We start from the raw sequence: 112,349 nt of genomic DNA on the forward strand, positions 1-112,349 counted from the left end.
TCGGCGCGCAGCACGCCGGTCATGATCTTCATCAGGGTGCTCTTGCCGGCGCCGTTCTCACCCGCCAGCACATGCACCTCTCCCGAATTGAGATGCAGGTCGACGTGGTCCAGCGCCTTCACCCCGGGAAAGGTCTTGGAAATGCCGATCATTTCGAGAAACGGTTTCATCGCGGCCTCTGGCTGAAGAATGTCGGGCGGGGCCGCGTTTGGCCCCGCCCAGGTCTTGTCGGAGATTACTTGGTGTAGCTGTCGAGGTTGTCGGCAGTCACAACGGTCACACCGGTGTCGATGTTCTGCGGGTCGGTCTCTTCACCCTTGATCTGGGCCACGAGATGCTCGACCGCCAGCTTGCCCATCGTGATCGGGCGCTGCACCATGATGCCGTCGATGAAGCCTTCCTTCACGCCTTTGATCGTGTCGGGCAGATCGTCGAAGGCAAAGACCTTCAGCTGGCCTTTCTTATCCGCGAATTCCTGCTGTGCGAGAACCTTCGCCACGGCCGGGCCACCGACCTGGCTGATGCCGAAGATGCCCGAGAGGTTCGGGTTGGCGCGCAGGAGCGCCTCGGTCACCGACACGGCGCGGGCGAGGTCATCCTCGGTGCCTTCGGTCGCGACCAGCTTGATGTCGGGATAGTCCGCCAGCGCTTCCTTCACGCCGTCGATCCGCTCGTTCAGGTTCGAGGCGCCGAGCTGACCGGTGACGATCGCCACTTCACCCTTGCCGCCGAGCGCTTCGGCCATGGATTTGCCCATGGTCACGCCAGCCTGCTTGTTGATCGTGCCGATATACATGCTGCGCGAGCTGTTGGCGCTGTCACTGTCGAAGGTGACGACCTTGATGCCCGCATCGGTGGCCTGCTTGATGATGCCTTCGACCGATTTCGGCTCGTTGACCGAGATCCCGATCCCGTCGACATGGCGTGCCATCAGGTCCTCGATGATCTTGACCTGCGTCGAACCTTGCGTGTTCGCGGGCACAACCCACTGATACTTCACGCCCAGTTCATTGGCCGCTTCCGCGCCACCGGTGTTGCAGTCGTCGAAGAACGGAACGGCCACTTTCGGCACGAGCGCCACGGTGATGTCCTGAGCATAGGACGCTGCGGTCCCCATACCGGTTGCCAGGGCCAGAACCGCAGCGGCGGCTTTCATTGCAATACGCATCTTGTCTCCTCCTCCGGACCCAACCAACCGCGGCGGGCCCCTGTTGTTGATGCAGTTTCGGTTTCACGCCCCGCACCGGGGCATTCTTCGTCCGGATCTCGCGCCGCTCTCTCCTCTTCGAGACGCGGTCCGGCTTCTTGATCTTGTTCCTTCCCGGACGGCGCGGCTCAGCCGCGCCCGCCCATCCGATTGCGCAGCACGTCCAGGCTGACCGCGATCAGGATCACGCCGCCGGTAATGGCCTGCTGGGCATAGGTGTTGATGTTGAGCAGCACGACGCCGTTGGCGATCTCACCGATCAGGGCAGCCCCGATGACCGCGCCGAGCACCGAGCCGATACCGCCCGCGAGGCTCGCCCCGCCGATTGCGGCCGCGGCGATCACTTCAAGTTCCGAGCCAAAGCCGGACGCCGGTTCCGCCGAAAGATAGCGCGAGAAGGCGATGACGCCGGCCAGCGCGGAAATCGTCGAAGACAGGACGTAGACCGCGAGCTTCACCCGCTGGACCTTCACCCCGCTCAGACGCGCCGCGTTCTCGTTGCCGCCCGTGGCATAGACGTGCCGACCGAAGCGGGTCCGGGTCATGATGACCGTGAAGATGAGCGTCAGCACGAGCAGGATGACCACCGGCACCGGCACCGGGCCGACATAGCCCTGCCCCAGAAAGCTGAAGCTCTCGGGCGTCTCCGGGGTCAGCGGCACGCCGTGGGTGATCATGTACATAAGGCCGCGACCGATGCTCAGCGTGCCGAGCGTGGCGATGAACGGCGGCAGGCCGATCGCAGTGATCAGCAGCCCGTTGGTCAGCCCGAAGGCAAGCCCGACACCGAGCCCCGCAGCCACCGCCGCATATTGCGAATAGCCCGCGTCGAAACAGAGCGCCGTGATCAGACCGGCAAGCCCCATCGCGGAGCCAACCGACAGGTCGATCCCGCCCGTGATGATGACCATCACCATGCCGATGCTCATGATCGCCGTCAGCGAGAATGCCCGCGACACGCCCATCAGGTTCGACACGGTCAGGAAATACGGTGTGAACAGGCTGATCAGCAGCCCCATCAGGATCAACGCGATCAGAACGTTGAATTCACGCATGTGACGCAGTTGAAGCAATTGATGCAGGACTCGCATGGATTTCCTTTCCGATGGCGTGACCGAATTTTCCGACAGTGCCAAAACGCCCCTCCCTTCTCCGCATCCCCGACGTTCCACTCGCTCATCCCGGAACCGATCGCGTCGGTTAGGGGCTGGCGGGTCGGACGGGGATACGCCCGAAAATGCTAGCGCTGCCATTCCTCCTGTGACAGCGCTGTCATATTGCGAACTGCAAAGACGACTTGTCAATCAGCAAATAACAAAAACTTGTCTCAGGACAGGTGTCGCAACGACGCGCCCTCCCCGGCGGAACATAGTTCCGACCCCCGCCGAAGCGTTTCAAACAAGGGTCTTGAGACATTCCGGCTTGTCATCGCGCCGGGTCCGTGGTGATACTCGCAAAACATGACAGCGCTGTCATAGCCAACGGGACGAAAGCACCCAGACCGCAACAAAGGAGCCCGCCCATGACCGACGAAAGCTACGAATCACCCCGCCCTCTGGCGATGATCCACACCGTCGCCGGGCTGATCCCGGAACTCGAAGGTCTGGCGCAGAAGCACCTGCCCGACTGGAAAGTGTTCAACATGCTCGACGAGAGCCTTCTGCGCCTGACGATCCGCGAGGGGTCGGTCAGCCCGATGACGGCGCGACGCCTGACGGGCATGATCTGGTCGGCGGTCGATGCGGGGGCCGAAGCCGTCCTCGTGACCTGCTCTAGCCTCGGCGGCGCGGTCGAACGTATCGCACCGCTCTGTCCCGTCCCGCTGATCCGTATCGACGAGGGAATGGCGCAGGAGGCGGTCGCAAAAGGCCGCCGCATCGGCGTGCTCGCAACCCTGCAATCGACCCTGACACCCACCGTCGAACTGGTCGAACGCGTCAGCCGCGAGGCCGGGGCGGACAGCACCATCACGAGCGAGGTCGTCGAAGGCGCCTTCGAGACGCTGCAATCGGGCGACCGGGAGGGACATGACGCGCGGGTGGCCGAAGGCATCGCCCGGCTCGCCCGCGAAAACGACGTGGTGGTTCTGGCACAGGCCTCGATGGCACGCGCACTCGAACGGCTCGAACCGAGCGCGGATGACCCGCCGGTCCTGACCAGCCCGACGCTGGGCATCGCCCATGCAGCAAGACGTCTGGCGCGCTGATCGCGCCTGAAGAAACGATACTCAAGAGGAGGAGATATCCATGAAATACAGAACCCTAGGACGATCGGGGCTCAAGGTCTCGGTGCTCACGATGGGCACGTTTACCTTCGGCGGCGCAGGCGCCTTCAAGGCCGTCGGCGCCCAAGGCGTCAGCGACGCGCGCAAGCTGGTCGACACCTGCATCGACGCCGGCATCAACCTTTACGACACCGCGAACATGTACTCGACCGGCCTGTCGGAAGAGATCCTCGGCGAAGTGCTCGACGGTCGGCGCGATGACGTGCTGATCTCCTCCAAGGCGCGGATGCGGATCGCCGATGGCCCGAACGACGAGGGTTTCTCGCGCTATCACCTGATCCGCGAATGCGAACGCTCGCTCAAGCGGCTGCGCACCGACCACATCGACATCTACCACATGCATGAATGGGACGGCGTGACCCCGATGGAGGAGATGGTCTCGGCGCTCGACACGCTCGTGCAACAGGGTAAGGTCCGCTACATCGCCTGCTCGAACTTCTCGGGCTGGCACATCATGAAGGCGCTCGGCGTCAGCGACCGGAGCCTACGCGAACGCTTCGTGGCCCAGCAAATCCACTACACGCTCGAGGCCCGCGAGGCAGAATACGAATTGCTCCCGATCTCGGTCGATCAGGGGCTGGGCGTGTTGGTCTGGAGCCCGCTCGCCGCCGGCCTCCTGTCGGGCAAGCATCGCCGCGGCAAGGACACTCCGGAAGGCTCGCGTCAGTTCGCAGGCTGGACCGAGCCGCCGATCCGCGACGAAGAGAAGCTGTGGAACATCGTCGACACGCTGGTCGAGATCGGCGACGCGCATGGGGTCTCTGCCGCGCAGGTCGCGCTGGCATGGCTGCTGACGCGTCCTGCAGTCAGCTCGCTCGTCATCGGCGGACGCAACGAACAGCAGTTCCGCGACAATTTCCGCGCCGTGGATCTGGAGCTGAGCGAGGACGAGCTGAAGCGCCTGCACGAGGTCAGCAAGCTGCCCGTGATCTACCCCTACTGGCACCAGCAGCAATTCGCCTCGGACCGGTTCAGCCCGGGCGACTGGGCGCTGCATCGCGATTACATCGAAAGCTGATCAGGGGCGCGCCTTCGTCTCAGGCGAAGGCGCGCATCCAGCCGAGGCCGCCCTCGGTCCGACCCGCCGGGCGATATTCGCAGCCCACGAACCCCTCATAGCCCAGCGCGTCCAGCTCACGCAGGATGCGCGTATCGTCGAGCTCGCCGGTTCCGGGCTCATGCCGATCCGGTACCGCAGCGATCTGCACATGCCCGATGATCGGCGCCATCTCCCGCAGCCCCATCAGCACGTCACCGTGCAGGATCTGGCGGTGATAGATGTCGAATTGCAGCTTGAGATTGGGCAGCCCCAACGCCGCGATCAGATCGGCGGCGAAGCTGAAATCATCCAGAAAATAGCCCGGCATGTCGCGTGTGTTGATCGGCTCGATCACCACGTCGCGCCCCTGCGCCCCGGCCGCCTCGCAGACCCGCCGCAGCGAGTCGCGGTAGGCGCTCAACGCCGCCGCGTCTTTGCGTGAAGCCAGCCCGCTCATCACATGGACCCGCCCTACCCCGGTCGCCTCTGCGTAGCGCAGCGCGGTATCGATCGAGGCCCGGAATTCCTCTCCGCGCTCCGGCAGAGCCGCCAGCCCGCGATCGCCTGCCTCCCAGTTGCCGGGCGGCAGATTGAAGAGCGCCTGCGTCAGCCCGTGCTCATGCAGCCGCTCCGCGATCGCCTCGGGCGGGTGGTCATAGGGGAAAAGATATTCGACCGCATCGAAGCCTGCCTTTTTCGCCGCAGCGAAGCGGTCGAGAAAATCGTGCTCGGTGAACATCATCGTCAGGTTGGCGGCAAATTTCGGCATCGCTCAGCCCTCGCTCGCGGGGGTGGCACCGGGTAGTTCGAGCCCTGCGATATCTGCCAGCATCCGCGCCACCGAGGCATCGTCATCGCGCCCCATTCCGGCGGCTGCCGTCATGACGAACATCTGCATCGCCGTGCTTGCAATCGGAGTCGGGAATTTCATGTCCCGCCCGATATCCGCCACGATCCCGAGGTCCTTGGTGAAGATATCCACCGCGCTGCGCGGGCTGTAATCGCCCTCGAGCACATGCGGCACCCGGTTCTCGAACATCCAGGAATTGCCCGCCGAGGCGGTGATCACCTCGTAGACCTTCTCCAGATCCAGATCCATCGCCTTGGCGAAGGTGATCGCCTCGCAGGCCGCCGCGATATGCACCCCGGCCAGAAGCTGATTGACCACCTTGAAGGCCGCGCCCGTGCCCGCCTCCTCGCCCAGCTCGTAGACCTTGGCCGCGACGCTATCGAGCACCGGACGGATGCGCGCAAAAGTCGCGGACGGCCCCGAGCCCATGATCGTCAATTCACCGCTGGCCGCACGCACGGCGCCCCCGCTGATCGGCGTGTCGAGATACTCCACGCCCACCTCGGCGCAGCGCTTGGCGAAGACGCGCGCCAGATCGGGCGCCATCGTGGCGCAGGACATCACGACGCCGCCTTTGGACATGGTCGCAACGGCGCCGCCCGGTCCGAAAAGCACCTGCTCTGTCTGGTCGGCATTGACGACCACGGCGATCACCAGATCCGCATCTTGCGCACCCGTCGCAGGGTCGGCCGCAACCGCACCGCCAAGGGCGGAGAAGCGCTCCATCGCATCGGCATTCACATCGACGCCCGTCACCGCGAACCCGTCTCGCAGCAAGCTCTCGGCCATGCCGAAGCCCATCGATCCCAGACCGATGACACAGACCTTCGTCTCTTGGGGTGACTTCATGCGGAATACCTCTCAATCGCCGATTTCTAATCTCACTCCGCCCCCTCCCAGCGTCCATCTTGCGCTTGCATTGCTGGAATGATAGCGTTGTCATTACATCGTTAGCCCGAGCTGCAACGGCTTGGCAAGGGCTATGTGAAATCGCCGTCCCGAGCCGTCGGGGCGATCGGCGATCTGTGGACCGAGGGAGGAATTTCCATGCTGATCGGAGCGGTCGCCGACGATATTACCGGCGCCACTGACCTGTGCCTGATGCTGTCACGCAGCGGGTTGAAGACGCGGCAGGTCATCGGCCTGCCGGGGCCGCAAATGGACCTGTCGGGAGCCGATGCGGTGGTGGTCGCGCTGAAGTCGCGCACCATTCCGGCAGCCGACGCGGTCGAGATGTCGCTGCAGGCCGCGAAAGCCCTGCGTGCAGCCGGGGCGCAGCGCCTGATGTTCAAGTATTGCTCGACCTTCGACTCCACCGACGAAGGCAATATCGGGCCCGTCACCGAGGCCCTGATGGAGTTCACCGGCGCGACCCTGACCATCGCCTGCCCCGCCTTCCCGGCGACCGGGCGCACGGTCTACAAGGGCCACCTCTTCGTGGGCGACCGCCTGCTGTCGGAAAGCCCGCTGAAAGATCACCCGCTCACCCCGATGCGCGACCCCGATCTGGTGCGGGTTCTGGGGCGGCAGACGGCGCTGAAAGTGGGCTCCATCGACATCACCACGATCCGGCAGGGAGAGGCCGCGCTGCGCAAAGCGCTCGACGCTGCACGCGCCGCTGGCACCCGCATCGTCGTCACCGACACGATCGACGAATCGGATCTGATGACGCTCGGCGCGGCCTGCGCGGAGATGCCGCTGATCACCGGCGGCTCGGGCATCGGTCTGGGTCTGGCCGCAGCCCTTCGCGACCAGAGCGACGCGCAAAGTGCACCGGATCGGATGCCGGCCCCGGAGGGCCGCTGCGCGATCCTCGCGGGCTCCTGCTCGGTCGCGACCCGCGGCCAGATCGCGGCGGCGCAAGCGGCGGGCCTGCCGAGCCTCGCGCTCGACGTAGAGGCGCTGACCGAAGGCAGACAGAGCGCGGATGAGATCGCCGACTGGGCCATCGCGCAGCCCGCCGACAGCACGCCCCTGATCTATTCCAGCGCCGATCCCGCGCAGCTCAGCAAGATCCAGTCCCGTCTGGGCCGAGACGCCTCCGGCGCGCTGGTCGAAGACACGCTGGCGGCGGTCGCCGAACGCCTGCGCGACGCCGGGTTCACCCGGATGCTGATCGCGGGCGGCGAGACGTCGGGCGCGGTGACGACGGCGCTCGGCGTGCGCCTGCTCGACATCGGTCCCGAGATCGACCCCGGCGTGCCGTGGACGATGAGCCTGTCCGGCCCGCGCCTCGCGCTCGCGCTCAAATCGGGCAATTTCGGCGCCGAGGATTTCTTCCTCAAGGCGTGGGACCTGCTGGAGTCGGAGGTCGAACATGTCTGACGAAACGCGTCTGCGCGACCAGATCTGCACCATCGGGCGCTCGCTCTTCGATCGCGGCCTGACCGCAGGGTCTTCGGGCAATATCTCGGCGCGGCTGCCCGATGGCGGTTGGTTGATGACGCCCACCAATGCCTCGCTCGGCACGCTCGACCCAGCCCGGATCTCGCTCTTCGACCGGGACGGCAACTTCGTCTCGGGCGACAAGCCGACCAAGGAATCCTTCCTGCATTTCGCGATGTATGACGAGCGTCAGGAGGCGGGCGCGGTGATCCACCTGCACTCGACCCATTCGACGGCCGTCTCGATCCTGCGCGACATCGACCCCGAGGACGTGCTGCCGCCGCTGACCGCCTATCACGTGATGCGCGTGGGCAAGCTGCCGCTGGTCCCCTATTACGCACCGGGCGATCCCGAACTGGCCGAGGCCGTGCGCTCGTTGGCCAGCGCGCATCACTCGGTTCTGCTCGCCAATCACGGCCCCGTCGTCGCAGGCACCAGCCTGTCGAACGCGCAATACGCCGCCGAAGAGCTGGAGGAGACCTCCAAGCTGTTCCTCGCGCTGCAAGGCCACGCGATCCGCCCGCTCACCCAGTCGCAGGTCGCGGACCTGCGCAAGCGCTTCAATCTCTGACCCGAATTTCACGACCTACCGACCCAAGCGGAGTACCCAATGACTAAGACCCAGGAAACCATCGGCTTCATCGGCACCGGCCTGATGGGCCACGGCATGGCCAAGAACATCGTCGAGAAAGGCTATCCGCTGACCGTGATCGCCCACCGCAACCGCAAGCCGATCGAGGACCTGGTCTCGCGCGGGGCGACCGAAGCATCGTCCTATGAAGACCTCGCCGCCCGTTCGTCGATCATCTTCCTGTGCCTCACCGGCGCGCCCGAGGCCGCCGAGGCGGTCGCGAAGCTGACGCCGGGCCTGAAAGAAGGCAGCGTGATCATTGATTGTTCGACCGGCGAACCGACCATGACGATGAAGCTCGCACAGGACATGGAGGCGATCGGCGTCGCCTATGCCGATGCACCGCTCAGCCGCACCCCGAAAGAGGCCTGGGAAGGTACGCTCGATTGCATGGTCGGCGCGGATGAAGAGCTGTTCGCACGCATCGAACCGGTCATCGACACCTGGGCGGGCAAGATCGTGCGCGTGGGCAGTCTGGGCGACGGCCACCGCATGAAGCTTCTCAACAACTTCATCTCTCTCGGCTATGCCGCGCTTTATTCCGAAGCCCTCGCGCTGTCGCGCAAGGTCGGCATTCCGATCGAGCAGTTCGACAAGGTGATCCGGGGCGGCCGGATGGATTGCGGCTTCTACCAGACCTTCATGGGCTACGCGCTCGAGGGCAACCGCGAGGCGCACAAGTTCACCCTCGCCAATGCCTACAAAGATCTGCGCTATGTCGAGACGATGGCCAATGCCGCCACCGTCGCGACCCCGCTCGCCAGCACCGCCAAGAACGCCTTCGCGATGGCGATGGCAACCGGTGGCGACGGCTCTGAAGATTACGTGCCGCATCTCGCGGATTTCGTAGCACGCGCGAACGGGCTCGACTAAGCCCACGCACCTCCCGAAAGCGACGTTTCAGCCCGGCCAGAGATGGTCGGGCTGAGCATTTATCGGCTCCGCCCGAGCGGTCCGGTTTGAATGTTCGTGCATGGCGCGCCGCGAGCCCATCGGGAGGATGGGCTCAGGGGCTGGTGAGGGCACTCCTCACTCGTCGGGGTGGAACAGATGCGTCCGGGCGGGGTCGAACGCCAGATCGATCCGTTCGCCGCGTTCGAATTGCTTGTCCTCGCTGAAGGCGGCGATCAGGCTCGTGCCGTCCGTCATCGCCAGATCGACGACCGTTTCACTGCCCAGCCGTTCGACGAGCGATACCTGACCGTGCAGGACGCCCTCATCGGGCGTGCTGGGGGTGACGTATTGCGGGCGCAGGCCCAGCAGGGCGGTGTCGCCGGGGGCGAATTTGCGACCGCGCACGGGCACGACGATCGGGTCCATGGAGTGGCGCGCGACCTTGGCGTTTTCGCTGTCGGCCTCCAGGACTTCGACCTCGAGGAAATTCATCGACGGCGCGCCGAGGAAGCCTGCGACGAAGCGGTTGGCCGGGTTGTGATAGAGCTCCATCGGCGAGCCCGACTGCATCACCAGCCCGTCGCGCAGCACCACGATCTTGTCGGCGAGCGTCATCGCCTCGACCTGATCGTGGGTGACGTAGATCATCGTCGCGCCCAGCTGCTTGTGGAGCTTGCCGATCTCCATGCGCATGTCCATCCGAAGGGCCGCATCGAGGTTCGAGAGCGGCTCGTCGAAGAGGAAGACCGAGGGGTTGCGGGTGATCGCGCGCCCGATCGCGACGCGCTGGCGCTGGCCGCCCGAGAGCTGGCTGGGGCGACGGTCGAGCAGATGCTCCATCTGCAGAATTTCGGCGGCGCGCTGCACTTTCTCCGCCTTCTCGGCTTTCGACGCGCCCGAGATGGTGAGGCCGAAGGCCATGTTGTCGCGCACGCTCATATGCGGAAAAATCGCGTAGCTCTGGAACACCATCGCCACGCCGCGTTCGCGGGGCTGCACGTCATTGACGCGCTCGCCGTCGATCTCCAGCGTGCCGCCCGAGATGTCCTCGAGCCCGGCGATCATCCGCAGCAGCGTGGATTTCCCGCAACCCGAGGGGCCGACGAAAACGCAGAACTCGCCATCGGCGATGTCGATATCGACGCCCCGGATGACCTCATGGGCGCCATAGCTCTTGCGCAGCCCGCGCAACTTGATGTCTGCCATGTCATTTCCCTCCCTGCTCGGCATCAGGGTCGATGTGCAGATAACCCTCCGCGTCCACGAGAACGGGCTCCGGGTCACGAATCTGGCCGACGAAATGGTCGTGGCCGTTGTCGTCGAACCCCATGATCACCAGACCCTCGGCAGTCTTGAGGATGCGTGCGGCATAGCGCCGGCACGGGTTCGCGCCATCGAGAAAGCCCGGGGCGATCCGCCACGGCCCGCGCGGGTTGTCTGCGATCAGGTAGTGGTTGCCGGTCACCGGGGTCATACCGGTTTCCGCGATCCGCGCGCGGCTCCAGTGCTCGGCGGCGGTGCAGAACAGGCAATACCAGCGCCCGTTCTCCTCGAAGACCTGCGGCACTTCGAGCTGACCGAACCCGCCAACGAAGACCGGCGGCTGCAGGTCCCAGTGGATCAGGTCGGGCGAGGTGGCGAAGCCGATGGCCCCGGCCGCGTTCGCCTCTTCGATGCCGGGGGCGCGGGCGGTGAAATACATCAGCCAGCCGTCGCCTGCGGGGTCGCGCATCACCCAAGGATCGCGCATCGCCCGGTCGTGCCAGTGACCGACCATATGTTTTGCCTCGTACTGCGCGGCATTGGGGCCGGTCAGGTCGAGGCAGAGCCCGTCGCCCACGCGGTCCCAATTATGCATATCATGCGAGGTTGCATGACCGATGCGCTGATAGAGCCCGTCTTCAGACTGCCGACCGCCCGTGTAGAACAGGTGCCACAGCCCGTCATCGTCGCGCAGCACCGACCCGGTCCAGGTGACCAGATCGTCCCAGGCCGGGGCCGGAGCCGGTGCGAGCGACGTTCCCAGATGCTGCCAGCTTATCAGGTCGTCCGAGACCGCGTGGCCCTGGCTCACGTTGAAGTGACGCAGGTCCGGATCGCCGAGGGACTTGTCGGCCTTCAGGAACCAGGCATGCCAGCGTTCGCCGTCATGGGCATACCAGCTGTCCCAGACCCATTGCTTATCGAGTGCGAGAACCATGTCGGATTATCCTTTCACGCCGGTAGAGGCGATGGAGGCGATGAACGCCTTTTGAAGCACGAGATAGAAGGCGAGAACCGGCACCGTGATCAGCGTCAGGTAAGCCATGATCTCCCCCCATGCGGGGTTGAGTTGGAAGAAATACTGCAGGCCGACCATTACCGGGCGATACTGCTCTTGCTGGACCACGATCAGCGGCCAGAGATACTGGTTGTACATGATCAGGAATTTCAGGATCGCGGCGGTCGCGATGACAGGCCCCGAGAGCGGGATCACCACGCGGCGATAGATCTGGAACCAGCTTGCGCCCTCGACGCGAGCCGCTTCGATCAGCTCGCCGGGCAGGCCTTTGAAATACTGCACGAAGAGGAAGATCGTCAGCCCGTCCGCGATCCACGGGATGATCTGAACGCGGTAGCTGTCGAGCCAGCCCCAGCTGAGCCCGTCCAGCCCCAGCCAGGGCAGTTTCGACACTTCCAGCAGAAGCGGGATCGCGATCGTCTCGAACGGCACGATGAAGGTCGCGAGAATGATCGAGAGCATCACGTCGCGCCCGCGCCATTGCAGGAAGACGAAGGAGAACCCGGCGAGCGAACAGATCACCAGCGACAGCAGCACCGTCGTCCCGGTCACGAAGATCGAGTTGAAGACGAAAAGCCCGACCGGGGCGCGCTCGAAGGCGCCGGTGTAATTGTCGAGGCTGAGCTGGCCCACCGGCAGGAAGGCGCGCAGGCTCGACGTGTCGCGCAGCAGCTCGTCGCTGGGCTTGAAGCTGGACATCACCATGAACAGCAGCGGCAGGACGAAGATCAGCGCGATCAGGATCAGCACGAGATAGCGCACACCCAGCCGCAGATTGCGGTTATCGGAACCAATGACACTCATTTCAGCGCTCCCTCGTCAGCCAGCGTTGGATCATCGAAATCACCAGAACGATCAGGAACAGGATCACCGAGATCGCCGAGCCACCCGCGATGTTCTGCATCCCGTAGCCGCGTTGCACGGCCTGGAAGACCAGCGTCTGGGTGGAGTCGAGCGGGCCGCCCTTCGTCATGACGTCGATCTGGGCGAAGATCGCGAAGGCCTGCATGGTGATCACGATTAGCACCAGCACGGCGGTGTGGCGCAGCCCCGGCCAGGTGACATAGCGGAAGGTCTGCCATTTCGACGAGCCTTCGATCGCTGCGGCCTCGTAGAGCGTGGGCGGGATCGTCTGAAGCCCGGAAAGCCAGATCACCATGTGGAAGCCCACCGCCTGCCAGATCGACATCGTGATGATCGCGCCAAGCGCGGTATGTGGATTGCCCAGCCAGTCGACGGGCTGGAAATGCCCGAAGCTCAGGAAGGACAGCATGTTGTTCAAGAGCCCGTTCTGCCCCGAATAGATGAAACGCCAGAGCAGTGAGACGACGACGATCGAGACCACCACGGGCATGAAATAGATGGTGCGGAAAATCGTGATCCCGCGCAGTTTCTGATTAATCAGCAGCGCGAGACCCAGTGCGATCGCGGCCTGGATCGGTGCGACCATCAGCACGAAGATGCAGGTGTTGAGCAGCGCTTTCCAGAAGACGACGTCGCTTGCGATCACCACATGCGCCGTGTCGCCCGAGACCCAGCGGAACCATTCCTGCATGCCGTGATATTGCGGCGTGTCGGGGTTGCGCGTGATGGAGCGCAGGCGGGGAAATTCGGCCTGCCCGTCGGCATCGGTGACGGTCTTGCCCGCGCTATCGGTCTTGGCCTGAAGGTCGACCACCGCGATGTTGAGCATTTCCCGGTAGTTCTCGAGGCCTACGAAACGCGTGGCATTGGGCGAGATCAGCCGCTGGTTGGTCAGCGAGAAGCCGACGCCCAGAAAGAAAGGCGTGATGATGAAGGCGAGGATCAGCACGATGCCCGGCAGGGCAAAGGCCCATCCCGCCCGATTGGCGGAAGTCAGTGACGAGCGCATGGCGCGGTCTCCCGGTCTGAAGTTGGAGGTGGGGGCGCGACAATCGCGCGCCCCCGCGGCACAGCGGCTCAGTTCTTCTTGTAGCCGTCGTTGCGCTTGATATCGGCGTTGATCTGGTCGGTGGCGGAATCGAGCGTGTCGATCACGTCAGCCCCGTCCGCGATATCCGCGGCGGCCTTCTGGAACACCTTGGAGTCGACGACGTAGCCGGGCGTCACCGGACGTTTCTCGGCTTGCGCCTCGGACAGGCCGTAGAACACTGCAAGCGGACCGCCCGTCTTGTAGTTCTTGGTCATCTGCGCGGCCGACTTGGTGGCCGGGATCAGGCCGAGCGCATCCGAGAACTCCGCCAGATACTTGTCCTGCGTCGCGAACTTGATGAACTCCGCCGCACCTTCGGGAGCCTTGGAGCTGGCCGAGATGCCGAACTGCCAGGACGCGCCGCCGATCTTGGAGCCGTTGCCGAAGTCCGGCGCGGGCAGGAACTCGACATCGTCGACCTTGTCCATCGTCTTGACCGCATTCCAGTTGCCGTTCCACGAGAAGGCGTATTTGCCGTCGATGAAGCCGGTTTCATGGGCTGCCGGGTCCTGGCTGGTGCCGGGCGCCAGCTTTTCGGTAAACAGCGACTGCCACCAGTTGCCCCATGCGATCGCGGCATCGCCGTTGAGCACGCCCTCTGCGGTGTCATAGGTCTCGCGGTTGACCAGCCCGCCGCCGAAGCTCTGCAGGAAGGGCAGGAACGCATAGGGATACCACTCGCCCTTGTCCGACATGCCCAGATCGATTGCGTAGTCGAACTTGCCGCTCTTCTTCGCGGCTTCGAGCGCGCTCATGAACTCGTCTTTGGTCCAGGGTTTGTCGAGCGTGGGCGTGCGCAGCCCCAGCTCTTTCATCGTGGACTTGCGCGCATAAAGCGCGACCGCCGCGTCCCACAGCCCGATCGAGTAGAGCTTGCCGTCATAGACGCCCTTGGTGCCGGGCAGGAAATCCTTGAAGTGATCTTCCGGGATCGGCAGCGGCTGCAGATAGCCCGACCAAGCCCAGTTCGGCATGATCGGCCCGTCCATGTCGAGAATGTCGGGCAGGTTGCCTGCGAGGGCTGCTGCCGTCACCGAGTCATTGTAGCTATTTTGCGGGAAGCTCTGCAGCGCGACCTTGTAATCCGACTGGCTCTTGTTGAAGTCGTCGATGATCTGGTGGACGATCTTGCTCTCCACCTTGTTGCCTGCACCGTGATACCACATCGTCAGATCGGTGGTCGCGAAGGCAGCGCTGCAGAACCCGGTGGCGGCAATGACCGCCCCGGCCGTCACATTCAATAGTTTCATGTCATCCTCCCTTGGATGTCTGGCTTTCGAGTTCGAGGTCGGTCACAGAGGAGCGCCAGAATACGCGTCCCGCCACCCGCACGGGGTCGTGCGGACGGGATGCCTCCTCCGAGATCAAGGAAAGCAAAAGCTCGGCCGCCTGCCTGCCCATCTCGGCATAGGGCAGTTCGACCGTGCTCAGCGGCGGGTAGAGGGTCTCTGCGATCGCGCGGTAATTATCGAAACCGGCGATGGAGATATCCTCCGGGACACGGATGCCGCGGGTGCGCAGCAATCCGTAAAGCTGCATCGCCATCTCGTCATTGCCGCAGCAGATCACGGTTGGCGGTTCCGGCAGCGCGAGGATCCGGTCGAGCGCCTCGTCGAGCCACCGGTGCAGAAATTCGGTGTTGATCGGGTAGCCTGTCGATACGAGCGCGGGGTCGTAGGCGATCCCCGCGGCTTCAAGCGCTTCGCGATACCCCTCGATGCGAAGCGGCACCGCATCCATCGCGGGATCGAATGTCAGATAGGCAATGCGCCTGTGGCCATGCGCGGTCAGACGCTCGACGAGCCGTTTCTCACAGGCCTTGTCGTCGGGCACGATCGCCGGGGTTCCGTGCGCGTCGTAGCAGTTTGCGAGCACCAGCGGGCAAGCCGGTGTCGCGGTCTCGAAGGCCACCCGCTTGTGATAGTCGGCGACATAGATCAGCCCCTCGACCCGATGCTCCTGAAACGTGCGCAGGAGTGCGGGAACCTTGTCGATCTGTCCGGCCGTATCCGCGATCATCAAGGTCAGATCGCGCTCGGCGACGACCTGCTGAATGCCCTGAAGGATGAACAGATCGGGCAGCCCCTTGGGGTCGGACAGCTCGGCCGTGCGCGAAATCGCCCCCGTCACGACGCCGATCAGCCCCGATCGGTTCGAGCGCATCATGCGTGCCGCGCTCGAGGGGACATATTTCAGCTCGCGAATGGCGGTTTCCACCTTCTCGCGGGTCTTTTTGCCGACCGGCGCATCCCCGTTCACGACGCGCGACACCGTTTTCGGCGAAACGCCAGCCAGCTTTGCTACATCGTAAATCGTCGACACGACGGCCCCCTCCAACGCAGAGAAAACTCCGCGACTCCCAAAAGACATCGATGTCATAATCAGAAATGTCATCGATGTCAAATTGAGTTGGAATGTGACCCTTAGGCCCTGCCCCGTGCGCCTTGGAAGTGCGATCTCCCGAACTGGAGCTCTCCCAGAGCCCTCAGCACCACCACGAAGTCCGGGTGATCGATAAGCGGTTCAATATCTTCGGAATGCATATTCCCGCGCAGGTGAAGCGCAGGGCCCGCACGCGCGCGATCTTTCTCGGGCCGATTGTAGCCGGGCAGCACGACAAGATTGACGCCGAGCGACGACAGGCCGCTCCCCCATGCCTTGAGGATCGCTTGCGCCGCAGGCCGGCAATCAGCGGGCTGCCCGCAAGATCTGCTCGACCCCTTCCGCGTCCAAACGGATCGGATTGCCTCCGGCACAGGGATCGCGCAACGCATCGGCGATCAGGTCGGGGATATCACCGTCATCAACCTTCACGCCCATTTCGCTCAGCGTCGAAGGCATGTCGATGCGCGCCTGCAACGCCTCGAGCCACGCAAGAACCGCCGCGCCGGGATCGTCGCCCTCGAGCCGCAATTCATGCGCGAGCGTCGCCATCTGTTCGGTCACGGCAGGCAGGTTGAAGCGGAGCACATGCGGCATCAGCACCGCATTGAGCATTCCGTGATGCGCATCGTAGCGCGCGCCCAAGGGATGCGCCAAGGCATGCACCGCGCCGAGCCCCTTTTGCAGGGCCGTGCAGGCCATCGCGGAGGCGACGATCATGTTCGAGCGCGCCTCCAGATTTTCGGGCTCCCAATAGGCCGTCGCCAAGGCCCCATCGATCATCTTCAGGGCCGTCAGGGCCAAGCCATCGGCCATCGGGTGCCAGCCCGGCGCACAGAGGGCTTCCAGCGCATGCGAAAGCGCATCCATACCGGTCGCGGCCGTCAGAGTGGGCGGTAGGCCAACGGTCAACTCGGGATCGAGGATCACCAGTTCCGGCAGCATCTCGGGGTGGAAGATGATGACCTTGCGATGGGTCTGGGTATCGGTGATCACCGACGATCTGCCGAATTCGGAACCCGTCCCTGCCGTTGTCGGGATCGCGATGACAGGCACCATTCCCTCGGTCTGAACGCGCCGGAAGTTGTCGCCGACATCCTCGAAATCCATCAGGGGGCGCGACTGCCCCGCCATCATCGCGACGGCCTTCGCGGCATCCATCGCGGAGCCTCCGCCAAGCGCGATGACGCAATCATGGTCGCCTTTGCGCAAGACCTCCCGTCCCGCCATGACATTTTCCACAGTGGGGTTCGGCTGCACATCGTGGAAAAACCCGGGCTCCATGCCTGCAGCTTTCACGATCTCCAGCGCCTGCGTTGCGATCGAAGAGGTCGCGAGACCTCTGTCGGTGATCAGCAGCGGGGCCGTCGCACCGATCTCCACCAGGCCTGCGGGAAGATCGGACAGGCGCCAAGCTCCGAACCAGACTTGCGTCGGGAAACTCCAGCGCGCGTGGAGGCTCGCAAAATCGAATTCACTCATGGGATGGTCCTGTCGAAGTGATCAGCTCTCGGCAATTGCGCTCAGGCGGCGACGGGCGGCGCGTTTGCGCAACCTGTCGACGGCGAAGATCAATACCAAGGCGGGGATGAAGGTCAGCGTGGCGAGGGCCGGGTAGATCGGGGACGAACCCACGGCGATCCCCGAGAAGACGAAGGTCGGCAGCGTGCGCGTCGAGCCCGAGAGGCTGTAGGTGATGTAGAAATTTCCCCACGACAGCAGGAAGGCGAAGATCGCGGCCGAGAAGATCCCCGGCCAGATCAGAGGAAGCGTGATCTCCCGCAGGATCTGCCAGCGGGTCGCCCCCGCATCCTCGGCGGCATAGTCGAGCGTGTTGTCATAGCCCTGCATCTGCACCGAGATGATCACGATGCAGAAGGGCGTGATGTAGATGACATGCCCGATCACCGCGGACCAAAGCCCGGGCGACATGTTCAACCAGCCGGCCAGCACCGAGAACCACAAGAGCATCACGACGCCCAGCAAAAGCTGCGGGAACAGAAGCGGCGCGAAGGTCAGGATGCGAAAGCCCCATTGGAAGCGGAACTTGTAGCGGCTCCAGGCGAAGGCGCCCCCGATGCCAAGAAGCGTCGCGAAGACCGTCGCGAGCACCGCGAGAAGCGCCGAATTGCCAAGCGCGGACCAGAAATCGCGATCCGCCAGCAACTCGCCATACCAGCGGGTCGAGAATTCGGGGATCGGCCAGGACAGGAAGCGGCTCTTGGTGAAGGAGAACAGAACCAGCGTAGCAATCGGGATGTAGAAGAAAATCAGCGCGGCGAACACGGAGCCGTAAAGCAGGACATCCGCAATTCGCTTTTCCATGCGATCAGTCATTTACCACCCTCCGCGCCTGCCAGAGCGCGACCGCTCCGGCCACCGTCAAAGCCGCCGCCCCGATCACTATCAGGACGAGCGTCAGCGCCGCCCCCAGGGGCCAGTTCACGCGGGTCTCGAAACTCTGGCGGATCAGTTCCGCCGCGAGCGGTGAGGTCCCGCCCCCCATCACCTTCGGCTCGAGAAACACGCCGAGGCTGAGCACGAACACCAGAACCGCCCCCGCCCAGATGCCGGGCTTGGCAAGCGGCAAGGTCACCTCGATGAAGGCGCGCAGCCGGGACGCACCCGCGTCACGTGCCGCGAGCACCAGATCTCCATCGATCCGCGCCATAGAGAGCGCGATAGTGAAGATCGTGTAGGGCAGCAGGTTGTAGACCATGCCGATCATCGTCGCGTTCGGCGTGAAGAGCACGTTCACGGCGGCTGGCGGAAATCCGATCGCCTCGAGCGTGCCGTTCAACACGCCGGAGCGGTCGAGAAACAGCACCCAGCCGAAGGTCTTCAGGACCGCATCGGTGAGAAAGGCGAAGACCATCAGCAGGGTGATATGGTCGGACCAGCGCGACAGTCGATGCAGCATGCCATAGGCGATCGGGATCGCGAGGATGGTGCAGAGCACCGTGCAGACCAACGCCATCATCAAGGTGCGCCACATGATCGTCCAGTAATGGACTTGGCTGAACACGTCGGTCCAGACCTTCAGATCCCATGTCCAGACGAGCCGGTAATATTGCGTGCCCTGAAAGCTCAGGAGCGCCGTCATGATCAGCGGGATCACGAAGAACAGCCCCATCAGCAGCAACAGAGGCAAGGTCGACAGGCGCAATGCCCCGTCCCGCCAGGTTTTCTGTATCTCGGCCATCGCTTACGCCTCCACGGCGAACAGGTCGCCCAGCGCAAGGCCGAGCTTCACCGGATCGCCTTGTTTCGCCGGCAAGGTGGAGGTGCCGGGGATATCCATCACGATCTCGGTTCCAGCCGCCGCGATCCGATATTGGATCGATGCGCCCCGGATGAAATACTCGTTCACCGTCCCGGTGATGGTGCAGTCGGCGCTTTCGCCCGGCGCAAGCAGGCGCAGCATTTCCGGACGGATCATCAGCGCCGCATCGGCCCCCGCCGCGACACCGGGCGCGACCTGATCGGCAGCAATGATCGGGTTTGCGCAATCGAGAACGTCGCAGGCGAACCGGAACGCATCGCCCTCTCGCGTGAGCTTGGCGGGCAGCAGGTTGGTATCCCCGATGAACCCGGCCACGAAGGCATTCGCGGGGCGATAATAAATCTCGGACGGCTCGCCCAGTTGCACGATCTTCCCGGCGCGCATGACGCAAATCCGGTCGGCGAGCATCATCGCCTCTTCGAGGTCATGCGTGACATGGACGAAGCTCGTCCCGACATGGCGATGCAGGTGCTTGAGTTCAGCCTGCAGGGATTTCTTGAGCTTCGCGTCGAGCGCGCTCATCGGTTCGTCCAGCAGCAGCACCGGCGGCTGCGACACCATCGACCGCGCGAGCGCCACGCGCTGTTGTTCCCCGCCCGACAGCTCGTGCGGGTAGCGGTTGAGGTAGCTCTCCTTGAGATGCATCAGCTCCAACATCCGGCGCACGGCGGCGTCGATCTCGGGCTTCGCACGCTTGGCCAGATGCAGCGGGAAGCCGATATTCTGCGCGACGGTCTTGTGCGGGAAAAGCGCGAGCTTCTGGAACACCATCCGCGTCGGCCGGGCCGAGGCGGGGATCTCGGTCATATCCTCCCCGTCGATCACGAGACTGCCCGCCGACAGGTCCTCGAAACCGGCAAGGATCTTGAGCAACGTGGTCTTGCCGCAGCCCGAAGGCCCGACGAGGGCCAGAAATTCTCCATTGGCGACTTCCAATGAGATATCGGTCAGCGCGCGATAGGTGCCGTAGTATTTATCGATTCCGGTGGCTTTGATGATGGGAGAAACCAAGGGGGACTTCCTGTCTCAGAAAGGGAGCAAGGGCGGCGAAACCGCCCTTGCAAATCGGGAGATCAACGCGCGGCGGCCAGTTCCTGAGACCAGATCTCAAGCATCTGGTCGATATTCGGCGCCACGTTGTGGAAGTGGGATTTGTCCCAGGCCTCCCACATGTAATCCATCTGCAGCACGTCCTTCTGCTCGTCGGTGAACAGAGCTTCGGCTTCCTGCGAGGGCACGAGGTTGCAGGTCGCTTCCGTCCAGGCGAGCTTGACGGCCACTTCCGGCGAGGTCAGGTCGCGCAGCAGAGCCTTGGCCTTGGCATCGTCGACCGGGTCTTTCACGACCCCGCCCGCTTCCATCCAGATGATGCCCTGGTTCAAACCGTCCTTGGGCTCCGGCACGATCGACATGATCTCTTTCTGACCATCCTTGCGCAGCGCCGAGGTGCAGTAGGTGCCGCCCCCGATCAGGGTTCTGAACGAGCCGTCCATCAGGCCCTTCTGCGCGACCGACAGGTCTCCGACGATCGCCCGCGTGTTCTTGAAGAGCGCGCGCAGCACGAGGCGGATCTCGTTGAGCTCGGCGTCGTCGAGCTCCTTGTAGGGATCGATCCCGGCATAGAGCGCCATCGGCATGATCGGCCAGTCGCCCCAGTCGAGCACACAGATCTTGTCCTTGTAGGCCGGATCGAAACAGGGGGCGTAGCTGCTCCAGTTCTCGAGCTTGTCATACTTGGTGTTGACGGTCGGCCCGACCCAACCCCAGCGCGTCGGCAGGCCGGTGGTCTTCCCGTCGAAATCCAGCGGCGCGAAGGGGGCGCGGAACTGCGGGTAGAAGCTCTCGTAGACATCGGCGAACTCGGCGTCGTCGAGAAATTCCCCGATATCGGCCGGTCCCATACGCTGCACCCACGGGCTGTCGGTTGCGACCACGTCAAAGTCACGCCACGCACCCGCTGCGAGCTTGGCGAAACCGCCGGGGCTGTCGGTGATGAGGTCGATCGAGATCGAAACGTCGTTCGCCTCCTCGAAGGGCTTGATGATGTCGGGGCTGTCATAGCCCTCCCAACACATGAATTTCATGGACGTGGCGGCATGTGCCTTTCGCGGCATCAGCCCTGCCCCCGCGAGCCCTGCCGCGCCCATGCCTTGCAGGAACGTGCGGCGATTGGGTGAAAACATCGGTATTCCCTTGGACTTTGTCATCTCTCTTTACTCCCGGTTGGTTGGATCAAGGCCAGATTTCTTTTCTTGTTTCAGACGACCTCTAGGTATCTTTCCCGTTCCCAAGTGCTCACATGGCGCAGGAAAGAAGCGTATTCGTGGCGCCGCGCGCGCACGAAACTGTCGATGAACACGTCGCCGAAAATCGCCCGAGCGACTTTGCTTTCGTTCAGCCGCTCGGCGGCCATGCCAAGATCGCTCGGGAAACGGGTGTCGGGCGACGGGTCCAGAAGATACTGATCGCCCGAAGCAGGCGGGCCCGGATCGAGCTCGTTCTCGATCCCCCACAACCCGGCGCCAAGGCACATCGCCAGAGCCAGATGCGGGTTCGTATCTGCTGACGGCACACGGAATTCCACGCGGGTCGCATCGGGGCTGTCATTCATCACCCGCGCCGCGACCGTGCGGTTCTGGATCGCCCACGAGGCCGCAGTGGGCGCCCACATCCCCGGAACCATCCGGCGATAGGCATTCACCGTCTGGCTGCAAAGCGCGAGCATCTCCGGCATCAGAGCGACCAGCCCGGCGATGAAATGCCGGGCGGTCTGGCTCAGCCCATCTGCATCGCTGGGATCGACGAAGGCGGGACTGTTGTCGGTCAGGTTGCGCAGCGAGACATGCAGGTGCCCGGACTGCCCCGAGAGGTTCTCATTCAGCTTCGACATGAAACAGGCGGTGAGCCCGTGGCGGCGGAAATAGGTTTTCGCGAAGTTCTTGAACAAGGCGGCATCGTCGGCGGCCTTGACCCCGGGCGCATGGGTCAGCGGCACTTCGAGACAGCCGGGGCCAAGTTCCGTATGCAGCGCGTCGAGACCGATCCCGAGGCTCTCCATCATCGCCACGAGCCCATCGAGCAGCTCGTGCTCATTCGCCAGCGTCTCGAGCGAGTAGGTCTTGTTGCCCAGCGCGTAATGCTTGGGCTCGGCAAACCCGCCCTCGCGCAGGCTCGCCGCGTTCTCGTCGAGCAGGTTGAACTCGAACTCGAAAGCCGAATGGACCGAGAAACCCATGTCCCGCGCTTTCTCGAGCTGGCGGATCAACTGGTTTCGTCCCGACCGCTCTCCAAAGGGCATCGCGTAATCGGCGATGCAGATCGCCTGATCGCCCTCGAAGGGCCACGCGCGCACCGTCTCGGGGAAAAGCTGCGCTGGCACGTCGGTATAGTCGCCGCTCCCATAGGTTTCCTCGGCGCTGTCCCAATTGTAGAGCACATCGCAGAACGGGTAGCCCCCTTGGGCCAGCTTCTCCGCCTTGGCGCGCGCGACCCGTTTGACGCGGAACATCCCGTCCTGATCGAAAATCCCGATATGCACATATTGCGCGCCGATCCGATCGAGCATTTCGTGCATATCGACATGATGGGGGGTATCAGCTTGCATTCCGCAGCATTCCATTTTTTCCTGATCGGGTTCAGCTTAGAGCCTTGGCTGAGCCTACCAATACCCCCCGAGGGGTATGCCGCGTTCCCCGCAACGGGCGCCGCGGATCGAAGCGAGACCGGGAACGATGTCAGGATGGAATGAGCGCATCGCCGATGCGATCACTGCGATGGGGACCGAAGAGTTCGCCAGAACGCTCGACCGGGCGACGGAGACGCTGTTTCCCTACAAGATTTGCATGGTCTTTGCCTATGAGGGCAACGCGACGCCGCAATCGCTCTACCACAATCTGCCGCCGGATGCGGCGCGGATCGTGATCTGGGATTATTGCACCGGCCCGTATCTGCTCGACCCGTTCTACGCCGAGACCGAACGGCGGCGCTCGGGGATGGCTGGGCTTCGGCAGATGGCGCCGGACAAGTTCTTCCAGTCGGAATATTACGCCAAGCATTACAGCCGCACCGGCATTCGCGACGAGATCGGCATCTTCGCCGCGATCGGGCCGGAGCGGGTCGCGGTGATCAGCTTCGCCCGGGAACGCGGCCAGCCGGTTTTCAGTGCGCGCGAGCGGGCGCGTCTCGCCGAGGTGGGCCCCGTCATCGAAGCCCTGATGCGCGGCCATTGGGGCGTCACGGCAGCGCGCGAGGCGCGCGACGCCCCGGCAGATAGCGCCCTGCCCCCACTGCAGGTCCTGCTCGACCGAATTGCCGGTGGCGTTCTGACCCCGCGCGAGACCGAGGTGATCGCGATGGTGCTGCGTGGCTACTCAACGACCGCAATCGGCGCAAATCTCGAGATCAGCGACGAGACGGTGAAGGTCCATCGCAAGAACGCCTACCGGAAGCTGTCGATCTCGTCCCAGGCGCAGCTCTTCTCGCTGTTCCTGAAGGCGCTGGACGAAAGTTCAGTGGCAGGTCAGTTGCAGCAGCGTCGATCTGGGTAGCCCTCCGCCCAGCGCCGACGACTCCGAGAGCGCTAGAAAACCATGCTACCGACATCTTCGCGCTCCGCTTCGCGAACCGCCTCTGGCGCGGCGCTTGCCATCGACTGGTAGGCCATCAGCTCGACCGTGTCGCGGATGGCCACGAAATGCCCCTCCCCGACTTCACGCAGCGCGATGCGCTCGGGGTCTGTGGCGCGCGGCAGCAGAAGCTTCGGCGTTTTCAGGTCGGCTGCGCGCTCGCTCTGGAGCGGTCTGCGCTGCGGGTCCGGATGCGGCACTGCCGACAGCAGCCGTCGGGTATAGGGATGCAGCGGGTTCTTCAGCACGGTGTCGGTCGGCCCGGTTTCGACGACCTGCCCCGCCCACATCACGGCGATGCGGTGGCTGACGCGTTCGACGACCGCGATATCGTGGGAGATGAAGAGGAAGGAGACGCCCTCCTCTCGCTGCAGCTTGGCGATCAGATCGGTGATCTGGCGCGCAACCGATACGTCGAGGGCCGAGACCGCCTCATCCGCGACGATGATCGCCGGTTTGACCGAGAGCGCGCGGCAGATGCAAAGCCGCTGACGCTGCCCGCCGGAGAACTGGTGCGGGTAGCGATCCATCGCGGCGGCTTCCAGCCCGACCCGCTCCAGAAGGTCACCCGCCATCGCCCGCCGCGCGGCGCGCGTCATCGGGTTGCGGATATGGGCTGGCTCGGTGATCAGATCATAGACCGGAAGCCGCGGATTGAGGCTGGCATAGGGGTCCTGGAAGACCATCTGCATCTTTCCGCGCAGCGGGCGCAGCTCTTGCGCCGTCAGGCCGGTCAGGGTCTGCCCGCTCAGCCGGACCCGCCCGCCAGACGCTGCCTCAAGACCTAGCAAGGTCCGCGCCAGAGTGGATTTGCCGCAACCGGATTCCCCCACCAGCCCGAGCGTTTCTCCGCGCCCGAGGGTCAGCGAGACCTCGTTGACCGCGTGATAATCGAGCGCAGGCCGCCCCGGAGCAGCGCGGCGCACCGGGAAACGGACAGACAGCCGGTCGACTTCGAGGAGCGGCGCATCGGCGCTGAGCGGCCGTTTCGGAGCTCCCGCGCCCAGCATCGGCGTCGCCGCCATCAGGTTGCGGGTATATTCGGCCTGCGGAGCGGCGAAGATCTGCCCGACCGGACCGGTTTCGACCTGTTCGCCGCGACACAGCACGACGACGCGGTCGGCGATCTCGGCCACCACCCCCATGTCATGGGTGATGAACAGCACGGCCATTCCGCTCTCTTCCTGCAGCTCTTTGATCAGCGACAGGATTTCCGCCTGCGTCGTCACGTCGAGCGCGGTCGTCGGTTCATCGGCGATCAGCAGATCGGGCTGGCAGGCCAGCGCCATCGCGATCATGACGCGCTGCCGCAACCCGCCCGACAGCTCGTGCGGATATTGCACCAGCCGCCGTTCGGGTTCGGGGATCTTGACCCGCGCGAATGCGGCACGGGCCGCCGCCAGCGCGGCCTTGCGGTCCAAGCCCTGATGCAGGCGCAGGACTTCTGCCACCTGTTCGCCAAGCGGCATCACCGGGTTGAGCGCGGTCATCGGCTCCTGAAAGATCATAGAGATCCGGTTGCCGCGCACCTGCTGCATCTCGCGTTCCTCGAGCGCCGTGATCTCGACCGACGTGTCGCCGTCGAGATTGATGCGCCCACCAGTCAGGCGCCCGCCCTCGCGTTCGATCAGGCGCATCAGCGCCAGCGCGGTGGCGGATTTGCCCGAGCCGGACTCCCCCACCAACGCGACGGTTTCGCCGCGTGCGATGTCGAAGCTGAGCCCCGACAGCGCGGTGTGGGAGCCGAAAGCGAGGCTCAGGTTCTGGACTGACAGAAGCGGTGCGCGGCTCATGGATCAACTCGCGGCTGCGGCAGCGCGGCGGACGCGTGCCTCGGGGTGGTCGGCGAAGGACGGCAGCGGGGGCGTCCAGCGGCGATGGCGGGGAGTGGTCTCGAAGGAGAACGGATCGTCGCCCACGACCTCCCAGCGGAAGCTGTCGCCCAGTTCGATCATCCCCATCGCGCCGGCGGGCTCGCCCTCGGTGGTGAAGCTCTCGGTCAGCGATTGCTGGGTCAGATGGGTAATCCCGTCGACCGTGGTGACGGTGTTCCAGTGCACGTGACCGGCGAGACAGACGACCGGCACCTTCGCGCGAGACAAAGCGGCACGGGCGCGCTCGGCCATCGGATAGGTCGAGCTGGCCGGGTTGTTCTCGAAATAGTAGTTGCCCAGCTGCGAATGGCCCGAGATCGGCACGTGGCTGACCACGAGCGTCGGACGGTCGCTCGCCTGCATGGTGCGCGAGAGCCAGACCACATCGGGCTCGGTCAGCACGAAGCCGGAATAGTCGGGCATCCGGCGGATACGCGTATCGGCGCGCCACAGGACGATGCGCCAGCCGCCGATATCGACGACCCCGTGATCGAGCGTCTGGCCGAGGATCCCTTCGTTATCCGAGACCTCCAGATGATCGCGGTCATGGTTGCCGTTGAGATGCAGGATCGGGGCCTCGACGGCGCGGAACGCCTCGGCCACTTCGGCTTCCAGACGCAGGTCGGTGTCGCGGTTCTCATCCGAGATCCGGTCCCCGAGATCGAGCACCAGATCGGCGCCGCCGTCGCGAACGTAACGGGCGAAGTCTTCCATCAGGGGCAGCGCCATGTCGCCGCGCTTCGCGGTCGAGGGCTTGCCATGGTGGATATCAGTGACGATGGCGATACGGGTGGACATGCTGAAACTTTCCAAAGAGTTGGGGGAAGGTGCCCGCCGCCACGCATAAGCGGCGACGGGCGGGGAGCGTTAGTTGGAGGCGAAGGAGATCGCCCCGGCGCGGAAATCGAGCACATAGGGGATGTGGCCGGGCTTCGGCGCCCAGGCGATATCCTTGCGCATCGCCCAGCTCTCATAGGGGCGATAGAGCGGCAGCACCGGCGGGTCCTGCTTGATGCGATCCATCAGCTCGGCATAGGCGGCGCGACGATCCGCGACATCCTTGGAGAAGCGGAACTTGTCCCAGGTCTTGCGATAGGCTTCGTCGGTGGTGAAACGGCCTTCCGATTCCGAGGCCGCATCCGGGGCCCACATGACGCCGAACGAGCCGAAGGGGTCCGCGAAATACATCGGGTTCGACCAGTTGCGGGTCATCATGTCCTTGCTGTTGCCGGTCCATTTCTCGGCGACATTCACCTTGCCCTTGATACCGACCTGCGCCCACATCTCGACGATGGCCTGCGCGGCCAGAAGGCCGTTGGTGTAATAGACCGGGTCGGTGTCATAGGTGATCTCGAACCCGTCATAGCCAGCTTCCTTCAGCAGTTCGCGGGCCTTCTCGGGATTGTATTCGAAGGTCTTCAGCTCCGGCATGTAGAGATCGCCGTATTCCTTCATCGTGTGGGTCGAGGGAACGACGGCCTTGCCCAGCCAGAGCGCCTCGTTCAGCGCATCGCGGTCGATCGCGAGGCTGAGCGCCTGACGGATGCGCGGATCGCGCAGCTTGGGATGGTTGGTGTTCATGATCATGACGTGGAACAGCGGCGTGACGCTGCCCGCGGCCTTGATGCTCGGGTCGGCTTCGATCAGCGACAGCTGGTCGGGCGCGACATTGGTGATCATGTCGACTTCGCCGGTCTTGAGCGCGGTGATCCGCGAAGCGGTTTCCGGGATATGGATCACGGAGACCTTTTCCAGCGGCGCCTTGTCGCCCCAGAAATTGTCGAAGCGGGTATAGACCACGCGCTCACCGGGGCTGAACTCGCTGATCGCATAGGGGCCGGTGCCGACAGGAGCCATCGAGAAGGCTTCATAATCGCTGTCCTCGGCCACGTTCGGATCGCCAGTGAGGCCCTTGGTGTAGTCTTCGGGGATGATCATGACCTGCTGCAGGTTCACGAGCGTTTCCCAAAGCGGCTCTTCGCGCTTCACTGTGATGCGGACGGTGTAATCGTCGACCTTCTCGGCTTTCTCGAAGTTGTTCAGACGGTCCTTCGAGCGCACCATGTAGGGCGGGAAGGTGGCCTGATACATGCGGTTGAGCGAGAAGACCACGTCATCGGCGGTCATCGCTTCGCCGTTCTGGAAGGTCACGCCCTGACGGAGCTTGAACTCCATGACCTTGGGCGAAACGAGGTTCCATTCGGTCGCCAGACCGGGGCGCCATTCGCCGCCGATCTTCTCGTGATCCTTGTCGATCAGCGTGTCGAAGGTGTTGTAGTAGAACTGCGAGCCGACATTCGAGTGGTCGCGGCCGGGATCGAGATATTTGGCGACGTTGGCAGCGCCGACTTTCAGTTCGCGGGCCTGAGCCCCCGTGACGCCAGCGGCAGCGATGCCGGCGGCAAGAGCGGTGGAAACGAGCAGTCTGAGCATTGGTATCTCCATTGCAGGGTTTGACGACGGGCACTTGCGGCCTTCTGTTCTTGTTGCGGGGTGTCAGCGTGCGCGCAGGCGCACGTCGACGCTGTCGCGTAACCAGTCACCGACCACCTGGACGGCGAAGGTCAGCAACACGATCAGCGCGGCGGGGACGATGACGATCCAGGGGGCGGTCGGCATGTAGTCGCGACCGATGCCGACCATCGAACCAAGCGTCGCGGTGGGCGGCTGCACGCCGAGGCCGAGGAAGGACAGCGTGCTTTCAAGGAGCACGATATTCGACAGCGACAGCGTGAACTGGACCACCAGCGGCGAGACGATATTGGGCAGCAGGTGGGTGAAGGCGATGCGCCGCGGGCTGGCGCCTGCGGCGCGGGCGGCCTCGATGAAGGGCAGATGCATCAGGCGGCGCACGTCGCCGCGCACGATCCGGGCATATTGCTCCCAACCGGCGAGGCCGAGGACAATGACCATCACCTGAAGCGAGCTGCCGAAGATCGCCAACGTGAAAAGCGCGATCAGCGTGAAGGGCACCGCGATCTGGGTGTCGACCGCCGACATGATCGCGGCATCGGTGCGTCCGCCGACCACGCCTGCCAGCAGACCGAGCAACCCACCGACGAGAAGCCCCAGCAGCGCGCCGAGGATCGCAAGCATCAGCGTCAGGCGCAGACCGTGCAGGCTGCGCGAGAGCACATCGCGGCCCAGCTCGTCCGTACCCAGCGGATAGGCGACCTTCGCACGATCAAAACCGATCGGCGGGCGCAGCCGCGAGAGCAGGCTTTGCGCATTGGGATCATGCGGCGCGATCAGTGGGCCGAGGAAAGCCATGAGCAAGAGAGCCAGCCCGACCGCGAAGGCGACTTTTTGGATCACGTTGGTGCCGGTCCAAAGGCGGTGCAGGGCCGAAGGCGCGGGAGTGTTGAGGGCCATAGTCATCGGATCACCCTTTGAGTTGATGGCGCAGGCGCGGATCGGCCCAGGCATAGGCAAGGTCGATAGCGGCGTTGATGAGAATGACGGCGATGGCGACGGTGATGACCCCGAACTGGAGCACCGGGTAGTCGCGCCGGATCGCCGAGGAGACGAGCAGGTCGCCGATGCCGGGCCAGGCGAAGATCGATTCCACCACCACCGATCCGGAGGCGGCGAGCCCCGCGATCTGAAGACCGATCACCGACAGGAGCGTGATCGAGGCGTTGCGCAATCCGTGGCGCAGGATCACCGCGCGCTCGGGCAGGCCCTTGGCGCGGGCGGTGCGCATGAAGTCCTGCCCCAGCACGTCGAGCATGGCGTTGCGGGTGAAGCGCGTGAGCGCCGCGATCAGCACACCCGACATCGCCAGCGTCGGCATGATGAAATGCAGCGGCGTTCCATTGCCCACCACCGGCAACCAGTTCAGCCAGTAGGCGAAGACCAAGACCATCACCACGGCGAGGATGAAGTTGGGCACCGCATAGCCGAGGAAGGCTACGACCATCGCCGCGCTGCCCAGCCAGTGCTTGCGCCAGATCGCGGCGATCATGCCCAGCGGGAGAGACACGACGAGCGTGAGGCCGATCGCCGACAAGAGGAGCTGCGCCGAGGGCCACAACCGCTCCGCCACGATCTGGATGACCGGTCGGCGCTCGATGAAGGACAGGCCGAAATTCCCGTCGAGGAAGGCGCGCAGGAAAGCGAAATATTGGTCCCAGAGCGACCGGTCGAGCTCATAGTAGCGGATCAGGATCTCGCGGTCCTCTTGGGTCATGCCCTCGCCCGCGAGGAAATCTATGGCGTTCCCCGACAGGCGCGTGGCGAAGAACACAAGCGTGACGATCACGAAGAAGGTCAGCGCCATCCGGACGAGGGTGCGCAGGGTGTAGCTCAGCATGTCACGATCTCCTGGGCGAGGGTCACCCCACCCGGCCGGGCGAGCAGAACGAACTCGACCCCGGCGGCGGCGGCCGCGCGGCCATCTGTTTCGGGCGTGTCGCCAAGAAAGACCGCCGCGCCCGGCGCGACCCCGGCGCGCGACAGCGCGGCGTGGACCAGATCGGGGGCGGGCTTGGCGAGGCTCGATGCGGTCGCGGCGGGCACTGCGGCGCGTGCCGCAGCCCAAAGCGCGCCGGTCTCGGGTCGGGGCGTGCCGTCGGGGCCGGGATGGAACGTGTCTGGATTGCTCAGCAGCACGGGCAGGCCCCGCGCCGCCATCGCGGTGAGTTCTGTGAGGTCGGCGAAGCTGAAACCGGTGTCGCGCGCCAGAAGCACCAGCTCGGGCTGCGCCCGGTCGGGCACCAGCCCCAGCTTGCGCGCCAGCGTGACAAGCGGCGGCGCGGCGAAAAGTGCGACCCGCGCGCCGGGGCGACGGCGCTGCAGATTGCGGAGCGTTTCCTCCCCCGCCAGCACCATGCGCTCGGCAGCTACCGCGAGTCCCATCAGGCCGAGCCGGGCCGAGAGGTGCTCAGCGGTGTCGGTGGAATTGTTCGAGACGACCCAAAGCCGCTCGCCGCAACGCTCGATCAGCTCGGGCACGCCGGGCAGAACGCGGTCCCCAGCGATCAGACAGCCATCGAGATCGGCCAGAACCGCAGCACGTTCGGGGAGCGGCCCTGACAGGAACTCGGACAATCCGACAGGCTGGGTCATGGGCAAATCCTCTCCGTTCGGGGCCTCGGCCCCGTTCGCGCGATGCGCGTCTGTTCATGCGGTGATGGGGCGTCGCCCCGGACTGCTCACGGTTTGACGAGTTTCTGTGACGTGGATGTTACATCTGCAAGCTAAGCCGTCGGATGATGAAAGCTTCGGTTGGATCTATGGCGAGCGCCCTGTCGCTTTCCCGCCTGCGCTCGGTGACTGCGGTCGCCGAGGAGGGCTCTTTTTCGGCTGCTGCGCGCCGGTTGGGGGTGTCGCATTCCGCAGTCGCGCAGCAGATTCGCGATCTCGAGAGCGCCTTCGGCGTGCGGCTGTTCGACAAGCTCAACGGAACCCTCTGTGCCACGCCGCTGTGCGAGCAGCTTTGCGACATCGGCGCCCGGATGCGTGAGGCCGAGCATGACGCGCTGCGTATTCTCGAACGCCGGGGCCCGACCGGAAGGCGCAGGCTGCGCGTCGGTCTGGGCAATTCGATGCCGGGCATCGCGATCGTCCACCAGCTTCTGCGCCAGCACCCCTCGCTCACGGTCTCGGTGGAAAGCGGCTCGCATCAGGACATCCTCGCGGCCCTGCTGCGGCGCGAGGTGGATGTCGCGGTGCTGCCTGATCTGCCGAACGATCGCCGATTCCGCACCGCGCGGGTGCTGTCGCAGGAGGTGGTGGGCATCGTCTCCGCCGACAGCCCGACCGGATTGCGTGACGAGGTCAGCCTCGAAGAACTGGCGCGGCTGCCGCTGATCTTCCGCTCGCAGGGGTCCTCGACCCAGAAGGTCGTCGACCGCGCCTTCCGTGCGACCGGCCTATCCCCCGAGCCGCAGCTGATCGCCGACACCCGCGACGCCGTCTATGAGGCGGTAGCCTTGGGGATCGGTGTCGGCTTCATGTGGCGCTTCGGCACTTACCGAACCGATACGGTGCGCAGGCTGCTGATCCGCGACATCCGGTCAACGGTGGACGAGGTCGTGTTCGCGCTGAAGGACGAAAGAAACGAGTTGATCGAGCTATTCTTCAACGCCGCCGGCCAGATCGATCCGGCCGGGGCTGCTGGCGCGGAGATCATTCGAGAATAGGTGCGCCGACGCCCAAGCGACGTGACCTAGACCGCCGCCGCGACGTTCTCTGGAAACAAATCGCCTGTCCCAAGGCTCTTCACGCTCCCGTCGTCCTCGCGCATCAGGAACAGGGCGTCGAGGCCGCGTTTCCTCGCAACCTCCAGCCCCTTGTCCGGGCCAAGCACCATAAGCGCGGTGGCCCAGCCGTCGGCCTCGGCGCAACTGCGCGCGACGACCGTCACGGAGGCAGGCGATGCGAGCAAGGGCGCGCCGCGCGCGCGATCCATCGTATGCGAGAGCCTGCGCGCACCGAGATCGATCCAGTGCCGATAATCGCCTGAGGTCGCGACGGACGCATTCTCGAGCGCGAGGATCGAATGCGGCGCGCGACGCAGCGGATCGGGGCTCTCAACCGCAATCGTCCACGGGCTGCCATCGGGCCGGAGCCCCATGGCCCGCATCTCGCCGTCGATCCCGACGAGACCGGCCTCGATCCCCTGCGCGGCCAGCGTCTCGGCGAGGCGATCCACGCCGTAGCCTTTCGCGATCCCGTTCAGGTCCAGCACCGCGGGGCCGCTCTTGCGCACCCGGTCATGGTCGAGCTCGAGCCATTGATCTGCGGGCTCCCGCGGCACGCTCATCGCGGCGCGGATCGCCTCGGGTGTCGCATCGTCGGGACCGAAGCCCCAAGCCGCAACCGCATCTCCGAGCCCGATATCGAACGCGCCGCCCGAGGCTTTGCCGATCTCGAGCCCGAGACGAAGCACTTCGGCCAAACGCCCGGGCACCTTCACCCATTCGCCTTCCGCCGCCGCGTTGAGCCGCATCAGGTCGCTGTCCGGTTTCCACGTGGACATCTGCGCATCCACCTCCGCAACCGCCGCCTGAAGCGCGGCTTGGATCGGCGCGGGATCGCGCCCGGGCGGTGCGAAGAACAGGGCGGTCCAGCGGGTGCCCATGGTCGCGCCGTGCAGCGCGTGGCGCAGCAAATCAGAAGATGTCTTCGACATAACGGCCCTCCATTTTCAGTTTGGTCGCACTAAGGCCCGAAGCCGCGAGGATGTCATGCAGGGCATCGGCGACACCCGCCGCCATGTCCCGCCCGCCGCACACCATGATCCGCGCGCCGCTCTGCACGAGCCGGACCAGTTCGGGAGCATCGGCGCGCATCGCATCCTGGACATAGCGCGGTCGCTGGCCGCGCGAGACCGAGGTCACGAGCCGCGACAGACGCCCTTCGTTCTTCCAGCCGCCCAACTCCTGCGCATAGAGGAAATCGCTTTGCGGATCGCGCATCCCGAAGAAGAGGTGGATCGGGCGCCGTTGCTCGTTTTCGCGCACGAAGCCCACCAGAGGGCCGATCCCCGTGCCCGCGCCGATCAGGATCAGCGGCGCGCGCGAACGGTCCGGCCGGAAGGCGGGGTTGCGTCGGACGAAGGCGCGGACGCTCTCGCCAGGTTCGAGCGCCGTCAGCTGGCCCGAACACAACCCGCCGGGATGCTTCTTGACCACGATCTCCAGAAACCCGTCGCGGCGTGACGACGCGAGCGAATAGAGGCGCGGAGTCGACGACCCTTCGGGCAGTATCCCGATCAGATCTCCTGCGGCAAACCGCGTAAAACCCGCCCCCGTCAGCCGCTGCCAGAACGTGGCGCGCGGCGGCGAAAAGCGCAGGATCGACGTCGGCGCCTGCACGTCCGCCCCATAATCGCGCCGCGACTGGAGCGTGAGTTCGGTCGTGGCAGGGGGCGTCGGTTGGTGGTGCAGATCGAGCGCGATCCCGAGCACCGCGCCCAGCGCCTGCCCCCAGCGCGCGAAGGCCTGCGGCGACTGCCGGTCGATCGTGTCATAGGGCAGAAGAACCGGCCACCCCTTCGCCTCCACGGTGTCGGCAATCGTCTGGGCGTAGGCGCAATAGGCAGGGAAACTCCGGTCCCCGAAGCCGAGCACGGCAATCGGGATATCCAGCGCTTCGGAACAGGCGTCGAGTTTCGTCAGAAAGCCTTTCGCGGAACTGGGCTCCGCCCCGTCGCCATAAGTGGCCGCGAGCACGATGATCCGATCGGCCCGGGCGTAGCGCTCGGGGGCGAAGGACGACATCGGGGCGATGTGAACACTCTGGCCCGCCGCACGGAGTGCTTCATGCAGGGTCGCGGCGAACCCCCAGGTGCTGCCGCTTTCGCTGCCGACAAGAAGGATCGTCTCCGCGCGCGCAGCTGGCTGGTTGGCCCGGATGCGCGGGCGACCGCGCCGTCCGGCCAGCCAGACCGTCAGGCCGGTGAACCCCATCACCGGCACGACCAGCGCCATGAGACCCAGCACCGCGCCCAGCAGTGCAGCGCCCTGCCCCGTATGCAACATGTAGATGGTCTCAGTAATGCGTTGCCATGCGGTCAGGTCCGCCCAGGCGAGCACCGCGCCGGTGCCTTGGTCGAGATAGCCGGTGCCGCGATCGGTCTTCAGCGTGAAAACATCGGTGGCATCGCCGTCATAGGGGAAGCTCAGGCTCCGCAACTCCGAGACCGGCGTGTCGCCCAGCATCGCAAGACCGGCAAGCGGCGCGTCTGTTTGACCGCTCACCTCGGCGGGGATGCCGAGCGAAGGCCCACCATCGGGGATCAGCTCGAAGGTCGAGGCCGTCATCCACAAAGACGTGACGGAGGAGAGAAGCAGGCCGATCACCGCGACGCGCGCGATCTCGACGTGGAGCCGACCGGCGAGCGGCCCACGCAAACGCGAGAACCAGTTCCGCCAGCCGCCAACACGCCGCGCGACGAGCAGGACGCCGGAGACCGAGAGCACCAGCATCGCGATGGAGCCCAGCGCGCTTGCGACGCGGCCGGGATCGCCGAGAAAGAGGGAGCGATGAAGGTTGGTCAGCCAACGCTGAAAGGCATTCGGATCAGCCGATGCGACGCCGCGGCCCGTGGTGGGATCGATCACCGCCGCGCCGGGCTGTCCGGCTTCGAACCAATAGGCCGTGATCTGCCCCGAGGGTGCGCGCCGGATCTGTTCGAGACCCGGATAGATTGTCTGGATGCGCTCGGCGAGGGTCGCGACGCTGAGCTCCGCCCCCGCCTGCGGTGCCGCGATCCGCTCCGCAACCGGAAAGACCGCGAGCACCGCGCCGCTGAGCGCCAGCACCGTGACAAGCGCCAGGGCAATCAACCCCGGCCAGCGATGAAACGCGCGGATCATGGCCTGTCACCTCACATGTCGTAGGTGAAATCGGCGACGTAGCGACGCCCCGGAACCGGCGTGCCCGCGCCCTCGGTCGTCAGCGGCACGGCGACCTCGTTGGGGCTGTCGCGCATGTCCTCGACCGCGGCGTCGATATGCAGCGTGTAGCCGGCATCGAAGAGCGCATCCGCAAGATCGAGCGTGATCTCGAGCGTCCGGCCCGCGCCGACGCTTGCGCCGGTGATACCGTTGATCTGCGCCGGGTCGCCCCCGGTCGCGCGATACCAGTCGCTGAGATGCTCGTAATATTTGGACTTGCCGCCCGCCATCCAGAGGCTGCCCGCATAGGCGCCCGACGGATCGGTGACATAAAGCGCGAGATAAGCGCCGTCGCCACCGTAGTTGTTCAGCGTGGTCTTGAGCGTGACGGGCTGCGCGGATGCGAGCGCGGGAATGGTCAGCGCCGTGCTCAGCGCCAATGTTGCAAGAAGAGACTTCATTTCGGGAATCCTTGTTTTGGGGAGGAAAGCGGCGGCGGTTCAGTTCACCTGAACCTTGGGCGGAGCGCCGTCACCGAAGAGGCCGTTTTTCGGCGGGGCTACCGTGCCGGCGGGGGCCGGGTTGCGCGCCGATGCGCCGTAGTCGTCATCATCGTCGTCCTCGTCATCGTCGTCATAGTCCGACGTGATGAGGCGCTGCGTCGCTGGATCGATCTTGGCTTCGATTTTCCGCCCGTCGCGGTCGCGGCCCTCGATCTCGTATCGGCCGTCTTCCATCTCGATTTCGTGGACAGTCCAGCCGTTCTCGCGCGCGATCTGCATCACCGCGTCGCGGGACATTCCTTCGCCGCGCGAAGGCTTTCTGTAGTCGTCGTCGGCCAGAGCCATCCCCGCAGGCAGCAGGGCGATGAGGGGAAGTGCGGTCAGGATCTTTCGCATGGCAGGGTCTCCTTTTTCATCTGCTACCGACAATCTGGGCAGCGGACCTGAGCGCTTCCTGACGGGCGGGGAGTTTCCGCTTCAGCTTCGCGTCAGGAAAAAGGCCCCGCCTTTTGAGGGCGGGGCCAGGTGAGGCCGCGGGACAAACGGCCTTGGCGATGTGATCGGGAACGGTCAGGCGATATCGCCGGGTTCAGGCCCACGCTTGTCGCCGGTCAGCATCGACCGCGCGAGGTTTTCGCGATGCCGGAATGAGGCCAGAACCACACCGGCGACATGAAGCGCCACGAGCAGCAGGACCAGATTGGCGAGAACCTCGTGCAGTTCTTCCAGCGCCTCGTTGCCTTCGCCTTCCGCGCCCTCGCCATATTCACCGTATTCGCCATCCTCGTCCGCGAAGGCCGGGGTCACGATCTGCGGCAGCGCGGGAAGCATCGCCACGCGCGTGGGTTCCGCCATGAGCCAGCCGGTAAAGGCAGTGCCCGACAGCGAGATCAGCAGCGCCACGATCATCAGCGCCCCCGCAGGGTTGTGGCCGAGATAGCGACGCTCTTTGCCGCGCAGCATGTCGCCAAGATAGGACAGCGTCTGCCCCGGCCCTCTGAGGAACTGGGTGAACCGGGCATAGCGCCCGCCCACGCCCCCCCAGACCAGCCGGAACGCGACCAGCCCGGCGACGGTGTAGCCTGCGATCTCATGCACCGGCTGCAACTCGTCGGCCGTGAACCAAGCCGTGGCAAAAGCCGCGACGAGGCCCCAGTGGAAAATCCGCACCAGCGGATCCCAGACCCGCACCCTGCCCCCGGAGCTACCGCCGGAATTCGTCGTGTCGTGAAATGCTGCGTCAGTCATGTTTGCCTCCTTCACGATCTTCGCGGGACCGACCATGTTCATCGCCCTCATATTCGACCTCGAGAATCTGGAGCGTCGACGGATGAACCGTCACTTCGAGCTGGCGGCCCTGCGCGTCGGTGCCGTCGATCTCGTAGCAGCCGTCATCGATCTTGATGCGGCGCACCGTCCAGCCGTTCTCTTCGGCGAGTTGGGCCACGGCATCGCGCGGCTGCCAATCCGCCATCGGCACGAAACAGTCGTCATCGGCCAGAGCCATTCCAGCCGGAAGCACCGCGAGAAAGGCGAGAATTGTCACTGTCTTCTTCATGGGCCAAACTCCTGTTCGCGGCCAATTCTGCACCTTTCATGGGCGATCAATCTGACGGGAACCTGAAGCCGCATCGCGCGCAACGTCAGCTTGGTGTCAGCCGGGCAGGTGAAGACTGGGCAACGGATAAGAGATGGGACCAACATGCGCATCCTGCTGATCGAGGACGACACTATTCTGGGCACTGCGGTGCGCGACCAGATCGCGAGCGATGGCCACTCGGTGGACTGGGTCACGCGTCTCGACGAGGCGGGCGCGTCGGTCCGCAGCACCGGCTATGATCTCGTCCTGCTCGATCTCATGCTCCCGGATGGCCGCGGCATCGGTTTTCTGAAGTCGCTGCGCAGCCGGGGCGATGTGACCCCCGTGATCATCATGACCGCGCTCGATCAGGTCTCGGACCGGATCGAGGGGCTGAACGCAGGCGCCGACGACTATCTCGTAAAGCCCTTCGACCTCGCGGAACTCTCCGCGCGCATCGGGTCGGTCGCGCGGCGCTACAGCGGCAATCCGAACCCCATCGTGAGCCATGCCGGGCTCGAGATCGACCTCGCCGCGCGCAGCATCCTGCGCGACGGCAAGCCCGTGCAACTGACCGCGCGAGAATGGGCCCTGTTCGAGGCGTTCCTCTCGCGCCCCGGCCAATTGCTATCCAAAGCCCAGCTCGAAGAGAAGCTCTACGCCTTCGATGCGGAGGTGGAGAGCAACACGATCGAGGTCCATGTCAGCCGCCTGCGCAAGAAGCTTGGCGCCCATGTGATCGAGACTGAACGCGGTCTCGGCTACAGGCTGGGCAAGGCATGAGATTGCCGCGAAGCCTTCAGGCCCGTCTGGGGCTTTCGCTCGGGGTCGTTCTGGCGCTGATGTGGATCGCGGCGGCGACCGTCACCGCGCTGATCGTGCGCAAGGAGATGAGCGAGGTCTTCGACTCCACGCTTCAGGAAACGGCGCAGAGGATCCTGCCCCTCGCGGTCATGGATATCGTGAACCGCGACGGCAACAACACGACGCAGCGCCTTGCAAGGCTGCGCAACCACGAGGAATTCTTCACCTATATCGTGCGGGACGCGGAGGGGCACATTCTTCTGCAGTCCCATGCGGCCGATCCGTCCGTCTTCCCCGCCTATGACGGCCGGGGGTTCAGCCAGACGGCCACCCACCGGCTCTATAGCGATGCCGCCCTTCAGGACACGATCCGGATCACCGTCGCGGAACCGCTCGCGCATCGTGCGAAGGTCGCGCGAGAGGTGGAGCTTGGCCTTGGCCTGCCGCTGCTGATCGTGATCCCGCTCGCCTTCGCGGCGGTCGTGCTGGCGGTGCGGACCAATCTCGGGCCGCTGCGGCGGTTCCGCACCAGTCTAGAGGCGCGCAACGCCCGCGACCTCACCCCCATTCCGACCGACGATCTGCAGACCGAGATTTCCCCGGTCGCCGCCACGCTCAACAATCTTCTGGGGCGGTTGCGCGAAGGGTTCGAGGCCGAGCGAAGCTTCGCCTCCAACGCCGCGCATGAATTGCGCACGCCCCTTGCGGGCGCCATCGCGCAGACACAGCGGCTGAGCGCGGAAACAACCGACCCGGTCGCGAAGACACGCGCCGCCGATATCGAGGCGACGCTGAAACGTCTCACACGGCTCTCGGAACGTCTGCTGCAACTCGCCCGCGCGGAAGGCGGGCCTTTGCGGCTTGAGCGCAACTCGGACCTGCGCGTCGCCGCCCGCTTGATCGTCGAGGACCTCGCGCGCGGCTTCGATCCCGGGCGTATCGCTCTGGAGCTGCCCGAGTCGCCTGTCATCTCGGATCTCGACCCCGATGCGTTCGGTATCCTGTGCCGGAACCTGATCGAGAACGCGCTGAAGCATGGGGCGCAGGACGAACCGGTTACGGTGCGCCTGACTGCGAAAGGCGTTTTCACCGTAACGAATACCGGGCCGGTCATTCCGCAGGAGACGCTCGCGCGGCTGACCGCGCGGTTCGAGCGCGCCGGCAGCACGAATGACGGCAGCGGATTGGGCCTCGCCATCGTCGCCGTCATCGCGGAGCGGATCGGAAGCCCGCTCTCGCTGACATCGCCGCCGAGCGGTCGCGACTCTGGCCTTGAGGTCAGCTTGCAGCTGCCGCTGAGTGCGGCGACGTCCTGAAGAGCCGCGCGCCGAAATCCGTCACGTTCCGAAACCCGTCTTGTTCAGCGTCACTTGCCGGACCTCTTTCGGCTGATAGTCTGGAAAAATGACCGACGCGGACACGATGACTGCGGTGCTTTGCGACCGCTATGGAGCGCCTGACACGCTTTGGCTGGACGAAGTGCCCATCCCGGCGCCCGCACCGGGCGAAATCCGGGTGCGCGTGCATGCCGGAACGGTGAACCGGACCGACACGGCCACGCTGCGCGGCCATCCCTTCTTCGCGCGGGCGATGACGGGGCTCTTGCGGCCGAAGATGCCCACGCTCGGGATGGATTTCGCCGGCGTGGTCGACGCCCTGGGCGATGGCGTGAGCGCGTTCCGGCCCGGGGATCGGGTCTTCGGCCTGTCGCCCGAGCGGTTCGGCGCCCATGCCCAATATCTCTGCCTGCCCGCCGATGGACCGTTGGCGCGGATCCCGGGCGATCTCGCCTTCGACGAGGCTGTGGTGGGCGAAGGCGCCTGGTATGCCGACGCGACCACCAGCCTGCTGTCCGAGGGCGCCCGCTGCCTGATCTACGGTGCCTCCGGCGCCATCGGCTCGGCGGCGGTTCAGCTTGCCAAGGTGCGCGGGGCGCATGTCACGGCGGTCATCGGAACCCGTCACCTCGAATTGGCCCAGAGCCTCGGGGCCGACAGGGTGGTGAATTACGAGACCGAGGATTTCACCGCGATCGGCGAGCGCTTCGACCTCGTCATGGACGCGGTGGGCAAGACCTCGTGGCGCGCCTGCCGCCCGCTACTGACATCCGACGGCATCTTCACGGCGACCGATCTGGGCCCCGGCTGGTCCCACCTGTTTCTCTCCGGCTGGTGCGCGCTCACCGGCAGCAAGCGCGTGCGGCTTCCCTTTCCCGAGAATGCCCCGGGCTTCGTGCGACGCCTCGCCGGGCTGATGGCCGAGGGGCGGTTCCGGGGCGTCTTCGACCGGCGCTATCGGCTGGACGAGATCGTCGAGGCCTTCCGCTATGTCGAGACCGGGCAGAAGACCGGGATCGTGAGGATCGACATCCCCTAGGATCAGGATGGGCGGATCACGATCTTGCCCCTGACCTCGCCATGACCGGTGCGCGCCAGTGCCTCCGGCAGCTCGACCAGCGGCAGCTCCGCCTCGAGATGCGGCACGATCCGTCCCGCCTGTGCCAGCGCCGCCACGCGCGCGGTCAGTTCGCGCCCCGAGGGCACCATCAGCATTCCGATCGACTTGTGCCGCCCACGGTAGATCGCCCCACCGAGCAGGAGCGACAAGAGCACGCGCACCTCGCCGCCGACCGCCCGGTAGATGCCACCCGGCGCGAGCGCCTTCGCGATGCGGCGTGGCCCGCGGGTCGCCACCATGTCGAGGATGCGATCCCAGGTAGCCCCGGTCTCGGTGAAGTCCTGTGCGCGATAGTCGATCACCTCATCGGCACCGAGCGTGCGCAGCCAGTCGACCTTGCCGCCATTGTCGACCGCGCTCACGAAGGCCCCCGCCTGCTTCGTCAGTTGCAGCGCCATGGTGCCCGAGCCACCCCCGGCCCCGTTGATCAGCAGCCTGTCCCCTGCCGTGACATTTTCGGTTCCGGCGACGGCGATGCCGCCCGCCTGCGGCAGGCAGGCGGCGACCGCGTCGGAGAGGCTGTCGGGCACCTTCACCATCAGTTCAGAGGGCACGCAGACATATTCGGCGAAGCCGCCGCGGGTCATGACGACGTCCCCCATGACCCGGTCACCGATCGCGAAGCCGGGCGTGTCGGGACCGAGCTTGTCGACGATCCCCACGATGTCCGAGCCAAGCACCGGTTGCTTCGGCCGCCAGTACCCGCCGACCATTCGCGCGTAGAACGGCGCGCCCGTGAGATATTCCCAATCCGACAGGTTCACCGCGCAGGCGCTTACCCGGAGCCGAAGCTGGCCCTTGCCCGGCTCGGGCACCGGCAGGTCCGCAAGCCGCAGCTGCTCGGCCCCGCCGTAGCGGTGATAGGTCATGGCCTTCATTTGCCGGGTCCGGGGGGATCGGTGAATACACGGACCAGCATCGTGCCGACGATCCAGACCCCCAAGGTCCAGACGATGGTGGCGCCGGGGCTCAGGTAGCCGCCGACAAATCCGGCAATCGCGATCACCACGCCGATTGCGCCGACCAGTCCGACCAGTTCTTTTCTCTTCTGTCGCAAGCCCATCGGTCTCTCCCCCTCTTCATGCAAATCCTAGTCGATTCGCGCGCGACGCCCAAAGATCACGGCACCCAAGCCGAACGGCCCGACAAGCCCGACCGACAATCAGCCGAGCCAGTCGCCGATGCGCCCGTAGAGCGCCCTGATCCCTTTCATGGGCACGTCGACCGCCATAGGGGATTGAAGTTCGCATGATCATGCTCCTCCGGTTTGTCATCGTTGATTGAGCTGTGCGCGCACGGCTTTGATGCCTTGCCGCGATACGCGATAAGGCTGGCCGTTCTGCGAGCGGATGAAGCGCCGTTTTCTCAGGCGCATAAACACGTCGAGCGTGCAGTCCGAAAGGACGTAACCGTCGCGCGTGTAACAGGTGATGGCGCGTATCTTGCCGCCCTCGCCTCTTTCATGGTGGATTGCTCCGCCAAGGGCGAGTTCATGCAAAACACGCTGTTCGTGCTTTGAGATATTCAAGGGATTGGTCTCGATTTTATGAGAGTGTAGAAACAGAGGCACTCAGCGTTGCGCGTGAGTGTTCTTTTGGTTCTGGCGTTCCCGTATCACTTGATCGGGAACGGGCTTATGCCCGGGGCTCTTGCATAAAATCTCCATCGCATGAGGCCTCTGCCTCATACCTTTTGGACAGTTAGGCACGGACGCAGAGCACAACAAGTCCCCTGCGACATCTCTGCGCGATCAAAGCAATGGCGTTGCAGAAATGCGGGCGTTCATGTCCCTCCGCGAAAGCTCTGGCGCCGAGCGTTCTGATAAAGAGCCCCAACGAGAGCGCCGGTTGCATTGTCCTCAGCGACTATCTACGCCATCAGATACACCAGCCCAGATTGGACAGCGGTAATGCCGATATTCCTGATCCTCATGGTCATCGTCGCAGGCGCCGTTGGAGCGTTCTTCTGGTTCAAGCGGCACAAGCGCGCCCAACTGCTGACGACTGCGCTGCCGGAGCGTCAGCGTACCATTGTGAAGCAGCAGGTTCCGCTGATCCGAAGACTGCCGGGCGACCTGCAAGCGCGGCTCGACGGCAAGATCAGCCTGTTTCTGGATCAGGTCGAATTCCTCGGCTGCAATGGCTTGGAAGTGACCGAGGAAATGCGGCTCTCCATCGCCGCCCAAGCCTGCCTTCTCGTCGTGAATTCAGACAGCTGGTACGATCACCTTCGCACCATCCTGATCTATCCCGGAGCCTTCAAGTCCAGACAAGCTCAGCGCAGCGGCTATGTTCTGACGGAACGCGAAACCATCCGGACCGGGGAGAGCTGGGCGCGCGGTCCGGTCGTTCTGTCTTGGAAGCACACCCGGTGGGGCGCCTCCAACGATCATGATGGCCACAACGTCGTCTTGCATGAGTTCGCCCACCAACTCGACGATCTTTCAGGTCACACGGACGGCATTCCGGTGCTGAGCAAAGAGCAGAGCTTCGCTGGCTGGGCAGTGCCATTCTCCGAGGCCTACGAGCGCCATGTTCAGCACGTCAGACACGGGCGGCGCACAGTGATAGACGCCTACGGCGCCGAGGGGCCGGAAGAGTTCTTCGCAGTCCTCGTCGAGGCCTTCTTCGAGCGACCGGCAGAGCTGAAACACGCCGAACCTGCCGTCTATGAACAGCTGTCGATACTCTTCCAGCTTGAGCCATCGACATGGGCCCGATGACCCGGTGCGCAGGCTCGTCCCCGTAACACTCCTGCCTGCACCAGAAGATCCGGCATCCACCGGCTCATCCCGCTCTCATCGAGGCTTTCAGGACAGCGCGGCATTCACTCCAGAAAAATGCCGCCGTCATCACAGCCCGGCAAAGGCGTCGGTGTGAATCCATCTGCGACGGACCCCACATTTACGCAGCATCTTCAGAAACCCGGAAACCATCGTGCTCGCACCGGACACATAAACGCGCCGTTCGTCCAGATCGGGAACGCATTCGCGCAAGTTCGTCTCGTCCATCCGGCCCTGCACCAGCGTCACATCGTCATATATGGCGGAGCCGGGTTCTCCGGACACCGCGTAGACCACCTTCATCCCCAATTCGTTGCGCGCGCGTGTCAGAAGCTCTCGATAGGCGATCTCGTCTGCTGACCTGTTCGCGTAGACCAGAACGATATCGCGTTTCTCACCGCGTTCGAGGAGGTCGGCGATCATGCTGCGAAACGGGGTAATTCCAATTCCGCCTGCGATGAACAGAAGCTTCTTCTCGCGCTGCCGCGGCAGGACGAATGTGCCCGCTATCTGGGAGCCGTAAATCGTGTCGCCTTCCTGCATCCGCAAAAGCCCCCGCTTGAACGCGCTTCCCTGAGGGTTGAACTTGACGCCAACCCGCACGGCCGAGGCCCCGGGCGCGGAGGCGATGGTGAAGGGCCTGCGGTTGCCGCGCTTGTCCGACCCCGACAGCCCCAGCGTCCAGTCGAGATACTGACCCGCCCGGAATTTCAGGGCGCGATCCGACTGAAAGACGAATTCGTAGCAATTCGCGGCGATCTCCTCGACACCGACCAGCTTCATCTTGAACCGACCTTTGGGGCTGGCGGCCCAAGCGTAGATATTCGCCACGAGGAAGGCCATTTCGGGGGAGAAGTACATCGTCCCGATATGGATGTTCGAGGAAGACAGAACCCCGACGATGGTGGCGTAGACATGCCGCGACCAGCGACCATGCGCGGCCGTCAGCGGCTCCGTCAGCATTGCGAAACCAGCAAAGAACAGCGGCGAATAGAGGAGCGTCTGTTGCAGCGCCATTCCCATCATGCCCGGGGGCGTCGTTACCAGAACGGCGGCAAGGTTGGACAGGATGTAGACCGCGATCATGCCGAGGCGCTCGATCTTGTAGGCGACGAGAAGCCCGCCGAGGATCACCAGAGGCAACAGCTGTGGCGTGCCCCCGACCCACCACAAGGCCGGGGTGTTGAGCCCAAGCCCCGCAACGACCGCACCGATCGCCACCGGGTTGAAGATGTGCTTATGCCCGAGCGTCAGGATGAATTTCGACGCAATAGCGACGACCGATGCGAGCACGATCGCGGCCAGTGTCATCGGATCGGCGAAATCCGCGGGCGGCATGATGAGCGCGAGGATCAGGGCCGTGATATAGACGGATTCCGCGTTCGTCGGCAGCTTCAGAAACAAGCTGAAAAGCCGGTTCGTCACCCAGGCGCTCGCTACAGAGAGCACGAGCGACACGACCAGCCCGACAGGGTCGAGGAAGGCCGCTCCCATCATGCCGACCGCAATCCCGCCCAGAAACAGGATCCCGAGATAATAGACCATCAATCGATACATCGTGACGCCATTCAGCGAACGCCTGATCAGTTTCATCATGAGAAGACAAACTCCTTGAAACCGGTCGTTTGCACGGCCGTTCCATCCTGGTGGATTTGGTAGGCTTCGAGGCCATCGAGGGCTTCGATGTAGTAGATGCCCTTGTCGCCCATCGCGAAGGCCGCCGTGGCGTGTAGGTCCGCGACGAGAACGTCATGCCCGATCACGGTGATGCTGACGGGGCCTTCGATGCGGCTGGTTCGGTCATGCGGGTCATAGATATGGTCGCCACGGACGTAGTTGCCCGACGTCGCCACGCCCTGCCCTCTTGGCGCGATCGCCTTGACGATCTGGCGCGGATCGAAGGGATTGCGAATACCGATCAACCACTCGCGGTCGCGCGCATCGCGCCCGCCGACTTGAATGTCTCCGCCCGCGTCGATGCAGAAATTCTCGAACCCGTCTCTCTCGAGCAGTCGGGCCGCACCGAGGATCGCCCATCCTTTCACGACACCGGAAGGATCGATGGTTCCATCCTCGCGCCGAATGTCGAAATACCCGTCCGTGATCTCTTGCATGTCATGGGCGATCTTCAGGACGTCGCGCATCTGGGAACTGAGTGCGGGCTCATCGATCTCGCCCGAATTGAAGCGCGAAACTTCGCTGTCAGGGCGGAAGGGGCTGAAGCGTTTATCCGCGTCATTGAAGACGTCGAACACCCTTTCGTGAATGTCTGCGCCCTCGGAATTCGGGATGTCGAGCGTGATCGGCATTCCCATGATGATCCGCGTCTCGACGGTCATGGCCGGACTATTTCAGCGATTTCAGCAGCGCATCATTTGCCGAATTCAGGAACGCCTGGCTGGTGAGCGTTGCGCCGGAAATGTAAGAGACGTTGGTATTCTGCGCCATGACGATCTCGCGCTCGAGCATCGGCAGCGCCTTGCTGTTGATATAGCGGCTCGTCCTGCGATCCGTCGGCGATCTCAGGATGTCGATGGAGGCGATTTTCCCATTTTTCACATGGGCTTGCACCTGCACATAGCCGTAATACTGGCGGACCGGAGACCCGGTCCAAGTGCCATCCTGGAATTGAGCGTTCGCGGGAATTTGGCGAGGTTGCGAAAAGCTCGAGAAAAAGCCTGCCGATGCCGCGGTCGAACTGAGCAGCACAGCGAGAACGGTGCCTGAAAGTGCGCTTGTAAACTTCCTGCTCGTCATTGGGGACCTCCTGATATTCCTTGCGGGCTCCCGGCCCGGTGACTTCGATTTGACGGTCGCTCGCCTGCCCCCAGACCACTTATAAAGATACGTGTTCCGCATCGACATTGAAGTCGCGCCCGTTCCCCTTTGCGTGAAGCAATTGCGAGCGAAGGGAGCGGCCCTATCGAGAACGCAGTCGCGCCCGCCCCCATATCAGCTTGGGGTGTCGCCTCTCCTTCGCGGATCTTTCACCCTGCCAGCACTTGTGCGCCGTCAGCCTCACTGCCGCCGAAACAGCAACCTGTGGGGGAACGCAGTCTCTGCGAGGATCGTCAGCCCATATGCCGGGGTGAAAGCCGACGAGAGGTTGGGCACGGAAGCTATTGGCAACGCGCGGACGGTTCGCACGCTGCCCTGCCCAGACCGAGATGAGAACGATCGACGCGCCGGCCTCGAGACGGGCGACGCGCCCCGACCGTATCGCGCCCGGCCTTCAAACGACCAGTTACGCTGGCACGATAATTTGACGCAATTTCTCAAGCTCCTCCTCGGACATGTCCAGCGCATCGCGGGTCACATCGTGAAGCTCCTGCATCAATGTTTGAGCCTGCTCGATCTCGTCCTGCGTGATCGGACGAGACGGATGGGCAAAGAAACCGAGCGAGCGGTCCAGCTCCCCAAGCGCAATGACTTTTCCGAAGCGCAATCCGAAACGCGCGGCGGCGCCGAACACGTCACTCTGGTCACCGTCGGCGAGATCTTCCCAGTCACAAATGCCCTGATTGGAGATCGCCCAGCGGACGGTCGGATCCACAAAAACGAGCTCTTTTTCAGTGTAGTAATCGACCCACTCTTTTGGGTAGGTGAGATAACTAAGGGTCGGACTAGCAAAGCGAACATGCAAGCCCAACGCGAATGTCCAATCGCAGACCCGGTTCAGACGTTGCAATAGGTCCTCTATCTTACGCAGATTATCCATGTCTCGCCTCCTGACCACATCTTGCAACTCTTCGCCGATGCTTTTGGCGTATTTAGGGCAGTTTCTTGAAAACTTCGATTTGTAAATTCGGGAAACGAGCTGGGACCGATGAAACCCGTGCTGTGCCTGAAGACTCTGGAGCATCCGCAGCGGGAGTTTTCGGGTCGGGAGTGCCTTGGGCAGAAAGCGCGACAGCGCCGTTCCGATGGGATCGGCATCCTGAAACGACACCTCGCAACCAGAGAAGCGAAAGAAAATGCGCTTTCGGAGGATCAGGCAAGAATACCCCCGGAATGATATACCTGTCTCCGGCCTTCGGGACTTATTTCGAGTGCAACGCCGCTACGCAGATTGGCGCGTCGATCTCGAAAGGACACATGATGGAACTCACGCAAGACTGGGACAAAACCTTCCCGAAAAGCGACAAGGTCGACCACAGCAAGGTCACCTTCACCAACCGCTACGGCATCACGCTGGCGGGCGATCTCTACGCTCCCAAGGGCGACGGCCCCTTCGCCGCGATCGCGATCAGCGGCCCCTTCGGCGCCGTGAAAGAGCAATCCTCCGGCTTCCACGCGCAGACGCTCGCCGAGCGCGGCTTCGTCACTCTGGCATTCGACCCGTCCTTCACAGGCGAAAGCGGGGGCAGCCCGCGCAATGTCGCCTCGCCCGACATCAACACCGAGGATTTCAGCGCCGCCGTCGACTATCTCGGCCTGCTGGAGACGGTCGATCGCGAGCGCATCGGCATCCTCGGCATTTGCGGCTTCGGCGGTATGGGCCTGAACGCAGCCGCGGTGGACAAGCGGGTCAAGGCCGTGGCGGTCACCACGATGTATGACATCAGCCGGATGATGGCCAAAGGCTACTTCGACAGCACCACGCCCGAGCAGCGCGCGGAAACTCTCGAGGCGCTCGGTCAGCAGCGCTGGGTCGATGCGGAAAACGGCGCTCCGGCCTATGGCCCGGTCTCGCTCGAACTTCAGGGCGGCGAGCCGCAATTCGTCGTGGAATACGCCGGTTACTACAAGTCCGAAGAGCGCGGCTTCCACCCCCGGTCGGTCAACTCGAACGCATCCTGGACTCTGACGACGCCCCTGTCGTTCATGAACATGCCGCTCCTGACCTATATCGACGAAATTTCGCCGCGTCCGAGCCTGTTCGTTCACGGCGACAAGGCGCATTCGCTCTATTTCAGCGAGACGGCTTACGCCGCCGCGGCCGAACCGAAGGAGCTGTTCATCGTCGAAGATGCGAACCACACCGATCTCTACGATCAGGTCGACAAGATCCCCTTCGACAAATTCACCAGCTTCTTCACCGAGAACCTGTGATAAAATGCTCGGAGCCGCCTGCGGGCGGCTCCGACCTGCAGACGGGGCATGATGCCGATGAATGAGCAGACCATCCGATATGGACACTCGCACGACGCCCTCGCCGCGATGATCGCGAAATGGGCCGAGGGTTCGGAAGATGTCTCGACCCCTCTCGCGGATCTGAGCTTCTTTCGTCGCACGCGCCCGACCGAGCCGGATGTCTGTCTGGTCGAACCCGCGCTTCTGGTCGTGGCGCAAGGGGCCAAGCAGATGTTCGTGGGCGGCGCGCCGCATCGATACGACCCGTCCGGTTTTCTGATCACCTCTCTGGAAATCCCCGGGCAGACGCAGATCATCGAGGCGAGCGAAGAACGGCCCTGCCTCGGGCTAGTCCTGAAGCTCGATCAGCGGATGCTGGCCGAGATGGTCGCGCGCAACGTGACGCCACCGCCCTCTCACGCAAAGGAGCGCAGCAGTGTCGCGGTGGGCACCATGACCTCTGACCTTCTCGCCCCGCTGGAGCGGCTCGTGGCGCTTCTCGACGAGCCCGAGGCCCTCCCTGTTCTTGCGCCACTGATCCGGCAGGAAATCCACTACCGGCTCCTGCGCAGCGATCAGGGAGACCGTTTGTGGTCCTTCGTCGCCGCCGGTAGCCCGAACCAACGCATTCTCGCCCTGCTCAACTGGATGAAGCTCAACTATGCCGAACCCCTCCGGGTGGACGACCTCGCGGCCCGCGCACAGATGAGCGCCTCGACCTTTCACCAGCATTTCCGCGAGCTCACCACGATGAGCCCGCTCAAATACCAGAAATGGCTCCGTCTGAACGAGGCGCGCCAATTGATGCTCAACGACCATCTCGATGCAGCCAGCGCGGCCTTCCAGGTTGGCTATGAAAGCCCCTCGCAGTTCAGCCGGGAATACTCCCGGCTGTTCGGAAATCCTCCCAAGAAGGACATCGACCAGCTGCGGCTCGATGTAGCGATATAAGACGCCTATATCGCTTGAGGCGGGGTTTCTTGCGCTGCATCAGCTCCAGCGACGAATATCCGGTTTGGGCCAGCATCTTCCTTCTGCACTCTCATGTTAGAAGGAAGGGCTGGCGAAAAGAGGCCACCCTGCCCGCCGCGCGCTCGGGGCCAACGTGAGCTTGGCGGCTCACCACGCGCACCGTAGACTGCGGGACATGGGGTATGTGACGTCTCTCTTCGCACGCAAGATCGTCGCCGCAGCGGGCGGTGGCGTTGACGCTGCCGCGATGCTGGCCAGCGTCGGGATTACTCCTGACGATCCCTGGAACGCCGGGCGGATGGTTTCCGCCGAGCGTTACTACGACATGCTCGAGAAAATTGCCGATCAGATCGACGTGACGGATCTTCCGCTGCGCACGGGCGCCTCGATGCGGCTCGACGAATACGGTGCGCTTGGACTGGCCTTCAAGGCCGCAACGACGCTCGGGGCGTCCTACGCGCGGGTCGAACGCTATGCGCGCCTCTGGACCAGCGTCGTCGAGTACGAGCTGCGGCCGGAGGCCGGGGGCACCCTCTTCATCCTGCACCGTGAAGGCGAGCGACGCCTCGGGATGCGGCTGTCGAACGAGGCGACCCTTGCGAGCGCCGTGTCCATCGCAAGGCAGGTCGCACCAGTGCCCCTCGCGCCCGTGGAGGTGCTTGTCCGGCATCCCGCCCCGCGCTCGATTACCGCACACGAAGACTGGTTCGGCTGTCCGGTGCGCTTCGGGGCCGATCTCGACGCGATCCTCTATGACAACGAGACGCTGGCCCGACCCAATATTCTTGGGGACGAGGGTATTTCGAAATATCTAACAAAGCATCTCGACGCGGAAATGGCCGAGATCACGCAGGAGCCCGCGCTCGTCTCGCAGGCGAAAACCGCAATTGCCCAAGCCCTCAGCGAGGGCGCACCCAAAATGTCCGAGATCGCTGGTAGTCTCGGGCTGAGTGCGCGGTCGTTTCACCGGCGCCTCTCCGAGCACGGGGTGAACTTTCAGAGGCTCACCGAAGAAACCCGCCGCGACCTCGCCGAGGGGCTCTTGCGCGACGAGAGCCATTCCCTGGCTGAAATCGCGTTCCTCACCGGGTTCTCCGAGCAGAGCGCCTTTACCCGCGCGTTCAAGCGCTGGGTCGGCACGACGCCGGCGAGCTACCGCAAGGATATGACCCACCGCTGACGGGCGCGTTGGCGACGGCGGTCAAAAGGATGGCCTCACCGGTCAAGACCGCGCTGCCTCCCTGCGCATATCCCTTGGTTATCGAAACCGAAGCCAGGGAGACAGCCCATGCAAGACCGGGAGATTCTCGTCATCGGCGCCACCGGCAAGACCGGCCGCCGTGTCGCCAACCGCCTCGAGGCGCGGGGCCTTCGCGTGCGCCGCGGCTCGCGCAGTTCTGCAACGCCCTTCGATTGGGACGCCCCCGAAACCTGGGCGCCAGCCCTGCGCGGAGCGCGCGCAGCCTACGTCACCTACTTTCCTGACCTTGCTTTCCCCGGGGCGGTGGAAAAGCTCGAGTCCCTCTGCGAGACGGCCCGCGACGTTGGCGTCGAACACCTCGTGTTGCTCTCCGGTCGCGGCGAACACCACGCCCGGCTGGGCGAAGAGGTGGTGCGCAAGTCCGGCATCGACTTCACGATCGTCCGGGCCGCCTGGTTCGCGCAGAACTTCTCCGAGGGCTACCTTCGCGACCCGGTCCTCTCCGGCGTTCTTCCGATGCCCGGCGGCAATGTCGCCGAGCCCATCATCGACATCGACGACATTGCCGAAGTCGTCGTCGCCGCGCTGACCGAAGACGGCCATAAGGGCGAACTCTACGAGGTGACGGGACCGCGGCTGATGACATTTGCCGACATGGCGACCGAGCTCTCGCGCGCCACCGGGCGCGAGATCCGGCACATCCCGATCAGCTTCGATGCGTTCCACGAGGCCGTCGCGCAGGCGGGCGGCGATTTCGTCGCCGACGTCTTCACGGCCATCGCGCGCGAAACGCTGGACGGGCGCAACGCCCACACCGCGGACGGCGTTATGCGCGCGCTCGGCCGTGCGCCCCGCGACTTTGCAGATTTCGCCCGGGCCGCTGCCCGCACCGGCGCCTGGACAAGCGCTGCCTGATACCGCCCTATGAAAGGAACATGACATGAGACCCACCCTGTTCGAGAAGATCGCGCTCGGTCTCTCCGGCCTCACCGCGTTCACCATCGGCGCGTCCATCCTGTTCGTGCCGCACGCCTTCTACGCCACCTACGGCATCAGGTTGGGCGACGACGCCAATCTACTGAGCGAACTGCGCGCGCCCGGCGCCGGGCTCGCGGGGTTCGGTCTTCTGATGCTCCTCGGCATCTGGCGGCAGGCAGCCCTGCCCGTCTCCATGGCTGCGGCCCTGACGGTCTTCATCGCCTTTCCGGTCGGACGGCTGGTCGGACTGATCGCGGACGGGATGCCCTCGGGCAACGTGATCGGTGCCCTCGTCGTGGAACTGATCCTTGCCGCGCTCTGCCTCGCCGCGTTCCGCCGCCGCCTTTGGCAGCGGGCACCCGGCCTCTCGGCGGCGCAGCCCGCGCGCTGAACCTGCCGCGGCGGTGGGGCCCTTCCGGGCGTGATCGATATGACCGGGAAAGTCTGCCGTGCAGGGCATCCAAAAGGCTGATTTTCATCGCTCGCTGCCACATTCACAGCGCCGCCGGCACCTCCAACCGAACGCTCCAAAAGGAGACACCCCGATGATACAACAACTCTTCGAAATCAGCCTCGTCGCCGCAACGCTTGCCACGGGCCTCGTCGCAGGTGTGTTTCTCTCCTTCTCCGATTTCGTGATGCGCGCGCTTGGACGGGCCGAACCCGCAGCCGGGATCGAAGCGATGCAGATGATAAACCGTGAGGTCTATCGATCGCTATTCGCCACGCTCCTGCTCGGGCTGGCCTTCGTCTCGATCCTGCTCGCGGTCGTCGGGATATGCCTTGCGGGACCTGACGTGGCGCTCTGGCTCGCCGCTGCCGCCGGGTTCTACATCGTCGGTGTCGTGGCGGTCACCGCCCGCAAGAACGTGCCGATGAATCAGCGTCTTGACCGCATGGAGCACCGAAGCCCCGACGCACATGCCTATTGGGCCAGCTACACGCGCGACTGGACCCGCTGGAACCATCTGCGCTGGGTGGCCGCACTGGCCGCCTCGATCGGCTACCTCGGCGCGACCGTCACGATCGCCGGACAGGTGTGACGGGGTTCGGGCTGGAGCCGCCGCGCTCGGATCTGCCACTCTTGAAGGAGGACAAGACCATGATCGATACACCGCTGACCATTCGCCCGGCTCGCGAGACCGATCTGTTCGAGATCGTCGAAATGCTGGCCGACGATCCGCTGGGGGCCACGCGCGAGGACTTGCGCGCGCCACTGCCAGAGGCCTACCGCGCGGCCTTTTCCGCAATCGAAAACGACCCGAACCAGCGGCTGGTCGTTGCCGAGCGCAAGGGAGCGGTCGTCGGAACATTGCAGCTCAGCTTCCTGCCCGGCCTCGCCCGACAGGGCGCCTGGCGCGGACAGATCGAGGCGGTGCGGATCGCGCGCGACCATCGGGGCGGCAAGCTTGGTGAGGCGATGTTTGCTTGGGCGATCAGCGAATGCCGGGCGCGCGGGTGTTCGCTGGTTCAGCTCACCACGGACAAGGCCCGTCCGGACGCGCATCGCTTCTATGACCGTCTCGGATTTGAACCGACCCATGTCGGATACAAGCTGAAGCTCTGAGGGAGAGGCGACTAATCCTGCAGGCGAACTCCAAAGAACCATGTCGCGCTTTCCGCGCTCCCTCCGACAGTGTAGGTCTGGCTCGTTTGAACCCTCCTTGTGGGGCTGGTCCAATCAGGGAGGTGACGATGAGCTCTGCGATTTCCAACGCGCCGAGACCTTACACGCAGGGCATCTTCCTGATGTGCGTGGGCGTGGCCTGTCTGAGCGCCAATGATGCCTTCGCGAAAGCACTGACCGCCGGCTATTCTCCCCTGCAGATCCTATTCCTACGCAACGTGATCGCCCTGCCGGCCACCATCGTGATCGCGCTGCTCTTCGGTGGCCCCAAAGCCTTGCGGTCGCACCGGCCGCTTGCGCATTTGCTGCGCGGTGCGCTCTGGGTTGGGGCCGCAATGATGTTCTTCACCAGCTTCATCCATCTCGGTCTGGCAGAGGCGACCGCGCTTATCTTCGTCGCCCCCTTCTTCATCACCGTGATTTCAGCCTCTTTCCTCGGGGAAGAGGTCGGTTGGCGGCGCTGGCTCGCCGTGCTGGTCGGGTTTCTCGGGGTTCTCGTGATCATCCGCCCGGGCGGCGCGACGTTTCAGCTGGTGTCACTGCTGCCAGTCGCGACGGCACTTGTCTATGCCCTGCTGATGCTCAGCGCCCGTTGGGTGGACAGCCGCGAGAGCGTGTGGACTTTGCTTGTCTACCTGACGGGCGCAGGCGCGCTGCTGAGTGCGCTGATCGTGCCATTCGTCTGGGTGCCGGTGCGGTCCGAGGATCTCTGGCTTTTCGCGGGGCTCGCGATATTCGGCACCGCCGGGATGACGATGATCACGCAGGCCTTCCGTTTCGCGCCTGCGGTCGTCGTGGCGCCTCTGGACTACACCGGTTTGCTCTGGGCTACCCTCTTCGGCTGGCTCATCTGGCGTGAGAGCCCCGATGCGATGACGGTCGTGGGCGCGGCGATCATCATCGCGAGCGGCGTTTTCACGATCTTCCGCGAGCATAGACAGGCCAGCGACTGAAGCGAGTTGTGTCACCGAGAAAGAGGATATCGGGCTAACCGCAGCGAAACCCTGCGATCCGACCGGAAAGACACCGCCTTGGCGAGAAATGCCCGACTCACGTATCGGTGATAATCGCGTTAGTGATTTGACAGCCACGAACTTATCCACCTGATTGAAAACAGGGATGAGACGCACGTTACGTCAACGCGCCGAAAATCAATAAATTCAGGCCTGTGGGGGCCAAACGGGGACAATTTCAAATGGAAGCTTTCAACAAGCTTGCGCGCCTGTTCGCGCGTCTTGTCGCATGTCGTGAACCTGCCGCTACGGCAATCGCCAAATCCACTCAGAGCGACAATCCAGCCAGCCGCTTGGATCAAAAAATGCGCACAGCGCTGCGTGCCCTCGGGATCGCAACGGCGTTGATCTTCTTCGGACAGGCCGCCGCCGCCGTCACCTTCGTGGGCACGCCGACCGCATCTCCCACGACCTTCTCCGGCGCAGGCCAGACCATTGATCTGAGCGTCACCTTCAACACGGACTCTTACGCCTACAATTCCGCTTCGATCACCTTTCAGGCGTTTCCCGCCGGCTCGGTTCAGACAATTTGCCCGGCAGGCACGAACCAGACGAACGCAACGGTCACCTGCACGGCGCGCTATGTAACGACGTCGAGCGACACGTCGAATTTGGAGATCATCCCGATCGTCACGGTCAATGGGCTCGATACGGCAACCTATAACGGCGGCATTATCACCGTGGCCTACACCGGCTCGGGGCCCGCAGCCCCAGTGGCCGGCGCGGTCTCGAAGACGGTTGCCTATGGCAGCAGCGCCAACAGCATCCCGCTCGACTTTTCCGGCGGCGGCACCCCGACTTCGGTTGCGGTGACCTCGCAGCCCTCCCACGGGACGACCAGCGTCAGCGGGACCTCGATCACCTACACGCCCACCGCCGGCTATGCCGGGGCGGACAGCTTTTCCTATACCGGCACCAATTCCACCGGAACTTCGAACGCGGCGACCGCCTCGATCACCGTGAGCAATCCCACCCTGAGCATCGCCGCCAGCGGGTCGTTAAGCGCAACCGTCGGACAGAGCTACAGCCAGACCTTCACCTTCTCGGGTGGCACGGCCCCCTATATCGGCTATTCGATCCTCGGCATCCCCGCTGGTCTTAGCGTCACAGCCTTCAACAGCACATCCATCACGATTTCCGGCACAGCCACGGTCAGCGGCACTTTCCAGTTAACTGTCGCAGGCACCGATTCCAGCACCGGGAACGGGCCCTTCAAGGTGACGAAGTCCTTCACCCTGACGATCGCCTCAGCGACGATAGGCATTGCCTCGCCAGCCTCTCTTACCAATGCGACGGTGGGGAGCCCCTATAGTCAGGTGGTCAAGGCCGGTGGCGGCATCGCACCCTACACGTTTACAGTTCAATCGGGATCCCTACCTGCGGGGGTGAACCTCACGACCTCCGGGACCCTCAAGGGCACACCGACTGCGGGCGGCACTTTCTCCTTCACAGCGAAGGCAACCGATAGCAGCACCGGCACAGGGTCGCCGGCGAGCGCCACGAAAACCTACACGCTGACGGTGAACCAACCGACGATCACCGTGGCGCCAACGACCTTGCCCGATGCGGCGCAGAACACGGCATACAGCCAGACGATCACCGCGAGTGGCGGCACAGCCCCCTTTAGCTATTCCGTCTCCGGCACCTTGCCCACTGGCATGACCCTGTCGTCAGGCGGCGTGCTTTCCGGCACGCCGACGGGCTACGGCAGCTTCAATTTTTCCGTCATCGCCACTGACAGCTCGACCGGCACGGGGCCCTATACCGGAACGCAAAACTACGCGTTCAACGTGACGGCCGCCTCGCCGGTGATCTCCACCACGAGCCTGCCCGGCGCAATGGTCGGCACGCCCTACAATCAGACGATCACCGCCACGAGCGGCAACGCGCCTTACACGTTCTCGATCGCCTCGGGCACCCTTCCGTCCAATATCAGCCTGAGCAGTGGCGGTGTCCTGAGCGGAACGCCGACAACGGCCGGGTCCTACGATTTCACGGTGCAGGTGAAGGATGGCGCGGGCAATACCGATCAACAAAGCTACGCGGGCTTTACCGTCTCGAAAGCCGCGACCGGAGTATCGCTGACCCTTTCGTCGAGCAGCGCGCTGCAAGGCGTTCCGGTCACAATGACGGCGAGTGTGACGAGCGGTGCCTCGCCGACCGGCAACATCATCTTCCGCGACGGTGGCACCGCGATTGCGACGGTCGCACTATCCGGATCGACGGCGAGCTACACGACACGCGCACTCTCGATCGGCTCGCATTCGATCACCGCGGATTATTCCGGGGATGCCGCCAATGCGCCCGCAAGCTCGGCGGCACAGTCCCTGGCCGTCAACGGTCGCCCTGCCCCCGAGCTCGATCCGACCGTGAGAAGCATGATCGTCTCGCAGGTTTCGACATCGCACCGCTTCGCGCAAACCCAGATCGACAACACCCATCGGCGTCTCGACTCTCTTCACGGCATGCTGCGCTCGGGCGGAAGCCGCACCGGTTGGGGAACGACATCCCAAGCCTTTGCGGGGACAGGCGGTGCGCCGGAGGCTTCGGCAGCCCAAGGGGCGACCTCGCCAACCACGAACTACCTTCTCGATCCGGCCTCCACCAATTCGGAGAGCTCCTCGGAGCCGGAGCAGGTCATCGATCTCGTTTCCCGCGCTTTGCAACCCGCACAGAACGGCTCTGATCTGCCCTACCGTATCTGGGCGACAGGCACGCTCGATTTCGGCAGGGATCAGGTCGATGGCGGCTATAACAACAAGCTCTCGACGCAGGGGATCACGCTCGGTGTCGACCGGGTCTTCGGCAGCGACATCGCCGCAGGGGCCGCGCTTGGCTTCGGATATAACCGGACGACCTTCGGGCCGGACGGCAGCAAGTCGCGCTCGCGGGCGAAAACCGTTTCGCTCTACGCCACATGGCAGATGAAGCCCGATCTCTTCCTCGATGCGACAGGCGGTTATGGGAAGCTGGACTTCCGGGAAAACCGTTACTCGACCGACGGCGGCGTGATGCTTTCGGGCGAGCGCGGCGGCCATATGCTCTTCGGCTCGCTCGGCCTATCGCAACTCGGGCAATTGGGACGATGGAGCACGTCGAGCTATGGCCGCCTCGACGTGGTGAAACTGTCGCTGGACAGCTACTCGGAAACCGGCTCGTCGGTTTGGGCGCTAGACTACGGAAAGCTCGAAAACACGACAGCTTCGAGCGTCATCGGGATCACGGCCGAATATGACATGCGTCGCGACTGGGGGACCCTGACACCCGGCGCGCAGCTGGAATACCGGCATGCTTTCAATGGTGGCTTCACGCAAACTCTCGGTTACGCCGATCTCGGAACGATGGATTACTCCTTCGCCGGGGACACGCAATCGCAGGATGCCCTGACCCTCGGGCTGTCGCTGCGCGGAACGGTCGATCAGAACATGGACTTCGAGCTGGGCTATCAGTTCACCTCCGACCTCGCTTCCGCACATAGCCAACAGGTAAGAGCCTCGATGCATATCTCCTTCTGATTTCGAAGTTCAGAACGGCACAAAATCAGAAGGTCCACTGAGCTTTCGCGACCTCGCAGAACGAGAACCATGGGCTGATTTTGATGTCGGCCCATGGGCATGGTCCAGAGCGCATAGTCAGAAGTTGACGATTGCGCGTGATCGTAGCTCTGCTCGGACGCCCATCAGGGCCGCTGCCTCCGCTCGGGTCAAGTCTCGAGATCAGCGGACGCTCACGACGGTCACGGGAGACAGATGCTGGACCTTTTGAGAAACGCTTCCAACAATCAGCGCCTTGAGGTCCGATAGCCCCCGCGCGCCCATCACGATCATATCTGCGCCGGAGTCTTCGGCAGCTTCAACGATCCGGCGGGCGGCATCGCCATCCGCGGTCAGACTTTCCACGCGCTCCACGCCATTATCTTGCAACGTGCGTTCGGCGACGTCGAGGATGCGCTTTGCCACGGCGCGCAGCAACTCGTCCTCAGTCCGGGCGTTCTTCGGTATGAGATCCGCGAGGGGGAAGCGGGCGTGGGGCAGCGCCGAAACCGCTTCGAAGAGGGTCCGACCACCCTCCGCGGGTTCGTATTCCACTTCGGCCATGTGCCGCAGCCCCTCCGAGAGGTGATCGCGCAACAGAACATGGAGGAGCACGACCGGCACCCCGAAGCGCGCGGCAATATCTGCTCCGAGCTCCACCGCCCGATTTGACGCGTCCGAACCGTCGGTTGCGATGAGAATTTTCTTGACCATGTCATACTCCCTCGGTGTTCACGCTTCAGCATCACAGCGATGACGCATCGCCACATTGATTGCGCTCAACGCCGAACGAATGCCCCTGCAATCTGGCCGTGTGGACGCTTGGGGGCATCCGAAAGGCATTGCCAACGAAGGACTGCTCGCTTCAAATTGATCGCGTAAGCAGTTTTCAAAAGGATACAGACAGGTGGCTGGAAAATTCGAACTCTATAAGGACAAGGCGGGCGAATACCGCTTTCGACTGAAAGCCGGGAACGGTGAGACCATCCTTGCCAGCGAGGGTTATAAGCAAAAGGCAAGCGCCGAACAGGGCATCGCATCCGTGCGCAAGAACGCGCCGCAGGACGAGCGCTATGAGCGCAAGGCCACGACGTCGGGCAAACCGATGTTCAACCTCAAGGCCACCAACGGGCAGGTTATCGGGACCAGCGAAGCCTATAGCAGCGAAGCCGCCCGCGAGAATGGCATCACATCGGTGAAAAATAATGCACCAGATGCCAAGCTCGACGATCTGACAGCTTGAAGAGGCGCCGTTCCGTCGGCGTGACGCGCCCCGAATGAGCGGTCCATGGAGGATGCGATGGCCCTACTGAGCTTGGAAAATCCGGTCTTTGCGACTTACGTGATTTCAGCCGCTCTGATGGTGCTCAAAGTGATGGGCCAGGGCTGGATGACGGTCTACCGGATGCAGAAAACCAACTCCGGGCTTGCGAGCCCGGAGGACGTTCAAACTGGCCTTCTCAATAAGGCGCCCGACCCGGCGCAGCTTGAGATCAACGACTATGTTGATCGGTCTCGGCGCATGCATCGAAACGACCTGGAGAACATTCCAGCCTTCTGGGTCGCGGGTTTCCTGTTCGTCATGGTCGACCCCGCACTTTGGCTCGCGCAGGCTCTGATGTATGGGTTCGTTGCCACACGGCTTGCGCATTTCTTGGCTTATGCCACGCGCCAAACCCACGAAGTCCGGGCGACCTTCTACACGATCGGGTCTTTGATCGTGATCTACATGGCCCTTCATGTTCTCTGGGTGGCGATTGCGTAGGCCCGAGCAAAAGGGAGGGGCCCGCGCCTTTCAGCACAGCTAGGCGCCGGGACGGTCGGCTCGCTGGTCTAGACGCATAGATCTCGCCGACTCAATCATCAGCGTTATCATTGAAACCGAGGTTTCACCGGCAAAGGCACCAAACCACGCGCCCTCTTCTTTCCCACGAAAAAGCTGAACTCACACTCGACGCCCCTTCGGATACAGTCGGACCCGAGGCTTCTCGCCATCTGCCGCGCCACCCAGGTTCTGCAACGGATAGCCAACCGACACGTTTACGAGCCGCGTTCTCCCGATCATGAATTCAGTCCGGTGATGCGTGTGCCCGAAATACCACTCGGCCGGCTAATATTCGTGAATGAGATCCGTCAGGTCACTCGCATAACACCAGCTGAGCTTCTGTCCTCCTGGCAGAACATCAAAGGTCGGTGCATGATGCGTGACAACCGCGGTTTCCCCATCAAAACTCTCGGCCAGCTTTAAGCGCAGCCATGAGAGATGCTCGCGGTGTTTCGCGATCGTATCAGCTGGCCGAGCTATCCGGTAGCCCGCTGAGGCCACGCGAATGTAGCGGTAATCGTTCATCTTCGCCCGGGCATCATGATCCCGACTCTCGAGAGTTCCAGGTCCCTCCTGGAAGTCCGTCCAGAGCGTGCAGCAAAGGTATCGCTTGCTCCCGCAGATGATCTCTCGCTTCTGTGCGAAGTTTACCCCAGCGTCGCGCGCGATCTGCTCGAGCCGGTCATCACCGTCCAACGCGTGATGATAATAGTCGTGGTTTCCAGGCACGACATACACGCGCTCGAGATCGACGCGCTGCCCGATCCTCTCGAACGCCTGCTTCCATCTGACCTTCGGCTTGTTCGTGAGATCCCCGGCGACAATCATCAGCCCAACGTCGCTAAAATCGAGACGCTCAAGGGCATCTCGACCCGCTTCGGACCACATATCCAAGTGAAGATCCGCCACGATCAGAGCTTTCGTCATTCTTTCCGCTCCTCGCTTTCCGATGAAATTGGCGGCAATCACATCAACATGTCGCGTCTGGTTGCGCGCAGAGTTTTCGCAAGACGCCCGATCTGCCGCAGGCTCGGAGGACGCCCGACATCGCACATCTCCTCAATGAATGCGCCCACGCGTTCCAGCTCTCCCGGCTCGGCATCGTCTCCGGCCGCAAGGTTGAAGAACGCCACGAGATGCTCAGGCTTGCTCACATCGACACGAAACACCTGACACCGGTCGAGAAGCGGCGCGGGAATCTGGTGCTCGTAATTAGCGGTCAGGATCCAGTTCACATGGCTCAGGTCGAGACGCGTCCGCAGGAACGGGCATGTAAAATGCTCGGCGCTCGTTCTCTCGAGCAACTGGAGCAGCGATGTTGTCAGAGATGTCGGGGACCTGTCATTTGAGTTCATAGCCCCACCAGCCTTGCAGACCTCGTCCACAACGATCACCGGGTTTGCAACCGCGGTTTCCGTAATCAACTCGACCGGAACACCAGATCTTGCCGAGGACCAGCCATGTTCAACGCCTGCGATCCGGAACCCAGCACCTCCGGCTCCGACATCGATGATCGCGCGCGGTGCGTCTGCGAATTCAGCAACAAGTCGAGCGAAATGCGTCTTCCCGCATCCCGGCGGGCCGACAAGGACCATAGGATCGAAACGTAACCCGACGCCTCCAGCGGCAATATGCGCGAGCCCCTGGTTCATGATCGAGGTCGACACCTCTGCAAGCCAAGGCGCCTGCGCATGCAACACCGCCGCGAGATCATAAACGGACTCCGCGGCTTCCGGCCCCGCAAGTCTAGCGCCATGCGTATAAAGGTGATGCATCCGTTTGACGGACGTGTCGCTGATATGCTTGTCGACCTCGAAGGTGCTCCTGAATTTCTGATCGACAAGTCGCTCGACAGCGCGATAAATCCGCTGATTTTCACGCTTATTTCGCTCACGCCACTCTTTCGACGGATCGTCGAAAATGTCACCGCAATCATCTCTAGACTCGTCGCTCGGGAACATGCGACCCCACCGCTTTACGAAAGCGGTATTTGTTTTGCTCGTGACCGTTGACCGGGCCAGGCTTGCTGAGAGAGGTTTTTTATAGAGAACTTGAACGCGCTTCTGCGTCATGGCGACCACCATCGCTTGAAAATGACCTGATTGAAATCTCGACACCGATAGGCACCCGGTTACGGGCGCAGCTCACGATATCGAGCAGGTAATCTCCGACGTGGTGGTTTTCGTGTTCATGGTGAGACGGTAGTCCGGGATAGGGGAATGCGTCAAGCGCGCCACATCCGGACAGGTCAAACCTGTCGGGAATGGGGCTCGGATAGCGGACGTTAAGGGGGGGGCGTGGAGGCATTTTGCGCATTTCTCAAAGCAAATCGCTCCAGCCCCCTGCCGAAACTGCGAGCGATCGACGGTCTGGATGAGACGATCCCATCCAGCAGACATGCGGGGTGAACCTCTCGAGACCCCTTGTCATGAACGAAGCACTGCCACGAACATAGAAGCCCCCTACTTGAAGAGCTTCAGCAGACCTTTCGCGGCCTCCTCCTTGAGCTTCTGCTTTGCGGCATCCTCGGTGCTCTGGCCCTCCTGCGGCGTGATCCCGAGCTTCTTGGCGATCTCGGCCTCCGCTTTCGCCTTCAGGTCTTGCTTCGCGGCATCGACCTTGTCGCCCGAGAGCGCCTTCATATCGAGGCCGAATTTCGGCTTCGCCCAGGGCCCCGTGATCGAGAGCGGCACCTTCACCCCACCCGTGCCATCGGCCTTGCTGAGCGCGGTCGGCGTGACGGTGTAATCGAGGCTCTGCGCCCCGATGTCGACCCGCCCCTTGCCCGCAGCACTCAGAAGCGGTGCTTTCAGCGCAAGGTCGTCATTCGACAGCACCCCTTTGGCGATGGTGAAGCTCGCGGTGATCTGATCGAAAATCGTCTTCGCCCCCTCCCCCACGTAGTTCAGATCGAGCGTGCGCAGCATCCCCACAAGATCGAGCCCCTCCAGCGCCCCCTTGCCGAAGGCGACATTGCCCGAGCCCGAAAGCGAGCGCGCCAGCGCGGCCTCGCTGTTGCCCGAGGCCAGGAGTTTCACCGCAAGATCCGCCTTCGCATCCAGCCGCGTGTAATCGGCGAGATCGCTCAGAAGCGGCTGCATCGAGACGCCCTTGGCCACCAGATCGGCGGAGGCCGAGAACCCGCTGCGCGCATTGGCCACCACTTGCCCGGTGACGCTGCCGCCATAGGCCGAGACCTGACGCAGATCTGCCACCGCGCGGCCGTTGTCGATCGTGATCTGCGCTTTGGTCGGGCCCAGCTTGGCAGTGCCGAAATCGATGGAACTCGCATCGAGGGCGATCTTTCCATCCAGCGCTCTCAGGCCCGAGGCGTCGATCGGCGTGGTTGACCAGCCACTGGCGCCAGAGCCAGAGCCGGAGGAGGACCCGCCTGCGCCAGCCTTGCCCGACGCCCCGGTCAGCGCCGAGAGATCAAGCGCGCCCGCGTCGATCTGGGCATCGATCCGCGGCTTGCCTTTCGCGAAGGACAGATCGCCCGCCACGCTCAGCGCATTGCCGTCGAGCGTGAGTTTGCCACCGCGCAGTTGCATCGCGCCATCCGCGCCCAGTGTCACATCGCCCTTCGCGGTAATCGTGTCACTCCCCAGCCCCTTCGGCAGATCTCGCGCGGTCTGTCCGAAGATCGCAGCCAGCGCGGTTGGATCCTTGACGCTTGCGGTGAGCGCCCCTTTTGCCGCCAAGGGTGCCGTCCCAAACGTGCCTTTGAAGCCGATCGACGACGCGTCGAGGGTCAGCGCAAGATCGGTGGGGGCCGGATCGCCCGCAAGGAAGGACGCGAAACTTCCGAGCGTGCCATTGACCTTCAGCGCCTTACCGTTGGCCTGCCCCGTCAGGTCCAGGTTCGCCGGACCGTCGAAGGACGGAAGCGCGAGGCTCGCATCGAGGCCGGTGAGCGCAAGGCGCTGGCCACTCGCATGATCGATCCACCTCACCGATCCGTCGCTGATCTCCGCCTTGTCGAGACTGAAAGCCGTCATCCCGCCGCCCTCGCCCGTGCCCGGGCGCGCGGTCTGGGTGCTGGTGGCCGCGTCCGGTGGCGTGACCTCCCAGTTCCCGGTCCCGTCCTTGCGCCGCTCGAGAAGGATGTTCGGCGAGAGCACGTCGACCTTGGAGACGCGAACCTCACCGCCGATCAGCGCGCCCGGATCAACACCGATCTGGAGCCCCTTGGCCGAGAGCATCGGCCCGTCCTTGGACCAATCCGCATTCGCGATCTCGACCGGCCCCGTGCGCACGCCAAGCTGCGGCCAGATCGTTGCATGGACCGCCCCGCTCAGCGTCATCTTGCGCCCGGTTGCGGCCTCGAACCGTGCCTCCGCGATCTGGGCGATCTTCTTCGACGGGATCAGCAGGAGCGCCCCCCCGAGGCTCAGGGCGATCAGAACGACGAGAGCGAGAGCGCGAAAGAGCCAGCGCATAGGGCCTCCGGGGGTTATGTGTTGGCTCTCAAGCTACGCGTCCATCTGAAGGCCTTTCAAGTCGGAACAGCTGCGCCGCGGACAACGTGATCGAGTTGCCTCCTACTCCGCCCCCTCGTTGTCGCGCCGGATCATTTCGCGGATGTGTTCGCCGACGTTCTCACAGGAGCTGCCAACACCGACATCGGCCGAGCCAAAATCACCGAGAGGGCCACCAAGCCGGACGGCCCGCGTTGTCGGTCGGGATATCGCACCGCAGCTCTCACTTCTCTTGCATTCAGATTTTCAAAGAAGACACCAAAACCATTACAGTCTGGCGCGACCTTGTTGGAGTTAGAGGTAAAAACGCTCCGCATCGGCGATGCCATCCTCTACGACCAATTTCTATTCCGGTCTGAAGCGCAGTCTGTGCTATCGTCCCTCCTGGGAGGCGACGCGCCATGAGAGATGCAGGGCATGTCGAGGAGATCGGACGGGTGCTGGACGGCAGCCAGACCGGGCGAGACAGTTTCGTTTCGGCCTCGTGGCGGCGTTGTGTCGAGCTTTACGGCATGGACCCCACGCGCTCCGACCCGGCCCATATCGTAACCGAGGCAGAGCTGCGCGATCACCGCAAGCAGGCGGAATGGATGATCGCCGCGGCGCGTTCCGGGTTGCAATCGCTTTTCCGGCAGGTGGCAGGACAAAATTACGTCTTGCTGCTCACCGATGCCAAAGGGGTCTGCGTCGATTTCTTCGGCGACGATCTCTTCACCGAAGACCTGCGCAGCGCGGGGCTCTATCTAGGATCGAACTGGTCCGAGGACCTGGCCGGAACCTGTGGTGTCGGGGCTTGCATCGTGACGCAAGAGCCCGTGACAGTGCATCAGGACGACCATTTCGGAAACGCGCATACTGTTTTGTCCTGCACCGCCGCGCCGATCTTCGACAGTCTGGGGCAATTGGCAGCGGTGCTCGACATTTCGCTTTTGCGCTCGCCCACGCCCAAGAGTAGCCAGAACCTCGCGATGAATCTCGTGACCTCAGCGGCACGACGGGTCGAGATGGCCAACCTGATGGCCGAGAGCCCGCGCGACTGGGTGTTGCGCCTGTCCTCCAGCCCGGAATTTCTCGATGTCGATCCCGAGGCCGCTGTGCGCCTCGATGGCTCCGGTCGCGTACTGGGCTATACCCGCGCCGCGCGGCGGTTGTTTCCCGAAGGCGCCCCGATCCTCGGGCGCGGGATCGATGAGGTGCTCAGCATCAGCGTCGACGACCTGCCCGACCTGATGCGTGACCGCCCAACCGAGGAGCGGGTGATCGAAATGCGCGATGGCGGGGCGTTGTTTGGCCATGCGATCGCACCCAAAGCGCCACGTCATCCCCACCCGGGACTGCGTCGTGGCGGGCCGCTCGCGGGCCTGACCGGGGGCGATCCGGAGATGAACCGTTTGATCGGACAGGCTGAGCGGCTGGCCCCGGGCAATGTGCCCCTGTTGATCTGTGGTGAGACCGGCACCGGAAAGACGAAACTCGCCCGTGCGATCCACATGAGCAGCAAGGCGCAAGGGTTCATCAGCCTCGAATGCGCGGGGCTCGACCCGCAGGCGCTGATGCAAAACTGCGCCGAGGCGATCGGGCCGACGACGCTTCTGCTGCGCCGGATCGAAGAGATCGCCCCGGAGACGGCGATCGCGCTCGGCGGGCTACTCGACCGGCGCCCCGAATTGCGAACGCTGGCGACGAGTTGCTTTGAGCCCAGCCAGATCGCGCTGCCGCGTCCGCTTTTCCATCGGCTCGCGGGGTGCGTGCTCGGCGTCCCGCCCCTGCGGATGCGGCGTGATCTCGATTGGCTGATGTCGCGTCATCTGCGCCGCCACGCGGGCGATGCGGTCCGGCTGTCCCCCTCGGCGCGGGCCGAATTGCTGGGACGTAGCTGGCCCGGCAATATTCGCGAGCTCGAACAGGTTCTCGACGTCGCGGCGGCGCTCTGTGTCGGCTCGGTGATCGATCTGCTCGATCTGCCCAGCCCCGTCGAAATCACTCCACATATCGAAAAGGCCCTGCCTGCGCCGAGTGACCCATGGGACATGCTCGAGGAGATTCTGGACGCCTGCGAGTGGAACATGGCGCGCGCGGCCCGGCGGCTCGGGGTCAACCGCTCGACGATCCTGCGTCGGATCCGCAAGGCCGGGTTGCGTCCGCCCGAGTGATTTGTTGCGCCCTTGTTGCGCGCGCAACATGCCGCGCCGCAGCAGTCGCTTTTCCTCCCTTTGCACGCGTCGCGACCATGGATCGCTCAGCGATCACGCGCCGATACTCCTCCTAGAGACACGCGCAGAGGAGGAGACGCGATGCTTGATACCACCATCAACACACAGACCCAGGACATGCTGGACAGCCTCAACGCCGCGCTGGAGAGCGGCGATATCGACCGCGCGGCCGCGCTGTTTGCGACCGACAGCTACTGGCGCGACCTCGTTGCGGTCAGCTGGAACCTGAAAACCGTGGAGGGGCCGGACGGCGTGGCCGACATGCTGAGAAACCAGCTCGAGCACACCCGCCCCGGCAAGTTCGAGCTCCAGTCGGGCGAGGTTCCTGCCGAGGAGGGCGGCGTGATCACCGCCTGGGTCACTTTCGAGACGAAGTCGGGCCGCGGCTGGGGCCTGATGCGCATCCGAGATGGCCGCATCTGGACGCTTCTGACAGCGCTTCAGGAGCTCAAGGGGTTCGAGGAAAACCGCGGCACGCGCCGCCCGATGGGCGCCGAACATGGCGCGCGCAAGAACCGGACCTCGTGGAAGGAGCGCCGCGAGGCGGAGGAGGCGGATCTGGGCTATGGCACGCAGCCCTATGTGCTGATCGTCGGCGGCGGACAGGGCGGGATCGCGCTGGGCGCGCGGCTGCGCCAGCTTGATGTGCCTGCGATCGTGCTGGATAAGCATGACCGGCCGGGCGACCAGTGGCGGAGCCGTTACAAGTCGCTCTGCCTGCATGACCCGATCTGGTATGACCATCTGCCTTACATCAAGTTTCCCGACAACTGGCCGGTCTTCACGCCCAAGGACAAGGTCGGCGATTGGCTCGAGATGTATACCAAGGTGATGGAGATCAATTACTGGACGCGGTCCGAAGTGACCGGCGCCAGCTACGATGACGCCTCCGGAAAATGGACAGTCGAAGTCAATCGCGACGGCGAGACGGTGACGCTGGAGCCGACGCAGCTTGTGCTCGCGACGGGAATGTCTGGCAAGCCGAACATGCCGCATTTCCCCGGCATGGATAACTTCAAGGGCACGATCCAGCACTCGTCGCAGCATGAGGGCCCCGACCCTTGGGCGGGCAAAAAAGTGGTCGTGATCGGCTCGAACAACTCCGCGCACGACATTTGCGCGGCACTCTGGGAAGGCGAGGCGGATGTCACCATGGTGCAGCGATCCTCCACCCATATCGTGCGCTCGGACTCGCTGATGGAGATCGGGCTCGGCGCGCTCTACTCGGAAGAGGCGCTCGCCAACGGCGTCACAACCGAGAAGGCGGACATGATCTTCGCCTCCCTACCCTACAAGATCATGCACGAGTTCCAGATCCCGCTCTACGATCAGATGCGCGAGCGCGATGCAGAGTTCTATGCAGGACTGGAAAAGGCGGGCTTCGATCTGGACTGGGGCGATGACGGCTCGGGGCTGTTCATGAAATATCTGCGCCGCGGCTCGGGCTATTACATCGACGTGGGCGCCAGCCAGCTGATCATCGATGGCGAGGTGAAGCTGGCCAAGGGTCAGGTCGATCATTTCGAGGAGGACGCAGTGGTGCTTGCGGATGGCACGCGCTTGCCCGCCGATCTGGTGGTCTTCGCAACGGGCTACGGCTCGATGAACGGTTGGGCAGCCGATCTGATCAGCCAAGAGGTCGCCGACAAGGTTGGCAAGGTCTGGGGGCTGGGCTCGGACACCACGAAAGACCCCGGCCCGTGGGAAGGCGAGCAGCGCAATATGTGGAAGCCGACCCAGCAGGAGCATCTGTGGTTCATGGGCGGCAACCTGCACCAATCGCGGCATTACTCGCTCTATCTCGCGCTGCAGCTGAAAGCGCGACTGGAGGGGCTGGAGACCCCGGTCTACGGGCTCCAGGAAGTCCACCACCTTTCCTGACCCCATCCCTCTCCCGGCCCCTTCACGGGCCGGGATAATTTCCCCATTGAACGGAGACATTCCATGAAAGCTGCACGTTGGCATGGCGTGAAAGACATTCGCGTCGAGGAAATAGACACCCCTACCCCCGGCCCCGGAGAGGTCGCGATCAAGGTCGCATGGACCGGGATCTGCGGCTCCGATCTGCACGAATATCTGGCGGGACCGATCTTCGTCCCGGTCGAGCAGGATCATCCGCTCAGCCACGACAAGGCGCCGATCACCATGGGCCACGAATATTGTGGGACCGTGGCGGAGTTGGGAGAAGGCGTCACGGGACTGAGCATCGGCGACCGTGTCGCGATCGAGCCGATCTTCGCCTGCGGCACCTGCCCCGCCTGCCTTGAGGGCAAATACAACCTCTGTGACAGCCTCGGTTTTGTTGGGCTCTCCGGGGGACATGGCGGTTTCGCTGCAACCTCGGTTGTGCCCGCCCGAATGGTTCACAAGATGCCCGACGCGCTGTCGATGGAACAGGGCGCATTGGTCGAGCCCGCCGCCGTCGCGCTGCATGCGGTGCGCATGTCGAAGATCAAGGCCGGGGACACGGCTGCGGTCTTCGGCGCGGGGCCGATCGGGCTTTTGGTCGTCGAGGCTCTACGCGTCGCGGGCGCGGCCCAGATCCATGTCGTAGAACCCTCAGTTGAACGCCGCGAGAAAGCGCTCGAACTCGGTGCCACCAGCGCCATAGACCCGATGGCGGAAGACCCCGTCGAGAAAATTCGTGCGGCCACCGGCGGTGTTCATGTCGCTTTCGAAGTGACAGGTGTGCCGCGCGTTCTGCCGCAATGCATCGACAGCACCCGCCACGAAGGTCAGACGCTGATCGTGTCGATCTGGGAGGGAGACGCTTCCTTCCAACCCAATACGGCCGTTCTGAAAGAGCGCCAACTGCAGGGCACCATCGCATACCGCAATGTCTACCCGGCAGTGATGGAGTTGATGGTGCAGGGCTATTTCAGCGCCGACAAGCTGGTGACCAAGCGGATCAAGATCGATCAGATCGTGGAGCAAGGCTTCGAAGCGCTCGTCGCGGAGAAATCCCAGGTGAAGATCCTGGTCGAAGCGCCAGAGTGAAACCTTACCGCTCGATCTGCGCTGCGCGCGCCGCATACTAAAACTGCGCGCAACAGATCGGTGAGTCTCCCTCGCAAGTCACCGAAATCTCTTGAAAGCAGCTCTGGTCACATAGAGCGGCGGCCCGGCGCTCGACGGATAGAGCGCCGGGCCGAGGTATCAACCGATCTGCGCGGCTGCGGGACCGAAGAACTCATAGTGGATGCGTGCCTCCGGAACGTTTGCAGCCTTCAAGCCAGAAACCATCTCCTGCATGAAGCCCGTCGGGCCGCAGATGAAATAGTCTGCTCTGGCCGGATCGCTGATCTGCACGAGCCAGTTCGGATCGACACGGCCGATATGAACCCCGTTTGCGACATCACTCTCTTCCGGCACCTCGTAGAAGACGTGGCTCTCATGCGCCTTCGCGCGGGAGGTAGCGGCAAGCGCATGGGACTGGCCGTTCCGCGTCGCGTGGACATAGACCATTCGCAGATCGCCTCCACCATAGCTCTCCAGCATCGAGATCATCGGGGTGAGGCCAACGCCTCCTGACAAAAGAACCACCTCTCGCTTGTCTGCGGGATCGAGGAAGAACTCGCCAGCGGGCGCGGCCACGTCGAACTCGGCGCCGACCTCGACCGCATCATGCAGCCAGTTGGAGATCCGTCCGCCGGGCTCGCGCTTGACGGTGATGCGGTAGGACTGACCATCCGGTGCCGAGGAGATCGAGTAGTTGCGCCGATATTCCTCGCCTTCCGCAGGAGCAAAGCGGAAGCTCAGATACTGACCGGGGCGATGCTTGAGAACAGGCAACCCATCCACGGGATAGAGCGTGAAGGACGCGATCTCGGAGGTTTCGCTGTCCTTCGCACCAACCTTGAAGCGCCGCCACCCGCGCCAGCCGCCGTCCTGTTCTTCCGCACCGGCGTAGATCTCTTCCTCCCGCGCGATGAGCGTATTGGCAAGGAACCAGTAGGCCTCCCCCCAGGCATTCAGGATCTCGGGGGTCGCGGCCTCGCCCAACACCTCGGCGACAGCGCCCAGCAGCGCTTCGCCGACATGGGGGTAATGCTCGGGGAGGATCTGCAAACCGACATGTTTCTGTGCGATCCGTTCCAGCGCATCGGCCAAGACCCCGGGATTCCGGATATGGGTCGCATAGGCCACCAGCGCCCCCGCGAGCGCTTTGTGCTGCGGCGAGTTGCCATGTTGATGCGACATGTTGAACAGCGCCCGGATTTCGGGAGCGGCGAGCAGCCTGCGATACATGACCGGCACGATCTGATCGACGTGCTCGGCGACGACGGGTGCAGTGGCTTCGATGATCGCGAGTGTGTTTTCCGAGAGCGGCTTGGCCATCATTGTCTCCTGGGTTATAAAACATACCAATGAACCGCATCTATTCTCTCGGGAATTAAGATGCCAATCACAGGTATGTTTTTCTTGTGCGACATTCTGTCCGGCCTCGTGATACGAGACGCGTCGCTTGGGAGCCCGATCAGGAGAGATCTGCGAATGCGCTTGAACGACACTACGGACCTTGCCTTGCGCGTCATGATCTATGCGGCGTCGATGAAAGACCGCCGCTTCACGATCGATCATCTCGTCGCGGCCTATCACGCGCCTCGAAGCACGGTCATGAAGGTCGTCAACGCGCTGACCCGAGGCGAATTTCTGACTGCCCAACGCGGCCGGTCCGGCGGCCTGGGGCTTGCACGTGCCGCCCAAGAGATCGGCGTGGGAACAATTGTGCGCCACATGGAGACGGATTTCGATCTCGTCGAATGTATGCGCAGCGACGGAGATTGCACGATCACAGCATCCTGCCGTTTGATTTCTCCCTTGGCGGAAGCCCGGGCGGCTTTCTTGGCGACGCTCGACAACTACACGATTGCCGATATCGCGATCTCGCCGCGCGATTTCGGGCTAGCAGCATCATGAGGCGGCGATCCTGAGGACTTAAGATCAAAAATCTTGACCGAGGCCGTATCACTCTGAGCAACTAACAATAATCAATCCATAAGACCGAAGAGCTGAGCCGACGACTGGGGTGAAGAATGGAGATTGAAGCCCGATCCCCTCTCGGGTCGCGCTGCGTGCCGCTGGAACCGGCAATCTTGGCCACTCGGGGGATCGCGGCATCGCAAGTTGCAAGACGAGCCCCCTCTTTGGTAGCTACGCAGCTATGATCGCCCCCGGCTGCGCGATCACCTCGAGCGCGCAGGCATGAGCCTGAACAAGGCAGCCCTCGTCTGAAGCGCCCCGAAAATGCGCGGCGAGCCATGCACCGTTGAAACTGTCGCCGGCTGCGGTGGTATCGACCACCTTTTGCGCGGCAGGCAGGTCGAGCGGCTTGGCGGTGGGATCGAGCGATATCGCCCCTCCCGCGCCCATCTTCAACGCGCCTTTGCGCGCGCCCCAGCCGTTAAGCCGTGCGCCCACCGCTTGCGCATCGCGATCACCGAAGAGCGCCATCTCGTCATCCAGCGAAGGCAGCGCAATGTCACTGATGCGCCACGCCGCCTCGGTCACGGCGCGGGCGGTCTCGATATCTTCCCAGAGCCGCGGGCGGTAGTTGGAATCGAAAGCCACCCGGGCGGGATGTGCCTCCAGATGTGCCAAGAGCGACAGGCGCACCGAATGGGGCAGGATCGCCAGCGTGATCGCGCTGAGATAGATCAGATCGACCCCTTCAAGCTGCGCGAACCCGTCCTCAAACAGGCAGCGCGCCGCGGATTGATCGCGCCAATAGGAAAAGCTGCGCTCTCCCTTTGCGTCGAGTGCGATCGCGTAGATACCGGGCAGACGCTCGGGGTGGCGACGAATGCGCGCGCAGCCCACGCCTTGGGCAGCAATGAAAGCGCCCATGCGATCGGAGACCGCATCACGCCCCAGCACGGTCACGAATTCGACCTGCGCTGCCGCCCCAGTCGCGCGCGCAAGATAGACCGCGGTGTTGAGCGTATCGCCGGCAAAGCCGATCTGCTGCTCGGGGCGATCGAAAGACAGCTCGACCATCGCTTCCCCGACGCATGCGATCACGGGTTTCTTCGTCACATCACCGCTCCGATTTGCCACGGCTGGAATTCGTTATCGCCCAGCCCGAGGTCTTCAGATTTGGTTTTCTCTCCCGATGCGACACGCAGGATCGCCTCGAAGATTTCCGCGCCCTTGTCAGCGATCGACACGCCTTGGCTGAGGATGTCGCCGCAGCCGATATCCATATCGTCGGGCATCGCCTCCATGAGCCGATCCGAAGTCGCCAGCTTGATCGTCGGCGCGGGTTTCGAGCCGAAGGCAGAGCCGCGCCCGGTGGTGAACACCACGATCTGCGCACCTGCCGCGATCTGGCCCGTCGCCGAAACAGGATCGTAACCCGGGCTATCCATGAAGCTCAGCCCCGGCGTGCGGACCTGCTCGGCATAGTCATAGAAGGCCCGCAGCGGCGTCGCCCCGGCCTTCGCGACCGCGCCGAGGGATTTCTCGAGGATCGTGGTGATCCCGCCCTGCTTGTTGCCGGGGCTGGGGTTGTTGTCCATCGATCCGCCGCCCTGTGCGGCATAGCCCTCCCACCAGTCGAGACAACCAAGGAGCTTTTCGGCCACCTCGGGCATAGTGCGGCGCAGCAGCAGATCTTCGGCGCCATGGATCTCGGGGGTCTCGGAGAGGATCACGCCCCCGCCCTGCCCCACGATCAGGTCCGAGGCCACACCCAGCGCCGGGTTTGCGGTGATCGCGGAGAACCCGTCCGAGCCGCCGCATTGCAATCCGATCCGCAGCGCGGAAACCGGGCAGGCGCTGCGGCTGGCCTTGTTTACCTGCGGCAGGATCTCGCGCAGCTTCGCCTTGATCGCCTCGATCGTGGCGCGGGTGCCGCCGGTCTCCTGAATGGTCAGCGCATGGAACCGTTCGGTCCCCGCAGACCCGAAATGCGCCTCCATGCGCGCGATCTGCATCACTTCGCAGCCCAAGCCCACGAAGATCGCCGCACCGACATTCGGGTGGGTCGCATGCCCCCAGAGGACACGCTCGAGGCTGTCCGCCCCGCGCCCGCTCGCCGCCATACCGCAGCCGGTGCCATGGGCGAAGGCGACGACACCGTCGACATTGTCATAGGGGTCGAGCGCACCCTCGGCCGTGATCTCGGAGGCTGCGCATTTGATCACCGTGGCCGAGCAGTTCACCGTGGCGCAGAGCGCGATATAATTGCGCGTGCCAACCCGACCATCGTCCCGCGCGTATCCCATGAAACTGCGCGGCGCGAGATCGGGGATCGCTGCCTCGGCGCGAGCGAGATCGGCGCCGATCTGATGGGTCTCGTCATGTTCGGAATAGCTGACATTATGGCTATGGACATGTTCGCCCACCGCGATCGGGGCGCTGGCCCGGCCGATAATCTGGCCAAACTTGATCACCGGATCACCCTCGGCCATCGCGACGCGCGCCAGCTTGTGCCCGGCGGAAACCGGATGTGCGAGCGGCTCGCCGGTGCCGAGCGGCGTGCTGCCGGCATCCGCCCGCGCGGGCAGAACGGCGACCGTGTCGCACGGATGCAGTGTAATCGCTTCAGCCATCGCGACGCCCCCTCAATCCGGCGATCACGCCGCGCATCTCGGCCAGCCCGCGCATCCGCCCGATCAGCGGATAGCCAGGGAAAGAGCCGCGCGTGGCGTCGTCGAGCAGGACATGACCGTGATCGGGCCGGAACGGGATCTGTGGGTCCGCACGCCCCTCGGACGCCCGGCGTGTTTCCTCGGCGAGCAGTGCGGCAGCCACCGCGACCATGTCGGTGTCGCCGCCCAGATGCGCGGCCTCCTCGAAACTGCCATCGGGATCTTTGCGCACGTTACGCAGATGCGCGAAATGGATACGCGGCGCAAAGCGCTCGGCGATCGCGGGCAGATCGTTGGCCGGGTTCGCCCCGAGCGAGCCGGTGCAAAGCGTCAGCCCGTTCGCGGGACTATCATGCGCCCGCAGGATCCAGTCGATATCCTCGGCGTTGGAGACGACACGGGGCAGACCCAGAATGTCGCGCGGCGGATCGTCGGGATGGACGCAGAACCGCAGCCCCAGTTCCTCCGCCGTGGGGATCACCTCATCGAGGAAGCGTTTGAAATTGCGCCGGATCTCGTCGCGATCGATACCGTCATAAAGCGCGAGCTGGTCCCGCAGCCCGGCGATGTCGTAGCGGTCATAGGCGCCCGGCAGCCCCGACATGATCGCGTGCAACAGTGCATCGCGCTCCGACTGCGTCGAGCCCTCGAACCAGGTCTTGGCGCGGGCGCAAACGTCGGGCGTGTAATCGTCCTCGGCCCCTTCGCGCTTCAGCATGTGAATCTCAAAAGCCGCCATGCGATAGGCCTCGAAGCGCAGGCAGCTACCGCCTGTCGCAAGTGGCGCGGTCAGATCGGTGCGGGTCCAGTCCAGAACAGGCATGAAATTGTAGCAGATCGTGGTGATGCCCTCGGCGGCGAGATTGGCCATCGATTGACGGTAATTGGCGAAGAGCGCGCTCAGATCGCCTTCGCCGCGCTTGATCCGCTCATGGATCGGCAGGCTTTCGACCACGTGCCAATGCAGCCCCGCCGTCTCGATCCGGGCGCGCCGCTCCGTGATCGCCTCGCGCGACCAGACCTCGCCATAGGCGACCTCGTGCAAGGCGGTTACGATGCCGGATGCGCCCGTCTGCACGATCTGCGGCAGGGAAATCGTGTCCAGCTCGGGGCCATACCAACGCCAGCTCTCGATCATTGGAGAACCTCCCGCACCGCGGCGCGCGCGCCTTTTTCGACGAGCGCGCGATAGGCCTCCGTGACCGGGGCCTGCAGGGATTGTGCGAGCTCGGGCGGAAACACAGAACGCAACGACAGAAGCGCCGCAACCTTGCCCTCGGCATCCGCGGCACTGTCGGAGAGCGCACGCAACTCAGCGGCCAGCGGGTCTTTCACCTCGATCGGCTGCCCGCTCTCGTCGACGCCGCCGACGTAGCGCATCCAGGCCGCGATCGCGAGCATCAGGCCCGGGCAGCTCCGCCCGGCCTTCAACGCATCGGCGACGGTGGCCAGAATGCGCTGCGGCAGTTTCTGGCTGCCATCCATCGCGATTTGCCATGTCCGGTGACGGATCGCGGGATTGGCGTAGCGCTCTGCGAGCGCGTCGACATAACGCTCGAGCGAGACGCCCGGCGGCGGGGTCAGCGAAGGGATGATCTCGTCGCGCCACAGATAGCGCACGAAGTCGGCCATCACCTCGTCGTCCATCGTGTCGGAAATCGTCTCGAACCCCGCCAGATAGCCAAGATAGGCCAGAGAGCTGTGGGTGCCGTTCAGCATCCGCAGCTTCATATGCTCGAACGGAGTGACGTCGCTGACCATCTCGACACCGACCGCGCCCCAATCGGGCCGCTCGCCATCGACGAAATCATCCTCGATCACCCATTGGCGGAACGGCTCGTGCATTACCGGCAAGGCGTCGTGCCAGCCGGCGAGCTCTTCGAGCCGCGCGATGTCCTCGGGCTTCGTCGCGGGCACGATGCGGTCCACCATGGTCGACGGGAACCGCCCCTCAGCCGCGATCCAGTCCGCCAGCTCCGGGTCGATGCGACGCGCCAGATCCAGCACCACGCCGCGCAGCAGCCGGCCGTTTTCGGGCAGGTTGTCACAGCTCATCGCGGTGAAGGGACGCAGGCCGCGCGCGTGGCGCAGCTGCAGCGCACGCACAAGATAGCCGGGCGCAGAGACGGGCAGGTCGTTGGCCATGTCATGCACGATATCGGGATGATCGGGGTCAAGCGCGCCGGTCGCGGGCGAATGGCAATAGCCCTTCTCAGTGATCGTGAGCGATACGATGCGCACATCCGGATCGGCCATCACGTCGAGCACTGCTTGCGGATTTTCGCGGGCCACCAGAATATCGCTGACGATCTCGATGCGCTCGGGCGTTTCGCCCTCGGGGCCGAACTCCAGCCCGCTATAGGCGAAATCCTGCGGCGCCAGCGCATCGCGCATCCGCGACGATTGCAGCGACACGCCGGTGATCCCCCAGTCGCCGCCGCTTTTCGCAGCAGCCTCAGCCGTGTAGATCGCCCCATGGGCGCGGAAGAACGCGCCGAGGCCGAGATGGACGATACCGGTTTTGAGCTTCGCGCTTTCGCGGGTGAGACGTTCAGCGGGCAAGCCAGCCTCCATCGACATTCAGGACCGCGCCATGGATGTAGCGCGCGGCGGGGGAACACAGGAAGGCGGCGGTGCCGCCGATATCGGAAGGATCGCCCCAGCGCCCGGCCGGAATTCGCGCAAGGATCGCTTCGCTGCGCTCTGGATCGGCGCGCAGAGCCTCGGTGTTGTTGGTCGCGATATAGCCGGGTGCGATGGCGTTTACGTTGATCCCTTTGGCCGCCCATTCGTTGGCGAGGATCTTGGTCAGCCCCGCCACACCATGCTTGGACGCGGTGTAGGACGGCACGCGGATGCCGCCCTGAAAGGATAGCAGCGAGGCGATGTTCACCACTGCCGAAGGCGTATTGCCCTGCTCGAGCGCGGCGCGGGCGAAGGCTTGCGTGGTGAAGAACAGCGCCTTGAGGTTCACGTCCATCACCGCGTCCCAATCGGCCTCGGTGAACTCCAGACTGTCTTCGCGCCGGATGATGCCCGCGTTGTTCACGAGGATCGAATAGCCCGCATCCGTGAAGACATCCTGCGCGGCCATCGGGTCCGCGAAGTCGAGGAGCAGCGCCTCGCCCTGCCCGCCCGCATCCGCGATCATCTCCAGCGTCTCGGTGCATTCGCGCCGCCCCGCGCAGGTCACATGTGCCCCTTGCGCGGCGAGCGACACTGCGATCGCCTGACCGATGCCGGTATTCGCGCCGGTGACGAGGGCGCGGCGGTTCTTTAGCGAAAACGGGCTCATTTCAGGTCCGCCGGCTGCACGAAGTCCATGTCGGTGTAATCGACATTGTCGCCCGCCATCGCCCAGATGAAGGTATATTCCCCGATCCCGGCCCCGGAGTGGATCGACCACGGCGGCGAGATCACAGCCTCCTCGTTGGCGATCATCATGTGGCGGGTCTCGGTCGGCTCGCCCATCAGGTGCAGCACGCGCGCCTCGGGCGTCATGCCCCAGTAGAGGTAGGCCTCCATCCGGCGGTCATGGACATGCGCGGGCATCGTGTTCCATACTGACCCCTCGACCAGTTGGGTATAGCCCAGCACCAGCTGGCAGCTTTCCATCACGGTCGGATGGATGAACTGGTTGATGACGCGTTTGTTGGAGGTCGCAGCTTCGCCCAGCTCGACGCGGTTCGCCTCGGCAAGCTTGATCAGGCGATGCGGACAGGCGCGATGCGCGGGGGCGGAAACCAGATAGAACCGGCCGTCGCCCTCGAAGGTCACCGGTCCTGCGCCCATGCCCAGATACAGGACATCACCGCGCCCCATCTCCCAGGTGTCGCCAGCGGCTGAGACGCGTCCCGTGCCGCCGATATTCACGACGCCCATTTCGCGCCGCTCGAGGAAGGTGGCGGTCCGCGTCTCGTCCACCACGTCGAGCGTCAGCGATGCGCCATTCGGCACCGCGCCTCCGAGGGTGAAGCGGTCGTAATGCGTGTAGATCAAGCGGATCTCGCCGGGCGCGAACAGCCCCGTGCCCAGGAAATGCTCACGCAGCTCTTGCGTGCCCATGGTGCGGGCGTGATCGGGATGGATGGCGTGGCGGGTTTCTACGCTGAGCATTGAATGTCCTTTCACAAAAAGTCGTCGCGGCGCGGGGTAAAGCAGTCGAGCAGCTCCCCCGCTTCGACGCAGACACAGCCGTGTTCGGCGCCGGACGGTATCATCAGGCTGTCCCCGGCGCGCAGCACGTGCTCCGCACCATCGAGGACAAAGCGAAATTCGCCGGAGGTGCAGTAGGTGGCCTGCACGTGAGGATGGGAGTGAAGCGCGCCCTCTGCCCCGGCCTCGAAGCGAACCGAGACCAGCATCATCTGCTCGTTTTCGGTCAGCACCTGACGGGCGATGCCTTCATCGGGATAGGCGATCGGATAGCTCATAGGGAGACTCCTTTCAGTGGAAGACCGACGGCAGCCAGAGCGAAAGCGCGGGGATATAGGTCACCAGCATCAGCGTCGCGAAGGTGGCGAAATAGAACGGCCAGATCGATTTCATCACCGTCGTGATCGGCACCCGGCCCACCGCGCAGCCGACGAACAACACCGCACCGACCGGCGGTGTGCAGAGCCCGATCCCGAGGTTGAGCACGAGGATCACCCCGAACTGCACCGGATCGACGCCGAAGGCCTGAGCCACGGGCAGGAAGATCGGCGTGGTGATCACGATCAGCGGCGACATGTCCATGAACGTGCCCAGCACCAGCAGCAACAGGTTGATCAGCAGCAGGATGACGATCGGATTATGCGAGAAATTCTCGAGCAGATTGATCAGCTTGGCCGGCACTTGCAGATAGGCCAGCAGCCAGCCGAAGGAGGCCGCGCAGCCGATCACCATCAGCACCATCGCCGTCGTGCGCACCGCGCCCTTGGTCGCTTCGATGAAATCCGACAGCTTCATCGTGCGATACAGGAAGACGGTCACCAGAAGCGCGTAGACCACCGCGATATTGGAGCTTTCAGAGGCGGTAAAAATGCCCGAGCGCACGCCGCCGAAGATGATCAGGATCATGATCAGACCGGGCATCGCATTCCAGAACAACCGCCCGAGGGCCCTGCGACCGGGAAACGGTTCGGTCGGGTAGCCGCGGCGTTTGGCGACGAAATAGGCGGCGGTCATCAGCGACAGCGCAAGCACCAGACCCGGAATAATCCCGGCGGTGAACAGGTCGGCGATCGAGATCTTCCCGCCTGCCGAGATCGAATAGATGATCATGTTATGGCTGGGCGGTAGCATCAGCGCGATGATCGCCGCCGTGACGGTGATGTTCACGCCGTAATCCGCGCCGTAACCTCGTTCGCGCATCTGCGGCACCATCAGGCCGCCCACTGCCGAGGCATCCGCCGCAGCCGAGCCCGACACGCCGCCGAACATCACCGAGGCGAGGATGTTCACCTGCCCCAGCCCGCCGCGCATATGCCCCACCAAGGCGCCCGCCAGCGCGACCAACCGCCGCGCGATATCGCCGCGCACCATCAGGTCGCCGGCATAGATGAAGAACGGGATCGCCATCAGCGCAAAGACAGAGACGCCGGAATTCAGACGCTGGAACACCACCACCGGGGGAAGCCCGAGATAAGTGACTGTCGCGAAGGAGGCCACGCCGAGACAGAACGCGACCGGCGTTCCGATCAGCAGAAGGACGGTAAAGGTCCCGAACAAGATCCAGAGTTCCATGAGCTCAGTTCCCTTCGCCAGTTACAGCATTGCCTTCAAGCTCTGCCGCGTCGTGATCGTCGCCGAACCGCGACGTAGACAGGCCCGCGAGCCGGCGCAGGATGCGCTCGGCGCAGAAGATCATCAGCAGCGCTCCGCCCGCCGCGACCGGCACGAAGCGGAAGGCCCCGGAAACACCGAGCCCTGAAATCGTCGTGGCGGCCATCTTGTCCGCCAGCTCCCAGCCGTATTTGAGCATCCCGAAACCGAAGGCCGCGACAACGAGGTCCGAGATCGAGAAGAAGGTCAGGCGCACCTTTTCGGGCAGCACGAAAAGCAGCACGTCGAAGCTGAGGTGGTAGCCCTCCCGGATGCCGACAGCCGCGCCGAGAAAGATGAACCAACCCATCAGGATCACACTGGCCGGTTCGGCCCAGAACAGGCTTGAGCCGAGGACGTAGCGGTAAAAGACCTGGGCGAAGACGAAGGCCGTCATCAGCACCAACCCGATCCCTGATAGCCATAGGGCAGCCTGGCCCAACCAGCCCGTCCAGACGGCCAGTTTTTCCACAACGTTGCGCATCGGTGGGAACTCCACGGAAAGAATGTGCCCCCGCCACAATGGGCGGGGGTCGAGAGGTCAGATCACTTCGTCGCTTGAATGCGTGCCACCAGATCTTTCGCCTCGGGCGTGGTCACGTATTTGTCGTAGACCGGCTTCATCGCGTCGATGAAGGGCTGCTTGTCGATATCCTTCACGACTTTGACGCCAGCCGCTTCGACCTTGTCCTCGGATTTCTTTTCCTGCTCGGCCCAGAGCTTGCGCTCGAGCGTTTCCGAGTTCTTCGCCGCCGCCTTGATGACTTTCTGGTCTTCGGGGCTCAGCTTGTTCCAGGTCGTAAGCGACATCGCCACCAGTTCCGGAACCATGAGGTGCTGGTCCTGCGTGTAATAGGGCGCGACCTCGTAATGGCCCGAGCTGTCATAGGAGGGCCAGTTGTTCTCCGCGCCGTCGATGACGCCGGTCTGGATCGAGGAATAGACCTCGCCATAGGGCATCGGCGTGGCATTCGCGCCGATCGCCTTCATCATGTCGACGAACACGTCGTTCTGCATCACGCGGAACTTCATGCCCTGAAGATCGTCGATCGACTTAATCGGATGCTCGGAGTTGTAAAAGCTGCGCGAGCCGGCGTCGTAATTGGCCAGCTGGACCAAATCATGCGCTTCGAAAGCCTTGCCGACTTCGGCGCCGATCGGGCCGTCGAGAACGTGGTGCTGATGCTCGACCGAGCGGAACAGGTAGGGCAGCGAGAACAGCTGCGTTTCCGGCACGATGTCGTTGAAGGTGCCGAACGAAGCGCGCACCATGTCGATCACGCCCAGCTGGGTCTGCTCGATCGTGTCCTTTTCCTCGCCCAGCTGCGCGGACGGGTAGACCTCGATGCAGATCCGGCCATCGGTCTTCGCCTCGACCTCTTTCGCCATCGATTTCACCGCCTCGACGGTCGGGTAGCCGTCGGGGTGGGTGTCCGACGAGCGCAGGGTCATGTCGCAGGCCGATGCGGCCGTGACGCAGGCGGCCGAAATCAGCAGCGCAGCGATAGGTGTCAGTGTCTTCTTCATTACTTCTCTCCTCCCAGAAAGTGCTCAATCAGAGCTTGTAGGCTTGGCGTGCAAGCCTGTGTGTGAGGTCGTGGATGACCTCAGAAGCTTCCTCCTCCGTCAGCCGCCCGGTGGCGACCAAGTTGGCAAGGAATCCGGCGTCGACCCGGCGCGCGACGTCATGGCGCGCGGGGATCGACAAATAGGCACGGGTGTCGTCGTTGAAGCCGACCGTGTTGTAGAAACCCGCGGTTTCGGTGGTCATCTCGCGGTAGCGCCACATGCCCTCGAAACTGTCATGGAACCACCACGCGGGACCAAGGCGCAGACAGGGGTAGCCCCCCGCCAGCGGCGCCAGTTCGCGCGCATAGGTGGTCTCGTCGAGTGTGAACAGGATGACGCGCAGCTCGGGGGTCTGCCCCACCGCATCGAGAAGCGGTTTGAGGGCTGCGACATAATCGGTGCGCGTCGGGATATCGCAGCCCTTGTCGCGCCCGAAGCGGGCTAGGATAGGGTCGGAATGGTTGCGCGACGAGCCGGGATGGATTTGCATCACCAGGCCGTCGTCGCAGGACAGCTTCGCCATCTCCGTCAGCATCTGAGCGCGAAACGCCTCGCGTTCCGCTGCGTCCGCCTTCCCCGCGAGCACCTTGTCATAGAGCGCCTCCACCGCGGCGCGATCCAGATTGAGCGTCGCGGCACTCGGATGACCGTGGTCGGTCGAGGTCGCCCCGAAAGAGGCGAAATAGGCGCGCCGGTCGCGATGGGCGTCCAGATAGGCCGCGAAGGATGTGCCCGACTGCCCGCCAAGCTGACAGAACGTCTCGACATTCTGCGCGAAGCCTTCGAAATCGGGATCGACCACCGGATCGGGGCGATAGGCGGTGATCACGCGCCCGCCCCACCCGCTTTCGCGGATCATCCGGTGCCATTTCAGATCGTCGAGCGGGCTTTCGGTGGTCGCGATCACCTCGATATTGAACTGATCGAACAAAGCGCGCGGGCGCATCTCCGGGCGCTGAAGCGCCTCCGAGATGCGATCGTAATACATGTCCGCGGTGTCGGCGCTGAGCCGCTCGGTGAAGCCGAAGATCGTCTCGAACGCATGGTCCAGCCAGATCCGCGAGGGCGTGGCGCGGAACAGGTGGTAATGCTTCGCGAACAGCCGCCAGATCTTGCGGCCATCGGTTTCCGTTTCACCGCCATCGACGCGCGGCACGCCAAGCGCTTCCAGCGGCACGCCCTGACTGTGAAGCATCCGGAACACATAGTGATCGGGCGTCACGAAAAGCTGGGCGGGATCGGGAAAGGCTTCGTTCTGCGCATACCAGCGCGGATCGGTATGGCCGTGGGGCGAGATGATCGGGGCGTCCTTGATCGTGTCATAGAGATCGCGCGCAAGGGCACGAACCCCCGGATCCGCTGGCAGCAGGCGATCTTTATTCAACAGCGCCATGGTCTATCGCTCCCCCTGTAGCTATTTTCTTAGGTGGACTACCACCGAACTAATAAACTAATATGCTAGAATACCCGGACCGTCAACGAGGAGTTCCGATGCCCGCGCCCCTGCCTTTGACCCAGCTTGATCAGAACGCACGCATGTCGGTTTCCGATGTCGTTTTCGAACATTTGCGCCAACAGGTTCTGGGGCTATCCCTGCCACCGGGCACCAAGCTCTCAGAAGTGGAGGTCGCCAAGCAGATGGGGGTTTCGCGCCAGCCGGTGCGCGACGCCTTCTACCGTTTGTCGAAGCTCGGATTTCTTGTGATTCGACCTCAGCGTGCGACGACGGTCTCGCTGATTTCACGCGAAGCGGTGCTGCAGGCGCGCTTCATTCGCAACGCGCTCGAGGTTGAAACTGTGCGCGTCGCGGTCGCCGCATTGACCGATGAGGATCTCGCGGCGTTGCGCGATCTGATCGAGCAACAGCGCGCCGCGATGGAAAAGGGTGAGAAGACCAAATTCCACGAACTGGACGATCAGTTTCATCGCGAGATCTGCACCCGTGCCGGGCTCGGCTTCACATGGGAACTGATCGCCGAGAATAAGGGCCACATGGATCGCGTGCGGATGCTGTCGCTGTCTTTCGCCTCGCGCGATGCGTTCGACGATCACGTGAAGATCCTGAGCGCGCTCGAAAGCCGGGACCTTGACCGCGCGACGCAGGCGATGCGCGATCACCTGTCGCGGATCCTCGATCAGATCGACCGCATTCAGGATGATCACACAGAGCTTTTCGAGGTCGCGCCTCGGCAGAGCTGAAGTCGGGACGGCGTGATCGCCGAATACTTCGACTTAGGAACGCAAGGTCGGCATAGGAGAAGGCATCGGGCGCCTACCCCATTCGCGGCCCATCAACCTCCTCATCGCGCGACAGCTGCAGCGCACCAACACCGGCCTCCCCTGCACGCACTAGGAGATCCAGAATCCCCTGGATGATCCGGTCTTCGTCGCTCTCACCAAGCTTAGTGAGACAGTTAGGCATATCCTCCATCACTAACTCGCCGCCCAAAATTTCGGCACCGCCGCCGGAAAGCGCGGCGATGACATTGCTCAGGGCAGCTTGCTTTTGCGCAAACTCAAGAGTTCTTCGGTCGAGCTCCGCAGACTGCACTCGCATCTGCTCCGCGATCGCCTTGCGCGCGGCATGTTGTTTCGTCGTTAGCCGCGCTTTTCGCGGCCCGTCGCGCAAGAGCCCGCAGTGCTCTCCGACCGCCCGGTGGTAATCGTCCTGGAACTGACGCATGGCCGCACGGTAGGCGACCATTTCCGGAACCTCACCCCGCAGTTTTCGAGCCGCCTTCAGATGGGTGCGGTTCTCTTCTTTCCACGACGCGAGCACCTTCGCATTTTCAGCCCGCGCCGCGCGACAGTCCGTGCGCCACGCCTCAAGACGCGCAGCATTATGCGCCTTGTTGCGCGCGATGGTCTCCGGTCGCTTGCCAAGAGCCCGCTTGCGCGGTCTCGGAGGAAGAGGCTTGGGAATGGGACGCGGGAGCGAGCAAATGGCCGAAGGGGTCTCGCAGGAGGCGCGCACCTCCGTGGCCGCGCGTTTGCCCGCATGCAGCTTGTTCGCATCGAGCTTCGGATCGTCGACATTGATCGCCAAGATGTGGAGGTGGACATGGGCCTCATCGAGATGCAGCACGGCCGCCCACTCCACGCCCTGCGGCATCCGGATTTTAAAATGCGCAAGCACTCGCTGCACCCAGGTCTTGATCTCAGGTGCATGCCGTCCCCCATCATGGGTCAGGGTCTCAACCGATAATGGATGCGAGTGAATTTCCGCATAAAGCGTCGCCGCATCCCGACGCAGCCGACGCTGATAGCTCGTGCCTTTCGCACTTTTCACGGTCTCACGGATCGTCTCCACCTTCTTGGCCCAGAGCGCCTCGAGCTTTTTGAGCGTCGTCGTGCCGTCAAGCTTGATTGGCGCTTTCGGCTCCGCAACATGGCGCGAATAGCGTGGCACCCGCATCGCCTCGCCAAAGACCTGCTCGGCCGTGTTCACCTGCTCAGGCGCCCCCTTAACCTTGCGCGGGGCGGCCGAGTAACATTCGATATGGACAAACTGATAGCTCATGGATCACCTCTTCTCTTCCTTGGCTCTCGCTCGAGGATAAGTTGGTGACCTGAAAAAACGGGCAGGAGACCGGTGCGAAAAACGGCGCCGGGGGTCTGTCGGGAAAAGCTAGCTATATGACAGACTATAGCTAGCTTTCCTGAACGGCTGGATTGCGGGCCGGCGCGGCAGCTTCGGCTTATGCTCAAAAAAGGCGGCACGCGGGGGGCACCATAGTTCGCCCCCCCCGGGAAGGACTTCGCCCGACCAAAAATCGAAGGCCTGCCAAACGCAGCAACATCCTCAAGAGCGTGTAGCTTAAGCGACCACTTCAGGCTGTTCATCGTGCTGCCTGAAACGAAAGCCGACGAAACTCACGCAAGGTCCGCGGGCAGCACGCCCTCGGGGATGTTCTGGTAACAGACCGGACGCAGGAAGCGCCGGATCGAAAGGGTGCCGACCGAGGTCGCGCCGAAGTTCGTGGACGCGGGATAGGGCCCGCCATGGACCATTGCGTCACAGACCTCCACGCCGGTCGGGAAGCCGTTGGCCATCACGCGGCCCGCCTTGCGCTCGAGCACCGGCAGCAGCTTGCGGGCTAGCTCCGCATCGCCGTCATCGAGATGCATCGTCGCGGTCAGCTGACCCTCGAAGCCCTTCGCGAGGTCAACCATCTGCGCGGGGTCCGAGACCCGGACGACAAGACCGAGCGGCCCGAAGACTTCCTCTCCAAGCGCATGATCCTGCAGGTAGTTCTCGGCGCTCGTCTCGTAGAGGTTCGGGGAGGCGTTGCGGCCTTCCTGCTCGGTCGTCAGCACTGGGGTCACGGAATTGCGGGTATCGAACCGGTCCTTGCCGTCGCGATAGGCCTGCGCGATGCCGTCCGTCAGCATGACCTGCGGGCCGGAGGCCGACAGCGCCTCTTTCGCGGCGGCGACAAAGGCGTCGCCTGCGGGGCCACCCTCGACCACGGCGATGCCCGGGTTGGTGCAGAACTGGCCCGCGCCCATCGTCAGCGAGCCTGCCCAGCCGGCGCCGATCTCGGCGCCGCGCGCCTTTGCGGCCTCGGGCAGCAGGAACATCGGGTTGACCGAGCCGAGCTCGCCAAAGAACGGGATCGGCTCGGGACGCTGCGCACACAGATCGAACAGCGCGCGGCCACCGCCCAAGCTACCGGTGAAGCCCACCGCCTTGATCAGCGGATGCTGCACGAGCCCTTGACCCACGTCACGGCGTCCGCCCTGGATCAGGCTGAAGACGCCCTTGGGCATGTTGCATTTCTCGACTGCGGCCTTGATCGCCTCGGCCACGATTTCGCCGGTGCCGGGATGGGCGGAATGGCCCTTCACGACGACCGGGCAGCCTGCGGCCAGCGCGGCGGCGGTGTCGCCGCCGGCCGTCGAAAACGCCAGCGGGAAGTTCGACGCGCCGAAGACCGCGACCGGGCCGATCGGACGCTGCATCATCCGCAGATCGGGGCGCGGCAGCGGCTGGCGATCGGGGAGCGCCTCGTCATGGCGGCGCTCGAGATAGTCACCGTTGCGGATGTGGCTCGCAAAGAGACGCAGCTGGCCCACGGTGCGCCCGCGCTCGCCATTCAGGCGCGCCTCGGGGAGGCCGGTTTCCTGCGTGCCGATCTCGGTGATCGCCTCGCCGCGTGCGTCGATCTCGTCGGCGATAGTCTCGAGGAACTTAGCGCGGGTCTCACGGCTCGAATAACCGTAGTCCCAGAACGCCTCTTCGGCTGCCTCGCAGGCGGCGTTCACCATCTCGACCGTGCCGACGCAGAACTCATGGCTCGGCCCATGGGCTGGGTCGGAAGAGAACGTTTTGTCGGTGCCGATCCATTCGCCGGCGATCAGGTGTTGTCCGTGCGGGGTGAAGGTCATGATGTCTCCTTGTTAATTCGTCACCGGGCCCGACGCAGAACGGCGTCGCAGAGACCCTTCGTTCAATGCGCGCGGTTTCAAAGAACCGCCGTCATGCCGCCGTCGATGTAGAGGATTTGTCCGTTCACGAAATCCGAGGCCGACGAGGCGAGAAATACCACCGCGCCCTGCAATTCCTCGGGCTTTCCCCAGCGCCCGGCGGGTGTGCGCCCGCGGACCCAGCTGTCGAAATCCTGATCTTCCTGAAGCGGGCGCGTCATGTCGGTCATCATGTAGCCGGGTCCGATGGCGTTCGCTTGAATGTTCGAGCCGGCCCACTCCGCCGCCATCGACCGCGTCAGCATTTTGACGCCCCCTTTGGCGACCGTGTAGGGCGCGACCGTGACGCGGGCGAGGTCGCTCATCAGCGAGCCGATATTGATGATCTTGCCGCCCCCTTTCGCGATCATCCGCGAAGCTGCTTCGCGGCCACAAAGGAATGCAGAGGTCAGGTTGGTATCGAGCACGCGCTGCCAGTCCGCCGCGCTCAGTTCCAACATCGGACGGCGCAACTGGATACCGGCATTGTTCACCAGAATGTCCGGGGTGCGCCCCTCCGCGTCGAGCCTCTCGAACGCCGCGCGCACGGCGGCCTCGTCGGAGACGTCGAAGGCCGCGGCGCTCACGTCGTAGCCTTGTTCGATCATTTCCTTTCGAGTCTGCTCGAGCCGTGCGGCATCAAGCCCGTTGAGCACCACGTGCGCGCCCGCGGCCGCCAGCGCCTCCGCGAAGGTTCTGCCCAGACCGCGAGACGAGCCGGTGACCAGTGCGGTTTTGCCTGAGAGATCGAATGTGTTCATCGCCCTATCCTCGTGTCCGTGTCGTGACCAAAAAGGGAGAGGCGGGCCGGAGGACATGGCCCGCCTCTTGATCCGCCCGAGGGAATGGGCGGATCAGCTTGAGACTACATTACGCAGCCTCAGTTGCTGCTCGCTTTCTTCTCGGAGCGAAGCCCGTCGATCGTCTTCTGCACCCGATCGATGACGTCGCCACCGATTTCGTCGCGGTGCTTGTCGTAGACGACCTGCGACTTCTCACGCATGCGAGCCAGCTCTTCAGGCGAGACTTTGTTGAACTTGATCCCGGCCTTTTCCATCTTCTCGAGCGATTTCTTGTTGAGATCCTGGATCACGTTGCGCTCGACTGAGCCGCCCTTGACTGCACAGGTGCGCAGCGCATCCTGTTCGTCGGGATCGAACGTATCGAAGATCGGCTTCGAGAACAGGAAGAGGAAGGGCGTATACGCGTGCTTCGTCTCGCTGATATATTTCTGCACTTCGTAGAACTTCGAAGTGTCGATCGTGACATAGGGGTTTTCCTGTGCATCGATCGCGCCGGTCTCCAGTGCAGAGAACACTTCGCCGAAGGCCATCGGCGTCGCGTTGGCACCGAGATTGTCGAAGGTGTCAAGGAAGATATTGTTCTGCATCACGCGGATCTTGATGCCCTTGAGGTCTTCCCACTTGGTGATCGGACGCTTCGAGTTCGACACGTTACGGAACCCGTTCTCCCAATAGGCGAGGTTGACCAGCCCTTTGTCGGCCAGCTTGTCATTCAGGAACTTGCCGAAATCGCCATCCATGACGGCGTAGGCTTCCTCGTTGGTCTGGAACAGGAACGGCAGATCAAACACACCGAGCGCTGGTTCGATCCCGACAAGCGGCGAGGACGAGGTCACCACCGCGTCGAGCGTGCCCGAGCGAAGCGCCTGGGTCGCCTGAAGGTCGCCGCCAAGCGAACCGCTCCAGTAAGCCTGAAGCTTCATCTTGCCGCCGGTCTTGTCGTCAAGACACTGCTGCATCGCATCGACGCCATTATGCACCGGGTGGTTCTCGGCGACACCGTTGGAAATCCGGATCGTGCGGTCGTGGAATTCGGCTGCGGCAGGGCTTGCGACCGCTACCATCGTGCCAAGCAGAAGCGCTGCTTTAATTGCCTTGGTTTTCATTGTTTCCTCCCTTTGGAAATTAACGTTGGCAAATGTTGACCCGTGACCGGTCAGTAGAACCAATGTGCCGGAACGAGCACGATCTGCGGAAAGGCCACGAGAACGAAGAGCACCAGGATCTCGGCCACGAGGAAGGGCCAGACACCGATGATCACACGGCCAAGGGGGATCCTCCCGACCCCGCTGACCACGTTGAGGACGACACCGACAGGCGGCGTCAGAAGTCCGATGCAGCAGTTCATGATGAACATCACACCGAAGTAGATCGGATCGATCCCCGCCTTCTGCACCAGCGGCAAGAGCACCGGGGTCAGGATCAGGATCGTCGGCGTGAGATCGAGGGCGGTGCCGACCATAATAATCAGCACCATGATGAAGGCCATGAGCAGCTTCGGATGCTCGATCAGCGGTTCGATGATGCTGCCGAGCTCGGCGGGGATATTCGCCATCGTGATGAGCCAAGCCGAGACCAGCGCGGCACAGACAAGGAACATGATCGCCGCCGTTGTGCGACCTGCCGCGATGAACACGCCCGGCAGGGACTTCAAGGTGAGTTCGCGATAGACGAAGAGCCCGACGAAGAGCGCATAGAAGGTCGCGATCACCGCAGCCTCGGTCGGGGTGACGACACCGAACTTGATACCGCCGAGAATGATCACCGGCATGCCAAGCGCCCAGATTGCGCGCATCCCTGCCCGGCCTTTCTCGCCCCAGCTGGCACGCGGCAACGTCTCGGCCTTGTCCTTCCGGGCAACGAAGAGCCAAGTGACGATCAGCACGGTCCCCATCAGGACACCAGGTGCGATGCCAGCCATGAACAGCTTGGAGATCGAAAGGTTGCTCGCGACGCCGAAGATAATGAAGGCCATCGAGGGCGGGATGACCGGCGCGATCACGCCACCTGCGGCGATCAGGCCGGCGGAACGCGGCACGTCATAGCCGGCGCGGCTCATCATCGGCAGCAAGATCGCAGCGAGTGCGGCACTATCGGCGGCAGCCGAGCCAGAGATCGAGGCGAGGATCACCGCCGCCATGATGGCGACGATGCCCAGACCGCCGCGGATATGCCCGACGCAGGCGATCGCGAAGTCGATGATCCGGCGCGAGAGCCCGCCGGCATTCATCAGTTCGCCTGCGAGAATGAAGAACGGGATCGCGAGAAGGGTGAAGGTATTCGCCCCGATCGCCATATTCTGGGCGATGATCTGGGTGTTGAACATCCCCAGATATTCCATCAGCGCGATGCCACAGAAGATCAGAGCGAAGGCAACAGGAACCCCGATGGCCATGGCGCCGATGAGCGCGACAAGAAAGACAACGAGGGTCATGATGCACGCCCCTCGATATCTTCAGCGTCATGATGTTGGCCTGCGAAGCGGGCGAACTCGGCGTCGCTCATCCGACCGGTCAGCAACCGGAAGAGCCGCTCGAGCGAGATGAGGATGATCCCGGCACCCGTGAACAGCCCGGTGCCGTAGACAAAGCCCATCGGCATCATCGTTACCGGAGCGCCCATCGTCATGTTGATCGGCAGCTGCTTCCATGTGCCGATAAAGAGCACCGCCGAACAGCCGATGATCACGATCTCGCTCAGCCCCATCAGGACCATGCGTCCGCGACGACCGAAGGCCGCGACCACCGTCTCCATGCCCATATGCATATGGTGATGGTGTGCGACGACGGCGCCGATGAAGGTCAGCCAGACGAAGAAAAAGCGCGACATTTCCTCCGAGACGGCAATGCCGCTATCGAACGCGTAGCGCAGGATGACATTGAGAAAGACCATCAGAGCCATCCCGGCGAGCAAAAGCGCCAGCAGGATGTCGAGGCCACGGTAGAAGAGTGCGATAAGTTTCTGCATCCGCTTACACCCTGTCGCCGAGGCCGCGGGCGACCAGGTTGGCAATCAGCGCGCGGCTGCCAAAGACCCATTCGGGACAGGCATCACAGCGAGCGACGCGGTTCACCAGAGCCCCGAGCCGCGGCGAAGCAATCTCGACCTCGTCGCCGGTCTCGTGGGTGAAGCCCTGCCCCGGCGCACGGCGATCCTGCACCGGCGCGAAAAGCGTGCCGAGGAACAGGACCGCGCCGTCGGGATATTGGTGGCTGCGATTGAGCATCTGCCGGGCGAGCTCGGCGGGCGACCGGCTGATCGCCTCCATGCGGCTCTCACCCGCCATCTCGAACCCGTCGGTGCCGCGCACGCGCAGAGTGACGACCGCGGTCTCGACATCGGCGAGCGTGAAATGGTCGTCGAAAATCCGCAGGAATGGCCCGATCGCGCAGGAGGCGTTGTTATCCTTGGCCTTGCCGAGCAGGAGCGCCGAGCGGCCTTCGACGTCGCGCAGGTTCACGTCATTGCCCAACGTCGCACCGAGGATCGTGCCATCCGAGCGGATCGCCAGCACAATCTCGGGCTCGGGATTATTCCAGTCCGAAATCGGGTGGATGCCGATCTCGGCACCGCATCCGACAGATGACATGGGCTGGGCCTTCGTGAAGATCTCTGCGTCCGGACCAATGCCGACCTCGAGATATTGCGACCAGAGGCCCATCTCCTGCAGCAGTGCCTTCACTTTCGCAGCGGCTTCCGATCCGGCAGAGATATCGTGCAGGTTCTCACCGATCACCGGAGCAAGCTTGGCGCGAATGTCCTGCGCGGCCTGAAGGTCGCCGCCGGCGCGTTCTTCGATCACGCGCTCCAGCATACTTTCAGCGAAGGTGACGCCCGCGGCCTTCACCGCCTGAAGATCGATCGGGGCCAAGAGATGACCGGCCGCCCCGGACAGAAAATCCTTTAGTGAGCCGAGCACCGGCAGATCGTCGCTCCGCAGAATTGCGTGCAAATCGTCGCGCTCCAGAAGCCCGGAAACCGTCGCTGCGATATGCGTAAGATCGTGCAGGATTCCGTTGCGCAGAACGGTTACGCAGGGCCCGCCTTCCGCCTTCGACCAGACCCGGCCGACCAGCAGGGCGCGTGCGTCATCCTCGGGCAAAATACGGCCCGTTTCCAAATTGAGCATAGGTGCCAATTCCCCCTCCATGTTGTCGGGCGCAGTATCTCCTCATACTGCACTGACATATGATGTCAGACAACACTACAACCTAAAATACAACCCCTATTCTGCGCCGCCTATGCGGCTCAAGCGTATGTGATGCTCAGCTTACTCGACGAATTCGAACTGCAGGCCGACACGTTCCGCGGAGTTGACCAGATGGCGCTGCATCGCGGCCCGTGCCGCGGCGGGATTACGCGCTCGAATGGCCTCGCAAATCGCCCCGTGCTCTTCGATCGTCCACGCGATCACATCGTCGAGCTGCCCCTCGGCGCGCGCGATCGTAATGACATGGCTGATCCGCTCCGAGATCGCGGTGACGAATTGCACGAAATAGTCATTGCCCGTCGCCTCGGCAATGATGCGGTGGAAATCGAGATCGGCAGTGACGCCCGACTTGCCCCAATCACGAATACCCGACAGCCCCATCATCGCGGCGTCGAGCGCCGCCATCTGGGCCTCGGTGTGATGCACTGCTGCGAGTGCAGCCGCTTCCATCTCCAGCGGCACGCGCACCTGATAGAGATCGTTGAAGGCGTGCCGGTCCATCTTCTTGCCGTCCTCGAGACGGATCTGGCGTGCTTTGCGCTCCACCACGAAGGCACCGACACCCTGTCGCGTCTCGACCAGCCCCTCGTTGCGCAGTTGCGCAATCGCTTCGCGCACGACGGTGCGGCTCACGCCGAAGGTCTTGGACATCGCATGCTCTGTCGGCAGCTTGTCACCGGCTTTCAGCACGCCATCATAAATCCGCTTGGCGAACTGCGTGGCGATCCGCGTTGGCAGGTGATCCGTGCGGGCAATCTGCTCGAACTCATTATCCATCACTCATTCCTCATCTCGTCCCAAGTCCGTCAACTTTCGAGGTCGATCAGACACCCGGGGTTCATCGTCAAATTTGGATCGATCGCCCGCTTGATCCGCCCCAGCAGATCATGCTGAACCGAAGACGCGCGCGCGGCGAAGTCGGCCTTCTTGAGACGTCCGACCCCGTGCTCTGCGCTGATCGAACCGTCATAGCGATCCAGGACCCCGTTGAGAACTGTTTTAGCTCGAAAAATCTGCTGATCGAGCGCCTCCATGCCCTCCGGGTCTGGCAGCACGTTCAGATGCACATTGCCATCCCCCACGTGACCGTAGGAGACGCAGACCGCCCCGGGCAAGGCTTCTCCGACTGCCGCCTCGGCCTCAGCGACGAACGCAGCCAGTTCTGAAAGCGGCACCGAGAGATCCGTGCGCAGATGTTTTCCGCGCCGCGCCTGCCCCTCGTTCATCCCCTCACGCACCAGCCAGATATTCCGCGCCTGAGCTTTCGACTGCGCGACCACGCCGTCGCGCACGAGCCCCTCTTCCATCGCCAGTTCGAGGAATTGAGAAAGAAGAGCCTCGATATCGACGAGACCCGATCCCGAAAGCTCAACCAGCGCATAGGCGCGATGTGCGGGCTCAAGCGGCAGCGAAAGATCGGGAATACCCTCGCGTGCGAGCGTGAATGCCTCGGCGGGCAGGAATTCGAAGGCCGACATCAGGTCACAGCACTGGCGACGCGCGAGACGGTAAAGCTCGATCGCGTCTTCTAGTGAGTCGAGCGCCAGCAACGCGGTCGAGACTTGGTCGGGTGCGGGCATCAGCTTGAAGGACACGGCCGTGACGATGCCCAGCACCCCTTCGGCTCCGATGAAAAGCTGCTTGAGATCGATCCCGCGATTATCCTTGCGCAGCCGACTGAGCCGATCGAGCACGCGACCGTCCGGCAGGACGACCTCAAGCCCGAGCACCAGCTCGCGCGTCATCCCATAGCGCAGGACGTTCACCCCGCCCGCATTGGTCGAGACATTGCCACCGATCTGGCAGGTGCCTTGCGCGCCGAGCGCGAGCGGGAAGTAGAGACCGGCCTCGGCCACTTCTTCTTTGAACGTCTCGAGCACGACGCCAGATTCGACAACCGCCGTGAAATCCTCTGCGCTCAGGCTGCGGACCCGGTCCATACGCTCGAGCGACAACACGACCTGAGACTCAGGCGCATCGGGCACCGCGCCCAGAGCAAGTCCGCTACGCCCCCCCTGTGGCACAACACCGAGCCCGAGCTTTGCACAGGCTCGCACGGCGCGGGATACGTCTTCGGTGCTCCGCGGTCGCAAAAGCGCAATGGCAGAACTGGTGATGTCGCCGTGCCAGTCCTGGCAATGGCGCGCGATCAGCTCGGCATCGGTCGAGACCATGTCGCCGCCCAGCATCGTGCAAAGTTCCTCCGCTGCCTCACCTTTCTGCATGCCTATCCCCCCACTCTTGTTCTTCGTGCTCACCCGTCGCCCCATCTCGACCAGCTGGACAAAAATGATTTGCATCCCGCATATATCTGGTTATCAGACAACATTACAACATCTTTGATGCTGGACTGCGAATTTCTCAGGGAGGAGACACGTTATGCACGCACTCATTGTCGGCGCGGCGGGAATGGTTGGCCGAAAACTCACCGATCGAATCGTCCGAGGAGCGCCGCTTCAGGGCAAAGCGGTCGACCACCTGTCGCTGGTCGACGTAATCGCCCCGGAAACGCCGGAGGGATACTCAGGCACCACCGATTGCCTTCAAGCCGACCTGTCCGAAGCAGGCACGGCAGAGAAACTGATCGCCGCGCGGCCTGATGTGATCTTCCACCTAGCCGCGATCGTTTCGGGCGAGGCCGAGAAAGATTTCGAAAAGGGCTACCGGATCAATCTCGACGGCAGCCGCGCACTCTTCGAGGCAATCCGTCACGCGAACCTCGCCGATGGCTATCGTCCGCGGGTGGTCTTCGCCTCTTCCATCGCGGTGGTGGGCGCGCCCCTGCCCTATCCGATCCCCGACGAGTTCCACGCGACGCCCCTGACCAGCTACGGCACCCAGAAGGCGATCTGCGAATTACTGCTGTCGGACTATTCGCGCCATGGTTTCTTCGACGGGATCGGCATCCGCCTGCCCACGATCTGCATCCGTCCGGGCGAACCGAATGCCGCAGCGTCAGGCTTCTTCTCGAACATCCTGCGCGAACCCCTGGTGGGTCAGGAAGCCGTGCTTCCGGTGCCCGAGACGATCCGGCACTGGCACACCTCGCCGCGCTCGGCAGTGGGTTTCATGCTGCACGCAGCCGATATCGATCTGGATGAGGTCGGGCCGCGCCGCAACCTTTCGATGCCGGGTGTCAGCGCCACAGTCGGCGAACAGATCGAAGCCTTGCGCCGAGTTGCAGGACAAAAGGCTGTCGCCCTGATCCGGCGCGAGCCAGACGCGATGATCACCAAGATGTGCGAGAGCTGGGCCGCAGGCTTCGACGCGACCCGCGCCCGCCAACTCGGCTTCACCTCGGAAGACAGCTTTGACGCGATCATCCAAGCGCATATCGAGGATGAACTGGAAGGTGCCGCGTGACACAGCAGCTCCCCAATATTGCTTTTCTGGGCACAGGTCTAATGGGGGCGCCGATGGTTCGGCGCCTCCTCGGGGCGGGCTATCCCGTCACCGTATGGAACCGCGCTGCCGAAAAGGCCCGCGCGCTGGTCGCCGCCGGGGCCGAGCAGGCGGGGAGCCCCGCCGAGGCCGTCGCGAAGGCGGATATCACCTTCACCATGCTTTCTGATGGCGCAGCGGTGGCCGACGTGCTGTTTGCGCAAGGCACAGCCGAAGCCCTGCGCCCGGGCAGCGTGCTGATCGACACCTCGTCGATCGCGCCGGATGTGGCGCGCGATCATGCCGCCCGGCTCGAAGAGCTTGGCGTGACGCAGATCGACTGCCCTGTCTCGGGCGGCACTGCGGGCGCCGAGAGCGGAACGCTCGCTTTGATGGCGGGTGGGCCGAAAGAGACGATCGCGCGGATCGCGCCCGTGCTCGAACCACTTGGGCGCATGACCCATGTCGGCCCTGCGGGCGCCGGTCAGGTCTGCAAACTGGCCAATCAGCAGATCGTCGCGGTCACCATCGGCGCGGTCGCCGAGGCGATGGTCCTCGTGAGAGCGGGCGGCGCAGATCCCGCGAGATTCCGCGACGCGATCCGCGGTGGCTTTGCCGAAAGCCGCATCCTCGAACTGCATGGCGCGCGGATGATCGCCCGCGATTTCACCCTAGGCGGCCCGTCGCGACTGCAGCTGAAAGACCTTCGCGGCGTCGAGACGCTTGCGAACGCGAACCATCTCGAGCTCCCGCTGACCGATACCGTGCGTGCGGCCTACGAGGCCTTCGTCGCCGCTGGAAACGGCGACGTCGATCATTCCGGGCTGCTGCTTCATCTTGAGACGCTCAACAGCGTGTCCCTTCTCGAGGAAAGATCATGACCAAAACCGAACGCCGCCTGCGCTCGCAAGACTGGTTCGACAATCCCGATCATGCCGACCTGACTGCGCTTTATCTCGAACGCTTCATGAATTACGGCACGACGCCTGAAGAGTTGCGCGCGGGCAAGCCGATCATCGGGATCGCCCAGTCGGGCAGCGACCTGAACCCATGCAACCGCCACCATCTGGATCTCGCCAAGCGCGTGCGCGACGGGATCCGCGATGCAGGCGGCATCCCGATCGAATTCCCGACGCATACGCTCTTTGAGAACTGCAAGCGTCCGACCGCCGCGCTCGATCGCAACCTCGCCTATCTGGGTCTTGTCGAACTGCTTTACGGCTACCCGTTCGACGGTGTCGTGCTGACCACGGGTTGCGACAAGACCACCCCGTCGGCCCTGATGGCCGCGGCGACGGTCGACCTACCCGCGATCGTTCTGTCCGGCGGGCCGATGCTCGACGGCTGGCACGAGGGAGAACTCGTGGGCTCGGGCACGGTGATCTGGCGTTCACGCCGCAAATACGCCGCGGGCGAAATCACCCGCGACGAGTTTCTCGAAACCGCGCTCGACAGCGCGCCCTCAATTGGCCACTGCAACACGATGGGCACGGCCTCTACCATGAACGCCATCGCGGAGGCGCTGGGTATGTCGCTCACCGGCTGTGCGGCGATACCGGCAGCCTATCGCGCCCGCGGCCAGATGGCCTATCGCACCGGGCGACGTGCCGTTGAACTGGTCCACGAGGACATCCGGCCCTCGAACATCCTTACCCGCGAGGCCTTCCTGAACGCGATCAAACTGAACGCGGCGATCGGCGGCTCGACTAATGCCCAGCCGCATATCATGGCAATGGCGAAACATGCGGGCGTGACGCTCGATCCGTCGGACTGGCAAACGCATGGCTACGACATCCCGCTGCTGGCCAATGTGCAGCCCGCCGGGAAATATCTGGGCGAACGGTTCCACCGCGCGGGCGGTGTCCCTGCGATCCTGTGGGAACTACTGCAGGCGGGACAGCTGAACGGCGATTGTCCCACCGTCACCGGTCACAGCATGGCGGAGAACTTAGACGGGCACGAGAGCACCGATCGCGAGGTGATCTACCGTTTCGAGGAGCCGATGATGGAGCGCGCGGGCTTCTATGTCCTCTCTGGCAATCTCTTCGACTTCGCGATCCTGAAAACCTCGGTGATTTCGCCGGAGTTCCGCGAGCGTTATCTCAGTGAGCCGGGCCGCGAGGGAATTCTCGAGGGCACGGCCTTCGTCTTCGACGGCTCGGAAGACTATCATGCCCGCATCAACGACCCCGCACTCGAGATCGACGAATCCTCGATCCTCGTGATCCGGGGGGCGGGTCCGCTCGGCTGGCCGGGCTCTGCGGAAGTGGTGAACATGCAGCCGCCGGATCGCTTGCTGAAACGCGGCATAACCAGCCTGCCGACGATCGGTGACGGGCGACAATCAGGCACCTCGGACAGCCCCTCGATCCTGAACGCCTCACCCGAGAGCGCGGCGGGCGGCGGGCTGGCATGGCTGCGCACGGGCGATACGATCCGGATCGATCTGAACACCGGGCGCTGCGACATGCTCGTTGCCGACGACGAACTGGCAGCGCGCAAGGCTGGCGACCTGCCGCCGATCCCCGAGGCAGCGACCCCGTGGCAGAAGCTCTACCGCGAGACCGTCACGCAGATGGCCGACGGTGCGACGATTCGCGACGCCGAGCAGTTCCGTCAGCTTGCGAAGAGACTGCCGCGGCACAATCACTGAGGCGCAGGAACGCCCCATGCATGGGCCAATACAGACTCTTTTGAAGCCTTTGGCCCATGCAACCGAGCGCGGCGACGCTCAGCCTGCGCGGCGCTGAGATCCGAAGAGAAACGCCGCCAACTGCGAAGTCGGCACTGGCTTGGTGAGCATCTCGACCTGCGCTGCCGCAGCCATCTTGCGCAACTCTTCTGAACGATCCGCAGTAACCAAGCGCATCGGAACGGAGCCGATCTTTTGACGCAAGGCGGCAATCAGCTGCAGTCCATCCATTCCATCGCCGAGTTGATAGTCGATAAGGCAGGCGTCCGGCTCTAGCCCCGTTGCCTCGAGAAGTTCCAGCCCCGCTTCGCCGCTATCGACATCGAGAACCGTCGCTCCCCATTTCTCGAGAAGTTGTGTCATCGCGCGTGAGAGATCCGCGTCGTTCTCGACCAGCAACACGACGATATCGCCACCCTCGGGGTCGCGCACCGGTGTCACCACGTCATTTTCGGCCCGTGCTGTCCCTCCAAGCGCGGGCTTCAGGCCCAAAGTGAAGGTTGAACCGCGCCTCGGTGCCGAGCGCAGCGTCAGCGGGTGCCCCAGGACCGCTGCAGCACGTTCCACGATCGCGAGCCCCAGCCCCATGCCTTCCGACGCGGACGCCTTCGCGTTCAGGCGATGGAATTCGTGGAAGATTTTATCCTGATCATCTTCTGCAATCCCCGGGCCGCTATCGCGCACTTCGATCACAAGCTCATCTCGGCGGTGGCGCAAAGCCATCAATACGCCGCCGGTCTCTGTGTAACGGATCGCATTCGAAATCAGATTCTGCAGAATTCGCCGTAGATAAGCGCGATCCGAGACAACGACAGCGTCAGTCGACACGATACGGAAATCGAGCCCCTTGAGACGGGCATGCATGGCGAATTCATCGCGCAGCGCCGCGAATATCGGGCCCAGCGCAACGGGCCCCAGATCGACCGAGACGTGGCCCGATTCCAGCCGAGAAATATCGAGCAATGCGCCGAGAATGCCTTCCACCGACAAGAGTGCGTTTTGTGCCTTCTCGACGGTTCTCGCTGCGATATCTGACGTTTTCTCTTCGCCCAGCGATGCGAGATAGAGTTTTGCTGCCGACAAGGGTTGGAGAAGGTCGTGGCTTGCGGCGGCCACGAACCGGGCGCGCGATGCGTTGGCGCGTTCGGCACTGGCAAGCGCATCCTCCAACTCCAGCGTGCGCTCGGTCACGCGCGCCTCCAGCGTCTCGTTCACGCGGCTCAGCCCTTCGATCGCGTGCCGCTCCGCCGAGACATCGGAGAGCGACATGACAAAGCCACCGTCAGGCAATTCCTGCGCAAAGATCTCGAAGACCTTGCCGCCCTCCCGCGTCACCTCGACCTCGAACTGGTCGCGGCGCAGCGCACGCCGCACCCAATCCCCGAGACGATGCGCAGAGAGCCCGTTGGGAAAGGTGAACTGGTCGCGAACCTGTTCCAGGATCGCGTCGAAATGCATCCCTTCGCGCAGCCGGTTGCGCGGCAGAAGAAGAAATTCGCCAAGCCGCGCGTTCCAGCCCAGAAGCTGCAACCGCGAGTCGAAAATGCAGACGCCGAGTTTCAGGTGCTCCAGCGTCGCGCGCAGGATTTTCGCCTGATCGTCGAGGAGCCGCCCCCGTTTCTCCCTTTCGGCGCGGATCAGATCCGTCACCTCCGTCTGCAAGATAACCGTCCCGCCATCATGCGTGCGATGTTCGCTGACTTGCATCCAGCGGTCGTCCCCCATCCGCTGGTTCAAAATGAAGTGGTGCTCGGCATGGCGCGCGCGGCGCATTGCGATCCAGTCGCCACGGCTCATCCCGTCGGACATGTGCAGATGCGTCGATCCCGCCACGAGTTCGAGGTAGTCGTCAAACTGCATCCCCGGCACGATCTCGTCACGCACGTCATCAAGAAGCGCGTTGAAACGCGAATTGGCCATCACGAGCACGTCCTGGGCGTCGAATAGCGCAAACCCATCCTGCACGGTCTCGATCGCCGCGGCGAGGTTTTGCCGCGCGGTTTCGGTCTCGCGGTTCGCATCGGCCAATCGCGCATTCGAAACGTTGAGAAGATCGAGCGCCCGTTCCAGATCACGCGTGCGCGCGCGGACCTGTTCTTCGAGCATTGCGGCGCGCTGGAACTGGGCGAAGGCGGCTCCCCGGTCCTCGTTCATCTCCTCGGAATGTTGGATCAGCGCCTCAGCGATGGTCAGAAGTTTCGCGTTCTGACGCTCCAACGTATCGCCGGGATCGAGCAGCGAAACGGCCAGGGACTGCCTCATGGCTCCATCCCCGATGGTTCAGGCGGGAAGAAAGCCACGCCAGTCATGGTCTGGTTCACATGCATTGCGCCGATCTGTTCGCCATAGGTCGAAAAACCGACCACGCCATGGCGCGCCAGCGTATCGGAAACAGCGCGGGCGCATTGCTTGCCCTCAGCTTCGAAGCGGCGAAAGATGCAATCAAATCCCAGCACGGCCGAAGGTCTGCGACTGGCCGAGAGCGCGTCAAGTTCGCGCGCCAAATGAGCGGAGATATCGTCAGGGCGGCCCAGGGTCAGGACCAAGCCGGCATCGATCGCGGCGAAGAATATCAGCGATTCTCCCGGCCCGACTTGCTGGATCGAACGCGCGTGATAACGCCCGCCGACGCGCACGAGGATCGGGTTCGCGGCAAAGACTGTCGGCGAAAGGTCGGCGACGCTGAGCCCCAGCAGCCTCGCGTATTCGCGGGCTGCCGGTTCGTCATTGATCCGCAGCACCGAACGCGCGCCGGGATCGGCCATTGTCACCACCATTCGCGAGGAGGTGGGCTGCAAGTGGTTAAATGAAAACAGCTTCACCTCGCAGGCGGAACGGACAAGCGTCAGGATTCCTGCATTCTCGAAACGCCGTCCGCGGGCAAACAACTCGGCACGCTCGAACTTGTTGCCGTCCCCCGCCGACCCCCCGAACACTGGCACCGGCCCGAGCCCACCGGACAGTGCGGAAACCAGCTGGTCCTCCTGCCCCGAAAGGCCGTCAACCAACAGGATCGCGAATTCATTCGCCCGCTCGAACGCGAGACGCCCGAGGCTTTGCCGGGCGCGCAACAGCTCGGACACCAGCGCTTTCGTATCAAGCCGGTCTAGATCTTCGATGATCAAAGTCTCAGTGGAAAATCCCTTCACCGGTAGCGCGAAGCCCACTATCTGGCCTTCATCGTAGCCGTTCCCGGTGATCTCTCCGGCAGTGGTGCAGCCTACGACTTCAGCGCCAGGGAAGAGCGCGCGACCTTCTTGCACGAGACTGTCGAGATCGGCGCCGGGATCAACGAAGAGAAAAACCTGAGCAAACGGGCCTTCACCCAGATCTTCCGCGATCCGGCGCAGTGAATCCGGCGCCTGCGCAGGCGCATAGGCAGAGCGCGGACAGCCTGGGCCGGCGCGCGAGTCGTGAATATCCAGCATATCTCCTCCCTGAACGGAAAGATTAGCCTGCCCTCCAGCCTTCGGGCAATCCCGTCATACTCTGCGCCTCGCGCGCGATCAGGACTGCCTGCGTGCGCGAGCAAACGCCGAGCTTGCGCATGATCGCGGTCACATGCGCTTTCACGGTGGTCTCGGCAATATCGAGGTCGAAGGCGATCTGCTTGTTCATTTTGCCTTCGCAGATCTGCTCGAGGATATTCGCCTGTTGCCGGGTGAGCTGGCTGAGACGTCGGATCGCCTCGTCCTGAGGAGAAATACCGTTGCCCCCGGCCAGCGCCTCGCCACTCGTCTCCGGCACGAAGACCTCACCGCGGCTGATTGCGGCGAAAGCGGCCCTGAACAACTCGCGCCGCGAATGTTTGGGCACGAAACCTGCCGCACCCGCGAGGATCGCCGAGCGGATCACCCGCGGTTCGTCGAGCGAGGAAACGACGACGATCGGTTTGTCCGGGGCAGCCTGTTTGAGCCGCATCAACCCGTCGAGCCCGTTAACGTCCGGCAGGTTCAGGTCGAGCACGATAACGTCCGGTGCGGCCCCCTCTTCAATCATTTGTATCGCGTCGCCCAGACGCTCCGCCTGTGCGACTGTCTCGATCCCCGCAACGGCCTGCAGGGTCATGGCCAGCGCGTCGCAGAATAACGGATGATCTTCGACGATCATCGCCGCATTGAATTCGACCCTCTTCGGACTGACAGCGCGATCCTTCATAATGCGTCCTTCGGCATGGCTTGGGCGGAACCTCGCCCGCCTTTTCTTTAGCCTATCGCGCCCCTCTGACCTGTCATACTGGCAAAAAGTCTTATCCCGCCGAAACGCGCGACAGAGTCGGCATGGAACGTGAAAGGGCGCGAAGGTTTCCCTTCGCGCCCAGGCATTTCGTTGATGATCAAGCAATCAGTTAGCCGAGGCCAACTGCTTGGGCAGGCGGAACGTCCAGACCATGCCGCCTTGATTGAGATAGTTCACATGCTTGGCCACCTCGCCACCCCAGAGCGGCACCGCGCCGCCCCAGCCGGACATGACGGAAACATATTGCTCGCCATCTTCTTCCCAGGTGATCGGCTGACCGACAATCCCAGAGCCGGTCTGGAACGACCAAAGCTCTTCGCCGGTCTCGTCGTCGAGAGCCATGAACTTGCCCTCGGGGGTGCCGAAGAACACGAGACCGCCCGCGGTGGCCATCGTGCCACCCCAGAGCGGCGCGTCATTCTTGTATTCCCACTTCACCTCACCGGTCGCGGGGTCCATCGCCTTGAGCGAACCGATGTAATCCTCGAAGAGCGGCTTGATCGTGAAGCCCGCACCCAGATAGGCCGCGCCCTTCTTGTAGGAGATCGGCTCGTTCCAGATATCCATGCCCCATTCGTTCGAGGGCACATAGAACAGGCCGGTCTTCTGGCTGTAGCTCATCGGCATCCAGTTCTTGCCACCGAGGAACGAAGGCACCGCGAAGACCTGCTGACCTTTGCCATCCTCCGAGCTGGTGTTCGGCGCACCGGGGCGCATTTCCTCATTATAGATCGGGCGACCGTTCTCATCGATGCCCTTCGCCCAGTTGATATCCTTCACGAAAGGATAGGCCGCAATAAATTTACCATCGTCGCGGTTCAGCACGTAGAAGAAGCCGTTGCGATCGGCGGTGGCGAAACGCTTGTTGCCGTCCTTGTCCGTGAAGGCCACGACTTCGTTCACGCCGTCGAAATCCCAACCCTCGCGCGGAGTGGTCTGGAAGTGCCATTTGATTTCGCCGGTCTTTGGGTCGATGCCCAGACGCGAAGCCGCATACAGGTTGTCGCCGCTGCCGTCATTCTTCTCGCCAGCATTGCGCAGCCAGGAGTTCCAAGGCGCCGGGTTGCCCGCCCCGAAGATGAGCGTATCGGTGTCGGCGTCATAGGAACCGCCAAGCCAGGTCGCGCCGCCGCCGGTTTTCCACATGTCGCCCGGCCAGGACGCGTTGAGCGTGCCGGTCATGGTGCTCTCTTCACCATTGAGCGTGCCCATGTGGCCTTCGATTGTCGGACGCGTCCAGACCAGCTCGCCGGTCTCGGCGTCTCGTGCCTGCACCTCACCGACGATGCCGAACTCGCCGCCAGAATTGCCGGTGATGACCATTCCGTTAACGATCAAGGGCGCGGCGGTGTAGGAATACCCTTCCTTGTAATCGGCGATCTTCTTGTTCCAGACCGTCTTGCCGGTCTTGCGGTCGAGCGCCACGATGCGCGCGTCGAGCGTGCCGAAATAAATGTTGTCGCCATAGATCGCGGCGCCGCGGTTGATCACGTCACAGCATGGCAGGATGCCTTCGGGGAGGCGCGCGTCATATTGCCAGATCTCCTCGCCGGATTTCAGGTCGATCGCCCACATACGCGAATAGGAACCCGTTACATACATGACCCCGTCATAAACGAGCGGCTGGCTTTCCTGACCGCGCTGCTTCTCGCCGCCAAGGCTGAAGGCCCAGGCCGGAACGAGGTTCTTCACGTTGTCCTTGTTGAGGGTTTCCAACGGCGAATAACGCTGCAGATGGCGCCCCATCCCGTTGGTGAGCACGTTATCGGTGCTGGTCTGGTCATTGGCCAGATCCTCCTCGGTCACACCGGCGCTCACAGCCGTTCCGAGACAGGAAATGGCAACGACGGCTGCCAATACAAATCTGTTCATCATGTCCTCCCTTTGGTCTCCCGCCCGTGGTGCGACGCGGGGGTCACGCGCACTCACGATGCATCACGGCTCAAGTATCGACGGCGGGATCGCGGCGTATATTGTCCATTGGTCTTACGCCCTGTGCGACCCCGCCCGGACCGAACCGGACCGTCAAAGCCACCGCGCGGCCGGGAGGAACGACGACGCGGAAGAGATCAATTCAACGATGTCAGATAGGTGACGATGAAATCCTGCACTGTCGGATCCTCGATCCCGACATGGCGCATCTTGGTGCCGGGGACGAATTTGTCATTGTCCTCCATCCAGGCGCGCAGCGCGCCGGGCGTCCAGACAAAGCCCGCAGCCTTCAGCGCCTCGGAATATGGATAGCCTTGATAGGTGCCCGCACGACGACCGACGACACCATTCAAGAGCGGACCGTAGCTCGCCTTGTCGGCATCGACCGAGTGGCAACGCATGCAGGAGGTCTCGAATAGAGCTCCACCAGCATCTGTCTTGACCTTCTTATAGGTCTCGGCAGCGGCCGGAAGGCTCAGGCAGATCAGGACGGTGGCGGCCAGGACGGGGCGAAACATCGGAGAACCTCTTCTTCATTGCGACTGTCTTTCGCCCCGCACAATGCCCCTGTCTCCGAGCGGCGGGCTTGATCCGCATCAAGCTCACCCCCCTACCTTGGTCGTAGATCACACTGGTTCGGGCAGCCGGGTCGCGTATGGGAAGAGGAAGACCCGGCCGCCGCCCGCATCCGGTCAAGAGACCGGCGCGTATTTCCAATTGTCGGCATCGGGCGTGACTTCATCGAGGTCGTAACCCGCTCCCTGAAGCCGCTGCGCCGTGGGAAGACCTGCCTTTGCCGCGCGATCCACGAGTGCCCGCCCCGCCGCCTCGTCGCGCGCGACGCCGCGTCCGCGCATCAGGTCGAGCCCGCGATTGAACATCCCCACCGAGTCGCCCAGATCGGCGGCGCGCTTGTCCCAGTCAGCGGCTGCGCCCGGATCGAGGGGGCCACCCAGACCGTTGTCGTCGAGCTGGCTCATCCACGTCATCGCCCCTGTCCAACCGTCGCGCGAGCATCGCTCGAAGAGCTGACGCGCTTCGGCATGACGGCCCGACTTGGTGATCAGGTAGCCCATCGCGCAATTGGTCATCGAGGTCTCACCTCGCCCGACGTCGCGCAGCGCCCGGTCGAGCGACAACTCCTCGGGGTTCAGGTCCCCGTGGAGATCTCCGCCCTCATCCGATTGCTGGGCCACGGCACCAAGGGGCACGCTCACCACCAGAATAGCCGTGCAGATCATCGCGCGCATCGCATTCCCCTCCTGCTCCGATGAAACCTTCCTTCGCACGATCCTAGCATAGCCGCGGCGAGTGCGCCCGCAGGTGCGGCTTATACCTTGGTCGTATTGCACCTTGCACCTCCGCTTCGCAGCATGGCGTTGCCGGAGGAGTCCGGCATGGGAGGAAATCTTTGCGAATCCAATGGCTCATCGGGGTTTGTGCCGCGCTGCTCCTTGGCGCGCCTGCGTCATCGGAAACGTTGCGCATCGACTGGCTGGAGCATCAGGTCACGCCGCCGCCGATTCTCTCGAACATAGCGGCGGTTCCCGAGAGTCTGGGTCTCGACGGCACGCGGCTTGCGATCGGCGACATCCGCACGACCGGGCGCTTTACCGGGCAGGATTACGCATTGAACGAAACCGTCATCGCCCCCCAAGACGATTTTCTGGGTGCCGCGAAATCCGTGCTGGCTGACGGCGCGAAGGTGCTCGTCGTCAAAGCCCCTGCCCCGGACCTGCTGGCGTTAGCCGACCTGCCCGAAGCAAAGGACGTGCTTATCCTCGATGCCTCGACGCAGGACGATGCGCTGCGTGGTGATGACTGCCGCAGGAACGTGCTGCACACTGCACCTAGCTATGCGATGCGCGCGGATGCGCTGGCGCAGTTCATCCTTTTCAAGAAATGGCGCAAGCTGGCCCTGATCTCCGGGCAATTGCCCGAGGACCTGGCCTTCACTGCCGCACTGAAACGCGCGCTCACCAAATTCGGCCTGACGCTCGCGGGCGAGAAGGAATGGGCCTTCGATGCCGATATGCGCCGGGCGGCTGCTGCCGAGGTGCCGCTCTTTACGCAAGACCTCCCCGATCACGACCTCCTACTCGTCTCCGACGAGCCGGGAGATTTCGCGCGTTACATCGCCTATAACAGCTGGCTTCCGCGCCCGTTGGCGGGCTCTGAAGGGCTGAAACCCGTGGGCTGGTCGGGCGTGGTCGAGCAATATGGCGCGGCGCAGCTGCAAAACCGTTTCCGCGAAGCCGCAGGCCGCGAGATGGCGCAGGGCGATTTCGCCGCTTGGGTCGCGGTTGCGGCTCTGGGCGAGGCTTTCACCCGCACGCAATCGACGGACCCTGCGACCCTGCGCCGCTACCTGCTCTCGGACGAATTTCGCCTCGCGGGTTTCCTCGGCCGACCGCTCTCGTTTCGCAACTGGAACGGTCAGCTGCGTCAGCCGATCCCGCTGGTGACCGAGCGTGCGCTGACCGCGCTCGCCCCGCTCGAAGGCTTTCTGCACCAAACCAACGAGCTCGACACACTGGGCATCGACGCCCCCGAATCCACCTGCGCCGCCTTCGGAGACAGCCAATGATCCGCGCCCTTCTTCTGACGACCCTGCTCGCGAGCCCGGCCTTCGCGGACGAAGTCTGGGTCACCAACGAAGCTGACAACACGGTCTCGGTGATCGACGCAAATAGCCTCAAAGTGCTGCACAGTTTCGATACCGGGGAACGTCCACGCGGGATCACATTCAGCCGCGATTTCAAACGAGTCTATATCTGTGCCTCGGACAGCGACGCGGTGCAGGTGATGGACCCCGATACCGGCGAGATCCTGCACGATCTGCCTTCAGGCGAAGACCCCGAGCAGTTCGTGATCGCCCCGGACGACCGGCTTCTCTACATCGCGAACGAGGATGACGCGATCACCACTGTGGTCGACACCCAAACCCGAAAAGTGGTGGCGCAAATCGATGTCGGCGTCGAACCCGAAGGCATGGGTATTTCGCCCGACGGGAAGGTTCAGGTGACGACCTCGGAAACGACGAACATGGCGCATTGGATCGACACCGAAACGCACAAGATCATCGCAAATTCCCTCGTCGATCCGCGCCCGCGCCATGCCGAGTTCAGTCCGGACGGCGCGCAGCTCTGGGTCAGTTCCGAGATCGGCGGCACGGTCGCGATCTTCGATACCTCGGACCACAGTGAGATCGGCAAGATTTCCTTCACGCTTAAGGGCGTGCGCCCTGAGAAGATCCAGCCCGTCGGCATGCGGTTCTCGCCCGACGCCTCGAAGGTTTTCATTGCGCTCGGGCCGGCGAACCATATCGCAGTTGTGGATGCAAAGACGCTCGAGGTCGAAAAATACATCCTCGTCGGGCGCCGTGTCTGGCACATGACGACCTCGCCGGATCAGACGAAACTGTTCACGACGAACGGTGTCTCTGGCGATGTGACGGTGATCGATATCGCCACGCTCGAGCCGATCGACACCGTGAAAGTCGGCCGCTTCCCTTGGGGCGCAGCCGCACGCCCGACCTCCAAATGACGAGGCTTTCCATGTTTTCAAAAATTCTGAAAGTCAGTTTGATCGCCGCGCTCTGCGCCGGTCCCGCCTGGGCCGATGACGATGCGGCCCCGCTGGCGGGCCTTTTGTCGGGTCACAACAAGGAAGACCTCTCCGAAGTGACCCTCTCGGTGGGCGAGCCGCTGGGCGGTCCCTGGACGCTGCAATCGGGTAGATATTACGAGGTCGAGATCACCGCCGACGGGTCAGGCGAAATCGGGCTCGAAAGCGACGGCTTCTTTCGCGCGATTTGGGTCGACGAGGTGGTGATCCGCGGGCTGGAGGTCCGCCCGATGGGTCTTGCCTCCATCGAGTTCGACCGCGCAGGCACGATGGAGATCGGGTTCATCGCGATCAAGCCGGGTCGCTACGACCTGCACATACCCGGCTCGACCGGTGAGGATCAGCGGCTGGAGATCTTGATTGAGTGACGCGCCTGCCCTGCATGTTGCGGGCCTCAGCCATGACTGGGGCCGCAAACCCGCGCTGCGCGATGTGGGGTTCCGCGTCGAGAAGGGGCGCTTCTGCGCACTGCTTGGCCCCAACGGCGCAGGCAAATCGACGCTGATGTCGGTTTTGACCGGACTGATCCGGCCCGCCCCCGGCGTGGTCACGATCTCCGGTCACGACATGGCACGCGCCCGGCGCAAGGCGCTGGCCGAGATCGGCGTCGTCTTCCAGCAGCCGACTCTCGATCTCGATCGCTCGGTTCGCGCAAATCTACGCTATTTCGCAGCGCTACACGGGCTCGGCAGCAAACTCGCCGATCGTCGCATCTCGGAAGCGCTCGACCGTCTGGGCATGGCCGAACGTGCCGAAGAAAAACTGCGCGCGCTTAATGGCGGGCACCGGCGCCGGATGGAGATCGCCCGCGCGCTGCTTCATCGGCCCCGGCTCCTTTTGCTCGACGAGCCGACGGTAGGTCTCGACGCGCCTGCCCGCAGCGCGATCACCGCCCATGTCCATCAACTCGCCCAAGACGGAATAGCCGTGCTCTGGGCCACCCATCTCGCCGATGAATTACGCCCGGAGGATCAGGTCGTGGTGCTACAGAAAGGTCAGGTGAAAGAGCAAGGCGACGTCCGGGGCTTGAGCAAGAACAGCCTCCTAGCTGACTGGTTCTCCCAGGCGATGGGCGAAACGGCATGAGCGCGCTCTCCGCCGCCTCCGCCATCGTCTCGCGCGAACTCGCTCGCTTCTTCACGCAACGCGAGCGGTTCCTCGCAGCTCTCGTGCGCCCGCTCGTCTGGCTCTTCATCTTCGCGGCGGGCTTTCGGGCGGCACTGGGCTTGTCGATCATCCCCCCCTACCGAACCTATATTTCCTATGAGACCTATATCCTGCCCGGTCTCTGCGCGATGATCTTGCTGTTCTCCGGAATGCAAAGTTCTCTCAGCCTCGTCCACGATCGCGAGAATGGTGCGATGAGGCTGATGCTGACAGCGCCTCTGCCGCGATGGTTCATGCTTGGCGCGAAACTGCTCGCCGGCGCGCTGGTCGGGATGGTGCAGGTCGCGGCCTTCCTTGCCATAGCGGCGCTCTTCGGATTGCGCGCACCGTCGACGGGATATGTGACCGTCGTCCCCGCGCTTTTGCTTGCGGCAATCATGTTGGGAGCGCTTGGCTTGCTCCTGTCCTCGCGTATCAGGCAGCTGGAGAATTTCGCAGGGATCATGAACTTCGTGATCTTCCCGATGTTCTTCTGCTCTTCGGCACTCTACCCGATATGGAAAATGCAGGAGAGCTCTCCGCTTCTCGCCAGGTTATGCGAGATCAATCCCTTCACCCAAGCAGTCGAATTGATCCGCTTCGCGCTCTACGGCCAGCTGAACCTCGCAGCTCTCGGTTGGACCGCATTGGCGAGCTTAGTGTTCTTCGCCGTTGCGATCTGGGGTTACGAACCCGCCCGCACCCGCTCTTGAACGAGCCGTGCCGGGCGTCCCTCGACCCGGGCAAACCGTGTGGCCAGCGCATCGAGTTCGCCTGCCGCATGGCTCGCAATCACCACCGCCGCATGGGTTTCCGCGATCAAGCCAGCGGTCAGTTCCAGCAGGCCTTCCACCCTCGCATCGTCAAGCGAGGCAAAGGGCTCGTCCATTAACAGCACATCGGGGCGCATCACGAAGGCCCGGGCCAGCCCCACGCGCCGCGCCTGACCGACCGAAATCTGCCCGGGCCAGTGATCCTCAAGGCCGGCCAGCCCGACCCGATCAAGCATCGCACGCGCCTGTGTCTCGGTGGCTGAAGTCGGCAGCGTCACATTGTCGATCACGCGGCGCCAAGGCATCAGCGTCGGGTTCTGAAACACCATTGCGCGGCGACCCTCCACTCTGAGGCTTCCCTCGAAGCGATGGTCGAGCCCAGCCAGCAGTCGCAACAGGGTTGTCTTGCCTGCACCTGACGCTCCCGATAGCCCCAGCACCTCGCCGCGCGCGACATCGAGCTTCATAGGTCCAAGCACAGGTATGCCACTGAAGGATTTCTCTGTCAGCTCCAGCCGGATCATCTTTGTCTCCAGCGTGAAGCGCGCTGCGCAAGCGGCGCGAGCAGGCCCCATTCCACCGCGAGCATCACGGCGACGAAGGCAAGCGCATTCGCGAGCACACCCGCGATATCGAACATCTGAAAATCAAGATGAATGCGGAATCCGATCCCGTTGGATCGGCCGAGAAACTCGACGACAAGCACGATCTTCCAGATCAGTGCCAACCCCGCGCGCGCCGAAGCCATGATATGCGGCGCGAGCTGCGGGATCAAAATGTGGCGCAGCCGGGCGAACCAGCCCATGCAGTGAAGTCGCGCCATGTCCGACAGGTCGGTGTCGCGCGCCACCATCCCTTCGCGCAGCATCACCGCGACCATTGGGATCTTGTTCAGCGACACAGCCGCGATGGCCGCCCACTCATTCAGCCCGATCCAGAGATAGCAAAGCACGATGGTCACCAGCGCCGGAATATTCAGCGCGACCGTCAACCAGGGCCCAAACCAGCGATCCGCACGACGGCTGCCGCCAAGTGCGATCCCGATCGCCACGCCGAAGCCCATCGCCAGCCCGAAGGCTGCCGTCACCCGTGTGAGCGTGGCGCTCAGGTCTGGCCAAAGGTCACCGCTCACCAATGCCGTCCAGAGAGTCGGGAAAACTATCTGTGGTCCGGGAGCAAGCTGCGGATCGGCCAACCACCAAGCGAGACAGGCCCAGAGCAGAACGAGCGCCATGAGCGAGGCAACGACCACAGGAAGGTTGGGCCAGAGCCGGGCGCGGTTTCGCAGAGCGAAGCTGCGCCCGGTCTCCACGCCAGATCTCTTCCCTTGCGTGATCAAAATTGCGCCCATCGCTCAGTTCGTCAGGAATGTGCCCTCGGGCAGCGATGTCGCGCCGCCCACCAGCTTCTCACCGCCCAGTTTCGCCATGAGACGCAGCATCTTGTCGGCAGCCGCCTCATCGACCGGGCCGGGTGCCGGGACGCCAGCGAGCCATCCCGCCTTGAGCGCCGCGAATTGGGCGTTGCTTTTGGCATTCATGATCGGGCGAAGCCGCGCAAAGGCCTCGTCGTCGGTGGCGAGTTTTTCTTTGGCCGCGCGCGAGGCGGCGACCAAACCCGAGGCTAGCTCCGGTTTCGACTCCACCAAGTCCCCCGACAGAACATAGCCGAGCAGCGGTGTCTCAGGAGAGAGACCAAGCGCGCGCGCGGCATCGCCGACGCTCACCAATTCGCGCATCCCTGCGGCTTCCATCTTCGCACCGAAATGCCAGAAATTGATCGCGCCATCGACTTCGCCCGAAAGCGCCGCTTTCATGATAAGGGGCGGCGCGCCGAAAACCTGCTCGGTCTTGCCCGCCAGATCAAAGCCATCGGCCTGCTCGGCATAGGCCCGCAGTATGAGCCAACTCTTGTCGAGCGGCCCGCCTGCGATGCCGATTTTCTTTCCGTCGAGATCGGCCAGCGTTTTTGCCGGACTGTCCTGAGCGACCAAAAGCCCGCCCACTGCTTTCGAATAAGGAATGAAGCGGTAATCTTCGCCCGTTGCGCGCATCCGCGCGACCCAGAACCAGTCGGTTACGATGGCATCGACCGCCCCGCCCTGCAGCATGATATCGGAGCCCGACTTCCCTGCGACGGGGACCACCTCGAGAGTGAAGCCGTTCTCTCGGTCCAGACCGTAGTGCTTGATCGTGTCCAGCTCCCAATTCACGGTTCCGCCTTCGAGCGCGGCCACCTTCAGCACTGGCAGGTCCGCCGCCCATGCGCTTGCACTCATTGCGAGAGCTGCAATCGCCGCGCCCGCTGCGCGGCTCAATCCGTCAAAAGCCATCTGTTCCTCCCATCTGCGCCCCCCGCCGCTCCTCCGGCGATCACGCATTTGCGACCACAGTATCAGGTCGCGACGGCGCGCCTATTCGACCAAAGGACAATGCCCCTTCCCGCCAGCGGGACCGCGATTGATACCAAGGTCGAATGGTGGCCCGACGCAGCCTCGCGTTATCCAGAAGACAAGCGAGATCTTTTTGGGAGGTTTAGATGCTCAACACCCGTAAGGGCCTGATGGCCGCGCTTCTGGCGCTGGCACTTGCGCCGGTCACCGCCTTTTCGCATGGCGACGTGACACCACAGCCCGTCAACACCGATGCCCTGCCCGACGTTGGCGAGGAATGGCTCAGCGAGAACCCCTATCGCGCCGCGGCGGCCGGTGATGAGGTGTGGGCCAAGGCCGTCCAGATCGGCGACAGCGGCTTCAATCAGAACTGTGCGCGCTGCCACGGGCTGGGTGCGGTTTCGGGCGGTCTGGCGCCGGACCTGCGCTATCTCGAAGCCGAGGAATATGGCGACGAATGGTTTGTTGAACGCTTCCGCCATGGGATGACCCAGAACGGGACCACCAAGATGCCCGCCTTCGGGGAAATCCTCGGTCAGAAAGCAGCCTGGGCAATCCGCACCTATATCGAGACGCGACCTGACGATGGTGCATTGGAGCCCTACTCGGATGAGCTTCACAAGATCCGCGATCAGCTTGCCGCAGGAGAGG

Annotated in this window: 107 protein-coding genes (2 of these 107 running past the window's edge); 37 read left to right on the forward strand and 70 right to left on the reverse strand. The window is 63.5% G+C overall.

Translation table 11 applies throughout. The features are described from left to right. The 3 genes from ACZ7GB_RS04630 to ACZ7GB_RS04640 all read right to left on the reverse strand — a co-directional run. A protein-coding gene (locus ACZ7GB_RS04630; protein WP_078519925.1) for a sugar ABC transporter ATP-binding protein crosses the window boundary here: on the reverse strand, positions 1-170 show its beginning. The gene continues 1,333 nt to the left of window position 1, outside the view; only the first 170 of its 1,503 coding nucleotides appear in the window; it begins with the start codon at positions 168-170; its stop codon lies off the left edge, out of view. Between the two features lie 65 nt (positions 171-235). After that, the gene (locus ACZ7GB_RS04635) at positions 236-1,168 is read right to left on the reverse strand and encodes a sugar-binding protein (RefSeq protein ID WP_078519926.1); all 933 of its coding nucleotides are present in this window, start codon (positions 1,166-1,168) and stop codon (positions 236-238) included. 167 nt (positions 1,169-1,335) lie between these two features. Next, the gene (locus ACZ7GB_RS04640; protein ID WP_075776414.1) at positions 1,336-2,298 is read right to left on the reverse strand and encodes an ABC transporter permease; all 963 of its coding nucleotides are present in this window, start codon (positions 2,296-2,298) and stop codon (positions 1,336-1,338) included. Between the two features lie 431 nt (positions 2,299-2,729). Between ACZ7GB_RS04640 and ACZ7GB_RS04645 the strand changes: the two genes are divergently transcribed. Both ACZ7GB_RS04645 and ACZ7GB_RS04650 read left to right on the forward strand, forming a co-directional pair. Next, positions 2,730-3,413: an aspartate/glutamate racemase family protein gene (locus ACZ7GB_RS04645; protein ID WP_472157797.1), complete on the forward strand. Its 684-nt coding sequence runs from the start codon at positions 2,730-2,732 to the stop codon at positions 3,411-3,413. A 40-nt stretch (positions 3,414-3,453) separates the two neighbouring features. Beyond that, positions 3,454-4,509 carry an aldo/keto reductase gene (locus ACZ7GB_RS04650; RefSeq protein WP_472157798.1) on the forward strand — a complete coding sequence of 352 codons (1,056 nt, stop codon included), beginning with the start codon at positions 3,454-3,456 and terminating at the stop codon, positions 4,507-4,509. Between the two features lie 19 nt (positions 4,510-4,528). Here ACZ7GB_RS04650 and otnI read toward each other — a convergent pair whose 3' ends face one another. After that, positions 4,529-5,299 (reverse strand): 2-oxo-tetronate isomerase, encoded by a 771-nt coding sequence (otnI, locus tag ACZ7GB_RS04655; RefSeq protein WP_472157799.1) that lies wholly within the window; start codon positions 5,297-5,299, stop codon positions 4,529-4,531. A 3-nt stretch (positions 5,300-5,302) separates the two neighbouring features. Further along, positions 5,303-6,229, reverse strand: a complete 927-nt coding sequence (gene ltnD / locus ACZ7GB_RS04660) for an L-threonate dehydrogenase (RefSeq protein WP_472157800.1) — start codon at positions 6,227-6,229, stop codon at positions 5,303-5,305. Between the two features lie 198 nt (positions 6,230-6,427). On the opposite strand from ltnD, the gene otnK reads away from it, so the two are divergent. Genes otnK through ACZ7GB_RS04675 form a run of 3 tightly spaced genes read left to right on the forward strand, consistent with a single transcriptional unit; the run spans position 6,428 to position 9,269 of the window. Continuing rightward, a complete protein-coding gene (otnK, locus tag ACZ7GB_RS04665; RefSeq protein WP_472157801.1) occupies positions 6,428-7,705 on the forward strand; it encodes a 3-oxo-tetronate kinase in 1,278 nt (425 codons plus the stop codon). Further along, positions 7,698-8,336 (forward strand): 3-oxo-tetronate 4-phosphate decarboxylase, encoded by a 639-nt coding sequence (otnC, locus tag ACZ7GB_RS04670; protein WP_078519932.1) that lies wholly within the window; start codon positions 7,698-7,700, stop codon positions 8,334-8,336. The genes otnK and otnC overlap by 8 nt, the downstream gene beginning before the upstream one ends. Positions 8,337-8,375: 39 nt before the next feature. Further along, positions 8,376-9,269 (forward strand): NAD(P)-dependent oxidoreductase, encoded by an 894-nt coding sequence (locus tag ACZ7GB_RS04675; protein ID WP_078569684.1) that lies wholly within the window; start codon positions 8,376-8,378, stop codon positions 9,267-9,269. A 156-nt stretch (positions 9,270-9,425) separates the two neighbouring features. Here the strand turns inward: ACZ7GB_RS04675 and ACZ7GB_RS04680 are convergent, their stop codons facing one another. The 12 genes from ACZ7GB_RS04680 to ACZ7GB_RS04735 form a co-directional block, all read right to left on the reverse strand. Continuing rightward, positions 9,426-10,496, reverse strand: coding sequence for an ABC transporter ATP-binding protein (locus ACZ7GB_RS04680; RefSeq protein WP_078519934.1), 1,071 nt, complete (start codon positions 10,494-10,496; stop codon positions 9,426-9,428). A 1-nt stretch (position 10,497) separates the two neighbouring features. Next, positions 10,498-11,490 carry a levansucrase gene (locus tag ACZ7GB_RS04685; protein WP_472157802.1) on the reverse strand — a complete coding sequence of 331 codons (993 nt, stop codon included), beginning with the start codon at positions 11,488-11,490 and terminating at the stop codon, positions 10,498-10,500. A gap of 6 nt (positions 11,491-11,496) precedes the next feature. Further along, positions 11,497-12,375 (reverse strand): carbohydrate ABC transporter permease, encoded by an 879-nt coding sequence (locus ACZ7GB_RS04690; protein ID WP_078519936.1) that lies wholly within the window; start codon positions 12,373-12,375, stop codon positions 11,497-11,499. A gap of 1 nt (position 12,376) precedes the next feature. Continuing rightward, complete coding sequence (locus tag ACZ7GB_RS04695) at positions 12,377-13,444, reverse strand: carbohydrate ABC transporter permease (protein WP_078545702.1); 1,068 nt, start codon at positions 13,442-13,444, stop codon at positions 12,377-12,379. Between the two features lie 68 nt (positions 13,445-13,512). After that, positions 13,513-14,775, reverse strand: a complete 1,263-nt coding sequence (locus ACZ7GB_RS04700; RefSeq protein WP_078545699.1) for an ABC transporter substrate-binding protein — start codon at positions 14,773-14,775, stop codon at positions 13,513-13,515. A 1-nt stretch (position 14,776) separates the two neighbouring features. Next, positions 14,777-15,847, reverse strand: coding sequence for a LacI family DNA-binding transcriptional regulator (locus ACZ7GB_RS04705; RefSeq protein ID WP_078545697.1), 1,071 nt, complete (start codon positions 15,845-15,847; stop codon positions 14,777-14,779). Positions 15,848-16,213: 366 nt separating this feature from the next. Continuing rightward, positions 16,214-17,389: an iron-containing alcohol dehydrogenase gene (locus tag ACZ7GB_RS04710; protein ID WP_472157803.1), complete on the reverse strand. Its 1,176-nt coding sequence runs from the start codon at positions 17,387-17,389 to the stop codon at positions 16,214-16,216. A 21-nt stretch (positions 17,390-17,410) separates the two neighbouring features. Further along, positions 17,411-18,244, reverse strand: coding sequence for an ABC transporter permease (locus ACZ7GB_RS04715; protein WP_078519941.1), 834 nt, complete (start codon positions 18,242-18,244; stop codon positions 17,411-17,413). Further along, complete coding sequence (locus ACZ7GB_RS04720) at positions 18,237-19,109, reverse strand: ABC transporter permease (RefSeq protein WP_472157804.1); 873 nt, start codon at positions 19,107-19,109, stop codon at positions 18,237-18,239. The genes ACZ7GB_RS04715 and ACZ7GB_RS04720 overlap by 8 nt, the downstream gene beginning before the upstream one ends. 3 nt (positions 19,110-19,112) lie before the next feature. Next, positions 19,113-20,201 carry an ABC transporter ATP-binding protein gene (locus ACZ7GB_RS04725; RefSeq protein WP_472157805.1) on the reverse strand — a complete coding sequence of 363 codons (1,089 nt, stop codon included), beginning with the start codon at positions 20,199-20,201 and terminating at the stop codon, positions 19,113-19,115. 62 nt (positions 20,202-20,263) lie between these two features. Continuing rightward, the gene (locus tag ACZ7GB_RS04730; protein ID WP_158522092.1) at positions 20,264-21,373 is read right to left on the reverse strand and encodes an ABC transporter substrate-binding protein; all 1,110 of its coding nucleotides are present in this window, start codon (positions 21,371-21,373) and stop codon (positions 20,264-20,266) included. Positions 21,374-21,447: 74 nt separating this feature from the next. After that, the gene (locus tag ACZ7GB_RS04735; RefSeq protein ID WP_472157806.1) at positions 21,448-22,794 is read right to left on the reverse strand and encodes a glutamine synthetase family protein; all 1,347 of its coding nucleotides are present in this window, start codon (positions 22,792-22,794) and stop codon (positions 21,448-21,450) included. A 127-nt stretch (positions 22,795-22,921) separates the two neighbouring features. Here ACZ7GB_RS04735 and ACZ7GB_RS04740 point away from each other — a divergent pair, with 127 nt between their 5' ends. Then, complete coding sequence (locus ACZ7GB_RS04740; protein ID WP_472157807.1) at positions 22,922-23,737, forward strand: helix-turn-helix transcriptional regulator; 816 nt, start codon at positions 22,922-22,924, stop codon at positions 23,735-23,737. Between the two features lie 32 nt (positions 23,738-23,769). Here ACZ7GB_RS04740 and ACZ7GB_RS04745 read toward each other — a convergent pair whose 3' ends face one another. From ACZ7GB_RS04745 to ACZ7GB_RS04770, 6 genes are all read right to left on the reverse strand, one after another. Then, positions 23,770-25,608 (reverse strand): ABC transporter ATP-binding protein, encoded by a 1,839-nt coding sequence (locus tag ACZ7GB_RS04745; protein ID WP_472157808.1) that lies wholly within the window; start codon positions 25,606-25,608, stop codon positions 23,770-23,772. A gap of 3 nt (positions 25,609-25,611) precedes the next feature. Next, entirely contained in the window at positions 25,612-26,487 is an 876-nt protein-coding gene (locus ACZ7GB_RS04750) for a metallophosphoesterase family protein (protein WP_083078686.1), read from the reverse strand. Positions 26,488-26,556: 69 nt separating this feature from the next. After that, positions 26,557-28,122 carry an ABC transporter substrate-binding protein gene (locus tag ACZ7GB_RS04755; RefSeq protein ID WP_152843301.1) on the reverse strand — a complete coding sequence of 522 codons (1,566 nt, stop codon included), beginning with the start codon at positions 28,120-28,122 and terminating at the stop codon, positions 26,557-26,559. A 63-nt stretch (positions 28,123-28,185) separates the two neighbouring features. After that, positions 28,186-29,067, reverse strand: coding sequence for an ABC transporter permease (locus ACZ7GB_RS04760; RefSeq protein ID WP_083078680.1), 882 nt, complete (start codon positions 29,065-29,067; stop codon positions 28,186-28,188). A 4-nt stretch (positions 29,068-29,071) separates the two neighbouring features. Beyond that, positions 29,072-30,001, reverse strand: coding sequence for an ABC transporter permease (locus ACZ7GB_RS04765; protein ID WP_078539987.1), 930 nt, complete (start codon positions 29,999-30,001; stop codon positions 29,072-29,074). Continuing rightward, positions 29,995-30,756, reverse strand: coding sequence for an HAD-IIA family hydrolase (locus ACZ7GB_RS04770; protein WP_078539988.1), 762 nt, complete (start codon positions 30,754-30,756; stop codon positions 29,995-29,997). Before ACZ7GB_RS04770 ends, ACZ7GB_RS04765 begins: the two co-directional genes overlap by 7 nt. Before the next feature lie 167 nt (positions 30,757-30,923). Between ACZ7GB_RS04770 and ACZ7GB_RS04775 the strand changes: the two genes are divergently transcribed. Beyond that, positions 30,924-31,832 (forward strand): LysR family transcriptional regulator, encoded by a 909-nt coding sequence (locus ACZ7GB_RS04775; RefSeq protein ID WP_472157809.1) that lies wholly within the window; start codon positions 30,924-30,926, stop codon positions 31,830-31,832. Positions 31,833-31,858: 26 nt separating this feature from the next. Here the strand turns inward: ACZ7GB_RS04775 and ACZ7GB_RS04780 are convergent, their stop codons facing one another. The 6 genes from ACZ7GB_RS04780 to ACZ7GB_RS04805 form a co-directional block, all read right to left on the reverse strand. After that, positions 31,859-32,824: an FAD:protein FMN transferase gene (locus ACZ7GB_RS04780; RefSeq protein WP_472157810.1), complete on the reverse strand. Its 966-nt coding sequence runs from the start codon at positions 32,822-32,824 to the stop codon at positions 31,859-31,861. After that, positions 32,805-35,012 (reverse strand): PepSY domain-containing protein, encoded by a 2,208-nt coding sequence (locus ACZ7GB_RS04785; RefSeq protein WP_472157811.1) that lies wholly within the window; start codon positions 35,010-35,012, stop codon positions 32,805-32,807. The genes ACZ7GB_RS04780 and ACZ7GB_RS04785 overlap by 20 nt, the downstream gene beginning before the upstream one ends. A gap of 11 nt (positions 35,013-35,023) precedes the next feature. After that, positions 35,024-35,494 carry a DUF2271 domain-containing protein gene (locus ACZ7GB_RS04790; protein ID WP_078519953.1) on the reverse strand — a complete coding sequence of 157 codons (471 nt, stop codon included), beginning with the start codon at positions 35,492-35,494 and terminating at the stop codon, positions 35,024-35,026. A 39-nt stretch (positions 35,495-35,533) separates the two neighbouring features. Then, complete coding sequence (locus tag ACZ7GB_RS04795; RefSeq protein ID WP_472157812.1) at positions 35,534-35,932, reverse strand: PepSY domain-containing protein; 399 nt, start codon at positions 35,930-35,932, stop codon at positions 35,534-35,536. Between the two features lie 174 nt (positions 35,933-36,106). Continuing rightward, positions 36,107-36,784, reverse strand: coding sequence for a cytochrome b/b6 domain-containing protein (locus tag ACZ7GB_RS04800; protein WP_472157813.1), 678 nt, complete (start codon positions 36,782-36,784; stop codon positions 36,107-36,109). After that, entirely contained in the window at positions 36,777-37,094 is a 318-nt protein-coding gene (locus ACZ7GB_RS04805) for a PepSY domain-containing protein (RefSeq protein ID WP_472157814.1), read from the reverse strand. The genes ACZ7GB_RS04800 and ACZ7GB_RS04805 overlap by 8 nt, the downstream gene beginning before the upstream one ends. A gap of 144 nt (positions 37,095-37,238) precedes the next feature. Here ACZ7GB_RS04805 and ACZ7GB_RS04810 point away from each other — a divergent pair, with 144 nt between their 5' ends. From ACZ7GB_RS04810 to ACZ7GB_RS04820, 3 genes are all read left to right on the forward strand, one after another. Next, positions 37,239-37,898, forward strand: a complete 660-nt coding sequence (locus ACZ7GB_RS04810) for a response regulator transcription factor (RefSeq protein ID WP_078519957.1) — start codon at positions 37,239-37,241, stop codon at positions 37,896-37,898. Then, positions 37,895-39,235 carry an ATP-binding protein gene (locus ACZ7GB_RS04815; RefSeq protein ID WP_472157815.1) on the forward strand — a complete coding sequence of 447 codons (1,341 nt, stop codon included), beginning with the start codon at positions 37,895-37,897 and terminating at the stop codon, positions 39,233-39,235. Before ACZ7GB_RS04810 ends, ACZ7GB_RS04815 begins: the two co-directional genes overlap by 4 nt. An 88-nt stretch (positions 39,236-39,323) precedes the next feature. Continuing rightward, positions 39,324-40,295 carry an NAD(P)-dependent alcohol dehydrogenase gene (locus ACZ7GB_RS04820; RefSeq protein WP_472157816.1) on the forward strand — a complete coding sequence of 324 codons (972 nt, stop codon included), beginning with the start codon at positions 39,324-39,326 and terminating at the stop codon, positions 40,293-40,295. 2 nt (positions 40,296-40,297) lie between these two features. Here ACZ7GB_RS04820 and ACZ7GB_RS04825 read toward each other — a convergent pair whose 3' ends face one another. The 3 genes from ACZ7GB_RS04825 to ACZ7GB_RS04835 all read right to left on the reverse strand — a co-directional run bounded on the left by ACZ7GB_RS04825 (position 40,298) and on the right by ACZ7GB_RS04835 (position 41,904). After that, on the reverse strand, positions 40,298-41,254 hold the full coding sequence (locus ACZ7GB_RS04825) for an NAD(P)-dependent alcohol dehydrogenase (protein ID WP_472157817.1): 957 nt from the start codon (positions 41,252-41,254) through the stop codon (positions 40,298-40,300). Beyond that, on the reverse strand, positions 41,251-41,439 hold the full coding sequence (locus tag ACZ7GB_RS04830) for a hypothetical protein (RefSeq protein ID WP_078599710.1): 189 nt from the start codon (positions 41,437-41,439) through the stop codon (positions 41,251-41,253). Before ACZ7GB_RS04830 ends, ACZ7GB_RS04825 begins: the two co-directional genes overlap by 4 nt. Before the next feature lie 207 nt (positions 41,440-41,646). Beyond that, a complete protein-coding gene (locus ACZ7GB_RS04835) occupies positions 41,647-41,904 on the reverse strand; it encodes a YjhX family toxin (RefSeq protein ID WP_078519961.1) in 258 nt (85 codons plus the stop codon). A 381-nt stretch (positions 41,905-42,285) separates the two neighbouring features. Here ACZ7GB_RS04835 and ACZ7GB_RS04840 point away from each other — a divergent pair, with 381 nt between their 5' ends. Next, entirely contained in the window at positions 42,286-43,098 is an 813-nt protein-coding gene (locus ACZ7GB_RS04840) for a M90 family metallopeptidase (protein WP_472157818.1), read from the forward strand. A 129-nt stretch (positions 43,099-43,227) separates the two neighbouring features. On the opposite strand, the gene ACZ7GB_RS04845 is transcribed toward ACZ7GB_RS04840, so the two are convergent. The 4 genes from ACZ7GB_RS04845 to ACZ7GB_RS04860 form a co-directional block, all read right to left on the reverse strand. Beyond that, positions 43,228-44,754, reverse strand: a complete 1,527-nt coding sequence (locus ACZ7GB_RS04845) for a ferredoxin--NADP reductase (protein ID WP_472157819.1) — start codon at positions 44,752-44,754, stop codon at positions 43,228-43,230. After that, positions 44,751-45,497, reverse strand: coding sequence for an FAD:protein FMN transferase (locus ACZ7GB_RS04850; RefSeq protein ID WP_472157820.1), 747 nt, complete (start codon positions 45,495-45,497; stop codon positions 44,751-44,753). Before ACZ7GB_RS04850 ends, ACZ7GB_RS04845 begins: the two co-directional genes overlap by 4 nt. Positions 45,498-45,504: 7 nt before the next feature. Continuing rightward, positions 45,505-45,915 (reverse strand): FMN-binding protein, encoded by a 411-nt coding sequence (locus ACZ7GB_RS04855; RefSeq protein WP_158522096.1) that lies wholly within the window; start codon positions 45,913-45,915, stop codon positions 45,505-45,507. A 487-nt stretch (positions 45,916-46,402) separates the two neighbouring features. After that, positions 46,403-46,876, reverse strand: a complete 474-nt coding sequence (locus tag ACZ7GB_RS04860; protein ID WP_078545647.1) for an autoinducer binding domain-containing protein — start codon at positions 46,874-46,876, stop codon at positions 46,403-46,405. A 108-nt stretch (positions 46,877-46,984) separates the two neighbouring features. Between ACZ7GB_RS04860 and ACZ7GB_RS04865 the strand changes: the two genes are divergently transcribed. From ACZ7GB_RS04865 to ACZ7GB_RS04910, 10 genes are all read left to right on the forward strand, one after another. Next, on the forward strand, positions 46,985-47,173 hold the full coding sequence (locus ACZ7GB_RS04865) for a hypothetical protein (RefSeq protein ID WP_472157821.1): 189 nt from the start codon (positions 46,985-46,987) through the stop codon (positions 47,171-47,173). An 83-nt stretch (positions 47,174-47,256) separates the two neighbouring features. Beyond that, entirely contained in the window at positions 47,257-48,210 is a 954-nt protein-coding gene (locus ACZ7GB_RS04870; protein WP_472157822.1) for an alpha/beta hydrolase, read from the forward strand. 57 nt (positions 48,211-48,267) lie between these two features. Beyond that, positions 48,268-49,182 (forward strand): AraC family transcriptional regulator, encoded by a 915-nt coding sequence (locus ACZ7GB_RS04875; RefSeq protein WP_472157823.1) that lies wholly within the window; start codon positions 48,268-48,270, stop codon positions 49,180-49,182. A 196-nt stretch (positions 49,183-49,378) separates the two neighbouring features. Next, positions 49,379-50,383: an AraC family transcriptional regulator gene (locus ACZ7GB_RS04880; RefSeq protein WP_472157824.1), complete on the forward strand. Its 1,005-nt coding sequence runs from the start codon at positions 49,379-49,381 to the stop codon at positions 50,381-50,383. A 108-nt stretch (positions 50,384-50,491) separates the two neighbouring features. After that, the gene (locus ACZ7GB_RS04885) at positions 50,492-51,319 is read left to right on the forward strand and encodes an NAD(P)H-binding protein (protein ID WP_472157825.1); all 828 of its coding nucleotides are present in this window, start codon (positions 50,492-50,494) and stop codon (positions 51,317-51,319) included. Positions 51,320-51,344: 25 nt separating this feature from the next. After that, positions 51,345-51,773: a DUF4345 domain-containing protein gene (locus ACZ7GB_RS04890; protein ID WP_472157826.1), complete on the forward strand. Its 429-nt coding sequence runs from the start codon at positions 51,345-51,347 to the stop codon at positions 51,771-51,773. A 154-nt stretch (positions 51,774-51,927) separates the two neighbouring features. Then, entirely contained in the window at positions 51,928-52,425 is a 498-nt protein-coding gene (locus tag ACZ7GB_RS04895) for an anthrone oxygenase family protein (RefSeq protein ID WP_472157827.1), read from the forward strand. A gap of 59 nt (positions 52,426-52,484) precedes the next feature. Then, complete coding sequence (locus tag ACZ7GB_RS04900) at positions 52,485-52,949, forward strand: GNAT family N-acetyltransferase (protein WP_472157828.1); 465 nt, start codon at positions 52,485-52,487, stop codon at positions 52,947-52,949. A gap of 128 nt (positions 52,950-53,077) precedes the next feature. Continuing rightward, positions 53,078-53,962, forward strand: coding sequence for a DMT family transporter (locus ACZ7GB_RS04905; protein WP_472157829.1), 885 nt, complete (start codon positions 53,078-53,080; stop codon positions 53,960-53,962). Positions 53,963-54,327: 365 nt separating this feature from the next. Next, the gene (locus tag ACZ7GB_RS04910; RefSeq protein WP_472157830.1) at positions 54,328-57,537 is read left to right on the forward strand and encodes an autotransporter domain-containing protein; all 3,210 of its coding nucleotides are present in this window, start codon (positions 54,328-54,330) and stop codon (positions 57,535-57,537) included. 201 nt (positions 57,538-57,738) lie between these two features. Here the strand turns inward: ACZ7GB_RS04910 and ACZ7GB_RS04915 are convergent, their stop codons facing one another. Continuing rightward, on the reverse strand, positions 57,739-58,269 hold the full coding sequence (locus ACZ7GB_RS04915) for a universal stress protein (RefSeq protein ID WP_472157831.1): 531 nt from the start codon (positions 58,267-58,269) through the stop codon (positions 57,739-57,741). Between the two features lie 193 nt (positions 58,270-58,462). Here ACZ7GB_RS04915 and ACZ7GB_RS04920 point away from each other — a divergent pair, with 193 nt between their 5' ends. Together ACZ7GB_RS04920 and ACZ7GB_RS04925 are read left to right on the forward strand one after the other, a co-directional pair. Then, complete coding sequence (locus ACZ7GB_RS04920; RefSeq protein ID WP_078545629.1) at positions 58,463-58,798, forward strand: YegP family protein; 336 nt, start codon at positions 58,463-58,465, stop codon at positions 58,796-58,798. A gap of 57 nt (positions 58,799-58,855) precedes the next feature. Then, positions 58,856-59,320, forward strand: a complete 465-nt coding sequence (locus ACZ7GB_RS04925; protein WP_472157832.1) for an MAPEG family protein — start codon at positions 58,856-58,858, stop codon at positions 59,318-59,320. Between the two features lie 345 nt (positions 59,321-59,665). Here the strand turns inward: ACZ7GB_RS04925 and ACZ7GB_RS04930 are convergent, their stop codons facing one another. From ACZ7GB_RS04930 to ACZ7GB_RS04940, 3 genes are all read right to left on the reverse strand, one after another. Then, positions 59,666-60,307: a metallophosphoesterase gene (locus tag ACZ7GB_RS04930; protein ID WP_472157833.1), complete on the reverse strand. Its 642-nt coding sequence runs from the start codon at positions 60,305-60,307 to the stop codon at positions 59,666-59,668. Positions 60,308-60,345: 38 nt separating this feature from the next. Then, complete coding sequence (locus ACZ7GB_RS04935) at positions 60,346-61,452, reverse strand: AAA family ATPase (RefSeq protein ID WP_472157834.1); 1,107 nt, start codon at positions 61,450-61,452, stop codon at positions 60,346-60,348. A gap of 390 nt (positions 61,453-61,842) precedes the next feature. After that, positions 61,843-63,819: an AsmA family protein gene (locus ACZ7GB_RS04940; protein ID WP_472157835.1), complete on the reverse strand. Its 1,977-nt coding sequence runs from the start codon at positions 63,817-63,819 to the stop codon at positions 61,843-61,845. Positions 63,820-64,259: 440 nt separating this feature from the next. Here ACZ7GB_RS04940 and ACZ7GB_RS04945 point away from each other — a divergent pair, with 440 nt between their 5' ends. The 3 genes from ACZ7GB_RS04945 to ACZ7GB_RS04955 all read left to right on the forward strand — a co-directional run bounded on the left by ACZ7GB_RS04945 (position 64,260) and on the right by ACZ7GB_RS04955 (position 69,068). Further along, entirely contained in the window at positions 64,260-66,011 is a 1,752-nt protein-coding gene (locus ACZ7GB_RS04945) for a sigma-54-dependent Fis family transcriptional regulator (RefSeq protein WP_472157836.1), read from the forward strand. A 141-nt stretch (positions 66,012-66,152) separates the two neighbouring features. After that, positions 66,153-67,952, forward strand: a complete 1,800-nt coding sequence (locus ACZ7GB_RS04950) for an NAD(P)/FAD-dependent oxidoreductase (protein ID WP_472157837.1) — start codon at positions 66,153-66,155, stop codon at positions 67,950-67,952. Between the two features lie 63 nt (positions 67,953-68,015). Next, positions 68,016-69,068: a 2,3-butanediol dehydrogenase gene (locus ACZ7GB_RS04955; RefSeq protein ID WP_472157838.1), complete on the forward strand. Its 1,053-nt coding sequence runs from the start codon at positions 68,016-68,018 to the stop codon at positions 69,066-69,068. A gap of 159 nt (positions 69,069-69,227) precedes the next feature. On the opposite strand, the gene hmpA is transcribed toward ACZ7GB_RS04955, so the two are convergent. Further along, a complete protein-coding gene (gene hmpA / locus ACZ7GB_RS04960; protein WP_472157839.1) occupies positions 69,228-70,409 on the reverse strand; it encodes an NO-inducible flavohemoprotein in 1,182 nt (393 codons plus the stop codon). A gap of 156 nt (positions 70,410-70,565) precedes the next feature. On the opposite strand from hmpA, the gene ACZ7GB_RS04965 reads away from it, so the two are divergent. Then, positions 70,566-70,991: an RrF2 family transcriptional regulator gene (locus ACZ7GB_RS04965; RefSeq protein ID WP_078540059.1), complete on the forward strand. Its 426-nt coding sequence runs from the start codon at positions 70,566-70,568 to the stop codon at positions 70,989-70,991. Positions 70,992-71,225: 234 nt separating this feature from the next. Here ACZ7GB_RS04965 and ACZ7GB_RS04970 read toward each other — a convergent pair whose 3' ends face one another. The 11 genes from ACZ7GB_RS04970 to uxaC all read right to left on the reverse strand — a co-directional run bounded on the left by ACZ7GB_RS04970 (position 71,226) and on the right by uxaC (position 82,430). Further along, the gene (locus tag ACZ7GB_RS04970) at positions 71,226-72,107 is read right to left on the reverse strand and encodes a sugar kinase (protein WP_472157840.1); all 882 of its coding nucleotides are present in this window, start codon (positions 72,105-72,107) and stop codon (positions 71,226-71,228) included. Then, entirely contained in the window at positions 72,104-73,624 is a 1,521-nt protein-coding gene (locus ACZ7GB_RS04975) for a UxaA family hydrolase (protein WP_078540060.1), read from the reverse strand. Before ACZ7GB_RS04975 ends, ACZ7GB_RS04970 begins: the two co-directional genes overlap by 4 nt. Beyond that, positions 73,617-74,801 (reverse strand): mannonate dehydratase, encoded by a 1,185-nt coding sequence (uxuA, locus tag ACZ7GB_RS04980; RefSeq protein WP_472157841.1) that lies wholly within the window; start codon positions 74,799-74,801, stop codon positions 73,617-73,619. Before uxuA ends, ACZ7GB_RS04975 begins: the two co-directional genes overlap by 8 nt. Further along, complete coding sequence (locus ACZ7GB_RS04985; RefSeq protein WP_472157909.1) at positions 74,798-76,237, reverse strand: mannitol dehydrogenase family protein; 1,440 nt, start codon at positions 76,235-76,237, stop codon at positions 74,798-74,800. The genes uxuA and ACZ7GB_RS04985 overlap by 4 nt, the downstream gene beginning before the upstream one ends. Continuing rightward, positions 76,215-76,958 carry a 2-dehydro-3-deoxy-D-gluconate 5-dehydrogenase KduD gene (kduD, locus tag ACZ7GB_RS04990; RefSeq protein ID WP_274963303.1) on the reverse strand — a complete coding sequence of 248 codons (744 nt, stop codon included), beginning with the start codon at positions 76,956-76,958 and terminating at the stop codon, positions 76,215-76,217. Before kduD ends, ACZ7GB_RS04985 begins: the two co-directional genes overlap by 23 nt. Further along, entirely contained in the window at positions 76,955-77,779 is an 825-nt protein-coding gene (gene kduI / locus ACZ7GB_RS04995) for a 5-dehydro-4-deoxy-D-glucuronate isomerase (protein WP_078599800.1), read from the reverse strand. The genes kduD and kduI overlap by 4 nt, the downstream gene beginning before the upstream one ends. Positions 77,780-77,790: 11 nt before the next feature. Further along, positions 77,791-78,096, reverse strand: coding sequence for a cupin domain-containing protein (locus ACZ7GB_RS05000; RefSeq protein ID WP_078599802.1), 306 nt, complete (start codon positions 78,094-78,096; stop codon positions 77,791-77,793). A gap of 13 nt (positions 78,097-78,109) precedes the next feature. Then, on the reverse strand, positions 78,110-79,390 hold the full coding sequence (locus tag ACZ7GB_RS05005; protein ID WP_078540065.1) for a TRAP transporter large permease: 1,281 nt from the start codon (positions 79,388-79,390) through the stop codon (positions 78,110-78,112). Positions 79,391-79,394: 4 nt separating this feature from the next. After that, a complete protein-coding gene (locus ACZ7GB_RS05010) occupies positions 79,395-79,952 on the reverse strand; it encodes a TRAP transporter small permease (protein ID WP_472157842.1) in 558 nt (185 codons plus the stop codon). 62 nt (positions 79,953-80,014) lie between these two features. Then, positions 80,015-80,995 carry a TRAP transporter substrate-binding protein gene (locus ACZ7GB_RS05015; protein WP_472157843.1) on the reverse strand — a complete coding sequence of 327 codons (981 nt, stop codon included), beginning with the start codon at positions 80,993-80,995 and terminating at the stop codon, positions 80,015-80,017. A gap of 28 nt (positions 80,996-81,023) precedes the next feature. Then, entirely contained in the window at positions 81,024-82,430 is a 1,407-nt protein-coding gene (uxaC, locus tag ACZ7GB_RS05020; RefSeq protein ID WP_472157844.1) for a glucuronate isomerase, read from the reverse strand. 98 nt (positions 82,431-82,528) lie between these two features. Between uxaC and ACZ7GB_RS05025 the strand changes: the two genes are divergently transcribed. After that, complete coding sequence (locus ACZ7GB_RS05025) at positions 82,529-83,236, forward strand: GntR family transcriptional regulator (RefSeq protein ID WP_078545531.1); 708 nt, start codon at positions 82,529-82,531, stop codon at positions 83,234-83,236. Between the two features lie 73 nt (positions 83,237-83,309). Here ACZ7GB_RS05025 and ACZ7GB_RS05030 read toward each other — a convergent pair whose 3' ends face one another. The 9 genes from ACZ7GB_RS05030 to ACZ7GB_RS05070 all read right to left on the reverse strand — a co-directional run bounded on the left by ACZ7GB_RS05030 (position 83,310) and on the right by ACZ7GB_RS05070 (position 93,741). Further along, on the reverse strand, positions 83,310-84,557 hold the full coding sequence (locus ACZ7GB_RS05030) for a plasmid recombination protein (protein WP_472157845.1): 1,248 nt from the start codon (positions 84,555-84,557) through the stop codon (positions 83,310-83,312). 353 nt (positions 84,558-84,910) lie between these two features. Next, the gene (locus ACZ7GB_RS05035; protein WP_472157846.1) at positions 84,911-86,425 is read right to left on the reverse strand and encodes an aldehyde dehydrogenase (NADP(+)); all 1,515 of its coding nucleotides are present in this window, start codon (positions 86,423-86,425) and stop codon (positions 84,911-84,913) included. A gap of 77 nt (positions 86,426-86,502) precedes the next feature. Further along, positions 86,503-87,264, reverse strand: a complete 762-nt coding sequence (locus tag ACZ7GB_RS05040) for an SDR family oxidoreductase (protein WP_078601892.1) — start codon at positions 87,262-87,264, stop codon at positions 86,503-86,505. A gap of 119 nt (positions 87,265-87,383) precedes the next feature. Next, complete coding sequence (locus tag ACZ7GB_RS05045; RefSeq protein ID WP_078545523.1) at positions 87,384-88,412, reverse strand: TRAP transporter substrate-binding protein; 1,029 nt, start codon at positions 88,410-88,412, stop codon at positions 87,384-87,386. 50 nt (positions 88,413-88,462) lie between these two features. Further along, entirely contained in the window at positions 88,463-89,740 is a 1,278-nt protein-coding gene (locus ACZ7GB_RS05050; protein ID WP_078545521.1) for a TRAP transporter large permease, read from the reverse strand. Further along, on the reverse strand, positions 89,737-90,273 hold the full coding sequence (locus ACZ7GB_RS05055) for a TRAP transporter small permease (RefSeq protein ID WP_078601893.1): 537 nt from the start codon (positions 90,271-90,273) through the stop codon (positions 89,737-89,739). Before ACZ7GB_RS05055 ends, ACZ7GB_RS05050 begins: the two co-directional genes overlap by 4 nt. Before the next feature lie 4 nt (positions 90,274-90,277). Then, complete coding sequence (locus ACZ7GB_RS05060) at positions 90,278-91,435, reverse strand: fumarylacetoacetate hydrolase family protein (RefSeq protein WP_472157847.1); 1,158 nt, start codon at positions 91,433-91,435, stop codon at positions 90,278-90,280. Between the two features lie 141 nt (positions 91,436-91,576). Next, positions 91,577-92,293 carry a FadR/GntR family transcriptional regulator gene (locus ACZ7GB_RS05065; RefSeq protein ID WP_472157848.1) on the reverse strand — a complete coding sequence of 239 codons (717 nt, stop codon included), beginning with the start codon at positions 92,291-92,293 and terminating at the stop codon, positions 91,577-91,579. 29 nt (positions 92,294-92,322) lie between these two features. Continuing rightward, positions 92,323-93,741: an FAD-binding oxidoreductase gene (locus ACZ7GB_RS05070; protein WP_472157849.1), complete on the reverse strand. Its 1,419-nt coding sequence runs from the start codon at positions 93,739-93,741 to the stop codon at positions 92,323-92,325. Positions 93,742-93,895: 154 nt separating this feature from the next. Here ACZ7GB_RS05070 and denD point away from each other — a divergent pair, with 154 nt between their 5' ends. From denD to ACZ7GB_RS05085, 3 genes are read left to right on the forward strand one after another with little or no spacing between them, the layout of a single operon-like run. Continuing rightward, the gene (gene denD / locus ACZ7GB_RS05075) at positions 93,896-94,879 is read left to right on the forward strand and encodes a D-erythronate dehydrogenase (protein ID WP_472157850.1); all 984 of its coding nucleotides are present in this window, start codon (positions 93,896-93,898) and stop codon (positions 94,877-94,879) included. Then, a complete protein-coding gene (locus ACZ7GB_RS05080; RefSeq protein ID WP_472157851.1) occupies positions 94,876-95,778 on the forward strand; it encodes an NAD(P)-dependent oxidoreductase in 903 nt (300 codons plus the stop codon). The genes denD and ACZ7GB_RS05080 overlap by 4 nt, the downstream gene beginning before the upstream one ends. Further along, positions 95,775-97,550: an IlvD/Edd family dehydratase gene (locus tag ACZ7GB_RS05085; RefSeq protein WP_472157852.1), complete on the forward strand. Its 1,776-nt coding sequence runs from the start codon at positions 95,775-95,777 to the stop codon at positions 97,548-97,550. The genes ACZ7GB_RS05080 and ACZ7GB_RS05085 overlap by 4 nt, the downstream gene beginning before the upstream one ends. 78 nt (positions 97,551-97,628) lie before the next feature. Here the strand turns inward: ACZ7GB_RS05085 and ACZ7GB_RS05090 are convergent, their stop codons facing one another. The 6 genes from ACZ7GB_RS05090 to ACZ7GB_RS05115 form a co-directional block, all read right to left on the reverse strand. Further along, complete coding sequence (locus ACZ7GB_RS05090; protein WP_472157853.1) at positions 97,629-99,851, reverse strand: hybrid sensor histidine kinase/response regulator; 2,223 nt, start codon at positions 99,849-99,851, stop codon at positions 97,629-97,631. Further along, positions 99,848-101,017, reverse strand: a complete 1,170-nt coding sequence (locus ACZ7GB_RS05095; RefSeq protein ID WP_078545503.1) for an FIST N-terminal domain-containing protein — start codon at positions 101,015-101,017, stop codon at positions 99,848-99,850. Before ACZ7GB_RS05095 ends, ACZ7GB_RS05090 begins: the two co-directional genes overlap by 4 nt. 22 nt (positions 101,018-101,039) lie before the next feature. Further along, on the reverse strand, positions 101,040-101,747 hold the full coding sequence (locus ACZ7GB_RS05100; RefSeq protein WP_078523073.1) for a response regulator: 708 nt from the start codon (positions 101,745-101,747) through the stop codon (positions 101,040-101,042). Positions 101,748-101,933: 186 nt separating this feature from the next. Next, positions 101,934-103,700: a PQQ-dependent methanol/ethanol family dehydrogenase gene (locus tag ACZ7GB_RS05105; protein ID WP_078523113.1), complete on the reverse strand. Its 1,767-nt coding sequence runs from the start codon at positions 103,698-103,700 to the stop codon at positions 101,934-101,936. Between the two features lie 197 nt (positions 103,701-103,897). Continuing rightward, positions 103,898-104,278 carry a c-type cytochrome gene (locus tag ACZ7GB_RS05110; protein ID WP_078604215.1) on the reverse strand — a complete coding sequence of 127 codons (381 nt, stop codon included), beginning with the start codon at positions 104,276-104,278 and terminating at the stop codon, positions 103,898-103,900. Positions 104,279-104,452: 174 nt separating this feature from the next. Next, positions 104,453-105,010, reverse strand: a complete 558-nt coding sequence (locus tag ACZ7GB_RS05115) for a tetratricopeptide repeat protein (protein ID WP_472157854.1) — start codon at positions 105,008-105,010, stop codon at positions 104,453-104,455. 161 nt (positions 105,011-105,171) lie between these two features. Between ACZ7GB_RS05115 and ACZ7GB_RS05120 the strand changes: the two genes are divergently transcribed. Genes ACZ7GB_RS05120 through ACZ7GB_RS05140 form a run of 5 tightly spaced genes read left to right on the forward strand, consistent with a single transcriptional unit; the run spans position 105,172 to position 109,246 of the window. Further along, positions 105,172-106,347, forward strand: a complete 1,176-nt coding sequence (locus ACZ7GB_RS05120) for an ABC transporter substrate-binding protein (protein ID WP_244176554.1) — start codon at positions 105,172-105,174, stop codon at positions 106,345-106,347. After that, positions 106,344-107,306 carry a YVTN family beta-propeller repeat protein gene (locus ACZ7GB_RS05125; protein WP_472157855.1) on the forward strand — a complete coding sequence of 321 codons (963 nt, stop codon included), beginning with the start codon at positions 106,344-106,346 and terminating at the stop codon, positions 107,304-107,306. The genes ACZ7GB_RS05120 and ACZ7GB_RS05125 overlap by 4 nt, the downstream gene beginning before the upstream one ends. An 11-nt stretch (positions 107,307-107,317) precedes the next feature. Beyond that, positions 107,318-107,755, forward strand: coding sequence for a cupredoxin domain-containing protein (locus ACZ7GB_RS05130; RefSeq protein WP_472157856.1), 438 nt, complete (start codon positions 107,318-107,320; stop codon positions 107,753-107,755). Beyond that, positions 107,748-108,473, forward strand: a complete 726-nt coding sequence (locus ACZ7GB_RS05135) for an ATP-binding cassette domain-containing protein (RefSeq protein WP_347431044.1) — start codon at positions 107,748-107,750, stop codon at positions 108,471-108,473. The genes ACZ7GB_RS05130 and ACZ7GB_RS05135 overlap by 8 nt, the downstream gene beginning before the upstream one ends. Further along, positions 108,470-109,246, forward strand: coding sequence for an ABC transporter permease (locus ACZ7GB_RS05140; protein WP_472157857.1), 777 nt, complete (start codon positions 108,470-108,472; stop codon positions 109,244-109,246). Before ACZ7GB_RS05135 ends, ACZ7GB_RS05140 begins: the two co-directional genes overlap by 4 nt. On the opposite strand, the gene ACZ7GB_RS05145 is transcribed toward ACZ7GB_RS05140, so the two are convergent. The 3 genes from ACZ7GB_RS05145 to ACZ7GB_RS05155 all read right to left on the reverse strand — a co-directional run bounded on the left by ACZ7GB_RS05145 (position 109,219) and on the right by ACZ7GB_RS05155 (position 111,638). Further along, positions 109,219-109,830, reverse strand: coding sequence for an ATP-binding cassette domain-containing protein (locus tag ACZ7GB_RS05145; RefSeq protein ID WP_078601908.1), 612 nt, complete (start codon positions 109,828-109,830; stop codon positions 109,219-109,221). The genes ACZ7GB_RS05140 and ACZ7GB_RS05145 overlap by 28 nt on opposite strands. Further along, complete coding sequence (locus ACZ7GB_RS05150; protein WP_341853189.1) at positions 109,827-110,438, reverse strand: ABC transporter permease; 612 nt, start codon at positions 110,436-110,438, stop codon at positions 109,827-109,829. Before ACZ7GB_RS05150 ends, ACZ7GB_RS05145 begins: the two co-directional genes overlap by 4 nt. 222 nt (positions 110,439-110,660) lie before the next feature. After that, entirely contained in the window at positions 110,661-111,638 is a 978-nt protein-coding gene (locus tag ACZ7GB_RS05155; protein WP_078601910.1) for an ABC transporter substrate-binding protein, read from the reverse strand. A gap of 206 nt (positions 111,639-111,844) precedes the next feature. Between ACZ7GB_RS05155 and pedF the strand changes: the two genes are divergently transcribed. After that, positions 111,845-112,349: the 5' portion of a cytochrome c-550 PedF gene (gene pedF / locus ACZ7GB_RS05160; protein WP_078545479.1), read on the forward strand. 179 nt of this gene lie beyond the right edge of the window; 505 of the gene's 684 nt are visible here — the first part of the coding sequence; its start codon is at positions 111,845-111,847; the stop codon falls past the right edge of the window.

The sequence above is a fragment of the Thioclava sp. PTB-PU3-1 genome, from assembly GCF_055666785.1.

Coding starts and splice junctions, on each gene's coding strand:
- ACZ7GB_RS04635 (WP_078519926.1), bottom strand. CDS start 1,168: ATGCGTATTGCAATGAAAGCCGCCGCTGCGGTTCTGGCCCTGGCAACC.
- ACZ7GB_RS04640 (WP_075776414.1), bottom strand. CDS start 2,298: ATGCGAGTCCTGCATCAATTGCTTCAACTGCGTCACATGCGTGAATTC.
- ACZ7GB_RS04645 (WP_472157797.1), top strand. CDS start 2,730: ATGACCGACGAAAGCTACGAATCACCCCGCCCTCTGGCGATGATCCAC.
- ACZ7GB_RS04650 (WP_472157798.1), top strand. CDS start 3,454: ATGAAATACAGAACCCTAGGACGATCGGGGCTCAAGGTCTCGGTGCTC.
- otnI (WP_472157799.1), bottom strand. CDS start 5,299: ATGCCGAAATTTGCCGCCAACCTGACGATGATGTTCACCGAGCACGAT.
- ltnD (WP_472157800.1), bottom strand. CDS start 6,229: ATGAAGTCACCCCAAGAGACGAAGGTCTGTGTCATCGGTCTGGGATCG.
- otnK (WP_472157801.1), top strand. CDS start 6,428: ATGCTGATCGGAGCGGTCGCCGACGATATTACCGGCGCCACTGACCTG.
- otnC (WP_078519932.1), top strand. CDS start 7,698: ATGTCTGACGAAACGCGTCTGCGCGACCAGATCTGCACCATCGGGCGC.
- ACZ7GB_RS04675 (WP_078569684.1), top strand. CDS start 8,376: ATGACTAAGACCCAGGAAACCATCGGCTTCATCGGCACCGGCCTGATG.
- ACZ7GB_RS04680 (WP_078519934.1), bottom strand. CDS start 10,496: ATGGCAGACATCAAGTTGCGCGGGCTGCGCAAGAGCTATGGCGCCCAT.
- ACZ7GB_RS04685 (WP_472157802.1), bottom strand. CDS start 11,490: ATGGTTCTCGCACTCGATAAGCAATGGGTCTGGGACAGCTGGTATGCC.
- ACZ7GB_RS04690 (WP_078519936.1), bottom strand. CDS start 12,375: ATGAGTGTCATTGGTTCCGATAACCGCAATCTGCGGCTGGGTGTGCGC.
- ACZ7GB_RS04695 (WP_078545702.1), bottom strand. CDS start 13,444: ATGCGCTCGTCACTGACTTCCGCCAATCGGGCGGGATGGGCCTTTGCC.
- ACZ7GB_RS04700 (WP_078545699.1), bottom strand. CDS start 14,775: ATGAAACTATTGAATGTGACGGCCGGGGCGGTCATTGCCGCCACCGGG.
- ACZ7GB_RS04710 (WP_472157803.1), bottom strand. CDS start 17,389: ATGAGTGAATTCGATTTTGCGAGCCTCCACGCGCGCTGGAGTTTCCCG.
- ACZ7GB_RS04715 (WP_078519941.1), bottom strand. CDS start 18,244: ATGACTGATCGCATGGAAAAGCGAATTGCGGATGTCCTGCTTTACGGC.
- ACZ7GB_RS04720 (WP_472157804.1), bottom strand. CDS start 19,109: ATGGCCGAGATACAGAAAACCTGGCGGGACGGGGCATTGCGCCTGTCG.
- ACZ7GB_RS04730 (WP_158522092.1), bottom strand. CDS start 21,373: ATGTTTTCACCCAATCGCCGCACGTTCCTGCAAGGCATGGGCGCGGCA.
- ACZ7GB_RS04735 (WP_472157806.1), bottom strand. CDS start 22,794: ATGCAAGCTGATACCCCCCATCATGTCGATATGCACGAAATGCTCGAT.
- ACZ7GB_RS04740 (WP_472157807.1), top strand. CDS start 22,922: ATGTCAGGATGGAATGAGCGCATCGCCGATGCGATCACTGCGATGGGG.
- ACZ7GB_RS04745 (WP_472157808.1), bottom strand. CDS start 25,608: ATGAGCCGCGCACCGCTTCTGTCAGTCCAGAACCTGAGCCTCGCTTTC.
- ACZ7GB_RS04750 (WP_083078686.1), bottom strand. CDS start 26,487: ATGTCCACCCGTATCGCCATCGTCACTGATATCCACCATGGCAAGCCC.
- ACZ7GB_RS04755 (WP_152843301.1), bottom strand. CDS start 28,122: ATGCTCAGACTGCTCGTTTCCACCGCTCTTGCCGCCGGCATCGCTGCC.
- ACZ7GB_RS04760 (WP_083078680.1), bottom strand. CDS start 29,067: ATGACTATGGCCCTCAACACTCCCGCGCCTTCGGCCCTGCACCGCCTT.
- ACZ7GB_RS04765 (WP_078539987.1), bottom strand. CDS start 30,001: ATGCTGAGCTACACCCTGCGCACCCTCGTCCGGATGGCGCTGACCTTC.
- ACZ7GB_RS04770 (WP_078539988.1), bottom strand. CDS start 30,756: ATGACCCAGCCTGTCGGATTGTCCGAGTTCCTGTCAGGGCCGCTCCCC.
- ACZ7GB_RS04775 (WP_472157809.1), top strand. CDS start 30,924: ATGGCGAGCGCCCTGTCGCTTTCCCGCCTGCGCTCGGTGACTGCGGTC.
- ACZ7GB_RS04780 (WP_472157810.1), bottom strand. CDS start 32,824: ATGTCGAAGACATCTTCTGATTTGCTGCGCCACGCGCTGCACGGCGCG.
- ACZ7GB_RS04785 (WP_472157811.1), bottom strand. CDS start 35,012: ATGATCCGCGCGTTTCATCGCTGGCCGGGGTTGATTGCCCTGGCGCTT.
- ACZ7GB_RS04790 (WP_078519953.1), bottom strand. CDS start 35,494: ATGAAGTCTCTTCTTGCAACATTGGCGCTGAGCACGGCGCTGACCATT.
- ACZ7GB_RS04795 (WP_472157812.1), bottom strand. CDS start 35,932: ATGCGAAAGATCCTGACCGCACTTCCCCTCATCGCCCTGCTGCCTGCG.
- ACZ7GB_RS04800 (WP_472157813.1), bottom strand. CDS start 36,784: ATGACTGACGCAGCATTTCACGACACGACGAATTCCGGCGGTAGCTCC.
- ACZ7GB_RS04805 (WP_472157814.1), bottom strand. CDS start 37,094: ATGAAGAAGACAGTGACAATTCTCGCCTTTCTCGCGGTGCTTCCGGCT.
- ACZ7GB_RS04810 (WP_078519957.1), top strand. CDS start 37,239: ATGCGCATCCTGCTGATCGAGGACGACACTATTCTGGGCACTGCGGTG.
- ACZ7GB_RS04815 (WP_472157815.1), top strand. CDS start 37,895: ATGAGATTGCCGCGAAGCCTTCAGGCCCGTCTGGGGCTTTCGCTCGGG.
- ACZ7GB_RS04820 (WP_472157816.1), top strand. CDS start 39,324: ATGACCGACGCGGACACGATGACTGCGGTGCTTTGCGACCGCTATGGA.
- ACZ7GB_RS04825 (WP_472157817.1), bottom strand. CDS start 41,254: ATGAAGGCCATGACCTATCACCGCTACGGCGGGGCCGAGCAGCTGCGG.
- ACZ7GB_RS04830 (WP_078599710.1), bottom strand. CDS start 41,439: ATGGGCTTGCGACAGAAGAGAAAAGAACTGGTCGGACTGGTCGGCGCA.
- ACZ7GB_RS04840 (WP_472157818.1), top strand. CDS start 42,286: ATGCCGATATTCCTGATCCTCATGGTCATCGTCGCAGGCGCCGTTGGA.
- ACZ7GB_RS04845 (WP_472157819.1), bottom strand. CDS start 44,754: ATGATGAAACTGATCAGGCGTTCGCTGAATGGCGTCACGATGTATCGA.
- ACZ7GB_RS04850 (WP_472157820.1), bottom strand. CDS start 45,497: ATGACCGTCGAGACGCGGATCATCATGGGAATGCCGATCACGCTCGAC.
- ACZ7GB_RS04855 (WP_158522096.1), bottom strand. CDS start 45,915: ATGACGAGCAGGAAGTTTACAAGCGCACTTTCAGGCACCGTTCTCGCT.
- ACZ7GB_RS04860 (WP_078545647.1), bottom strand. CDS start 46,876: ATGGATAATCTGCGTAAGATAGAGGACCTATTGCAACGTCTGAACCGG.
- ACZ7GB_RS04865 (WP_472157821.1), top strand. CDS start 46,985: ATGAAACCCGTGCTGTGCCTGAAGACTCTGGAGCATCCGCAGCGGGAG.
- ACZ7GB_RS04870 (WP_472157822.1), top strand. CDS start 47,257: ATGGAACTCACGCAAGACTGGGACAAAACCTTCCCGAAAAGCGACAAG.
- ACZ7GB_RS04875 (WP_472157823.1), top strand. CDS start 48,268: ATGAATGAGCAGACCATCCGATATGGACACTCGCACGACGCCCTCGCC.
- ACZ7GB_RS04880 (WP_472157824.1), top strand. CDS start 49,379: ATGGGGTATGTGACGTCTCTCTTCGCACGCAAGATCGTCGCCGCAGCG.
- ACZ7GB_RS04885 (WP_472157825.1), top strand. CDS start 50,492: ATGCAAGACCGGGAGATTCTCGTCATCGGCGCCACCGGCAAGACCGGC.
- ACZ7GB_RS04890 (WP_472157826.1), top strand. CDS start 51,345: ATGAGACCCACCCTGTTCGAGAAGATCGCGCTCGGTCTCTCCGGCCTC.
- ACZ7GB_RS04895 (WP_472157827.1), top strand. CDS start 51,928: ATGATACAACAACTCTTCGAAATCAGCCTCGTCGCCGCAACGCTTGCC.
- ACZ7GB_RS04900 (WP_472157828.1), top strand. CDS start 52,485: ATGATCGATACACCGCTGACCATTCGCCCGGCTCGCGAGACCGATCTG.
- ACZ7GB_RS04905 (WP_472157829.1), top strand. CDS start 53,078: ATGAGCTCTGCGATTTCCAACGCGCCGAGACCTTACACGCAGGGCATC.
- ACZ7GB_RS04910 (WP_472157830.1), top strand. CDS start 54,328: ATGCGCACAGCGCTGCGTGCCCTCGGGATCGCAACGGCGTTGATCTTC.
- ACZ7GB_RS04915 (WP_472157831.1), bottom strand. CDS start 58,269: ATGGTCAAGAAAATTCTCATCGCAACCGACGGTTCGGACGCGTCAAAT.
- ACZ7GB_RS04925 (WP_472157832.1), top strand. CDS start 58,856: ATGGCCCTACTGAGCTTGGAAAATCCGGTCTTTGCGACTTACGTGATT.
- ACZ7GB_RS04930 (WP_472157833.1), bottom strand. CDS start 60,307: ATGACGAAAGCTCTGATCGTGGCGGATCTTCACTTGGATATGTGGTCC.
- ACZ7GB_RS04935 (WP_472157834.1), bottom strand. CDS start 61,452: ATGACGCAGAAGCGCGTTCAAGTTCTCTATAAAAAACCTCTCTCAGCA.
- ACZ7GB_RS04940 (WP_472157835.1), bottom strand. CDS start 63,819: ATGCGCTGGCTCTTTCGCGCTCTCGCTCTCGTCGTTCTGATCGCCCTG.
- ACZ7GB_RS04945 (WP_472157836.1), top strand. CDS start 64,260: ATGAGAGATGCAGGGCATGTCGAGGAGATCGGACGGGTGCTGGACGGC.
- ACZ7GB_RS04950 (WP_472157837.1), top strand. CDS start 66,153: ATGCTTGATACCACCATCAACACACAGACCCAGGACATGCTGGACAGC.
- ACZ7GB_RS04955 (WP_472157838.1), top strand. CDS start 68,016: ATGAAAGCTGCACGTTGGCATGGCGTGAAAGACATTCGCGTCGAGGAA.
- hmpA (WP_472157839.1), bottom strand. CDS start 70,409: ATGGCCAAGCCGCTCTCGGAAAACACACTCGCGATCATCGAAGCCACT.
- ACZ7GB_RS04965 (WP_078540059.1), top strand. CDS start 70,566: ATGCGCTTGAACGACACTACGGACCTTGCCTTGCGCGTCATGATCTAT.
- ACZ7GB_RS04975 (WP_078540060.1), bottom strand. CDS start 73,624: ATGGCTGAAGCGATTACACTGCATCCGTGCGACACGGTCGCCGTTCTG.
- uxuA (WP_472157841.1), bottom strand. CDS start 74,801: ATGATCGAGAGCTGGCGTTGGTATGGCCCCGAGCTGGACACGATTTCC.
- ACZ7GB_RS04985 (WP_472157909.1), bottom strand. CDS start 76,237: ATGGAGGCTGGCTTGCCCGCTGAACGTCTCACCCGCGAAAGCGCGAAG.
- kduD (WP_274963303.1), bottom strand. CDS start 76,958: ATGAGCCCGTTTTCGCTAAAGAACCGCCGCGCCCTCGTCACCGGCGCG.
- kduI (WP_078599800.1), bottom strand. CDS start 77,779: ATGCTCAGCGTAGAAACCCGCCACGCCATCCATCCCGATCACGCCCGC.
- ACZ7GB_RS05000 (WP_078599802.1), bottom strand. CDS start 78,096: ATGAGCTATCCGATCGCCTATCCCGATGAAGGCATCGCCCGTCAGGTG.
- ACZ7GB_RS05005 (WP_078540065.1), bottom strand. CDS start 79,390: ATGGAACTCTGGATCTTGTTCGGGACCTTTACCGTCCTTCTGCTGATC.
- ACZ7GB_RS05010 (WP_472157842.1), bottom strand. CDS start 79,952: ATGCGCAACGTTGTGGAAAAACTGGCCGTCTGGACGGGCTGGTTGGGC.
- ACZ7GB_RS05015 (WP_472157843.1), bottom strand. CDS start 80,995: ATGAAGAAGACACTGACACCTATCGCTGCGCTGCTGATTTCGGCCGCC.
- uxaC (WP_472157844.1), bottom strand. CDS start 82,430: ATGGCGCTGTTGAATAAAGATCGCCTGCTGCCAGCGGATCCGGGGGTT.
- ACZ7GB_RS05025 (WP_078545531.1), top strand. CDS start 82,529: ATGCCCGCGCCCCTGCCTTTGACCCAGCTTGATCAGAACGCACGCATG.
- ACZ7GB_RS05030 (WP_472157845.1), bottom strand. CDS start 84,557: ATGAGCTATCAGTTTGTCCATATCGAATGTTACTCGGCCGCCCCGCGC.
- ACZ7GB_RS05035 (WP_472157846.1), bottom strand. CDS start 86,425: ATGACCTTCACCCCGCACGGACAACACCTGATCGCCGGCGAATGGATC.
- ACZ7GB_RS05040 (WP_078601892.1), bottom strand. CDS start 87,264: ATGAACACATTCGATCTCTCAGGCAAAACCGCACTGGTCACCGGCTCG.
- ACZ7GB_RS05045 (WP_078545523.1), bottom strand. CDS start 88,412: ATGAAAACCAAGGCAATTAAAGCAGCGCTTCTGCTTGGCACGATGGTA.
- ACZ7GB_RS05050 (WP_078545521.1), bottom strand. CDS start 89,740: ATGACCCTCGTTGTCTTTCTTGTCGCGCTCATCGGCGCCATGGCCATC.
- ACZ7GB_RS05055 (WP_078601893.1), bottom strand. CDS start 90,273: ATGCAGAAACTTATCGCACTCTTCTACCGTGGCCTCGACATCCTGCTG.
- ACZ7GB_RS05060 (WP_472157847.1), bottom strand. CDS start 91,435: ATGCTCAATTTGGAAACGGGCCGTATTTTGCCCGAGGATGACGCACGC.
- ACZ7GB_RS05065 (WP_472157848.1), bottom strand. CDS start 92,293: ATGGATAATGAGTTCGAGCAGATTGCCCGCACGGATCACCTGCCAACG.
- ACZ7GB_RS05070 (WP_472157849.1), bottom strand. CDS start 93,741: ATGCAGAAAGGTGAGGCAGCGGAGGAACTTTGCACGATGCTGGGCGGC.
- denD (WP_472157850.1), top strand. CDS start 93,896: ATGCACGCACTCATTGTCGGCGCGGCGGGAATGGTTGGCCGAAAACTC.
- ACZ7GB_RS05085 (WP_472157852.1), top strand. CDS start 95,775: ATGACCAAAACCGAACGCCGCCTGCGCTCGCAAGACTGGTTCGACAAT.
- ACZ7GB_RS05090 (WP_472157853.1), bottom strand. CDS start 99,851: ATGAGGCAGTCCCTGGCCGTTTCGCTGCTCGATCCCGGCGATACGTTG.
- ACZ7GB_RS05095 (WP_078545503.1), bottom strand. CDS start 101,017: ATGCTGGATATTCACGACTCGCGCGCCGGCCCAGGCTGTCCGCGCTCT.
- ACZ7GB_RS05100 (WP_078523073.1), bottom strand. CDS start 101,747: ATGAAGGATCGCGCTGTCAGTCCGAAGAGGGTCGAATTCAATGCGGCG.
- ACZ7GB_RS05105 (WP_078523113.1), bottom strand. CDS start 103,700: ATGAACAGATTTGTATTGGCAGCCGTCGTTGCCATTTCCTGTCTCGGA.
- ACZ7GB_RS05110 (WP_078604215.1), bottom strand. CDS start 104,278: ATGTTTCGCCCCGTCCTGGCCGCCACCGTCCTGATCTGCCTGAGCCTT.
- ACZ7GB_RS05115 (WP_472157854.1), bottom strand. CDS start 105,010: ATGCGCGCGATGATCTGCACGGCTATTCTGGTGGTGAGCGTGCCCCTT.
- ACZ7GB_RS05125 (WP_472157855.1), top strand. CDS start 106,344: ATGATCCGCGCCCTTCTTCTGACGACCCTGCTCGCGAGCCCGGCCTTC.
- ACZ7GB_RS05130 (WP_472157856.1), top strand. CDS start 107,318: ATGTTTTCAAAAATTCTGAAAGTCAGTTTGATCGCCGCGCTCTGCGCC.
- ACZ7GB_RS05140 (WP_472157857.1), top strand. CDS start 108,470: ATGAGCGCGCTCTCCGCCGCCTCCGCCATCGTCTCGCGCGAACTCGCT.
- ACZ7GB_RS05145 (WP_078601908.1), bottom strand. CDS start 109,830: ATGATCCGGCTGGAGCTGACAGAGAAATCCTTCAGTGGCATACCTGTG.
- ACZ7GB_RS05155 (WP_078601910.1), bottom strand. CDS start 111,638: ATGGCTTTTGACGGATTGAGCCGCGCAGCGGGCGCGGCGATTGCAGCT.